General features: G+C 65.2%; 73 protein-coding genes, 2 tRNA genes and 6 pseudogenes. 59 read left to right on the top strand and 22 right to left on the bottom strand.

From position 1 onward, the window contains the following. The first annotated feature begins 106 nt into the window (after nt 1-106). From Q0330_RS12050 to dacB, 11 genes are all read left to right on the top strand, one after another. The gene (locus Q0330_RS12050; protein ID WP_299479348.1) at nt 107-697 is read left to right on the top strand and encodes a thermostable hemolysin; all 591 of its coding nucleotides are present in this window, start codon (nt 107-109) and stop codon (nt 695-697) included. After that, nucleotides 694-2,091, top strand: coding sequence for an AMP-binding protein (locus tag Q0330_RS12055; protein ID WP_299479351.1), 1,398 nt, complete (start codon nt 694-696; stop codon nt 2,089-2,091). The genes Q0330_RS12050 and Q0330_RS12055 overlap by 4 nt, the downstream gene beginning before the upstream one ends. Continuing rightward, entirely contained in the window at nt 2,088-2,876 is a 789-nt protein-coding gene (locus tag Q0330_RS12060; protein WP_299479354.1) for an SDR family NAD(P)-dependent oxidoreductase, read from the top strand. The genes Q0330_RS12055 and Q0330_RS12060 overlap by 4 nt, the downstream gene beginning before the upstream one ends. Nucleotides 2,877-2,891: 15 nt before the next feature. Next, on the top strand, nt 2,892-3,755 hold the full coding sequence (locus Q0330_RS12065) for a TauD/TfdA family dioxygenase (RefSeq protein WP_299479357.1): 864 nt from the start codon (nt 2,892-2,894) through the stop codon (nt 3,753-3,755). A gap of 17 nt (nt 3,756-3,772) precedes the next feature. Beyond that, nucleotides 3,773-4,387 (top strand): DUF6134 family protein, encoded by a 615-nt coding sequence (locus Q0330_RS12070; protein ID WP_299479360.1) that lies wholly within the window; start codon nt 3,773-3,775, stop codon nt 4,385-4,387. Nucleotides 4,388-4,446: 59 nt separating this feature from the next. Next, a complete protein-coding gene (locus tag Q0330_RS12075; RefSeq protein WP_299479363.1) occupies nt 4,447-4,728 on the top strand; it encodes a lipid-A-disaccharide synthase N-terminal domain-containing protein in 282 nt (93 codons plus the stop codon). Next, nucleotides 4,725-6,302, top strand: coding sequence for a glycosyltransferase family 39 protein (locus tag Q0330_RS12080; protein ID WP_299479366.1), 1,578 nt, complete (start codon nt 4,725-4,727; stop codon nt 6,300-6,302). Before Q0330_RS12075 ends, Q0330_RS12080 begins: the two co-directional genes overlap by 4 nt. Continuing rightward, nucleotides 6,295-7,032, top strand: a complete 738-nt coding sequence (locus Q0330_RS12085) for a glycosyltransferase family 2 protein (protein ID WP_299479369.1) — start codon at nt 6,295-6,297, stop codon at nt 7,030-7,032. Before Q0330_RS12080 ends, Q0330_RS12085 begins: the two co-directional genes overlap by 8 nt. 173 nt (nt 7,033-7,205) lie before the next feature. Further along, nucleotides 7,206-7,607, top strand: a complete 402-nt coding sequence (locus Q0330_RS12090; protein ID WP_299479372.1) for a DUF983 domain-containing protein — start codon at nt 7,206-7,208, stop codon at nt 7,605-7,607. Beyond that, a complete protein-coding gene (locus Q0330_RS12095) occupies nt 7,604-8,308 on the top strand; it encodes an NUDIX domain-containing protein (RefSeq protein ID WP_299479375.1) in 705 nt (234 codons plus the stop codon). The genes Q0330_RS12090 and Q0330_RS12095 overlap by 4 nt, the downstream gene beginning before the upstream one ends. After that, on the top strand, nt 8,305-9,726 hold the full coding sequence (gene dacB, locus Q0330_RS12100) for a D-alanyl-D-alanine carboxypeptidase/D-alanyl-D-alanine-endopeptidase (protein ID WP_299479378.1): 1,422 nt from the start codon (nt 8,305-8,307) through the stop codon (nt 9,724-9,726). The genes Q0330_RS12095 and dacB overlap by 4 nt, the downstream gene beginning before the upstream one ends. Here dacB and Q0330_RS12105 read toward each other — a convergent pair. After that, entirely contained in the window at nt 9,717-10,154 is a 438-nt protein-coding gene (locus Q0330_RS12105; protein WP_299479381.1) for a tellurite resistance TerB family protein, read from the bottom strand. The two genes, dacB and Q0330_RS12105, sit on opposite strands and share 10 nt — an antisense overlap. 77 nt (nt 10,155-10,231) lie before the next feature. On the opposite strand from Q0330_RS12105, the gene Q0330_RS12110 reads away from it, so the two are divergent. The 11 genes from Q0330_RS12110 (at nt 10,232) to Q0330_RS12160 (ending at nt 25,762) form a co-directional block, all read left to right on the top strand. Beyond that, on the top strand, nt 10,232-11,812 hold the full coding sequence (locus Q0330_RS12110) for a lysine--tRNA ligase (protein WP_299479384.1): 1,581 nt from the start codon (nt 10,232-10,234) through the stop codon (nt 11,810-11,812). 120 nt (nt 11,813-11,932) lie between these two features. Beyond that, nucleotides 11,933-14,227 carry a glycosyl hydrolase family 28-related protein gene (locus Q0330_RS12115; protein ID WP_299479387.1) on the top strand — a complete coding sequence of 765 codons (2,295 nt, stop codon included), beginning with the start codon at nt 11,933-11,935 and terminating at the stop codon, nt 14,225-14,227. Nucleotides 14,228-14,479: 252 nt separating this feature from the next. Continuing rightward, a complete protein-coding gene (gene acs, locus Q0330_RS12120) occupies nt 14,480-16,435 on the top strand; it encodes an acetate--CoA ligase (RefSeq protein WP_299479390.1) in 1,956 nt (651 codons plus the stop codon). Nucleotides 16,436-16,641: 206 nt separating this feature from the next. Next, the gene (locus Q0330_RS12125) at nt 16,642-16,950 is read left to right on the top strand and encodes a DUF485 domain-containing protein (RefSeq protein WP_299479393.1); all 309 of its coding nucleotides are present in this window, start codon (nt 16,642-16,644) and stop codon (nt 16,948-16,950) included. Then, complete coding sequence (locus Q0330_RS12130; RefSeq protein ID WP_299479396.1) at nt 16,947-18,662, top strand: cation acetate symporter; 1,716 nt, start codon at nt 16,947-16,949, stop codon at nt 18,660-18,662. The genes Q0330_RS12125 and Q0330_RS12130 overlap by 4 nt, the downstream gene beginning before the upstream one ends. Before the next feature lie 212 nt (nt 18,663-18,874). After that, complete coding sequence (locus Q0330_RS12135; protein ID WP_299479399.1) at nt 18,875-19,132, top strand: DUF4212 domain-containing protein; 258 nt, start codon at nt 18,875-18,877, stop codon at nt 19,130-19,132. A gap of 1 nt (nt 19,133) precedes the next feature. Next, nucleotides 19,134-20,945: a sodium:solute symporter family protein gene (locus Q0330_RS12140; protein ID WP_299479402.1), complete on the top strand. Its 1,812-nt coding sequence runs from the start codon at nt 19,134-19,136 to the stop codon at nt 20,943-20,945. An 80-nt stretch (nt 20,946-21,025) separates the two neighbouring features. Then, the gene (locus Q0330_RS12145) at nt 21,026-22,840 is read left to right on the top strand and encodes a DUF294 nucleotidyltransferase-like domain-containing protein (protein ID WP_299479405.1); all 1,815 of its coding nucleotides are present in this window, start codon (nt 21,026-21,028) and stop codon (nt 22,838-22,840) included. Next, on the top strand, nt 22,837-23,343 hold the full coding sequence (locus Q0330_RS12150) for a hypothetical protein (protein ID WP_299479408.1): 507 nt from the start codon (nt 22,837-22,839) through the stop codon (nt 23,341-23,343). Before Q0330_RS12145 ends, Q0330_RS12150 begins: the two co-directional genes overlap by 4 nt. Nucleotides 23,344-23,399: 56 nt before the next feature. Continuing rightward, nucleotides 23,400-23,771, top strand: a complete 372-nt coding sequence (locus tag Q0330_RS12155) for a response regulator (RefSeq protein WP_299479411.1) — start codon at nt 23,400-23,402, stop codon at nt 23,769-23,771. Next, the gene (locus Q0330_RS12160; RefSeq protein ID WP_299479414.1) at nt 23,768-25,762 is read left to right on the top strand and encodes a 3'-5' exonuclease; all 1,995 of its coding nucleotides are present in this window, start codon (nt 23,768-23,770) and stop codon (nt 25,760-25,762) included. The genes Q0330_RS12155 and Q0330_RS12160 overlap by 4 nt, the downstream gene beginning before the upstream one ends. Before the next feature lie 28 nt (nt 25,763-25,790). Here the strand turns inward: Q0330_RS12160 and Q0330_RS12165 are convergent, their stop codons facing one another. After that, nucleotides 25,791-26,609, bottom strand: coding sequence for a sulfotransferase family protein (locus Q0330_RS12165; RefSeq protein ID WP_299479417.1), 819 nt, complete (start codon nt 26,607-26,609; stop codon nt 25,791-25,793). A 132-nt stretch (nt 26,610-26,741) separates the two neighbouring features. On the opposite strand from Q0330_RS12165, the gene Q0330_RS12170 reads away from it, so the two are divergent. The 5 genes from Q0330_RS12170 to Q0330_RS12190 all read left to right on the top strand — a co-directional run bounded on the left by Q0330_RS12170 (nt 26,742) and on the right by Q0330_RS12190 (nt 30,616). Further along, nucleotides 26,742-28,319 (top strand): DUF5928 domain-containing protein, encoded by a 1,578-nt coding sequence (locus Q0330_RS12170; RefSeq protein ID WP_299479421.1) that lies wholly within the window; start codon nt 26,742-26,744, stop codon nt 28,317-28,319. Nucleotides 28,320-28,329: 10 nt separating this feature from the next. Next, nucleotides 28,330-28,713, top strand: coding sequence for an HIT domain-containing protein (locus Q0330_RS12175; RefSeq protein ID WP_299479424.1), 384 nt, complete (start codon nt 28,330-28,332; stop codon nt 28,711-28,713). Between the two features lie 285 nt (nt 28,714-28,998). Beyond that, complete coding sequence (locus Q0330_RS12180; protein WP_299479427.1) at nt 28,999-29,550, top strand: hypothetical protein; 552 nt, start codon at nt 28,999-29,001, stop codon at nt 29,548-29,550. 14 nt (nt 29,551-29,564) lie between these two features. Further along, nucleotides 29,565-30,080, top strand: coding sequence for a hypothetical protein (locus Q0330_RS12185; RefSeq protein WP_299479430.1), 516 nt, complete (start codon nt 29,565-29,567; stop codon nt 30,078-30,080). Then, complete coding sequence (locus tag Q0330_RS12190) at nt 30,077-30,616, top strand: hypothetical protein (RefSeq protein ID WP_299479432.1); 540 nt, start codon at nt 30,077-30,079, stop codon at nt 30,614-30,616. The genes Q0330_RS12185 and Q0330_RS12190 overlap by 4 nt, the downstream gene beginning before the upstream one ends. Here the strand turns inward: Q0330_RS12190 and Q0330_RS12195 are convergent. Further along, nucleotides 30,582-31,853: a hypothetical protein gene (locus Q0330_RS12195; RefSeq protein ID WP_299479435.1), complete on the bottom strand. Its 1,272-nt coding sequence runs from the start codon at nt 31,851-31,853 to the stop codon at nt 30,582-30,584. The two genes, Q0330_RS12190 and Q0330_RS12195, sit on opposite strands and share 35 nt — an antisense overlap. A gap of 267 nt (nt 31,854-32,120) precedes the next feature. Between Q0330_RS12195 and mprF the strand changes: the two genes are divergently transcribed. Next, nucleotides 32,121-34,703 (top strand): bifunctional lysylphosphatidylglycerol flippase/synthetase MprF, encoded by a 2,583-nt coding sequence (gene mprF, locus Q0330_RS12200; RefSeq protein ID WP_299479438.1) that lies wholly within the window; start codon nt 32,121-32,123, stop codon nt 34,701-34,703. Nucleotides 34,704-34,887: 184 nt separating this feature from the next. Beyond that, the gene (gdhA, locus tag Q0330_RS12205; protein ID WP_299479441.1) at nt 34,888-36,237 is read left to right on the top strand and encodes an NADP-specific glutamate dehydrogenase; all 1,350 of its coding nucleotides are present in this window, start codon (nt 34,888-34,890) and stop codon (nt 36,235-36,237) included. Between the two features lie 146 nt (nt 36,238-36,383). On the opposite strand, the gene hrpB is transcribed toward gdhA, so the two are convergent. Continuing rightward, a complete protein-coding gene (gene hrpB, locus Q0330_RS12210; protein ID WP_299479444.1) occupies nt 36,384-38,786 on the bottom strand; it encodes an ATP-dependent helicase HrpB in 2,403 nt (800 codons plus the stop codon). Nucleotides 38,787-38,908: 122 nt separating this feature from the next. Here hrpB and Q0330_RS12215 point away from each other — a divergent pair, with 122 nt between their 5' ends. The 5 genes from Q0330_RS12215 (at nt 38,909) to Q0330_RS12235 (ending at nt 44,394) form a co-directional block, all read left to right on the top strand. Further along, the gene (locus tag Q0330_RS12215) at nt 38,909-40,288 is read left to right on the top strand and encodes a YcjX family protein (protein ID WP_299479571.1); all 1,380 of its coding nucleotides are present in this window, start codon (nt 38,909-38,911) and stop codon (nt 40,286-40,288) included. After that, nucleotides 40,285-41,358, top strand: coding sequence for a TIGR01620 family protein (locus Q0330_RS12220; RefSeq protein ID WP_299479448.1), 1,074 nt, complete (start codon nt 40,285-40,287; stop codon nt 41,356-41,358). The genes Q0330_RS12215 and Q0330_RS12220 overlap by 4 nt, the downstream gene beginning before the upstream one ends. A gap of 102 nt (nt 41,359-41,460) precedes the next feature. Beyond that, complete coding sequence (locus tag Q0330_RS12225; protein WP_299479451.1) at nt 41,461-42,582, top strand: Ppx/GppA phosphatase family protein; 1,122 nt, start codon at nt 41,461-41,463, stop codon at nt 42,580-42,582. Continuing rightward, the gene (locus Q0330_RS12230) at nt 42,582-43,355 is read left to right on the top strand and encodes an RlmE family RNA methyltransferase (protein ID WP_299479454.1); all 774 of its coding nucleotides are present in this window, start codon (nt 42,582-42,584) and stop codon (nt 43,353-43,355) included. Before Q0330_RS12225 ends, Q0330_RS12230 begins: the two co-directional genes overlap by 1 nt. A 154-nt stretch (nt 43,356-43,509) precedes the next feature. Beyond that, a complete protein-coding gene (locus Q0330_RS12235) occupies nt 43,510-44,394 on the top strand; it encodes an SUMF1/EgtB/PvdO family nonheme iron enzyme (protein WP_299479457.1) in 885 nt (294 codons plus the stop codon). Between the two features lie 183 nt (nt 44,395-44,577). Here the strand turns inward: Q0330_RS12235 and Q0330_RS12240 are convergent. Beyond that, nucleotides 44,578-44,661 (bottom strand) — tRNA-Leu (locus Q0330_RS12240). Nucleotides 44,662-44,724: 63 nt separating this feature from the next. Beyond that, nucleotides 44,725-45,216 carry a flavodoxin family protein gene (locus tag Q0330_RS12245; RefSeq protein ID WP_299479460.1) on the bottom strand — a complete coding sequence of 164 codons (492 nt, stop codon included), beginning with the start codon at nt 45,214-45,216 and terminating at the stop codon, nt 44,725-44,727. On the opposite strand from Q0330_RS12245, the gene Q0330_RS12250 reads away from it, so the two are divergent. Continuing rightward, nucleotides 45,200-45,406, top strand: coding sequence for a winged helix-turn-helix transcriptional regulator (locus Q0330_RS12250; protein ID WP_299479463.1), 207 nt, complete (start codon nt 45,200-45,202; stop codon nt 45,404-45,406). The two genes, Q0330_RS12245 and Q0330_RS12250, sit on opposite strands and share 17 nt — an antisense overlap. Here the strand turns inward: Q0330_RS12250 and lipA are convergent. From lipA to Q0330_RS12265, 3 genes are all read right to left on the bottom strand, one after another. Then, on the bottom strand, nt 45,403-46,371 hold the full coding sequence (gene lipA / locus Q0330_RS12255) for a lipoyl synthase (protein WP_299479466.1): 969 nt from the start codon (nt 46,369-46,371) through the stop codon (nt 45,403-45,405). The genes Q0330_RS12250 and lipA overlap by 4 nt on opposite strands. Nucleotides 46,372-46,445: 74 nt before the next feature. Further along, nucleotides 46,446-46,859, bottom strand: coding sequence for a GNAT family N-acetyltransferase (locus Q0330_RS12260; RefSeq protein WP_299479469.1), 414 nt, complete (start codon nt 46,857-46,859; stop codon nt 46,446-46,448). 87 nt (nt 46,860-46,946) lie between these two features. Continuing rightward, nucleotides 46,947-47,969, bottom strand: a complete 1,023-nt coding sequence (locus tag Q0330_RS12265) for a DUF6456 domain-containing protein (protein WP_299479574.1) — start codon at nt 47,967-47,969, stop codon at nt 46,947-46,949. A 308-nt stretch (nt 47,970-48,277) separates the two neighbouring features. Here Q0330_RS12265 and Q0330_RS12270 point away from each other — a divergent pair, with 308 nt between their 5' ends. Then, the gene (locus tag Q0330_RS12270; protein ID WP_299479473.1) at nt 48,278-48,655 is read left to right on the top strand and encodes a DUF6477 family protein; all 378 of its coding nucleotides are present in this window, start codon (nt 48,278-48,280) and stop codon (nt 48,653-48,655) included. Here the strand turns inward: Q0330_RS12270 and Q0330_RS12275 are convergent. Further along, nucleotides 48,615-50,216 carry a helicase HerA-like domain-containing protein gene (locus Q0330_RS12275; RefSeq protein WP_299479476.1) on the bottom strand — a complete coding sequence of 534 codons (1,602 nt, stop codon included), beginning with the start codon at nt 50,214-50,216 and terminating at the stop codon, nt 48,615-48,617. The genes Q0330_RS12270 and Q0330_RS12275 overlap by 41 nt on opposite strands. A gap of 505 nt (nt 50,217-50,721) precedes the next feature. On the opposite strand from Q0330_RS12275, the gene Q0330_RS12280 reads away from it, so the two are divergent. Beyond that, nucleotides 50,722-51,471 carry an invasion associated locus B family protein gene (locus tag Q0330_RS12280; RefSeq protein WP_299479479.1) on the top strand — a complete coding sequence of 250 codons (750 nt, stop codon included), beginning with the start codon at nt 50,722-50,724 and terminating at the stop codon, nt 51,469-51,471. A 70-nt stretch (nt 51,472-51,541) separates the two neighbouring features. On the opposite strand, the gene Q0330_RS12285 is transcribed toward Q0330_RS12280, so the two are convergent. Together Q0330_RS12285 and pepN are read right to left on the bottom strand one after the other, a co-directional pair. Then, on the bottom strand, nt 51,542-52,441 hold the full coding sequence (locus Q0330_RS12285) for a lysophospholipid acyltransferase family protein (protein ID WP_299479482.1): 900 nt from the start codon (nt 52,439-52,441) through the stop codon (nt 51,542-51,544). 70 nt (nt 52,442-52,511) lie between these two features. After that, nucleotides 52,512-55,079, bottom strand: a complete 2,568-nt coding sequence (gene pepN, locus Q0330_RS12290; RefSeq protein WP_299479485.1) for an aminopeptidase N — start codon at nt 55,077-55,079, stop codon at nt 52,512-52,514. A gap of 149 nt (nt 55,080-55,228) precedes the next feature. Here pepN and Q0330_RS12295 point away from each other — a divergent pair, with 149 nt between their 5' ends. From Q0330_RS12295 to gndA, 6 genes are all read left to right on the top strand, one after another. Then, entirely contained in the window at nt 55,229-55,957 is a 729-nt protein-coding gene (locus Q0330_RS12295; protein WP_299479488.1) for a hypothetical protein, read from the top strand. 202 nt (nt 55,958-56,159) lie between these two features. Next, nucleotides 56,160-57,734: a Re/Si-specific NAD(P)(+) transhydrogenase subunit alpha gene (locus Q0330_RS12300; protein ID WP_299479491.1), complete on the top strand. Its 1,575-nt coding sequence runs from the start codon at nt 56,160-56,162 to the stop codon at nt 57,732-57,734. 10 nt (nt 57,735-57,744) lie between these two features. Beyond that, complete coding sequence (locus Q0330_RS12305) at nt 57,745-59,187, top strand: NAD(P)(+) transhydrogenase (Re/Si-specific) subunit beta (RefSeq protein ID WP_299479494.1); 1,443 nt, start codon at nt 57,745-57,747, stop codon at nt 59,185-59,187. Between the two features lie 113 nt (nt 59,188-59,300). Then, nucleotides 59,301-59,675: a MerR family transcriptional regulator gene (locus Q0330_RS12310; RefSeq protein WP_299479497.1), complete on the top strand. Its 375-nt coding sequence runs from the start codon at nt 59,301-59,303 to the stop codon at nt 59,673-59,675. After that, nucleotides 59,656-60,045: a carboxymuconolactone decarboxylase family protein gene (locus Q0330_RS12315; protein WP_299479500.1), complete on the top strand. Its 390-nt coding sequence runs from the start codon at nt 59,656-59,658 to the stop codon at nt 60,043-60,045. The genes Q0330_RS12310 and Q0330_RS12315 overlap by 20 nt, the downstream gene beginning before the upstream one ends. A gap of 228 nt (nt 60,046-60,273) precedes the next feature. Continuing rightward, nucleotides 60,274-61,689: an NADP-dependent phosphogluconate dehydrogenase gene (gene gndA / locus Q0330_RS12320; protein ID WP_299479503.1), complete on the top strand. Its 1,416-nt coding sequence runs from the start codon at nt 60,274-60,276 to the stop codon at nt 61,687-61,689. Between the two features lie 40 nt (nt 61,690-61,729). Here the strand turns inward: gndA and Q0330_RS12325 are convergent. From Q0330_RS12325 to Q0330_RS12350, 6 genes and pseudogenes are all read right to left on the bottom strand, one after another. After that, nucleotides 61,730-62,400 (bottom strand): annotated as a pseudogene (locus Q0330_RS12325) (formyltransferase family protein). Nucleotides 62,401-62,413: 13 nt separating this feature from the next. Continuing rightward, entirely contained in the window at nt 62,414-63,823 is a 1,410-nt protein-coding gene (locus Q0330_RS12330) for an L-serine ammonia-lyase (protein ID WP_299479506.1), read from the bottom strand. Continuing rightward, a complete protein-coding gene (locus tag Q0330_RS12335; protein WP_299479509.1) occupies nt 63,824-64,384 on the bottom strand; it encodes a sarcosine oxidase subunit gamma family protein in 561 nt (186 codons plus the stop codon). Continuing rightward, nucleotides 64,381-67,386, bottom strand: coding sequence for a sarcosine oxidase subunit alpha (locus Q0330_RS12340; protein WP_299479512.1), 3,006 nt, complete (start codon nt 67,384-67,386; stop codon nt 64,381-64,383). Before Q0330_RS12340 ends, Q0330_RS12335 begins: the two co-directional genes overlap by 4 nt. Next, complete coding sequence (locus tag Q0330_RS12345; RefSeq protein WP_299479514.1) at nt 67,383-67,682, bottom strand: sarcosine oxidase subunit delta; 300 nt, start codon at nt 67,680-67,682, stop codon at nt 67,383-67,385. Before Q0330_RS12345 ends, Q0330_RS12340 begins: the two co-directional genes overlap by 4 nt. An 11-nt stretch (nt 67,683-67,693) precedes the next feature. After that, nucleotides 67,694-68,947, bottom strand: a complete 1,254-nt coding sequence (locus Q0330_RS12350; RefSeq protein WP_299479517.1) for a sarcosine oxidase subunit beta family protein — start codon at nt 68,945-68,947, stop codon at nt 67,694-67,696. Between the two features lie 106 nt (nt 68,948-69,053). Here Q0330_RS12350 and Q0330_RS12355 point away from each other — a divergent pair, with 106 nt between their 5' ends. After that, nucleotides 69,054-70,073: a GlxA family transcriptional regulator gene (locus Q0330_RS12355; protein WP_299479520.1), complete on the top strand. Its 1,020-nt coding sequence runs from the start codon at nt 69,054-69,056 to the stop codon at nt 70,071-70,073. Between the two features lie 245 nt (nt 70,074-70,318). On the opposite strand, the gene Q0330_RS12360 is transcribed toward Q0330_RS12355, so the two are convergent. Continuing rightward, entirely contained in the window at nt 70,319-70,537 is a 219-nt protein-coding gene (locus Q0330_RS12360) for a hypothetical protein (RefSeq protein WP_299479523.1), read from the bottom strand. 218 nt (nt 70,538-70,755) lie between these two features. Between Q0330_RS12360 and Q0330_RS12365 the strand changes: the two genes are divergently transcribed. The 3 genes from Q0330_RS12365 to Q0330_RS12375 are packed head-to-tail and all read left to right on the top strand — an operon-like array spanning nt 70,756 to nt 72,921. After that, on the top strand, nt 70,756-72,048 hold the full coding sequence (locus tag Q0330_RS12365; protein WP_299479526.1) for an adenylosuccinate synthase: 1,293 nt from the start codon (nt 70,756-70,758) through the stop codon (nt 72,046-72,048). A 4-nt stretch (nt 72,049-72,052) separates the two neighbouring features. Beyond that, nucleotides 72,053-72,268, top strand: a complete 216-nt coding sequence (locus Q0330_RS12370) for a DUF2842 domain-containing protein (protein WP_299479529.1) — start codon at nt 72,053-72,055, stop codon at nt 72,266-72,268. Beyond that, complete coding sequence (locus tag Q0330_RS12375; protein WP_299479532.1) at nt 72,265-72,921, top strand: thiamine diphosphokinase; 657 nt, start codon at nt 72,265-72,267, stop codon at nt 72,919-72,921. Before Q0330_RS12370 ends, Q0330_RS12375 begins: the two co-directional genes overlap by 4 nt. Here Q0330_RS12375 and Q0330_RS12380 read toward each other — a convergent pair. Continuing rightward, complete coding sequence (locus Q0330_RS12380) at nt 72,899-73,948, bottom strand: dipeptidase (protein WP_299479535.1); 1,050 nt, start codon at nt 73,946-73,948, stop codon at nt 72,899-72,901. The genes Q0330_RS12375 and Q0330_RS12380 overlap by 23 nt on opposite strands. A 118-nt stretch (nt 73,949-74,066) precedes the next feature. Here Q0330_RS12380 and Q0330_RS12385 point away from each other — a divergent pair, with 118 nt between their 5' ends. From Q0330_RS12385 to Q0330_RS12400, 4 genes are all read left to right on the top strand, one after another. Continuing rightward, the gene (locus Q0330_RS12385) at nt 74,067-74,390 is read left to right on the top strand and encodes an antibiotic biosynthesis monooxygenase family protein (protein WP_299479538.1); all 324 of its coding nucleotides are present in this window, start codon (nt 74,067-74,069) and stop codon (nt 74,388-74,390) included. Between the two features lie 74 nt (nt 74,391-74,464). Further along, on the top strand, nt 74,465-75,100 hold the full coding sequence (gene parA / locus Q0330_RS12390) for a ParA family partition ATPase (protein ID WP_299479541.1): 636 nt from the start codon (nt 74,465-74,467) through the stop codon (nt 75,098-75,100). Between the two features lie 128 nt (nt 75,101-75,228). Further along, nucleotides 75,229-75,552: an I78 family peptidase inhibitor gene (locus Q0330_RS12395; protein ID WP_299479544.1), complete on the top strand. Its 324-nt coding sequence runs from the start codon at nt 75,229-75,231 to the stop codon at nt 75,550-75,552. A gap of 47 nt (nt 75,553-75,599) precedes the next feature. After that, a complete protein-coding gene (locus tag Q0330_RS12400; protein ID WP_299479547.1) occupies nt 75,600-75,860 on the top strand; it encodes an I78 family peptidase inhibitor in 261 nt (86 codons plus the stop codon). A gap of 49 nt (nt 75,861-75,909) precedes the next feature. Here Q0330_RS12400 and uvrB read toward each other — a convergent pair whose 3' ends face one another. Then, a complete protein-coding gene (uvrB, locus tag Q0330_RS12405) occupies nt 75,910-78,096 on the bottom strand; it encodes an excinuclease ABC subunit UvrB (protein WP_299479550.1) in 2,187 nt (728 codons plus the stop codon). Nucleotides 78,097-78,274: 178 nt separating this feature from the next. Between uvrB and Q0330_RS12410 the strand changes: the two genes are divergently transcribed. The 8 genes and pseudogenes from Q0330_RS12410 to Q0330_RS12440 all read left to right on the top strand — a co-directional run. After that, nucleotides 78,275-78,586: an ETC complex I subunit gene (locus Q0330_RS12410; RefSeq protein WP_299479553.1), complete on the top strand. Its 312-nt coding sequence runs from the start codon at nt 78,275-78,277 to the stop codon at nt 78,584-78,586. Beyond that, nucleotides 78,574-79,044, top strand: coding sequence for a GNAT family N-acetyltransferase (locus Q0330_RS12415; protein WP_299479556.1), 471 nt, complete (start codon nt 78,574-78,576; stop codon nt 79,042-79,044). Before Q0330_RS12410 ends, Q0330_RS12415 begins: the two co-directional genes overlap by 13 nt. Before the next feature lie 250 nt (nt 79,045-79,294). Next, entirely contained in the window at nt 79,295-81,745 is a 2,451-nt protein-coding gene (locus Q0330_RS12420; protein ID WP_299479559.1) for a Hint domain-containing protein, read from the top strand. A gap of 92 nt (nt 81,746-81,837) precedes the next feature. Then, nucleotides 81,838-81,914, top strand: a tRNA-Arg gene (locus Q0330_RS12425). Between the two features lie 291 nt (nt 81,915-82,205). Beyond that, nucleotides 82,206-82,388, top strand: a pseudogene (locus Q0330_RS19235) (transposase); the annotation flags it as partial. 58 nt (nt 82,389-82,446) lie between these two features. Continuing rightward, nucleotides 82,447-82,698 (top strand): annotated as a pseudogene (locus Q0330_RS12430) (DDE-type integrase/transposase/recombinase); the annotation flags it as partial. A gap of 67 nt (nt 82,699-82,765) precedes the next feature. Beyond that, nucleotides 82,766-83,023 (top strand): annotated as a pseudogene (locus Q0330_RS12435) (transposase); the annotation flags it as partial. A gap of 12 nt (nt 83,024-83,035) precedes the next feature. Then, a pseudogene (locus tag Q0330_RS12440) lies at nt 83,036-83,200 on the top strand (integrase core domain-containing protein); the annotation flags it as partial. A 192-nt stretch (nt 83,201-83,392) separates the two neighbouring features. Here the strand turns inward: Q0330_RS12440 and Q0330_RS12445 are convergent. Next, nucleotides 83,393-83,890, bottom strand: a pseudogene (locus Q0330_RS12445) (DUF2793 domain-containing protein); the annotation flags it as partial. Nucleotides 83,891-84,059: the final 169 nt, after the last annotated feature.

Raw genomic sequence — 84,059 nt, forward strand, 5'->3', positions numbered from 1 at the left:
AATCAGCGTTGCTTCGCGCTTTCGTGAACTGTCCGCCGACGCTTTGTAAGCTGCCTGCAAGACTGGTGTGTTCCTTGGCCGAAAAGACGGCATGGAGCAGGCATAGATGCATGTGGAATTTCTGAGCTGGCGCGATGCCGGATGGCAGGCGGCTGCATCGCTGATCGAGGGTCATTTTGCCAAGGCCCATGGCGCGCAGATGACGGTCCCGGCCGTCAGATTGGCCGTGGCCCTGTCGCAGACGGGAAAACTGCTGGGTGCAACAGGCGTGCGCACGGCTGACGAGGGGTTCTTTTCGCAAGTCTATCTTGACCGACCGGTCGCGGAGACGCTGTCGGAGCGGATCGGGGCGCTTGTCGCAAACGAGGATATCATCGAAGTCGTGTCGATGGCCTGCCCCAAGCCGTTGGCCACGCTGCCGCTGATCGAGGCGATTGCCGCCGAGGGGCGCCGGCAGGGGCGAAGCTGGGGCCTGTTCACGGCGACCACGCCCCTTGTCCGGCTGCTTGGACATGCCGGTGTTCCGCTCGTGATGCTTGCGCCTGCGCGGCCCGAACGGCTTGTCGGCGCGTCAAGCTGGGGGCGCTACTATGACAGCCTTCCCTGGGTCTGTGCGGTCCATGAGGGCCCCGCCACCGAGCCGCTTCGCTTCATGCCGGCCCGAGCAGGCCTGCGCCAGGGAGCAGGCCTGAAATGAAGGCGGTTTTCCAGGCGCTTGCAGCCAATGCGAAGCTTCATCCCAATGCCATTGCCATCAATGAGGGCAGCAGGTCGATCAGTTGGTCCGGGCTGGCGGATGCCGTGGCGCGCGCCGCATCGGGTTTTGCCACGTCGTCCAAGGTCGTGGGGCTGCGCCTGTCCGGGATCGATTATGTGATCGGCGATCTGGCCGCGACCCTGGCCGGGCGCCGGCTGGTGCCGGTGCCGGCATTCTTTTCCGATGGCCAGATCGCCCATCTCATGCAGGATGCCGGGGCGGATCTGGTCACAAGCCTGCCCGATGGCAGGCGCGGCCACAGCCTCGATTATGCCGGCGGTGCGACGCGGGTGATCTATACCTCGGGCACGACCGGACGGCCGAAGGGGGTGGTTCTGGGGGATCGCCAGATCGCCGCCTCGCTGGCGGCGCTGAGCCAAGCGCTGCAGCCCGGGCCGGATGATCGCTATCTGTCGGTTCTGCCGCAGGCCCAGTTGCTGGAACAGGTCTGCGGGATGTTCATGCCGATCCTTGCCGGTGCGCCGGTGGTGATCGACCGAGAGGCCGCGGCCAGCCTGTTCACCGGAGATGGCCGGGCGCTGGCACGGATCGCCGAGGAAACCCATCCGACAGTGACGGTTCTGGCGCCCCGGCAGCTTGCGCTCTGGGTCGCGGAATTGCGGCGCGGTGCCCCGGCGCCTGCCAGCCTGCGCTATGTCGCGGTCGGCGGCGCCCCGGTCGCGCCCGCGCTTTTGTCCGAGGCGCGTGCCCTGGGGCTGCCGGTGGCCGAGGGCTATGGCCTGTCCGAGGCCTGTTCGGTGGTTGCGATGACGCCGACAACAGCCAGCGATGGCTCGACCATGACGGTTCTGGACGGGGTCGATGTGTCGATCGAGGATGGCGAGATCGTGATCGCCGGCCCGACCGTCATGGAGGGTTATCTGCATGGTGAGTGCCAGCAGGGGCCCTGGCATACCGGCGATCTGGGCCAGCTGCAGGATGGCCGGTTGGAGGTGCTGGGGCGTCGCGATGCGATGATCCTGCGTCAGTCGGGCCGCAATATCGCCCCCGAATGGGTCGAGGCCGAAGCCCTCGCCGATCCGGCATTCCCGGTTGCAGCACTTGTCCAGACGCCCGAGGATGAGCTGATTCTGGTCGCCGCGGCAATCTCCTCGCCAGATATGGCGGGGCTGATCCAGCGCCTGTCCGCATTGCCGAGCTATGCGCGGCCCGATCAACTGGTCATCGTCGATCCGCGCGCCCCCGGTCTGATCCGCCCCTCGGGCACGGCGGATCGCAGGGTTGCGGCGGAACTGGCCCGCAGCGCGACGACGGGATGCATGACATTGCGCTATCCCGAACAGCAATCCCAACCCGTCGAGGTCACATCATGAGCGGCAAGACAGTCCTGATTACCGGCGCCGGATCGGGGATCGGCGCGGCGCTGGCTTTCGAGGCCGACCGTCTGGGCCATCGTCTGATCCTGGTCGGACGGCGTGCCGAGGCCCTGCAGGAGACCGCCGGATCCCTGAGCCAGCCGCCGGTGATCGTCGCCGCCGATCTGACGACGCCCGAAGGGCGCGCGGATGTGGCAGCGGCGGTGGCCGAAACCGGCCTCGACATCCTGATCAACAATGCCGGCATGGTGCCCTCCGGGCCGCTTGGCCAGATCTCTGACGCGGATATTGCCGATGCTCTGGCGCTGAACATTACCGCGCCGATTGCCCTGAGCCGCGATCTGCTGCCCCAGCTTTCGGCGGCGCAGGGCGGGCAACTGGTCAATATGGGCTCGGTCTTCGGCGATATCGGCTTTCCGTTCTTCGCGCTCTATTCGACGACGAAATTCGGGCTGCGCGGCTTTTCCGATGCGATCCGCCGCGAACTGGCCCCGCAGGGGATCGCCGTCACCTATATCGCGCCGCGCGCCACCCGGACCGGCGCGACGCAGAACTTCAACGCGCTGATCGGCCCGATGTCGATGACGCTGGACACGCCCGAGGCCGTCGCCCGCCATGCCTGGCGCGCCATCACCGCCCGCAAGCGCGAGCAATTCCCCCCCAGCCGAGAGCGTCTTTTCGTCGCCCTGCAGCGCATCGCGCCCCGGCTGATCGACAAGAACCTGATCCGGCTTGCCCGCGACCCGGCTGTGATCGCCGCCGCGCGCAAAGCCCGGAGCTGAAGAATGGAGCCTTCGATGAACTACAATATCCTGCGCCGTCGCGACTTCGCCGAAGGGCTGCAAGACGAATCCCTGCAAATCCGGATCCGCGAGGACCTGACCCGCGATGGCTGGACCTTGCTGCGTGGCTTTCAGCCCGGAATGGAAGATTTCTCCAGCCTTGTCAGCAGCCTGTGCAGCCGCGTGACCTTCGATCCGGCGCGCAGCAACACCACCGACAAGACCCAGATGGTCGATGCCGGGCTCGGCCCGATCGGCCTGCATATCGAGAATGGCAATACGCCGCGCTGTCCCGATATCGTCTGCTTCTATGCCGAGCGCGCCGCCTTTGAAGGATCGCAAACCACGATCTGCGACGGTTTCGCGGTCTGGGACAGCTTCGACGCCGCCCGCCAGTCGCGATGGTCGCAGCAGATGACGGTCGAACGCGACCTGCCGGAACTGATCTGGAAGCGATACCTGGCCAATGAACACCCGGCCATCTCGCGACCGGAAGAAGTGACCATGGACCATGTCCTGCAATTCGGCCAGGCCGTGCCGGGACAGGCGTTCGATCTGCACGAGGACGGCTCGCTGACCTATCGGCTGACCGTGGATCCGGTGCGAGGCTCGGTTTTCGGTGAGGGGCAGAGGGGCTTTGCCAATGCCGTGCTCGGACCGTCGCACAATTACCAGCCGCCGCGCTACACCATGGCCGACGGATCGCCGGTCACCCCCGAGGAGATCGAGGAAATCCGCGCCATCGCCGAGACCTCCACCCACGAGATCAACTGGCAGGATGGCGATATCGCCATTCTCGACAATACCCGCGTCATGCATGGCCGCCGCGCCATCGCCGATGCGAACCGCAATCTTTTCATTGGCATGGGCACAATCTGAAAGAAGGAACCCGGAACATGAAACCTACCTCAATCGTTTTCGCAGTGCTGGTCGCAATCGGCGCGAGCGCATCCTCTCTGCCTGCCTCTGCCGCGCCGGCGGACAGCGTGCCGGCCTCCGGTCGGCTGAGCTTCGATGTCATCCGCAACGGCAAGGATATCGGCGATTATGTCGTGAGCTTTCGCGGCAGCGGCAATGATCTGGATGTCAGCCTCAGCACCGATGTCATGGTCAAGCTGCCGGTGATCGGGGTCAGCGCCTACCGGTTCAAGCAGCAGAGCACCGAGACCTGGCGCGGCGGCAAGCTGGCCGGGCTGAGCTCGACCACGGATGACAACGGAACGCCCCACAAGATTTCGCTCGGCGCGACATCGCTGGTGCCGGCAAGCCTGTGGTCGGCCGATATTGTAACGTCACGTCAGGTGCTGAACACCATCGATGGCAGCACGGACGCGATCTCGGTGCGCAAGATCGGGACCGAGACCGTTTCGACGGGTTCCGGCCCGGTGAAGGCGACGCATTACGCCATCGGCGGCGGATTGAACCGTGAACTCTGGTATGCTGATAACAAGCTGGTCCATGTCCGCTTCGCCGCTGAAGACGGATCGACGGTGGATTACGCGCTTCGCTGAAGGGTCGGACTGCGTGCCAGTTCCCGCGATCATTCCGCCGCCGGTCGGAGACGTTACCTATGGATTCAAACAAGCTTTGGCTGCTGATCGGCTTTTCGGGCCAGTTGCTGTTCACATCCCGGTTTCTGGTGCAATGGATCGCCAGTGAGCGGGCCAAGCGCAGCATTGTGCCGCTGGCTTTCTGGTGGTTCAGCCTTGCCGGAGGGGCGACGCTTCTGGCCTATGCGCTATGGCGCCGCGATCCGGTCTTTGCGGTCGGGCAGGCCTCGGGGCTGGTTATCTATACGCGCAACCTGATGCTGATCGGCAAGGATCGCAGGGCGGCAAAGGATTCCGCATGAGCCGGGACCGCAACCTGCTCGTGGCCATGGCGGCGCTGCTGCTGAGCTCGCTTGTCGGCCTTGCGCTGCGACCGCTGCTGCCGATCGACGAGACCCGTTATCTTGCCGTCGCCTGGGAGATGCACCTGAGCGGCGACTGGCTGGTGCCGACGAAGAACTTTGCGCTCTACAGCGACAAGCCGCCGCTGCTGTTCTGGGCGATCAACCTGATCTGGATGCTCACCGGGGTCAGCGAATTCGCCGCCCGCATGGTCGGGCCTCTGTCCGGCTGCGTCGCCCTGTGGCTGACATCGGTGCTGGGCCGCAGGCTTTGGCCGGATATGCCCGGGATCGGCGGGCGGGCGGCACTGGCACTGACGGGCCTTGTCGTCTTTGCGCTTTCGGCAAGCCTGACGATGTTCGACGTGCCGCTGACCGTTTTCACGCTGGCCGGGCTGATCGCGCTGAGCGATGCCGGACAGCCCGAGGCGGGCCGGCGTCCATGGGTGCTGTTCGGTGCGGCCATCGCCTTCGGTGTGCTGACCAAGGGGCCGGTGATCCTGTTCCACCTTCTTCCGGCGGCAATCCTGCTGCCCTGGTGGGGCGCGGCCCCCCTGCCGTGGCGCCGCGTCGCATCAGGGATCGGGCTGGGCCTTCTGGTGGCAATCGGACTTCTGGCCCTCTGGCTGGTGCCCGCAGCGATCTTTGGCGGGGCCGAGTATCGCGAGGCAATTTTCTGGCATCAAAGTGCCGGTCGCCTGGCCACCTCCTTCGCCCATGCGAAGCCATGGTGGTTTTATCTTGCCCTGTTTCCCCTGCTGGCATTTCCGCTGTTCTGGGGCGCCGTTCCATTGCGGTCATGGAAGGCGCGGGGGGATCGCGGTCTGCGGCTTTGCCTGATCTGGTTTTCCGGCGCGCTGATCCTGTTCAGCCTCACCAGCGGGAAGCAAATTCACTATCTGGTTCCAGAGCTGCCGGCGCTGGCACTTCTGGCCGCGCGTGTCGCGCCGTCCGGACCCAACAGGACCCCGTTGCCGGCGGTTGCCGTGCTTGCGGTCGCGGCCCTTGCCGTGAGCCTGATCGGCTTGGGCGTGATCGATCCCGGCCGCATCGCACCGCTGCTGAAACCTGCCGGGATGCTGCTGGCCTGGTCATTGCTGATCGTCATCATATGCCTGCTGGCAATCCGTCGGCGCGGGCTTCCGGGTGCTGCGATCCTGTCGCTGGGGAGTCTGACGGCAACCAATCTGCTGATCGGCGCGACCCTGCTGTCGTCGTCCTATAGCAGCCACCCCATCGCCGAACGCATCGCCGCCGCTGCGTATCGGGGCAGCGTGGCGGTCTGGGGTGGCACCTATCACGCACAGTTCAATTTCGCGGGGCGGCTGACGTCGCCCGTCGCGCCTCTGGCAAGCGATGTTGAGCTTGAGGCTTGGTTGGCCGGGCATCCGCAGGGTCTGCTGATCGGTCCGACCGATGAGTTGCGGATGAACTGGACCCCGCAAGAGATCGTCAACTTCCGCAATCAGGACTGGGCCATCTGGGCGATTTCTGACGCCCCACCCGTGCCGAAGAGGGAGCCGCCGAATGAATAAGGACACATTCGACCTGAGCGTCGTGATCCCCCTGCGCGATGAAGAGGCGGCGATAACCCCATTGATCGACGAGATTGCCGGGGTCTTGGCTGATCGCAGTTTTGAGGTGATCGCCGTCGATGACGGCTCGAAAGATGGCACGGATCAGGCCCTTCAAGCCCTTTCAGAGCGTTATCCATGGCTGCGGATATTGTCGCATGCGCATTCCCGGGGGCAATCGAGTGCCGTTCGGCATGGTGTCAGGGAGGCGCGCGCGCCGTTGATCGTGACCTTGGACGGGGACGGCCAGAACCCACCCGACCAGATCCCGCTGCTGCTTGCGCCTTTCGAGCGCGGCGATGCGCGGCTCGGGTTGGTGCAGGGACAGCGCGCCGCGCGCAAGGACAATGTCGGCAAACGGCTGTCGTCGCGCTTTGCGAACTGGCTGCGCTCCAGCCTGCTCAAGGATGGCGTCAGGGATTCCGGCTGCGGCTTGAAGGCGTTCCGCCGTGAGGCCTATCTGGAACTGCCCTTCTTCGACCATATCCATCGTTTCATGCCGGCGATGATGCTGCGCGAGCATTGGCGTGTCGAAACTGTCGACGTCACCCACCGGCCACGGCAAGGCGGGCGCTCGAAATACTCCAACATCTCGCGCGGCCTTGTCGGCATCCCCGACCTTCTCGGCGCCGCATGGCTGATACGCAGGGCCGAGCGATTGGATCCGGCGAAGAACAGTGTCGAGGAATAGCTTGATCGTGCAGGTCACGAAGACGTGCGCTGCCTGACGGGCGGATGTCCCCGGCGTCACAACGGCGTTTCCTTGAAGGCTTGTGGCCGCCGATAACGCAAACGGGGCTGGTCTGTGCACCGCTTAGCGTTTATTTCCTGAACCGGACCGGAATGAATTGGGCAGGCGCTGACATGACCGAGATCAATATGGAAGATCGTGCGACCGGGCTGGCGATGCGGCGCGGGGCCATGCGGCGCTGCCCGGCTTGCGGCAAGGGCGCGCTTTACCAGGGCTATCTGAAAGTGCGCGACACCTGCCCGGCCTGCGGCGAGGCGCTGCACCATCAGCGCGCCGATGACGGGCCGGCCTATCTGACGATCCTGCTGGTCTCGCATCTTGGCGCGCCGCTGTTGCTGTGGGTTTTCCTGACCTATCAGCCCTCGCCGATCTCGATGCTGATCGGGTTCTCGCTGGGGGCGGTGGTGCTGTCGCTGGCGTTGCTGCCGGTCATCAAGGGCGCGCTGATCGGGGCGCAATGGGCGAGGCGGATGCATGGCTTCGGCGTCGAGGAGGCAAAGGAGCCTACGCTATGACCCAGCCGCCCAAGCCCGATCCGGCGCGGCTGCGCGATGCGGCGACCGTCGTTCTGGTGCGCCGGGGGCCGGAGGGGCCGGCGGTGCTGATGGGGATGCGCGGGGCGAAGGCGGCCTTCATGCCGTCGAAATATGTCTTTCCGGGCGGCGCCGTCGATGCCGAGGATGCGGCGTTTTCACTGGCGGTGGAACCCGATCCGGTGACGCTGCAGCGCCTCGCCATTGTGCCGCGCGCCGAAAGCCGCGTCACCCCGCAGCAGATCCTTGCCGCCGCGCTGCGGGAACTGGCCGAGGAGACCGGGCTGCTGATCGGTCGGCCGGGCGAGAGCCCGATGACCGGCTATGCCGAGGCGGGGCTGATGCCGGATGCCTCGGGGCTGCATTACGTTTTCCGCGCGATCACCCCGGCGGGTCGGCCCCGGCGCTTCGATGCGCGGTTCTTCCTGGCCGATGCGCGCCATGTGCAGGGCGATCCTGACGATTTTTCGCGCGCCTGCGACGAGCTTTCGCATCTGCATTGGGTGCCGATGGCTGAGGCGCGGCGACTGGAACTGCCCTTCATCACCGAAGTGGTTCTGGCCGAATGCGCGGCAATGGTGGCCGCAGCCGGCGACGGCCCGCTGAGGCCGCCCGCATCGGTGCCGTTTTTCGACAATCGCGAGGCGCGCTCGCGCTTCGTTCAGATCGGGGCGGGTGCATGAGGTCAGGCCTCGGCCTGCAGCGCCGTGCCTTTCTGGCCGGCGGTATTGCGGCTGCGCTGGCTGCACCCGGTTTCGCGCAGGTGCTGCCGGCGGGGCTGTCGGTTCCGCCGCCGGGCAAGCCGCCGCCGCGACCCGGCGATCTGATCGCCGGGGCCGGGCTGGACGCCGAAATCGACTATGCCGTTTTCGATAGCGCCGGCACGCTGCTGGAGGCGCGGGGGGCCGACAAGCCGGTGGCACCCGCCAGCACCCTGAAGGTCCTGACCACGCTTTATGCGCTCGATCGGCTGGGGGCCGAGGCGCGCTTTCAGACCCGGGTCATGCGCAGGGGCGACGACCTGATCCTTTATGGCGGCGGCGATCCGACGCTTGACACCGATGGCCTGGCGAGGCTGGCCGAACTGACCGCGGCCAACTGGACCGCCACCCCGCCGAAGCGGTTTTTGGTCTATGGCGGTGCGCTGCCCTCGGTCGCCGAGATCGCGCCGGAACAGGCCGATCACCTGGCCTATAACCCGGCTATCTCGGGGATGATGCTGAATTTCAACCGCGTGCACCTGTCCTGGCAGGCGGGGGGTGAGGGGATGTCGCTGCAGGCGCGGGCCATTCGCAACACGCCCAAGGCCTATACGATCCGCGCGGCGGCGGTCGGGCAGGGGCCGCTGTTTTCTTGGCGCGAGGAGGGCGGCACGGAAATCTGGTCGGTCAACCGCGCCGGTCTGCGCCGTGCCGGAAGTCGCTGGCTGCCCGTGCGCCGGCCCGAGCTTTATGCGGGCGATGTCTTTCAGACGCTGTGCCGCGCGCAGGGTCTGGTTCTGCCCGCGCCCGAGGTGGTGGCGGCAGAACCCGTTGGCGCGGTTGCTCTGGCCAGCATCGACAGCCCGCCCTTGCGCGACATGCTGCGCGACATGATGGAATATTCGACCAACCTGACCGCCGAGGTCATGGGCCTGCAGGCCAGCGGTGCGGGCGATCTGGTCGCTTCGGCCAGGGCCATGCAGGAATGGGCCGAGGCGCAGGGCATTACCGGGCTGGACCTGCGCGATCATTCCGGCATCTCGGGCGAGACCCGCGTGACCGCGCGGGCCATGGCGCAGGTCATTGCCAGCATGGGCGGGCGGGCCGATCTGCGCGGGCTGATGAAACATGTCGGTCAGCAGGATGCGCGTGGCAAGGCGCGGGACGGCGATTTGCGGCTGGAGGCCAAGACCGGCACGCTGAATTTCGTGTCGAATCTGGCCGGTTATGGCAGCCTGACGGGCCATGGTGAGGTGATCTTCGCCATTTTCATCGGCGATATGGTGCGGCGCGCGGCGACCGAGGGGCAGGAACTGCCCGCCGGCGTCGTCACCTGGACGCATCGCGCCAAGCATCTGCAGCAGCAACTGGTCGACGCCTGGGTCCGGCGTTACGCCTGAAGCGGACGATGGCGCAGCTGCGAGGACAGCTCGATTGCGGCGGCGTGAAGGCGGCTGACATTCAGCTCGTGCCGGATTTCCTGCAGGAATTCGGCCTCGTTCTCGGTCAGCCGACCATCGGCGGCGGCCACGTCGCAGCAGAGCGCATAGGCGGTCTCGTAAAGGCGTTCGGGCAGGGCGTCGCGGACCAGACCGAACAGGGCCTCGATGCCGTCCTCTTCCTCGAAAAGCGTGATGACGGTCTGCGACACGACACGGATCCGGTCGACATCATAGGCCGCAAAGACCGGCATGTGATCGACCATGCGCTCGATAGCCACGAGTTCCGAGGTGCGCATGTTCTCGTCCGAGGCCGAGACGGCCACCATCAGCGACACCAGAGCGTCGCAGGTGGAGAAGGAGGGAAGATCTGTCGTCACGTTTGGCATCCTGTGTTTTCGCCAAAATATTGACGATCCGGCGCGGTTTCAATAAGCCGCCTGCGACCCCTTCAGGAGAGACGACGATGACCACCCTGCGCGATGCCGCGATGACTTCCAAGGCCTGGCCCTTCGAAGAGGCGCGCCGGGTGCTCAAACGTTACGAGAAGAAGGACCCCGAAAAGGGCTATGTGCTGTTCGAGACCGGCTATGGCCCCTCGGGCCTGCCGCATATCGGCACTTTCGGCGAGGTTGCGCGCACGACCATGATCCGCCGCGCCTTCGAGATGATCTCGGACATTCCGACGCGGCTGTTCTGCTTCTCGGACGACATGGACGGGATGCGCAAGGTGCCGGAAAACGTGCCGCAGCAGGAGATGCTGCACGAGAACCTGCAGAAGCCGCTGACCTCGGTCCCGGATCCTTTCGGCGAATATCCGAGCTTCGGCGATCACAACAACGCCATGTTGCGCCGCTTTCTGGACACGTTCGGCTTCGAATACGAGTTCATGTCGGCGACCGAGTTCTACAAGTCGGGCGCTTTCGACGAGACGCTGCTGCGCGCCGCGGAACGCTATGATGCGATCATGAAGATCATGCTGGCCTCGCTGCGCGAGGAGCGCCAGCAGAGTTATAGCTGCTTCCTGCCGATCCATCCCGAGACCGGCCGTGTGCTTTATGTCCCGATCAAGCATGTGGATGCCGGGAAGGGCGAGGTTACCTTCGACGATGAAGATGGCCGCGAATGGACGCTGCCTGTCACCGGCGGGCAGGTGAAGCTGCAATGGAAGCCGGATTTCGGTGCCCGTTGGGCCGCGCTCGATGTCGATTTCGAGATGTATGGCAAGGATCACAGCACCAATACGCCGATCTATGACGGCATTTGCGAGGTGCTGGGCGGTCGAAAGCCCGAGCATTTCACCTATGAACTGTTCCTTGACGATCAGGGTCAGAAGATCAGCAAGTCCAAGGGCAACGGCTTGTCCATCGACGAATGGCTGACCTATGCGGCGACCGAAAGCCTCAGCTATTTCATGTATCAGAAGCCGAAGACGGCCAAGCGGATGCATTTCGACGTGATCCCGAAGGCGGTGGACGAATATCACCAGCAACTGCGCGCCTTCCCCGGCCAGACGCCCGAGCAGCAGCTTGCCAATCCGGTCTGGCATATCCATCGCGGGCAGGTGCCGGCATCGGATATGGTGGTGCCGTTCTCGATGCTGCTGAACCTCGCCTCGGTCGCCGGGGCGCAGGACAAGGACGGGCTTTGGGGCTTCATCCGCCGCTATGCGCCCGAGGCCACGCCCGAGACGCATCCGCAGCTGGATCAGGCGGCGGGCTATGCGGTGCGCTATTTCAACGATTTCGTCGCGCCGGGACGGACCTTCCGCGCCCCCGACGAGAAAGAACGCGCGGCGCTTCAGGACCTGTCGGAGCGGCTGGCAGCCTGGGACGGTCCCGCCGATCCCGAGGCCCTGCAGACCATGGTTTTCGCGGTCGGCACCGAACATGGGTTCGAGCCGCTGCGCGCGTGGTTTCAGGCGCTTTATCAGGTGCTGCTCGGGGCCGATCAGGGGCCGCGCTTCGGCGGTTTCATCGCGCTTTACGGCGTGACCGAGACGCAGGGTCTGATCGCCCGGGCGCTGAACGGCGAACTGACCGCCTGAGCCGGAAGCGGGGCGTTGCGCGCAACGCCCGCCCGGTTAAGGCAGGTTTAACCGGCGCTGCGCAAATTCTCCCCCGCATATCCGACCGCGCGGAGCGGTCGGTTCGAGGGGAGATCGCGCATGAATATCGCCATTACCGCCGGGGTCCAGCTGATGCCGCCGTCCTTCGCGGCCGGTCTGTCTGTCTGGTCGCGTGAATACGGCACGCCGGGTTCCGCGACCTGGGAGAACCAGGCGAATGCCGCCATCGTCGCGGCCGATCAGGATTTCGGCCCCTGTCTGGAAATCAACAAGGCCGAGGACACCACGCGCCTGCGCTATATGGGCGAGACGCCGATCCTGCCCGGCACCTATCTTCGGGTCTCGGCCCGCATCAAGGCCATGGCCGGTGCAAGGCCTGCGGTGCGGATCGCCGGTTGGGCCGGTGGCGCGGATCGCGGCCATGTCGCCGGGCTGGACGAGACCGGGCCGCTGCGCGGCTTGCCGGATTACGGCGAGGTGATCGAGATCAGCGCCATCGTCGGCACCGGGCAGCGCGGCGGCGTCGACATGCCCTGGGGGGCGGAGCCGGTCTATGGTCATTTCGGCCTCGACCTGACCGGCGCCAATGGCGGTGCGGTGCGCATCGAATCGATCCGGGTCGAGGATGTGACCTCGACCTATCTGCGCGACATGATGGATTGGGTGGATGTGCGCGATTTCGGTGCGATGGGCAATGGCACCGCAGATGACCGCGCGGCATTCATTGCGGCGGACAAGGCGGCGGGCGGTCGTGTGCTGGTGGTGCCGGCGGGGAGCTATCGGATCGGCTCGGACCTGACGCTGAAATCGCCGGTGCGCTTTACCGGCACCTTGACCATGCCGCGCGCCGCACGTCTGGCGCTGATGGGGTCCTTCGATTATCCGACCTATGCGGCGGCGTTCGGCGACGAGACCGAGGCGTTGAAGCGCGCGCTGCAGGCGCTGTTCGGCTATACCGATCATTGCGAACTGAACCTGTGCGGTCGCCGCATCGACCTGACCGAGCCGATGATCATGACGGAACTCGCGCCGGACCTGACCTCGTTCCAGAACCGCCGCCAGATCTGCAACGGTCAGATCAATGTGGTCGACGGGCCGGCCTGGGCGAACCGGGCGGTGACCTCGCAAGCGACCTATGACCCCGCGAACCAGATGGTGCTGAGCAATGTCGCCAATGTCGCCAATATCGAGGTCGGCAGCCTGATCACCGGCGCCGGCGTCGGGCGCGAGATCTATGTCAAGGCGAAGAATGTGGGTGCCGCCACCCTGACCCTGTCGCAACCGCTTTATGGCGGGGCGGGGACGCGGAGCTATCGGTTTGAGCGGTTCCGCTATGTCTTCGACTTCCTCGGGATCGAAAGCGCCAGCAATGTGATCCTGTCGGAGCTCGATTTCTCGCTGAACGGTGCGGCGAGTTGCCTGATGCTGCCGACCGAGGGGCGGATGTTCCAGTTCCGCGACTGCTATATCCACAGCCCGCGCGACCGCGGCATCACCTCGGCCGGGCGCGGTTGTCAGGATCTGCATGTCGACCGCTGCCACTTCCTGTCCTCGGAAATGGGCCTGCCGGCACAGGATCGCAAAAGCGTGGCCATCAACGTCAACGCCAATGACACCAAGATCCGCGAGAACCGCGTCGTTCGTTTCGGCACGTTCATGGTTGCCGACGGCGGAGGCCATCTGATCGTCGGCAACCATTGGTTCCAGGGCGACGATACCGAGATCGGCAAGCGCGTGCCGGGGCTGGTGCTGACCAATGGCAACAACAAGTCCGTGATCACCGGCAACTACATCGACAATTGCATCATCGAGTGGACCAACGAATATTCCGCCGCGCCGGATTTCGCCAACAACACCTGGTCCTTCGGCGGGCTGACCGTCACCGGCAACCATTTCTTCGTTCATGGCGTGCTGTCGGATTTCGCCTGGCTGTCGATCAGGCCCTATGGAACCGGCCATTACATTCAGGGCCTGACCGTGACCAATAACGTGTTCCTCGTTGGCGGTCCCAAGATTCAGCGGATCGAGAAGGTCGACACCAGCTTCGCCGATCTGGACTATGGGCGGATGCGCAACATCCTGTTTGCCGGCAACACGTTCAACGGGGTGCTCGATTACGTCGCGAATCCGGTCCAGATCAGCCATAATCAAGCGACGGCGCAGGCAAGCTGGGTGGTGCCGCTGGCCCAGAAACTGCCCTTCAAGGGTTGGGCGCGGAACGTCGACTCGCTGACGGCAGTTTCCATGATGACCGATGGCGGGGGCGGGCGCGTCACCGAAATGCCATGGGTGCGCGCGCTGCAGGGCAGCGACAAGGGCAGCCTTCAGGTCGAATGGTCGAAGCCCGTCAAGGGCCAGGTTGCCATCATGGCACGGATGGACGACCCGAGCTGAGCGATCCAGACGCGCCGTCGCGCCCCTTGCCGGGTCAGGTTGGGGGCGCTTTGCCGATTGCATGGTCACGTGGCTGTGAATTATTAACAAAAACCCAAGAACGCCCGTCAACGAATTTACAAAAAAATCCTTATAAAAAAGTGCTTTGTGAATATTTTTATTTGTGTTTTACTCTCCATCAGAGGTAATGAGTGAATACGGACCGGGACCTGGTTCGGATTGGCTCAGGCTGGCTGTTTGGGGGAGAATGCAATGACAGTGGAAAACGTGGCGAAACATCCGATTCCGGCGGGATTCGGGGATGCGATTGCCGGGCCGGACGATTATCGCCGCCTGTATGAAGAATCGATCTCGGACCCCGAGGGATTCTGGGCGCGCGAGGGCAAGCGGCTCGACTGGATCACGGATTACACCAAGGTCAAGAACACCAATTTCACCTTCGGCGATGTCTCGATCAAGTGGTTCGAGGATGGCGTGCTGAACGCCTCGGTCAACTGCATCGACCGCCATCTTGCCAAGCGCGGCAACAAGACCGCGATCATCTTCGAGCCCGACGACCCCGAGGTGCCGGCCCGCCATATCACCTATCGCGAACTCAGCGACAAGGTGAACCGGATGGCGAACGTGCTGCTCAGCCAGGGCGTGATGCGCGGCGACCGCGTCGTCATCTACCTGCCGATGATCCCCGAGGCCGCATATGCGATGCTGGCCTGTGCGCGGATCGGGGCCATCCACTCCATCGTCTTCGCCGGCTTCTCGCCCGACGCGCTTGCCAACCGGATCAACGATTCGGGGGCCAAGCTGGTCATCACCGCCGATACCGCCCCGCGCGGCGGCCGGCGCACGGCGCTGAAGTCGAATACCGATGCGGCGCTGCTGCACTGTTCGGACAAGGTGCGCTGCCTCGTCGTCAAGCATACCGGCGACCAGACCACCTGGGTCCAGGGCCGCGATGTCGACGTGCTGGCGATGATGGAACATGTCAGCCCCGAATGTCCGCCGCGCCCGATGGGGGCCGAGGATCCGCTGTTCGTCCTTTATACCTCTGGCTCGACCGGCAAGCCGAAGGGCGTCGTGCATACGACCGGCGGTTATCTGGCCTATGCGGCGATGACGCATGAATATGTCTTCGACTACAAGGACGGGGATGTCTTCTGGTGCACCGCCGATGTCGGCTGGGTGACGGGTCACAGCTATATCGTCTATGGTCCGCTGGCCAATGGCGCCACCACGCTGATGTTCGAGGGCGTGCCGACTTTCCCCGATGCCGGGCGCTTCTGGGCGGTCTGCGAAAAGCACAAGGTCAACCAGTTCTACACCGCCCCGACCGCGATCCGGGCGCTGATGGGGCAGGGCGCCGAATGGGTCGAGAAATACGACCTGTCCAGCCTGCGCATCCTGGGCACCGTGGGCGAGCCGATCAACCCCGAGGCCTGGAACTGGTATGACAAGCATGTCGGCAAGGGCAAATGCCCGATCGTCGATACCTGGTGGCAGACCGAGACCGGCGGCCACATGATCACCTCGCTGCCCGGCGCCATCGAGACCAAGCCGGGTTCGGCGACGCTGCCCTTCTTCGGGGTGAAGCCGGTGATCCTCGAAGCGGAATCCGCCAAGGTGGTCGAGGGCAATCCCGCCGATGGCGTGCTCTGCATCGCCGACAGCTGGCCCGGCCAGATGCGCACCGTCTGGGGCGATCATCAGCGCTTCATGGAGACCTATTTCCAGCAATATCCCGGCTATTACTTCACCGGCGACGGCTGCACCCGCGATGCGGACGGCTATTACTGGATCACCGGGCGGGTCGATGACGTCATCAACGTCTCGGGTCACCGGATGGGCACGGCCGAGGTGGAATCGGCGCTTGTCGCCCATCCCAAGGTCGCCGAAGCCGCCGTTGTCGGCTATCCGCATGAGGTGAAGGGGCAGGGCATCTACGCCTATGTCACCCTGATGAACGATGTCCCGGCCACCGATGAACTGCGCAAGGAGCTGGAGACCTGGGTCCGCACCGAGATCGGCCCCATCGCCAAGCCGGACCTGATCCAGTGGGCGCCGGGCCTGCCGAAGACCCGCTCGGGCAAGATCATGCGCCGCATCCTGCGCAAGATCGCCGAGAACGATTTCGGTGCCCTCGGCGACACCTCGACCCTGGCCGAGCCGGGGGTCGTGGACGAGTTGATCGAAAACCGCATGAATCGCGGTTGATGCCATTGCGGGGCCGGGCCGATAGGTCCGGCCCTGCCTTCCGGTCCACGGGCCAATCTGCCCGGGGATCGGCACGCGGAGGGCCATCGATCCGCATCCCGCCCTCCTGGACTGATCCTGACATGCCAGATCCCGCCGGTCGTTCCGGCGGGCCGAGGGAAACTGACTGAAAGACACGATTCAACCCTCTTGAGGATAGCACAAGAATGGAACCGTCCCTCGCAGAGCGCATCTCTGCAAATCCGGACTACCAGAAACTCAAGGCCAGCCGCTCCAGTTTCGGCTGGAAGCTGACCCTCGCCATGCTGGTGGTCTATTACGGCTATATCCTGATGATCGCCTTCAACAAGGAACTGCTGGCGCATCGCATTGGCGAGAATGTCATGACCTGGGGGATCCCGATCGGCTTCGGCGTGATCCTGTTCACCATCGCGATTACCGCCATCTATGTCCGTCGCGCCAACAGCGAATTCGACGAACTGACCGAAAAGGTCCGCCGGGAGACCCTGAAATGAGCCGCGTCCTGACCCGCATCGCGGCGGCTGCCGCAACCCTGGCGCTGCCGGGCATGGCGCTTGCCGCCGATGTCATCGAGGCCGGCGAGAAGCAGGCCACGAACTGGACCGCGATCATCATGTTCGCGGGCTTCGTGGTGATGACCCTCTTCATCACCAAATGGGCTGCCGCCAAGACCAAGTCGGCCGCGGATTTCTATACCGCCGGCGGCGGCATCACCGGCTTCCAGAACGGGCTGGCGATTGCCGGTGACTATATGTCGGCGGCCTCGTTTCTGGGGATTTCGGCGGCGGTCATGGCCAATGGCTATGACGGGCTGATCTACTCCATCGGCTTTCTGGTCGGCTGGCCGATCCTGACCTTCCTGATGGCCGAACGGCTGCGCAACCTCGGCAAGTTCACCTTCGCCGACGTGGCCGCCTTCCGCTTCGCCCAGGCCCCGGTGCGCATCTTCGCGGCCTCCGGCACGCTGGTCGTGGTCTGCTTCTACCTGATCGCGCAGATGGTCGGCGCGGGTTCGCTGATCGAGCTGCTGTTCGGTCTCGATTACTGGATCGCCGTCGTCATCGTCGGCGCGCTGATGATGATCTATGTCCTGTTCGGCGGCATGACCGCGACGACCTGGGTGCAGATCATCAAGGCCTGCCTGCTTCTGGGCGGCGCGACCTTCATGGCGCTGTCGGTGATGTGGAAATACGGCTTCTCGCCCGAGGCGCTGTTCGCCGATGCCGTCCGCGTCAAGGCCGAGGCCGCTGCCGCTGGCGGAGCCACGCCCGAGGATGCCGCCAAGGCCGGCCAGTCGATCATGGGACCGGGCAGCTTCATCAAGGACCCGATCTCGGCGATCAGCTTCGGCATGGCGCTGATGTTCGGCACCGCCGGCCTGCCGCATATCCTGATGCGCTTCTTCACCGTTCCCTCGGCGAAGGAAGCGCGCAAATCGGTGATGTGGGCGACCACCTGGATCGGTTACTTCTATCTGCTGACCTTCATCATCGGTTTCGGCGCCATCACCTTCGTGCTGACCAACCCGGATTTCCTGGCCGCGGATGGCAAGCTGGTGGGCGGCAACAACATGGCCGCCGTGCATCTGGCGAAAGCCGTGGGTGGCAACGTCTTCCTGGGCTTCATCTCGGCGGTGGCCTTCGCGACCATCCTCGCGGTGGTGGCCGGGCTGACGCTTTCGGGCGCTTCGGCGGTCAGCCACGACCTCTATGCGACGGTCATCAAGAAGGGCAAGGCCGACAGTCTGGCGGAGCTGCGCATGTCGCGCATCACCGTGCTGTGCCTCGGCGCCATCGCCGTGGTGCTGGGCATCGCCTTCAAGAACCAGAATATCGCCTTCATGGTGTCGCTGGCCTTCGCGGTCGCGGCCTCGGCCAACTTCCCGGTGCTGTTCATGTCGGTGCTGTGGAAGGACTGCACCACCAAGGGGGCCGTCACAGGGGGCTTCCTGGGGCTGGTCTCCTCGGTGGTGCTGACGATCCTGTCGCCTTCGGTCTGGGAGGCCACGCTTGGCAACCCGGCCGGTTCGGCACCTTTCCCCTATACCTCGCCCGCGCTCTTCTCGATGACGCTGGCCTTTCTGGGGATTTGGCTGGTGTCGAAGATCGACAATGGCGAGCGCGCGCGTATCGACCGGGCCGGGTTCCTGGCCCAGCAGGTGCGCTCGGAAACCGGCATCGGTGCCTCTTCGGCCTCGGCGCATTGAAGGGAGGGCAGGGCATGGCACATCGCACCGATCCGCCGCCGGCCCGCCCCGCCGCCATCCCCGCGACACGGCGCAGGGGATGAACAGAGAACCGGTCCGCAGCGCCTTGTCGCGCTGCGGGCCGCAAGCGTCGCCCCGCCACTGCTGCCGCGGCGGGGCGCGTCCACAAAAGGCAGCAAGACAACGACACTCACGAGGGAGGTCTTTCGGACATGAGTGACAAGACATCATCAAACGCCTACTGGGCGGCGAATGTGCGGATCATCTGGATCTGCATCGCCATCTGGGCGCTGGTATCCTACGGCTTCGGGATCATCCTGCGCCCGCTTCTCAGCGGCATCAAGATCGGCGGCTCGGATCTGGGTTTCTGGTTCGCGCAACAGGGGTCGATCCTGGTCTTCATCGTGCTGATCTTCGGCTATGCCTGGCGCATGAACAGCCTCGATCGCGAACACGGCGTGGAGGAATGAGATGAGCCAATTTGCTCTTAACCTGATCTTCATCGGCATCAGCTTCGCGATCTATATCGGGATCGCCATCTGGGCCCGTGCCGGCTCGACCGCCGAATTCTATGCGGCCAACCGTGGCGTCAGCCCGGTCATGAACGGCATGGCGACTGCCGCCGACTGGATGTCGGCGGCCAGCTTCATCTCGATGGCGGGTCTGATCGCCTTCACCGGCTATGACAACTCGACCTATCTGATGGGCTGGACCGGCGGCTATGTGCTGCTGGCGCTGCTGCTGGCGCCTTACCTGCGCAAGTTCGGCAAGTTCACCGTGCCCGAGTTCATCGGCGACCGCTTCTATTCGCGCACCGCGCGGATCATCGGCGTGGTCTGCCTGCTGATCATCTCGATCACCTATGTGATCGGCCAGATGACCGGCGTGGGCGTCACCTTCTCGCGCTATCTGGAAGTGTCGAACTCGACCGGTCTGTGGATCGGTGCGGCGCTTGTCTTCTGCTACGCCGTTCTCGGCGGGATGAAGGGCATCACCTATACGCAGGTGGCGCAATATGTGGTGCTGATCATCGCCTATACGATCCCGGCGGTCTTCATTGCCATGCAACTGACCGGTCATGTCCTGCCGCAGACCGGGCTCTTCGGCTCGCTCGCCGGGGGGGATACCAAGTTCCTGACCAAGCTCGACCAGGTGGTGACCGATCTCGGCTTCGCCAACTATACCGGCCATCACAAGTCGACGCTGGACATGGTGCTGTTCACCCTGGCGCTGATGATCGGCACCGCGGGTCTGCCGCATGTCATCATCCGCTTCTTCACCGTGCCGAAGGTTTCGGACGCGCGGTCCTCGGCGGGCTGGGCGCTTGTCTTCATCGCGCTGCTTTACACCGTCGCCCCGGCGGTCGGTGCGATGTCGCGCTTCAACCTGACCGCGACCATGTGGCCGGGTGCCGTGGAAGGCGAGACCTACAGCCAGCCGGCAGTGTCGCTCGACGCGATCCAGAACTCGCCCGAGCTGCAATGGATGCGCAACTGGCAGACCACCGGTCTGCTGGCCTGGGAAGACAAGAACGGCGACGGCCTGATCCAGTACTATAACGATAAGGCCGAACCCGGCGAGGCGCTTGCCGCCGTCATCGCCGAGCAGAACCTGCAGGGCAACGAGTTGCCGACCGTGAACAACGACATCATGGTTCTGGCCAACCCGGAAATCGCCAACCTGCCGGGCTGGGTCATCGCCATCGTGGCTGCGGGCGGTCTGGCCGCGGCGCTGTCGACGGCGGCGGGTCTGCTGCTGGCCATTTCGGGCGCTGTGTCGCACGATCTGGTCAAGGGCTGGCTGGCCCCCGAGATCAGCGAGAAGGGCGAACTCATGGCCGCCCGCGTCTCGATGGCGGTCTCGATCCTGGTCGCGACCATCCTCGGGCTGCATCCGCCGGGCTTTGCGGCGCAGACCGTGGCGCTTGCCTTCGGTCTGGCGGCGTCCTCGATCTTCCCGGTGCTGATGATGGGGATCTTCTCGACCCGCATCAACAAGCAGGGTGCGATCTGGGGGATGATCGCCGGTATCGCCTCGACGCTGCTCTATATCTTCACCTACAAGGGCTGGCTCTTCATTGCCGGCACCAACATGCTTGAAGATACCGCCGCGAACTGGCTGTTCGGCATCTCGCCGGCCTCGTTCGGGACTATTGGCGCGCTGATCAACTTCATCGTTGCCTATGTGGTGTCGAATGCGACCGAGGAACTGCCCGCCGAGGTGGTCGAACTGGTCGAATCGATCCGCGTTCCGCGCGGCGCCGGCGCTGCCGTCGACCACTGAACCGACAACCCCCGCGCCCCGGGCCTGGTCCCGGGGCGCGGCCTTTTCTGACGAATCTGCACCGCTGCACGAGGCCCAATATGGATGACATCCTGAAATTCATCGCCAGCGTGCACCCCTATGATTCCTTGCCCCGGGACGAACTGTCCCGCGTGGCCGCAGTTTTTGTCGCCCGCGACTGGGCCGAGGGCGCCAAGGTCTACCGCGCCGGCGAGACGCTGGACGGGCTTTACCTGATCGAGGGTGCCTCGGTCGAAATCACCGATCCGAACGGCGAGCTGGTCTCGATCCTCGGACGCGCCAATTCCTTCGGCGAGCGTGGCCTGCTGAGCGACGGGCTTGCCGCCACCACCGCCACCGTATCCGGGGCCGGCAGGATCCTGATGCTGCCCGCTGCGGAGTTCCAGCGCCTGCTGGGCGAAAGCCCCGCCTTTTCCCGTTTCTTCACCCGTGGCCGGCCGGTGCCGGCGCGGGGCGGCACGGATGTGGCGACGCTGAAAGTCGCGGACCTGCTGTCGCGCGAGCCGCTGGCAACCGGACCCGAGACCACGATTGCCGAGGCCGCGCAGATGATGCGCGCGGCCCATGTCTCCTCGCTCGGGATCGTCGAGGATGGCGGCCGGCTTCTCGGCATCGTCACCATCCGCGACATGTCGAACCGCGTCGTCGCCGAGGGGCGCGATACATCCGCCCCTGTGACAACGATCATGACCGCCGATCCGGCCTCGCTGCCGTCCGAGGCTTTGGGCTCCGACGTGCTGAACGCCATGGTCGAGCGTCGGGTCGGCCATCTGCCGGTGATCGACGGCGGCCGTTTCGTCGGCATGATTACCCAGACCGACCTGATGCGGGCACAGGCGATCTCGTCTTCGGTGCTGATCCGCGATGTGGCCGGTGCGCAGGTCCCGGCGGATCTGGCGCAGGTGACCGCCCGCATTCCCGACCTGCTGGTCAATCTCGTCGCCGCCAATCACCGCCACGAGGTGGTGACGCGGCTGATCACCGACATTGCCGATGCCGTGACCCGCCGCCTGCTGACCATGGCCGAGGAAACGCTTGGCCCGGCGCCGGCGCCCTATCTCTGGGCGGCCTGCGGCAGTCAGGGGCGGCAGGACCAGACCGGCGTATCGGATCAGGACAATATCCTGATCCTCGCCGACGGGATCGATCCGAATGATCCCTATTTCGAGAAACTCGCCCGTTTCGTCAGCGACGGGCTGAACGCGGCGGGCTATGTCTATTGCCCCGGCGACATGATGGCGACCAACCCGCTCTGGCGGCAGCCGCGCAAGGTCTGGTCCGGCTATTTCCAGGACTGGATCGACCGGCCCTCGCCCGAGGCGCAGATGCTGGCTTCGGTCATGTTCGACCTGCGCGCCATCGGCGGCGATGCCTCGCTGCTGGCCGGGCTGCAGGCCGAGACCCTGGCCCTGGCCTCGCGCAACTCGATCTTCGTGGCCCATATGATCGCCAATTCGCTGAAGCATCACCCGCCGCTGGGGCTGATCCGGGGTTTCGCGACGATCCGTTCCGGCGAACATCAGGGCCATATCGACATGAAGATGAACGGCGTCGTGCCGGTGGCCGACATGGCCCGGGTCTATGCGCTGCGCGGGCGGCTTCTGCCGGTCAATACCCGCGCCCGGCTGGAAAATGCCGAGGATGCCGGGATCATCTCGGGCAAGGGTGCGCGCGATCTGATCGCCGCCTATGACCTGATCCAGACATTGCGGCTGGAACATCAGGCGGCGAGGATCAAGGCCGGGCAGCGGCCGGACAATTTCCTGCAACCGGCCGATCTGCCGGATTTCGAACGCAGCCATCTGCGCGACGCCTTCGTCGTCGTGCGCACCATGCAATCCGCTCTGGGACAGGGAAAAGGGGCCCTTTCATGAATGAACTTTCCGGCCTTGGCGCCGATCTTCTGGGCACCTTCGCGGTCGCCATCGGGGCGGCGGCGCTGCTTTACGCGCTCGGTCACGCGGCGAAGCGGGCCGGGCGGCCACTGCCGCGTTGGGTGCTGCCGGTGGGGATCGGGCTGTCGATGATCGGTTATGCGACCTGGAACGAATACAGCTGGGCCTCTCGCGTCAAGGACCAGCTTCCCGACCGGGTCGAGGTGATCGCCGAAGGTCAGGTGCAAAGCCCGCTGCGGCCCTGGACCTATCTGGTCGCGCCGACCCTGCGTCTGGCGCTGATCGACCCGGCGGCGCTGCGCGAGGCCGATGCCGAGGGCGCGCAGATCGTGCCGGTCACGCTGGTCCAACGCTGGAAGCGAAGCGTCACGGTCGAGCAGGGGATCAACTGCACCACCGGAGAGACCCGCCCGCCGGGCGCGGACTGGCAGCAGGCGGCGTCGACCGACCCGGCCTTCGCGGCCATCTGTGCCGGAGGCTGAGCGCGGGGAGAGAGAGAAGGCAAGGGGAGAAGGATCAGAGGGGGGAGGAAAGCGACATGGCCCGGATCACGGTCATCGAGGACGAGGACAATATCGCCGCCGCGCTGGATTTTCTGCTGACGCGCGACGGGCATGACCATGACCGCCTGGCGACCGGCGCCGGCGCGGTCGAGGCATTGCGGGCGGGGCATCCCGATCTGGTGCTGCTGGATGTGATGCTGCCCGAGGTCTCGGGTTACCAGATCGTGCAGGACCTGCGCGCCGATCCCGAATTGCGCGATATCCGGGTGCTGATGATGACCGCGCGCGGCTCGGTCGTCGAGCGGCGCAAGGGCATGATGCTGGGCGCAGATGGTTTCATCGCCAAGCCTTTCGAACTGGCGGAACTGCGCGCCGAAATGGCCCGCGTGCTGGGGGAACGGCCATGATCGGGCGGCTTTCCCTGCGGATGCGGATCTTCCTGATCTTTGCCGGGCTGGCAGCCGGGTTGCTGGCGCTGACCGGGGCCGGACTTCTGGTCGCGGCTTCGGTGCTGAGCGGGGCGCCAGCGACGGATCAGGGCCAGCCGGGCGGCGTGACCGATGCCTTGGCACTGGCGGGGCTGATCGCGGGTCTCGGTGGGCTCGGGCTGGTGGCCTGGGTCTGGTTTCTGTTCGACACCCATGTCGGGCGCGCGATCGAAACCCTGGCCGGCAGCCTGCTGACCGGGGCCACACCGGATGCGGGGCAGGGCCGTTACCTGGCCGATCTGGCCCCCGCCGTGCGCGCCGCAGCACAAGCGCAGGCCCGTGCCCGGAAAGACCTGGAGACGGCGCTTGCCGCCCATGCCGAGGCCGAGGCGCGCGAGAAGGCGCTGCTGGAAAAGATCCTGTCGGATATCGGCGCCGGCGCGATTCTGGCCGGGCCCGAGGGGCGGGTGCTGTTCTACAACACCGCCGCCGGGCAGTTGCTGCCGGGGCTGGGCCTCGACCGCGAATTGGCGCGCTTCCTGCGCCCCGGCGGGCTTGAGGCCGCGCAGGCGCGTCTGGATGCCGGGGCCGATGCGACCGATGTGGCGCTGATCGGTGTCGATGGTTCCCGGCTTTCGGGCCGGTTGCGCCGCCTTCAGGACGAGGCCGGCGGCACCGTCCTGATCCTGCGCCCGGCGCAGCGCGAACTGACCCCGCCGCGCGCCCCGGTCGAGGCGCTGCGCCGTCACGCCGCGACCCTGACCCCGCTTCTCGACGATCTCGAAACGCCCTTGCCCGCACCGCTGGTCGAGGTGATCCGCACCGAGGGCCGGGCGCTGTCGGCGGCGCTGTTCGAGCTTGAGACCGCGCTGACCCCGCCCGCCCCGCGACAGCGCCGGGTGGCTGCCGAGGAACTGGCGCGCGGCCTTGGCCTGCCACTTGCCGAGGTGGCGCCGCTGACGCTTGCCGCCGATGGCTGGCAGATCGGCGGGCTTCTGACCCTGCTCGGCGCCCGGCTGGAAGGGTCGGGGCGCGCGCCGACGGCAGCGATCCTCAGCGCTGATGTCAGCGAGGCGCAGGTGCTGCTCAGCTGGACCGGCCCGGCCCTGCCCATGGACCAGCTGGACCGCTGGCTGCTTGACGCCCCCGATCCCGACCACCCCGAGATGAGCGGGGCCGCCATCCTCGCCTCGCATGGCACCGGGATCTGGCCGGAACAGGCGGGTGATGCGGGGCAGTTGGTGCTGCCGCTGACGGTCTCGCCCATCGCGCGCGAGGCGCGCCCGGCGGTGACCTATGACTTCGCCCTGGCCACACGCGGCGCCCCCGATACGCGACCCTTGAACGCGCTGACCTGCGTCGTCTTCGATACCGAGACCACCGGCCTCGCCCTGTCCGACCGGATCGTGCAGATCGCCGGCCTGCGCATTGCCGGCGGCCGTCTGACCGGCGAGCAGTTCGACATGCTGGTCAATCCGGGCCGGCCGATCCCGCCCTCATCGACCGAGATTCACGGCATCACCGACGAGATGGTGCGGGGCGCCCCCGATGTCACCACGGCGCTGCGCGGCTTTCACCATTTCGCCGAGGGCGCGGTGCTGATCGCCCATAATGCGCCCTTCGACATGGGATTGCTGCGTGCGGCCGAGGGCGAGACCGGGCAGCATTTCTCGAACCGGGTCATGGATACGGTGCTGCTTTCTGCGATGATCTGGGGGCAGGCCGAGACCCACAGCCTCGATGCGATCTGCGAGCGGCTGGAGATCACCATCCCCGAGGGGCTGCGCCATACCGCCATGGGCGATACCGAGGCCACCGCGCAGGCCTTCCTGAAGATGCTGCCGGCGCTGGAGGCGAAGGGGATCACCCGTTTCGAACATGTCCTGAGCCAGGCGCAGAAATACCGCCGCCTGCTGGGCGATGCGAATCTGGACAGCATCCAGCGCACGGCCCAGCCGGCAAGGGCTTGAGGCCCGCGCGTCCGGTGCGGCGTCGACCCTAGCGGCCCAGCTTGGCGTGAACCTCTTCCAGATCGACCTCGTCCCGGGGCATCTTGTTGTCGGGGTCGTCGAAATCATAGCGGAACAGCTGGAAGTCCCGCTTGTACATTTCCCAGACCAGGTGCCGTGACAGGTCGTCGAAATACTCGCTGACCTTATGGGCGCGCTTTGGGCCATGCCCTTCGGATTCGTTGAAACGCGGCACCGCTTCGACATCGACCTTTACCGGCGTCTCGACTGCGTCGAGGACCTTCTGGATGCCTTCGTTGAACTTCTCGGTGAAGAAGATCTGGTCGTAATGGCCGCCATTGTTGATGAAGGTCGAGATATGGCCCGACATGGCCGACCAGTGGATGTCCGGGTCCATCGGCCTGCGCCAGCGGATGGTGTCGCGCGCGAACAGCAGGAAGCGGCGGAAGGACTTGATCTGGTCGAAGTCGAAATCGTCTTCGGGGCTGCCGACCTCGATTCCGTATTTCTGGATCAGTTGCGGCACCAGATTGCCGCGATAACGCTTTCCGTTGCGCTGGATACCGGCGATCTTGTCGAAGAAGGACGACAGAATCCGCGCATAGGGGTTGCGCACGCAGGTGAAGCTGACGCCACGCCCGGCAAGAACCGCCTCCTCGATGGATTTCTGGCTGTCATCCAGCCCCCATTTGTGCAGCCCTTCGTTTGCATCGTGAATATCGCCGTCGAAATAGCGGCCATGGTCGGAATAAAACATGATCTGCCCGATCGTCGAGCAGGCGCATTTCGGCACAACCCGATAGACCAGACTTTCGCTTTCGGTCATCCAGACGCCGGGAAAACCCATTTCAAATCCTTCTTCGTGTCGTGGCGGGTTGCGGTACTCGCCAAAATTGTGGAGACAAAAGCAGATTGCCGCAGGATTATCAACGGGCCGCAGCCCCGTCCTGCATCTTGAACGGAGCTTCGTCGGAGCGTCATGGCAAAGATTGCCTTCATCCTTTTGGCCCATAAGGATCCCGAAGGTCTGATCGCCCAGGCCGAACGGCTGACCGCGACCGGCGATTGCGTGGCGATTCACTATGACGCGAGTTCAAGCCCGACCGACTTCAACCGTATTCGCGCCGCACTGGGCAGCAACCCGAACGTGACCTTTGCGGTGCGGCGCCACAAATGTGGCTGGGGGGCATGGTCGCTCGTTCTGGCTTCGCTGGACGCGGTGCGCGCGGCGGCGGACAGCTTTCCGGCGGCAACGCATTTCTACATGCTCTCAGGCGATTGCATGCCGATCAAGTCGGCGGAATATGCGCGTGCGCTGCTGGATGCTGAGGATGTCGATTACATCGAGAGCTTCGACTTCTTCACCTCGGACTGGATCAAGACCGGGATGAAGGAGGATCGGCTGATCTATCGCCACTGGTTCAACGAGCGGAGCCAGCCGAGGCGGTTCTATCTCAGCTATGAGTTCCAGAAGCGGTTTCGGCTGACCCGCAAGATCCCCGAAGACCTGCAGATGATGATCGGCAGCCAATGGTGGTGCCTGCGCCGGGACACCATCGAAAAGGTGCTGAGGTTCTGCCGCACCCGCCGCGATGTGATGCGCTTCTTCTCGACCACCTGGATCCCGGACGAAACCTTCTTTCAGACCGTCGTCCGCCATGTCGTGCCGCGCGACCAGATCCGCACGCGTACGCTGACCTATCTGATTTTCACCGATTACGGGATGCCGGTTGTCTTCTGTAACGATCATTACGACATGCTGCTCAGGCAGGACTATCTGTTTGCCCGCAAGATCAGCGCCGAGGCCGAGGATCTGAGGGCTCGTCTCGGTGCGCTCTGGCAGGCAGAGGGGCTGCATTTCGCCATTTCGGGCGAGGGCAAGCCGCTGTTTCGCTATCTGACCGGGCGCGGGCGGATCGGACAGCGTTTTGCGCCGCGCTTCTGGGAAACGGAAGCGACGCTCGGTCGGCAAAGCGTGCTGCTGATGATCGTGGCCAAGAAATGGCATGTGGCCAAGCGCCTGACCGCCGCTATTCGGCGTCATACCGACATTCCGGCGGTCGATTACCTGTTCAACGAACGCGATGCCGGGCTGCCGGACCTTGGCGGTGCCGAAACCTCGGTTGCCAAGCGCGAACGCCATCGCCGGGCGCTGATCCGGATATTGATGACCGAATTCGACGATTCGCGCCTCGTCATCTGCATCGACCCCTCGGCTTTCTACCTGATAAACGATCTGGCCGGCGACAAGGCCGAGGCACGGGTCCTGCTGATCGAGACCGATTTCGATGACGATTATCTGCGCGGGCATCTCGGTCGGGTCGGGTTGGCCAACGCCTCGACCCCGCCCGAGGTTCTTGACCGGCTGTTGCCAGCGGTGCGCGGCGACCTTCTGCAGGAGGCCGAGCGCCTGCGCGAAACAAACCTCGTTGGCCTGACCGAGATCAGTGCCGAAGCCGGCCTGGCGCGAAATTCCCGCGCCATTGCCGATTTCCTGGATATTGACGAGGATAGCGCCGGCATGATCGCCTCCACCCCGAACTTCTTCGATGATTGAGGATGCCCCGATGGCCTATGACTACGACGACAACAACATCTTCGCCCGCATCCTGCGTGGCGAAATCCCGAACGATACCGTCCTGGAAACCCCGCATACACTGGCCTTTCGCGACATTCGCCCGCTGGCACCCAGCCATGTGCTGGTAATCCCGAAGGGCAGATATGTGACCTTCGACGATTTCGCCGAAAATGCTTCGGACGATGAGATTGCCGATTTCATGCGCTCCGTCGCCAAGATCACCCGCGCCGAAGGGCTGTCCACAGGCGCGGGCGGCAACGGCTTCCGTGCCATCACCAATGCCGGGAATGACGGCGTGCAGGAGGTGCCGCATTTCCACCTTCACATCCTCGGCGGTCGCGTGATGGGCCCGATGGTGCTGCGGCACGACTAGGTCGCGTCTTCCCGTCAGGGAGGAGAGTTGCAAATGGGTCAGGTTCCTTGCGGAGCCTGATGTGCGGAAAAGAATTCGAAATCAGTTGACTGCAAGCCTTTATTCAACCTTTCGACGCGTGCTGTCCACCTTGCGCATCCGATAGCTGTTCAGGATCTCCGAACCACCTCAGTTTCTCGCTGGCTCGGCACATAGTTGGCGATTGCATCTCGCCATGTGGATGCATAGCGTGATGCGGGAAGTTACCCGTCTCGCCTGTGTGTTTCGTCAATTGTCCTGCTCAACATGACCAGCCCGGAACCGTCACTTCTGCGCAGGATGATCCGGCGGGCGATTGCGCTCTCGGGGATTGCGGCGGCGCTGCTGTTGGGATGGTGGATGCGGATCGAAGCGGCCCGCAGCCCCGATCTTCTGCCCGAGATCCGGCTTGGCGAGAGTGTCAGCCTCGGACGCACGCAGCTGCGGCCGGACAGCCTGACGCTTGAGGATGGCCGGCTCGTGCTTCGGGCCTTGGCGGAGAATGTGACCGGCGAGACCCAGTCGTCGCCCTTCGGCATCCCGGCCCGCCCGCCGGAGGCGGTGATCGGTGACAGCGTCTTGCCCACGCCCGAGATCGTTCTGCTGCGCGATCAGGCACCGCTCGGGCAGTTGCAGCCGCGCCTGCCCGAGGAAATCTCGATGATCTGGACGCTGCCAGAGGATTGGCGACCGGTGCCCGTGACGCTCAGATTCTCTCGTGAGACCTTCAAGCTTCGCGACAATCTTTACGGTCAGGCCAGCTGGCTCGGTCATGTGCCGGCGGCAACGCTGACCGCCTTGCCGGGGACCGCGCCGTGAACCTCGTCAGGACCATGGCGATCCTGCTTTTTGCCGTTGCCGCGCTTGGCGCGATGATGCTGACCAATCCGGGTCGCGACCGCGCCTTTCAGCCGATGGTGGCCCGGATCGCGGCGGGCGACCAAGGACAGGCGCGGCTGTTCTCGGCGCGGATCGACGGCTGGCATCTGGAACCGGCACTGAGCCTGCCATCCGGCGAAAGAACGAGTGAGGGGGTTTTCCTCGTCCTCGACCTGACGGCTGCCGGGACCACGGAATCGACCACGCTTGCCGCCGACTGGATCGGGGCAAGCGGGCGGCGCTATGCCACCACGGCCCGTGCCGAGGGCTTGCCGCGCCGGCTCGATACCGCCTGGATGCAGCCCGGTCTGGACTCGGAGCTTACGGCCACGTTCGAATTGCCCGAAGATGAGATCATGGGGGGCGCGCTGTTGTTGCACCTGCCGCGTATGCCGGCCCTGGAGGGCGCCTTGCTGATGGCGCCGCCCCAGACGCCGCCAGCAATCCGGCTGGCGCCGGTGTCCCGATGAAGCGCGGGCTCTGGATTCTGGCCGCCCTCGCCATGACGGTGGCCGCCTGCGGGATTGCCGGCTGGCCCGACTGGCAGGACTGGCGCCGCACCCAGGTCCTGAATGAGTCGCGCCCCGAATCCGACATGGCAGTTCTGTCTGGCACGGAGATCCGCATCCGCCGCCAGGCGGTGCTGACGCTGCCGGACCTTCCCGACCGGGCGGTGATCTGGTTGCAGCTGGCGGTGTCGCCGACGCCTGCCGCAGCGGCAAGCCTTGGCGGTTGCAATCCCGTGCTGCGCGATGGTCGGGGCCGGCGCTTCCTGCCGCTCTCCGACGAGCTTGGCCTCAAGCTCCTCAAGATACTCGGGCGGGACTGGGCGATAAGCTGCGCGCAATCGCTTCGTGCCGCCGATGGCGCCGGGGCGGTCTCGGATCAGGTCTATCTGGTGCCGGTGGATGTCGTCGATGCGCTTGAGCTGGAAGTTTCCGGGCCGGAAACCCGTCCCGATGGGGCGATCTTCACGCTGTCGCCGCAGCCTCTGACCTTGCCCTAGCCCCGGCCAGACGCAGGCCCGCGGCGAGAACGCAGAATTGCAGCGGGCTGACCAGCAATCCCCCCGGAGGAGCACCGGGCGGACCGAAGAGCGCGTCCAGCGGTTGCTCTAGCAGGCCCCAGACCAGCCGGTCATGCGGCCCGATCAGATGCGCCGCGCCGATCCACGCCCAGTTGCCCAGCCAGTCGACCAGCCGCCACAGGACCAGCACCGACAACATCAGCCGCAGCCCTGCCGATCCCGCCAGCATCACCCCGTTCGCGACCGCATGCCAGCGTTTCAGAGTGCCCATCCAGAAATGGCCCAGGAAATCCCGCACCGGTTTCGACAGCGACTGCCAGCGCCGGATCGCCCCGGCGCCCGCGACACGGGTTCTTTCCGCGATTTCATTGGGATTGTGGCCATGCACGATGGCGCCGAGGTTGAACCAGACCAACGGCAGCAGCGCATACCAGAAAAGCTGTGTCACGAAGGGCCAGGGCTCGAAAGGCGGGGCCCAGTCCACGGGTCGTGGGGCGATGGAAGAAGTCTCGGCAAATGCCGGGCCGGCGATGGAGGAGAATACCGCCCCCGACAGCGGCAGTGCCGCCAGCCAGGCCGCGATCCCGCTGATCCAGCCCGAGATGACATAAAGGCCGAGCGCCGCCCAGGTCGCCTCGCACACGACCACGATCATCGGCCAGATGGCAGCCGCGCTTGCCGTCTGCTGGCGCTTGGCAAGGCGGCGCATCAGCCAGACCAGTGCGACCGCGCACACGACCCAATAGGTCTGACCCACGTCGAAGGCCGAGCGCGCTTGCGCCGCAGTGCTGAAATCGGTTCGCGACATCTCTGTTTCGATGAGAAGCTGGGCATATTCGCGCAGCGTGTTGCCCATCAGACCCCAGCCCGCGTAATAGCCGTAGAAGGGGATCAGCGCCACCACCAGGACCGCCGCCCAAGGCATCGCGCCAGAGGTCTCGGTCGCATCGGACGGGGGTGCCGCGTCTGGGGGTGAGGCGTCGCGCAGCAGCGTGAAGGAGCCGACGAAGACCAGCAGTTGCACCAGCAGCACCGTCGACAGCGTCACCAGCCCCAGCAACCGGCTTTCCAGGCCGATCTCGACCGAGACACGCAGAAGGATCTTCGACGCCAGGAACCCGGCTGCCCAGATCGCCGCCAGCACCGGCCCGTGGCGCAGCGCCAGTTTCAGGCTCAGCGAGATGTGTCGACGGATGATCGAGTCGCCGGTAGCCATGCAGTGTTGTCCCGTCAGATCGAAGGCAAACTGCGCCGGGCCGGATGGCCTGTCAAGCGACTGTTCGGCCATCCGGCCAGCCCCGATATTTCCGTCCGTCAGGCGCAAGGCAGCCTCGATCCGGGCAGTGCCGCCGCTGGACCGGGTTTCGACGAGATTACAAATTCGTAATAACCCGGATTTTGCCGATTGAACGGTTTCCAGACTCCGCCGGTTTCGCGTATCGACAGCGCAGAAATTTTGCCCGGCGATCGGAACGGAGTTCGAATGGCCCTGAAGTTGCAATCCCTGCGGGGCGCCGTGCCCGTCCTTCTGGGCGTGGCGCTGTTCGGGCTCGGGCTTTACGCGCTTTATCACCTGCTGCGTCCGGTTGATCCGGCCGATGTCATGACGCAGATCCGGGCCGTGCCGCTTCGGACCCTGATCGCGGCGCTTGCGGCGACGGCGGCCGGTTATGGCGCGCTGGTCTTCTATGACTGGTTCGGGTTGCGCTTCATCGGCAAATCGCTGCCGCCCGATCTTGTCGGCATTGGCGGCTTTCTGGGCTATGCCTTCGGTAATACCATCGGGATCAGCGCGATCTCGGGCGGGGCCGTGCGCTATCGGATCTATTCGATGGCCGGGCTTAACGCGTTGGAGGTTGCCGCCGTCTCGGGCTATGTCTCGGTCGCGCTCGGGGTCGGCCTGACGCTGGTGGGGCTGACGGGCCTTGCGCTTCATCCGGGCGTGCTCGGGGCCTATCTTCCCTATGCGCCGGGAACCGTTCGGCTGGTCGCCGGTGGGATCGTGGTGGTATCCCTTGGCGCCATCGTCTGGCTGTCCATGACGCAGCGCAGCCTGAAGATCCGGGAATTCGCGCTGCGCGTGCCTCTGCTTCCCGATCTGGGCGGGCAGCTTGCCGTGACCCTCGTCGACATCGCGGCGGCGTCCTTTGCGCTATGGGTCCTGCTGCCGGCGGGAAAGCCGGATTTCGCCGTTTTCGTGGCCGTCTATGCCACCGCGAGCATGATCGGCATCCTGAGCCATGTCCCCGGCGGCATCGGCGTGTTCGAGACCGTCGTCATCGGTGCCATGCCCGCATCGGTGCCGGTCGGGGACGTGGCCGCGGCGCTGCTGCTGTTCCGGCTGATCTATTACATCCTGCCCTTCATGCTGGCCTTCCTGCTGGTGGCCCTGAACGAGGCGCGCCTTGCCAGCGGGACAGGAAAGCAGCTTCTGGCCCGCTATCCCGAGATCCAGCCGGCGCTGACGACGCTGCACGGGCTGTCGCCGTTGCTGGTCGCCGTCGTCGCGTTTGGCTTCGGTATCTGGCTGCTTCTGGTGACCATGATCCCCTCGGTCGGTGCGGACGCCATGGCCGAGCGCGATATCGTCGGCACGCTGCTGCTTGAGGGGGGCACCCTCGCCTCGGCGGTTGCCGGGGTCATGCTGCTGATCGTGTCGCATGGGTTGGCCCGGCGTGTCGCCTCGGCGTGGTGGTTCACGATGGCGGCCCTTCTGGCCGGTGCGGTCGCCTCTCTCATGAACGATTTCGCCGTCGGGAATGCCGCCTTTCTGGGCCTCGGGGCGTTGGTGCTGCTGCCTTTTCGCAAGGCCTTCGACCGGCCCGGCAGCCTGACCGAGGGCGTGTTCGGGCCGCGCTGGATCGCAACGGTGCTGGGTGCCGCCCTTGCCGCCGCAGCCTTCTTCTTCTTTGCCCACAAGACCGTTCCCTATACCAACAACCTGTGGGTCGAGTTCTCGCGCAGTTCCGACACGCCGCGCGCGCTCAGGGCGGGGCTGGCGGCAACGGCGCTGCTGTTCTTCTTCGGCGTTTTCACCCTGACGCGCCCCATGCGCCGCAAACCGGCGGCTGAGGATACCGGCGATGGACGGGGTCTTTCGGCGGCAATGTGCGCGGCGGGCGACGACCCGCAGGCCTGGCTGAGCCAGACCGGGGACAAGCGGTTTCTGTTCTCGGAATCGGGCAATGCCTTCCTGACCTATGCGGTGCGCGGCGGGTCATGGATCGCGCTTGGCGATCCGGTCGGCGATCCGGCAGAGTTCGAGGCGCTGTGCTGGGCCTTTGCCGATCAGGCGGCACGGGCCAATGGCCGGCCGGTCTTTTACGAGGTCAGCGGGCGTAACCTGCCGCTCTGGGTCGAACTCGGGCTGACGCTGAACAAGATCGGCGAAGAAGCCGTGGTCGACCTTCCGGCCTTCAACCTGACGGGTGGGCGGTTCAAGAACATGCGCGCGATGTCGAACAGGTGCCGACGGGAAGGCTTTGACTTCGCCTTGCAGCAGGCCCCGCACGACCCGGCGCTGATGGCGGATCTGCGTGCGGTGTCCGATGCCTGGCTGGGGGGCAAGACGGGAAACGAAAAGCGGTTCTCGGTCGGTCGCTTCGATCCGGCCTGGCTGGACCATTTCGATATCGCCATCATTCGCAAGGACGGGCAAATCGTCGCCTTCGCCAATATCATGTCGGCGGCAAACGGAAAGCGTCTGGCGGTGGATCTGATGCGCTACCTGCCCGAGGGAGCCTCGGGCCTGATGGAATACATGTTCCTCTGCATCATCGAGCATTACAAGGCCGAGGGTGCCGAGGAATTCAGCCTTGGCACGGCGCCGCTTGCCGGGCTTTCCGAACGCTCGGTGGCGCGATCCTGGAACCGTTTCGGCAGGCTCATCTATCGCCACGGCAATGCCTTCTACAATTTCGAGGGGCTGCGCAGCTTCAAGCAGAAGTTCCAGCCGGAATGGCGACCGCGCTATCTGGCCTTGCCGCCGCATGTGTCGCCGATGATCGCTATGCGCGACGCCGCATTGCTGATCGCCGGATCTGCGCGGGGCCTGTTGTCCCGCTAGGCGGATGCCCCCGAGCCTCGGGCGGACCGTGCCATTCGACGTCGCTGGTGCCGATGATCCGGGTCCGGTCCGGTCTGTCGCACTGGTTTCCGGGTCCTGTGCGCAAATGTCCTGCCCAAATATATTGCTAACTGAATAAAATTTGGTCAACTTTGCCCTGATTCAGCCCAGCAGGATTGCACCGATGAACCCCATTGACGAAAAACTCCAACCGATTCTCAGCACCGTTCTTCACCGGAACGCAGCAGAACCAGAATTTCACCAGGCGGTTCGCGAGGTGCTCGAAAGCCTCGGGCGGGTGATCGCGAGGAAGCCGGAATATTCCGAAGAGGCCCTGATCGAGCGCATCTGCGAGCCCGAGCGCCAGATCATCTTCCGCGTCCCCTGGATCGACGACAGGAATCAGGTGCAGATCAATCGCGGCTTCCGGGTGCAGTTCAACTCGGCGCTTGGCCCCTATAAGGGCGGGATCCGCTTTCATCCTTCGGTCAATGTCGGGATCGTCAAGTTCCTGGGCTTCGAGCAGACCTTCAAGAATGCCCTGACCGGCCTGCCCATCGGCGGCGGCAAGGGCGGGTCGGATTTCGACCCCAAGGGCAAGTCCGACCGCGAAGTCATGCGCTTCTGCCAGTCCTTCATGACCGAATTGCACCGTCATATCGGCGAGAATACCGATGTGCCGGCTGGCGATATCGGCGTCGGCGCGCGCGAGATCGGCTATATGTTCGGCATGTACAAGCGGTTGAACAACCGTTTCGAGGCCGGCGTCCTGACCGGCAAGGGTCTGGTCTATGGCGGCTCTCGCGCCCGGAAGGAGGCGACCGGCTTCGGCACCGCCTTCTTCATGCGCTCGATGCTGGCGCAGCAGGGCACCGATTTCGAGGGCAAGCGCTGCATCGTCTCGGGGTCGGGCAATGTCGCGATCTATGCCATCGAGAAGGTCCAGTCCCTGGGTGGAAAGGTCGTCGCCTGTTCGGATTCCGGCGGCTATATCGTCGATGACAAGGGTATCGACCTGGATCTTATCAAGCAGATCAAGGAGGTCCGGCGCGGCCGGATCTCGGAATATGTCGAGTTGAAGGGGGATGGCGCGCAATATGTCGGCGGCGGCACCGTCTGGGACGTGCCCTGCGACATCGCGCTGCCCTGCGCCACCCAGAACGAGCTGAACGGCAAGAATGCCAAGGTGCTGATCAAGAACGGCGTGATCGCCGTGGCCGAAGGCGCCAACATGCCCTGCACCCCCGAGGCGGTGCAACTGTTCCAGGAGGCGGGCGTTCTTTTCGCGCCGGGCAAGGCCGCCAATGCCGGCGGCGTCGCCACCTCGGCGCTGGAAATGCAGCAGAATGCCAGCCGCGACAGCTGGAGCTTCGAGCAGACCGAGAGCCGGCTTGAGCAGATCATGGATAACATCCACGCAGCCTGCCACGATACCGCCGAGGAATACGGATCGCCCGGCAACTATGTTCTGGGGGCAAATATCGCGGGCTTCGTCCGCGTTGCCGAGGCGATGCGCGCGATGGGGGTGATATAGGTCTGCCGAGGATATCGCGGCAGATCATCACTCTGGCCCGAAGGTTCGCAAGGCGGATGTGGATCCGATAATATCCGGATCTCGCTCTGCGGGCCTTCGGCGGTGAGGTCTGGCCAATAGACAGTCACCCAGCGGAAATGACAGGGTCAGGTCCCGCGCGGCTTCGCCCGCAGCGTCGGGTCGGCCTCGGTCGGGTCCTCGGGCCAGGGGTGTTTCGGATAGCGGCCACGCATGTCCTTGCGGACCTCGGCATAGGAGCCAGTCCAGAAGCCGGGCAGGTCGGTGGTGACAGCGATGGGTTTCTGGCCCGGCGACAGCAGCGTGATGCGCAGGGGCTGGCGCCCGACCGTCGGATGGCGGGTCACGCCGAACAATTCCTGCAGGCGCAGCTCGATCGAGGGGATGTCGGTGTCATAGTCGATGGGCACCTGCCGGCCCAGAGGCGTGGTGAAATGCGCCGGTGCCAGCCGGTTCAGCGCCTGCTGGCCCTCCCAGCCGAGCAGGTTCATCAGCGGCTGGCTCAGATCGAGCGCGCGCAGATCGCCCCGGTTGCGGACCTTGCCGAGAAAGGGCAGCAGCCAGTCGCCATCGTCCAGCAGCGCCCGATCCGAGACATCCGGCCCGTCCGGCATCAGCCGGATCCGGGCGCGCAGCCGGGCGGCTTTCGGGGTCCAGTTCAGCCCCTCGGCCTGAAGGCCCTGCCAGGCGGCCCGGGCGATGGCGTCTTCATCGGGTTTCGGCAGGGGACGTTCGGCCAGCACCAGGGCGCCCAGCCAGTCGCGTTCGCGGGCCAGCACCCGGCCTTCGCGGGCGGACCATTCGACGGCTTCGACCGTCTCGACCCGATCCGCGAAGATCTCGCGGATCTCGGCCTCGGTGATCGGCAAGGCCAGCCTGATGCGCGATTCGCGGCCCTCGCCGTCCAGATCGGTGGCGATCAGGAAGGGCTCGCCCGCCATGACATCGCCGTCCGGCAGCACCGCGCCGCGCCCGCCCGACAGCAGATAGCGCGGCTGATCGCCCGACCGTCGCATCCCGATCCGGTCGGGATAGGCCAGTGCCGCCATCGCGCCGGGCGATAGGGGCGCACCTGCGGGCACAAGGCGCGACAGGCGCTTGCCCTCCTGCCGGATGCGTTCCAGCGCGCCGCGCGCCGCCGCGTGGCGGGCGGGGTCCTGCAGGGCGCGCAGGCGCAGCGACAGGTCGGTGCCCACGCCGCGCAGGGGATCGCGGTCTTCCATGAGTGCCGCGAGCGGCGCGGCATTGCGTCCCGCGACGCTCAGCATATGGGCGATGCGCGGATGCACCGGCAGCGCCGCCAGATCGCGGCCATGGGCGGTGATCCGGCCCGCCTCATCCAGCGCGCCGAGACCCTGCAGCAGGGCGCGGGCCTCGGTCAGCGCGGCCTCGGGCGGGGGTGTCAGAAAGGCCAGATCGGCCCCGTCGCTGCCCCAGTTGGCCAGTTCCAGCGCGAGGCCGGTCAGATCGGCCACGGCGATCTCGGGCGGGGCGAATGCGGGCAGGGCACCTTCCTCGGCCCGCGCCCACATCCGGTAACAGATCCCCGGCGCCACGCGGCCCGCGCGGCCCCGGCGCTGCTCGGCCTCGGCCCGGCTGACGCGTTCGGTCACCAGCCGCGACATGCCAGAGCCGGGATCGAAGCGCGCCCGCCTTGCCCGGCCCGCATCGACCACCACCTTCACGCCGGGAATGGTCAGCGAGGTTTCGGCGATGGCGGTGGCCAGCACGATCCTGCGCCGCGCGCCCGGCGGCGACAGCGCCGCGCGTTGGGCCTTGAAATCCATGGCCCCGTAGAGGGTCGCGATCTCGACATCCAGATCCGAAAGTGCCGAGGCGACGCGACGGATCTCGCCCTCGCCCGGCAGGAAGGCCAGGATCGTGCCGCCGGGATCGTCCCGCGTCTCGGCCTCGGCGGTTGCGATCAGCCGGGCGGCCTCGCTGTCCAGACAGTGACCGGCGGGCAGGGGCCTTGGCAGATAGCGGGTCTCGACCGGATAGGCGCGGCCAAGGCTTTCGACCACGGGGGCTGCGTCCAGCATCTCGGCCACGGGACCGGCGTCGAGCGTGGCCGACATGACCAGCAATTGCAGGTCCGGGCGCAGGGCGGTCCGCGCCTCCCATGCCAGGGCCAGACCCAGATCGGCAGTCAGGCTGCGCTCGTGGAATTCGTCGAAGATGACGCAGCCGATGCCCTCCAGCGCGGGATCGGATTGCAGCATCCGGGTCAGGATGCCCTCGGTCACCACCTCGATCCGTTTGCCGGCGACACTTTCGCCGCGCATCCGGTAGCCCACATCCTGCCCGGCCGTCTGGCCCAGCCCCTCGGCCAGCCGCTCGGCGGCGGCGCGGGCGGCGAGGCGGCGGGGTTCCAGCATCAGGATCCGGCCCTGAACCTGATCCAGCAGCGCCAGCGGCACCCGCGTCGTCTTGCCGGCACCGGGCGGCGCGATCAGCACGGCCCGGCCCGCGCGCGCCATGGCGTCGCGCAATTCGGGCAGGGCCGCGTCGATGGGCAGGGCGTCACTCATGCCCGGGTTATGGCGCGGCAAAAGCGGCTTCGCCAGTCGAAAGCCTTGCGAAGCGGCGGGCGGAGGCCGATATGAAACCGGAAGCCGGCGCAAGGGGTTGTGTCGGAAAGAACGGCGGGCAGATGGGCATTTCCGATTTTACCACTGGCATGATGCGCGGGATCGGCATGGGCGATCCGGTGATCCGGCTGGGCGTGACCGGCCTCAGCCGTGCCGGCAAGACCGTCTTCATCACCTCTCTGGTGGCGAATCTGATGGACCGGGGCCGGATGACGGCGCTTCGCGCGGCGGCCGACGGCTCGATCAAGGCGGCCTGGCTGCAACCCCAGCCCGACGACACCATCCCGCGCTTCGAGTTCGAGAACCACCTGGCGGCGCTGACCGGGCCGGAGCCCTATTGGCCGGAAGGGACGCGCCATGTGTCCGAACTGCGGCTGTCGCTGCGGGTCCAGCCTTCGGGGCTGTTCAGCGGCTGGCGCAAGCCGCAGACCGTGCATCTCGATATCATCGACTATCCGGGCGAATGGCTGCTGGACCTGCGCCTGATGGAACGCAGCTATGACGAATGGTCCGAGGAGGTGCTGGCGCGGATGCCGGGCCGTCCGGGGGCCGGGGATTACATGGCGGCGCTGGAAGCCACGGACCTGAGCGCGCGGCTGGACGAACAGACCGCGCAATCGCTGGCGGCGGCCTATACCGCGCATCTTCAGGCGGCGCGGGCGGCGGGCTGGTCGGATTGCACGCCGGGCCGATTCCTGTTGCCGGGCGAAATGGCGGGTTCGCCGGCGCTGACCTTCGCGCCCCTGCCGCCGGTCGAGGGCAAATCGCCCCTGCGCCGAGAATTCGCTCGCCGCTACGAGGCCTATAAGTCGCGCATCGTGAAGCCGTTTTTCCGCGACCATTTCTCGCGCATCGACCGGCAGGTGGTGCTGGTCGATGTTCTGGGCGCGATCCATGCCGGCCCGCCGGCGCTAGAGGATCTGCGCCGGACCATGGCCGACATCCTATCGGCCTTCAATCCGGGGCGCACCGGCTGGCTGGCGCAATTGCTGGGCCTGCGCCGGGTCGAACGCATCCTGTTTGCCGCGACCAAGGCCGACCATCTGCACCATACCCAGCATCAGCGGCTGGCGAATATCGCCACGGCGCTTCTGCGCGATGCCCGCGACCGTGCCGATTTCGCCGGTGCCCGGACCGAGGCCATGGCCATCGCCGCCCTGCGCGCCACCACCGAGGCCATGATCGAGCAGAACGGGATCGAACTGCCCGCCGTGCGCGGCATGTTGATGGATGGACGCCGGGCGGCGTTCTATCCGGGGGAACTGCCCTCGGACCCCGCGCAACTGCTGGTCCCGGCGCGCGAGGGGCGCCATGAATGGCTGGACGGCGATTACGCGGCGATGAGCTTTCGCCCCGCCGCCGATACCGCGCGCGCGGGCGACGGCCCGCCCCATATCCGGCTGGACCGCGCCGCCGAATTCCTGATCGGAGACCGCCTGTGAGTGAGCAACGCCGCCATGGCCCCGTGCTGATCGAACTGGACGGCCAGGCCCCGCAGGACCGCGCCGAAGGCCGCTCGGCCAATCCCGCCGATGCCGCCCCGATCGAGGATGCCGCCTCGGCCCTGCCGCGCCCCTCGACCATGGAACTGGTCACCCGGCTGGCCGGGCGCGGCCCCTCGCCGCTGACGCGCTTCTTCTTCAATGCGGGGGCGGCGCTTCTGACCTTCCTGCTTTCGGTCGCGGCGCTGAACTATATCGACGGGCTGATGACCCGCTGGCCGGTTTTGGGCTGGATCGGGGTCGGGCTGTTCGCGCTGTTCACGCTGGCGGTGCTGGGGCTGGCCTTCCGCGAATACCGGGCCTGGGGGCGTTTCGCGCAGATCGACCAGATCCACCGCGATGCTGGCAAGGCGCTGACGGATGCCGATCTCGATGCCGCGCGCGGCGTGGTCCGGCGGCTGGATGCGATCTATGCCGAACGGCCGCAGGCGCAATGGGGCAGGGCCAATCTGGCCGAGCGTTCCGGCGACGCCTTCGATGCAGAAACCCTGCTGACGCTGGCTGAGACACAGCTTCTGGCGCCGCTCGATCAGGAGGCCCGGCGCGAGATCGAGGCGGCGGCGCGCACCGTTGCCGCCGCCACCGCGCTGATCCCGCTGGCCTTCGCCGATGTCGCGGCGGCGCTGGCGGCGAATCTGCGCATGATCCGGCGCATGGCCGAGATCTATGGCGGACGCGCCGGCGCGGTCGGCGGCTGGCGGCTGGCGCGCACGGTGATGACGCATCTGGTGGCCACCGGGGCGGTCGCGGCGGGCGACGACCTGATCCATACCATCGCCGGCGGCGGTATCCTGTCGAAGCTCTCTCGCCGCTTCGGCGAGGGGGTGGTGAACGGCGCGCTGACCGCCCGCGTCGGCATCGCCGCGATGGAGGTGTGCCGCCCCTTGCCCTTCATCGCCCAGCCCCGGCCCTCGGTCAGCAACCTTGTCAGTCGCGGGTTGGCGGGGCTTTTCGGCAGCGATTCCTCCGCCGCGTCTGCGCCGCCCCCTGACCCCGACGCGGGGCGCTGAGCGCGAAGGGCCGATGCCGGGCCAGAGGCCCCGATCCGCCCCCTTGAACCGGGGACGCAGGGCCGCTACCTTGATCTCAACTTGATATCGGAGGGCGTGACCATGGCGCCCAGGCGTCCCGCGGGTGCGGACGCGTTCCCGGCACCGAAGGTTGAGCCGTCAGGCACCCGCCCGCCCGAATCGGGGCCGCTCTATGCGGCTTTGGATTTGGGAACAAACAGTTGCCGGATGCTGATTGCCCGACCGACGGGCAGTCAGTTTCAGGTCATCGACAGCTTTTCGAAGCCGGTCCAGCTCGGTCAGGGGCTGGAGGCCTCGGGGCGGCTGTCGCGTGCGTCGATGTCGCGCACCGTCCATGCGCTGCAGGTCTGTCGGCGCAAGCTGGAACAGCACAAGGTCAAGAACATGCGTCTGGTCGCGACCGAGGCCTGCCGGCGGGCGCGCAACAGCCGCGACTTCATGCGCATGATCCGCCGCGAGACCGGCCTTCCGATCGAGGTGATCGGGGCCGAGGAGGAAGCGCGGCTTGCCGTCATCTCCTGCGCGCCGCTGGTGAACCAGAGGACCGAACAACTGCTGGTCGTCGATATCGGCGGCGGCTCGACCGAGCTGGTCTGGATCGACCTGGCCGAGGTCGAACCGCGAGAGCGGTCGCGTGCGATCATGAAGCTCGGCAACGGTTTCAGCCAGAACGATCCGAAGGGCGCGCGGGTGGTCGACTGGATCTCGGTGCCGCTCGGGGTGGCGACGCTGCGCGACCAGTTCGCCGATGTCACCGACGATCCCGGCCGCTTCGCGCTCATGAGCTGGTATTTCGAGGAAATGCTGGCCGATTTCGCCCCCTATGCCAAGGGCGCGCCCGAGACCGGCTTTCAGATCATCGGCACCTCGGGGACCGTGACCACGGTTGCGGCCAGCCATCTGGGGCTGAAACGCTATGACCGGACCAAGGTCGACGGGCTGACCATGACAAGCGCCGAAATCGACGCCGTGATCCGCAATTACCTGGCGCTCGGCCCCGAAGGTCGCCGCACCGATCCGCGCATCGGGCGCGAGCGTCACGCCCTGATCATGTCGGGCGCGGCGATCCTGCAGACCTTGATGCGGATCTGGCCGACGCGGCGGCTTTCGGTCGCCGATCGCGGTCTGCGCGAAGGGCTTTTATATTCCCAGATGGTCCGCGACGGCGCCATCACCGATGACGAGATGAACGGGGTAACCTGATGGCCAAGAAACCGGGCGGCGTGAACGGGCCGCGCGAACGCAAATCCTCGGGCCGGGGTCAGCGCGACCTGCGGGTCCGGGTCAAGTCCGCCAAGGGCCGCAAGCTGAGCAGCACGCTCTGGCTGGAACGGCAGCTGAACGACCCTTATGTGCAGCGCGCCAAGCGCGAGGGCTATCGCGGCCGCGCCGCCTACAAGATCCTCGAACTGGACGAGAAATATCGTTTTCTGGTGCCCGGCGCGCGCGTCGTCGATCTGGGCTGCGCGCCCGGCGGCTGGTTGCAGGTGGCAATCCCGCGCATCAATGCCCTGGGCGAGAAATCCGGCAAGAAGCAGGGCCGCATCATCGGCGTCGACCTGCAGGAGGTGGACCCGGTTCCGGGGGCCGAGATCCATGTGCTCGATTTCCTTGAGGACGGCGCCGACGACAAGGTCAAGGACTGGCTGGGCGGCGAGGCGGATGTGGTCATGTCCGACATGGCGGCCTCGTCTTCCGGCCATCAGGGCACCGATCACTTGCGCATCGTGGCTCTGGTCGAGGCGGCGGCGCAACTGGCCTTCGACGTGCTGGCACCGGGCGGCACCTTTGTCGCCAAGGTGCTGGCCGGCGGGGCCGAGCAGTCCTTGCAGATGTTGCTCAAGCAGAATTTCGACAAGGTGGCCAATGTGAAGCCACCGGCCTCGCGCTCGGATTCCTCCGAGAAATTCGTTGTTGCCATAGGGTTCCGTGGCCGGGCTCAAGGCGAGGGTGGTGCTGAAAACCCTGACGGGTGAGGGGAGAGAGCAAGCTGGCGAGCCGGTTCGGCATGCATCCGGTCACGTCGTGCTGGCGGCAGGATGGCGCCTGAGTGATGGAGGGGAGTGAATGAGCTGCTGCGGATCGACGGATCGGATCGGACAAATCGCCGGGACTGAGAAGACAACGGCGATGCCAGCCGATGTTGCCGCCATCGCCGACCCGACCCCCCCGAGCCGCAGCCGTTTCATGGGTGGTCGCAGTCATACCGGCACCCGCAATCCCGCCTTGCCACAGGATGGCGAAGGCATCCTGCGCGAGCACCGCCTGAAACCTTTCGAGGCAGAGCAGGTTCTGGTCACCAATGCCCGCTTCGCCGCCTTCGTGAAGGCAACCGGCCATGTCACCGTGGCCGAGCGTTTCGGCTGGGGCATGGTCTTCCGCGGGTTGCTGGACGACCCGAACAGCGTGGCGCCCGGCGGCGGCGGCACGCCCTGGTGGGGCGCGGTCGACGGGGCCTGCTGGTTCGCGCCGGAAGGCCCGGCCAGCAGCGTTGCGAAGCGCGCCGATCACCCGGTCACCCATATCGCCTGGGAGGATGCCCGCGCCTTCGCCGCCTGGGCCGGCGGGCGGTTGCCCCTGAAAGCCGAATGGGAACATGCCGCGCGCGGCGGGCTGGCCGATCCGCGCTTTCCCTGGGGCGACCGGGAACCCGACGATACCGATTTCCTGCCCTGCAATATCTTCCAGGGCCGCTTCCCCGGCCATAACAGCCGCGCCGATGGCTGGGAGAGCACCTCTCCGGTGACCGCCTTTGCGCCGAACGGGGCCGGGATGCACGACATGGCCGGAAATGTCTGGGAATGGACGGCAGAGCCCTTTCGCATCCGTTCGGCCGCAGCCGGCGCCCGCGCCCGCAACGACCATGCCCGCGCTCGGGGCGAGAAGCTGATGAAGGGCGGCAGTTTTCTTTGTCACATCAGCTATTGCTACCGTTACCGCATTGCCGCCCGGCTGGCCGTTGTTGCCGATAGCGGCGGCTGCAATGCCGGCTTCCGCCTGTTCCATGACATCTGAGGCGCGTCCACGTGCATGATCCTGCGGTTCTACGCTTCGCTCAGTCGCTGCGCCCGTTCCGCCTATGGCGGCGAAATTGAGACGCCGAAACTCCTGCGTCTTGCTGATCGAGGCGTTACCCTCGATCATCACCATGCCGGGGCCAACGCGCGACCGGGGCGAAGCGCCGATCGCGGCGCTGGCTGGTACCCGAGGCCGGACTCGAACCGACATGCCTTGCGGCGGCGGATTTTGAATCCGCTGCGTCTACCATTCCGCCACTCGGGCCAACAGCGCCGAAATGGCAGGGATCGCGCCCGGCGGCAAGGGGTTGTCGCCGGGCGCGTTGGTTCAGGCGGCGCGGGCGAACGCTCTGTGGTGTGCAGCCATTCCGGCAATGCGCCGGCCATAGCGCCGACCCGCTTCCAGGTCGCCCGCATAGGGGCCCTGGTCGGGGCTGGAATCCGAGCGCGCGATCCCCATAAGCCCGGTCGAAAAGCCCGACCAGTTAACGTCATCGGGGGTGCTGGCAAGCGTATTGCTGGGCGGAATGCTGGGGCCGACCCAAAGCTGGCCATGCTGCTGCGCGAAGGTCATCAGCCAGGACATCGTTTCGCCCTTGTCGCCATTCGTGCTGGCCGAGACGGTGAAACCGCCCGCGACCCGATCCGCCAGTGCCCGCTGCATCCAGAGCTTCGACGACGCATCGGCGAAGCGTTTGAACTGCCACGCGGCATTGCCCATATAGGTCGGGCTGCCATAAATCAGCCCGTCGGCGCTTTCGATGGCGGCCCAATCCGCGTCCGAGATGATGCCGTCATCGGAGATGCGGATCTCGACCAAGGTGCTGACCGAAAGGCTGCGGATGCTGGAAACGGCGGGGCTGCTGCTGCGCGAACAGGCGCCGACGATTCCACCGCAGGTCACCTATTCGCTGACCGAACGCGGCGAGGAATTGCGCGCCGTGATGAGCAGTCTGACCTCAGTGGCCCGCCGCTGGGACAGCGAGGGCTGGACGCCGCCGCCGCGTTAGGCCCGGCCCAGCTTTTCCAGTCGCGCATCGCGCAGCCGGGCGAAATCGTCGCCGGCGTGATAGCTCGACCGGGTAAGCGGCGTGGCCGAGACCATCAGGAACCCCTTGCCGAAGGCCGATTTCTCGTAACCCTTGAATTCCTCGGGCGTCACGAAGCGGTCGACGCGGTGGTGCTTGGGCGTCGGCTGCAGGTATTGGCCGATGGTCATGAAATCCACGTCCGCCGCGCGCATGTCGTCCATGACCTGCAACACGCCCTGCCGATCCTCGCCCAGGCCGACCATGATGCCGGATTTGGTGAACATGGCCGGGTCGAGCTCCTTCACCCGCTGCAACAGCCGCAGCGAGTGGAAATAGCGCGCCCCGGGCCGCACGGAGGGGTAAAGGCCGGGCACGGTCTCCAGATTGTGGTTGAAGACATCGGGGCGCGCTTCCACCACGATTTCAAGCGCCTCCGGGCCACATTTCAGAAAGTCCGGGGTCAGCACTTCGATGGTGCTGTCGGGCGAGCGGTGGCGGATGGCGCGGATCACCTGGGCGAAATGCTCGGCCCCGCCATCGTCCAGATCGTCGCGGTCGACCGAGGTGATGACGACGTGCTTCAGCCCCAGTTTCTGCACCGCATGGGCGACCCGGCCCGGTTCGAACGGGTCGAGCGCGTCGGGGCGGCCGGTGATGACATTGCAGAAGGAACAGCCGCGGGTGCAGATCTCGCCCATGATCATCATGGTGGCGTGACCCTGGCTCCAGCATTCGCCGACATTGGGGCAGCCGGCCTCCTCGCAGACGGTGGACAGCTCGTTGTCGCGCAGGATGTCGCGGGTGTCCTTGTAGCCCTGAGAGGTCGGCGCCTTGACCCGGATCCATTCCGGCTTTTTCGGCTGCGCCTGATCGGGGCGATGGGCCTTTTCCGGGTGGCGGGCGCGGGCGGCGGCGGCGCGAAGGGCGGGGGGCTGTTCGGTCATGGCGTCCTCATGGGCGATTGCACCAGAGTTAATCGCTTTGCGCTGCGGTATCAACGCCATGCCGGGCAGGGCGGCTATGTGCGGCGATGTGCCATGCCGATCGAGCGCGGCCCGACATCGGCAAAGCCGTATTGCGCATAAAGCCGGTCGGCGGGCCTGTCGGCGATCAGGCTGACATAGGCGGTGTCGGGCAGGGCTTCGCGGACGTGATCCATCAGCGCCGCCACGATCCGCTTGCCGAAGCCCCGGCCCTGCCAGGCGGGATCGACGGCGATATCGGTGATCTGGAAGAAACAGCCGCCATCGCCGACGATCCGGCCCATGCCGATGGCGCGGCCCCGATCCTCGATCACCACGGCGAAGACGCTGCCGGGCAGGCCGATCCGGGCGGCCTCGGGCGAGAACGGGCTGAGCCCGGCGATCTCGCGCAGATACAGGTATTCCTCCACGCTTGGCAGGCGGGCGACGAGGTGGGGGGTATCGGGCATGGCGCTTCCTTTCGTGCGGCGATCATGGCGCCGGAGGCAGAAAAGGAAAAGGCCGCCCGTGCGGCGGCCTTATTTCCGGGTGGCGGGTCAGCCGATCAGCGGGCCGCCCGGGCCGTAGCGGTCGGCATAGTGCCGTGACAGGCGTTCCAGCGCCAGCTTCAGCACCACCTTGCCCGAGCGCGCCGACCAGCCCAGCCGGCGTTCGGTCATTTCCAGCCCTTCGAGAAAGCAGCAAACCCGCAGCGCCAGATCGCCCATGCCGGGGCCAAGCTCGCGCAGCGCCTCGGCGACGCGGGCGCGGGCCCGGTCCGAGCCGCCCTCCAGCCGCCCGCCATGGGCGCTGTCATCGATGCCGGCGGTCAGGAAGCGGTCCCAGTTCTGGGTCACGCGCGGGCCCATCTGGGCCAGTTCGAAATCCTCGCGCAACCGCTCGCCGGCCAGGACGAGCGTGGGCGACAGGAACGGCGCCCCGGTCCGGTCACGGCGGCGGGCCAGCAGTTGCAGCGGGCTCTCGGTCAGGTTGACGCGCATCCGGCGCAGCTTGCCGTCCTCGGGGTCGGGCAGGTTGCGATCTGCCCAGAGGCGGTGCTTGTCGCCGTGATCGAAGCCGGCGGCGGCCTCCTCCATGCCGCTGACGCCGGCATGGTCGGGGGCGACCGGAACCGCATCGGCGAAATCTTCGGCGCGCGGCATGCCGCCATCGCCGCGCGCCAGCCCGCGCAGGACCGAGCGCCCGACGGCAGAGATCCGGTAGCGCCGCATCTTCTGGCCTTGGGTGATCGGCTCAACCCATGTCTTCAAAGCGAAATGCTCGGCCAGATGGCGGTCGAGAATGGCGGTGCGGATATCGCCTCGGGTGACGATGGCCTTGTCCATGCCGGGTGCGACCACCAGTTCCGCCCCCGGTTCGGCCAGGCGTCGCAGGATACGCCGGGTCTGGTCCTGATCGCGGCGTTCGGTCCGCGCAGGCAGCGCGTGCAGGGCTGCGTCAACCAGCGGATCGTCGCGGCGGGCTTCGAAACGGCGGATACGGCGAAGGATTGTCGAAGCATGGCAACCTGCCTCGCGGGCAATGGCGCGGATGGATTGGCCATCTTCGACATGGCGCATGTAGAGGCGCGCATCTTCTGCGGTTCCGTCATCATCGGCTGTGCCGCAAGCAATGGGGTGGGCGATGTCAAAATCCGGTGTCAGATAGGTCATGTTCGTCCCTCGTGCTGGACGGCATGCGTGGCTGCGATGCCGTCCCGTCTTGCGATGACCTGACCTTTTGGGCAGGTATTAGTTAAGAGAAACTGGATAATTACTAACAAATAATAAAGAATTGCTACTCAATCGAGCGTTGCAATGCAGATTCATGCAACGGTGCTTCAGGTTGTGCGATTGTGTTCGCCGATACCTCATTTCAGGAGCGCGAGATGACCTGCATGACCGATCAGAATGTCTTTAACCTGCCATCGCGACCGGCCGGGTTGCGGCGTCCGGCGGTGTTGATTCGGGCGGCACGGGCAGGGCAGGCGGGCTGGCAGCGCGTGCGCGACCTGCCGCGCCTGCTGGGCCGGGATTCAGCACCTGCCCGTCCTGCGGCACTGCGGATGTTGCGCGCCGCCGAGGCCGCAGCCGACCGCGACCGGCGGGCGGGGCGCGCCGATTACGACCTGCACCGCCATGTCCGGCTGCTGATCGCCCTTCTGGCCGAGATGAACGCGGCGCAAAGCCAGGCGCCGCAGCCGGTTCCCTGTCTGGTGCTGGGTTTCAGCGTCCGCGGAACAGCCCGCCCAGAACCCCACGCATGACCGAGCGGGTGCCCGAACGGCCAAGCTCTCGGACCACGGATTTTCCGAACGTCTCCAGGATCGAATCGCGGCTTGAGGACCGGCGCGATCCGGATTTGCTGCTGCCGCCGGATTTCGACGCCGGGATGGTCAGCTTCGGATCATAGCGGCGGGCACGGGTGAATTCTTCATCCGCCTTGCCGCCGACGACCCAGAGATCGCCTTCCTCTGCGGGCGCTGCGGTCTTTTCCGCCTCCTGCGCGGCGGCCTGGGCGCGGGCGGTCAGGATCTCCTGCGCCGATTCGCGGTCCAGCGGTGTGTCGTATTTCGTGCCCATGGGCGAGGTTTTCAGGACCGATGTGCGTTCCTCGTCGCTGATTGGACCCAATTGCGAGAAGGGCGGGCGGATCAGCGTGCGCATGGCCACGCCTGGCACCCCCTTGCGGTCGAGGAATGAGGTCACCGCCTCGCCGGTGCCAACTTGCTGGATCGCCTCGGCAATGTCGAAATCGGGGTTCAGCCGGTAATTCTCGGCCGCCAACCGCAGCGCCTTCTGGTCCTTGGCGGTGAAGGCGCGCAGCGCGTGCTGGACCCGGTTGCCAAGCTGGCCGAGGATGTCTTCGGGGATGTCTGCCGGGTTCTGGCTGATGAACCAGACGCTGACCCCCTTGGAGCGGATCAGCCGCGCCACCTGCTCGATCTTGTCGATCAGCGCCTTGGGGGCGTCGTCGAACAGAAGATGCGCCTCGTCGAAGAAGAAGGCGCAAACCGGCTTGGCCGGATCGCCGACCTCGGGCAGTTGTTCGAACAGTTCCGACAGCAGCCAGAGCAGGAAGGTCGAATAAAGGCGCGGCGCATTCATCAACTTGTCGGCGGCAAGGATATTGACCACGCCCTTGCCCGAGGCATCGACCCGCAGGATATCGGAAAGCTCCAGCGCCGGTTCGCCGAACAGCCGGTTGCCGCCCTCGTTTTCCAGCGTCAGCAACGAGCGCTGGATGGCACCGACCGAGGCCGCGCTGACATTGCCATAGGTCAGCGACAGGTCGGCCGCATTCTCGCCCACCCAGACCAGCATCGCCTGCAGGTCCTTCAGGTCCAGAAGCGCCAGCCCCTGTTCGTCGGCGACGCGGAAGGCGATGTTCAGCACCCCTTCCTGCACATCGCTCAGCCCGAGCAGGCGCGACAGCAGCAGCGGCCCCATCTCGGCGGGGGTGGTGCGCACCGGATGCCCCTTCTCGCCGAAGACATCCCAGAAGGTGACGGGGTAGGACTGGTAATCCAGTTCCAGCCCGATCTGGGCGGCGCGTTTGGCAAAGGCCTCGTGCAGCTTGGCCTCGGTCGAGCCGGATTTCGCCAGCCCCGAGAGGTCGCCTTTCACATCGGCCATGAAGACCGGCACACCGCATTGCGACAGCGATTCGGCCAGCGTCTGCAGGGTCACGGTCTTGCCGGTGCCGGTCGCCCCGGCGATCATCCCGTGGCGATTCGCATAGCCGGTCAGCAGCAGTTCGGGTTCGGCGTAATCCTTGCCGGCACCGCCGACAAAGACGCTGCCATTGTCCAGATCGATAAGGTTCATAAGCGTCCTTTCGCGATTTTCCGCCGGTTTCTGCAACATGCGTGCGGAAAAACAATACTAATTAAAGATATTTGTGCCAGAGTGGGGCTGTTCGTGGAACCAATTGGTTCCTTCCCGAACACTTCCTCCCTGTTGGACTGCCGCGCCTTCGGGCGCGGCTTTTTTCATTTGGCAGCCCGTTAGGGCACCTGTCCCAAAGAATAGTTGACGCAATTGAGGGGCAAGACTACCGTCTGCGACAATCATCAAGACCGGCCAGTCCGGCGGGGAGGGAAAGGGTCACGTTCGCGTGGCCCTTTTCTTGATTTCAGGCTGTGTTATCTGGCGATCTTTGCTGCGATCAGGTGCGAGATGGCGCCCGTTCCCGTGCGAAGACGATATGCCGCAGGTCGCTGACACAAGCGTGTTAACCAGCTGAGGGTTCAGGCCTGACAAAGCGTTGCGCAGGTGCTAACGCTTTGGCGATATCGCGCATGACAAGATCGCGTTTATGGAAGGAGACCGCATGTCACCGAAAACCACCTCGACCGCGCTGGCGGTGATTCTCGCGCTTGGCGCGGCACCGCTGCTGGCTCAGACCACAGATGCCACGGCCGAGACCGCAGAGGCCACAACCGAGGCGGCGCCCGCCACGGAAGCCCCCGCAGAAGCGCCGGCTGGCGAGGCGACGGCTGCAGAAACCCCGACCGCCGATGCCCCGGCGGCTGCCGAATCCTTGGAACCGCCGGTTGGTGCCTATTATCCGCGTGCCGCCCACGGCGACTGGACCCTGCGTTGCATCAAGACCGCCGATGCCGCTGACCCTTGCGAACTTTACCAGTTGATGAAGGACGGGCAGGGCAATTCCGTGGCCGAGATCACGCTGATTCCGCTGGACAATGGCGGCGATGCCAAGGCCGGTGCGACCGTGGTCACGCCGCTGGAAACCGACCTGACGCAAGGTATCCGTCTGCAGGTGGATGCCGGTCAGGCCAAGGCCTATCCGTTCAACTTCTGCGCCCCGGTCGGTTGCGTGTCGCGGGTCGGGCTGACGGCGGATGAGCTGAATTCGCTCAAGCGCGGCAAGGCTGGCACGGTCAGCCTGCTGCCTTATGGCGCCGGGCCGGATCAGATCGTGACCCTGCCGCTGTCGCTGACGGGTTTCACCTCGGGCTATGCCGAACTGGAAACCGCCATCGCCGAAATGCGCGAGGCTGTCGCCGCCGCACAGGCCGCAGCACCTGCAGAAGCACCCGCCGAGGCGCCGGCACAATAAGGTCCGTATCATCGGAAACCGGAAAGGGGGCCGCACGGCCCCTTTTTTCATGCCCGCGTGCCGCGAGCGCTCAGATATGCTTGAAGATCCGCCGCTTCACCAGCCGCGAGGTCGAGACCGGGCGGGTATCTGCGGGCTCGGGCAGCGACAGCACGATGCGGCGCAGCATCTCGATCGATTCATCGCTTTTCATCGGCAACGAGCCGGCGGGAACGGGCGCGCCGATACTGATCTGGTATTGCTGGCCGGCCTTGTTCAGCACCTCGTGGAACAGGGTCACGTCGCGCAGGGTCGGGTGGATGGCGTCGAAAAGATAGAACAGGATCGAATTGCGCGCCCGGATGCGCAGCGGAATGACCGGCACCTCCATCTTGCGCGCGATCATCGCCGCCGAGGCCATCCACGGCCTTTCATGCAGCGTCAGCCGGTGTCGCTTGGCCAGCCGGCCCGAGGGGAAGATCAGCCCGATCCGGTCCCGTTCCAGCCAGGCGCGGGTCTGTTCCATGGTGGCACGGGTCTTGGCATGGCTGCGCTTCTCGTGGCGCCACTCGACCGGGACGATCATGTCCTCAAGCTGGGGCAGCACCCGCAGGATGTCCTGGTTCGTATAGATGAACAGGTCCTTGCGCACCCGCCCGATCAGCGAATAGAGCACGATCCCGTCGGCGATCCCGGTCGGATGGTTGGCGACGATCAGCGCCGGGCCGGTTTTCGGAATATGTTCCAGCCCCGAGACTTCGAGATCGCGGATCATCATTTCTTCCATCTTGCGGAAGATGGTCGCAGTCGATTCGTCGCGAAATTTCGCGCCCAGATCCAGCGTGCGCGGATAGCCGAGCATCCGCATCAGCAGGGCGCGCGCGAGGTTGTGATGCAAACGCCCGGAAAACAGCCAGGGTGCCCGCTCTTCAATCAGCGGATCGAGACGGCGTTGCATCTCGTCACGAGGATTCTCGTTCGACCGTGTCATGGCGCAGATTATCGCCCTCAGAATGGCAGCCCGCAAGGGGGCGCGGTGGCGGCCCCCGTCTCTGATCCGGTTACGTGGCGCTGCGGATACGTCCGATCATTTCGCCCAGGTTCTTCGACAGTTTAGGCTGCGACAGGATGCGGTCGAGCGCCGCCCTGGCATGGGCCTGCCGGCCCGCGTCATAGCGGGTCCAGCTTTCCAGCGCGCTCGACATGCGGGCCGCGATCTGCGGGTTCACCGCATCCATGCGGATCAGCCAGTCGGCAAGGAAATCATAGCCGGCACCATCGGCGCGGTGGAAGCCCGCGTGGTTCCCGCAAAGCCCGCCGATCAGTGCCCGGAAGCGGTTCGGATTCTTCCAGTCGAAATCGGGATGTGCGGCCAGCGTCTTCGCCACCTCGACCGCCCGATCCGGATCGGCATTCAGCGGTTGCAGCAGGAACCACATATCCATGACCAGACGTATATCCTTGAACTTATTGTAGAAAGAAGCGACTTCCGCATCCCCGCCATTGGCCGCGATCAGCATCGCCAACGCCGCCGCGCGTTCGGTCATATTGTCGGTCGCCCGATAGAGTTCGCCCGCCCTCGCGCCACCGTCGATCCGGCTCAGCAGCGCCAATGCGGTCAGCCGCAGAGAGCGTTTGCCGGCGGCATCGGCCTCGGGGCTATAAGGTCCGGGCACGGCCATTTCCCGATAGATGCGGTCGAGCGCATCCTCATGCATCCGGGCGATTTCCGCCGCCAGCGATTCGCGCGCGGCATGGATCGCCTGCGGGTCGGGCTGGCGCCCGAGGGCGGCGATGGCGGTGGCGATTTCCTCCTCGGGCGGCAATTCGACGCAGAGCGCGCGGAAGGCCGGATCGGCCTTGTCGTCGGCGAGAAGCCGCCCAAGCGCGGCCAGGTATTCGGCATCGGGCCGCTTGCCCTCGATCATGCCCAGAAGGGTGTCGCGGGCGAGTTGCCGGCCTGCCTCCCACCGGGCGAAGGGATCGCTGTCATGGGCCAGGAGGAATGCCAGCGTCGCCGGTGCGATCTGGCGTTTCAGGATGACGGGGGCCGAGAAATCGCGCAGGGCCGAGACGGTCGGTCGCGTGGACAGCCCGTCGAAGCTGAAGCTCTGCGTGGCCTCGGTCATTTCCAGCACCGTGGTCGGCACCACCTCATCGCCATTGGGTGACAGAAGCCCGATGGCGATGGGGATCACGCGCGGCGGCTTTTCGGGCTGACCGGGCGTGGGCGGGGTCGCCTGGGTGAAATTCAGGGTCAGCCGGCCCGCGCCTGAATCCCAATCCTCGGTCATGGTCAGGATCGGGGTGCCGGCATCGCTATACCAGCGTTTGAACTGCGCCAGATCGCGGCCGGTCGCGTCCTCGAAGACCTTGAGCCAGTCCTCGATGGTGGCCGCATCGCCGTCATGGCGGCTGAAATAGAGGTCGAGCGCCTTCCGGTAGCCCTCGTCCCCGACCAGCCGTTTGAGCATGCCGATGACCTGGGCGCCTTTTTCATAGACGGTGGCGGTGTAGAAATTGTTGATCTCGACATAGCTTTCGGGACGCACCGGATGGGCCAGCGGTCCCTGATCCTCGCGGAACTGGGCCGCGCGCAGGATGCGCACGTCCCGAATGCGCTTCACCGCAGCCGAGCGCATGTCGCCGGTGAACTGCTGGTCGCGGAACACCGTCAGCCCTTCCTTCAGGCAGAGCTGGAACCAGTCGCGGCAGGTGATGCGATTGCCGGTCCAGTTGTGGAAATATTCATGGCCGATCACGCCCTCGATCCGCTCGTAATCCATGTCGGTCGCGGTCTCTGGCGTGGCCAGCACCAGTTTCGAGTTGAAGATGTTCAACCCCTTGTTTTCCATGGCCCCCATGTTGAAATCGTCGACCGCAACGATATTGAACACATCGAGGTCGTATTCGCGCCCATAAGCCTCCTCGTCCCATGTCATCGAGCGGATCAGGCTGTCGAGCGCATAGCCCGCGCGCGGTTCGTCGCCCGGTCGGACCCAAACGTTCAGATCGACGGGGCGACCCGACATGGTGGTGAACTTGCCCGGGACGGCGCGCAGGTCGCCGGCGACAAGCGCGAACAGATAGGCGGGCTTCGGCCAGGGATCGTGCCAGACCGCCACGCCCTCGCTGGCCATGACCGGGTTGCCGTTCGACAGGAGCACCGGCAGATCGGAGCGGATGGTGACCTCGAAGGGTGCCATCACATCGGGCCGGTCGGGATAGGGGGTGATGTGGCGAAAGCCCTCGGCCTCGCATTGGGTGCAGAACATGCCGTTCGACAGGTAAAGCCCCTCGAAGGCGGTATTGGCGGACGGGTCGATCACGACCTCGGTCGCCAGCGTGAAATCGCCTTCCGGGGCCTTCACGCGCAGTTCCTCGCCCGTGCGCGTCCAGCTGTCGGCGGCCAGTCTTTGCCCATTGATCGCGATCCGGCGCAGATCGACGCCGGCCCCGATATCCAGCACCAGATCGCCCGCCTCGCGCCGGGTGAAATCCAGTTCGGCTGCGATCGCCGTGGCCTTGGGATCCAGCTTCGCCTCGATCCGGGTCTGGCGCAGGACGAAGGGGTAGGGGCGGTAATCGGCAAGCAGCACCGGGGCGGGTTGCTGGACTGGCTGGTTCATCTTTTACGCCTTTCGGGAAATTGCTGCTGTCGCGGGAACTTGTCCGTTCCACCCGAGTTAAGCGCAGGATAGCCACCTCGCAAGGCGCGATATGTGCTGACGTGGCTCCGTGAGGGAATGGCCCCGCGTAGAATGACAAGGAGACCAATATGGCCAATTACGATCCGAACGATCCCGACAAGACCACCCCGCGCGAGACCTATGTCGAGCCGGTGGAGAAGCGTTCTTCGCCGCTGCCGTTGATCATCGGAATCCTGCTGGCCCTGGCCCTCGCCTATTTCGTGCTGACACGGTTCATGGGCAATGACGAGGTCGCGACCACGACCGAGGAGCCGGCGGCGGCAGCCACGGAAGCCGCACCAGAGGCCGAAGCTGCTGCGGAAACCGCGACCGAGGCGGTTGAGGAAGCTGCGGCTGACGTGGCCGAAACCGCGACCGATGCGGCCGAGGCTGCGGCTGACACTGCCACCGAAGCGGCCGAGACCGCCGAAGGTGCGGCAGAGGCGGCCACCGATGCCGCCGCTGATGCCGTTGAGGCGGTCGAAGGTGCTGCCGATACTGCTGCCGAAACGGCGGCGGATGTTGCAACCGATGCGGCAGACACCGCGACCGAGGCTGCGGATACGGCTGTCGACGCTGCCGCAGATGCCGCAGATGCAGCGGCTGAGACCGCGACCGACGCCGCCGATGCTGCTGCCGAAACCGCCTCTGACGCGGCGGCGGCTGCCACCGATGCCGCCGGCGCGGCGGTCGATGCGGCGAGTGATGCAGCTGCGGCTGTCGGTGAGGCCGCAACCGATGCCGTCGACGCGGCTGCGGATGCGATTGAAGGTGCCACCGAAAATCCGCTGGTCACGGTCGAGCCGAGCAGCAACTGATCGCGCTCTGGCTGGGCGTCTGAGCCCTGACCGAACAGAATCACGCCGTCGCAACATTGTTGCGGCGGCGTTTTCGCACCGCATTGCGGTTATTCCGCCCCAATCGGGCAAGATTTCACGATATGGCGCGCCGTCACTTACTTGTGAATATTTGTTGCGCAGTGATAGACAGGCACGGACCGACATCGAAAGGGGGATGGCGATGAAGATTGGTGCCTTGAAGGAAAGCCAGTCCGGCGAGAACCGCGTGGCGATCACGCCCGCATCCGCCGGCTATCTGGGCAAGCTGGGCTATGAGGTTCATGTCGAAAGCGGCGCCGGGGCTGCGGCGGGCTTTTCCGACGACGATTACCGGGGGGCAGGGGTCACCGTCGACGGCTCGGCCAGCGATCTGATCGGCGTGGTCGATGTGGTCGCCAAGGTGCGCCCGCCCGAGGATGGCGAGATCGACCAGATGCGCGAGGGGCAGACGCTGATCTCGCATTTCTACCCGGCGCAGAATGCCGAATTGCTGGAACGCGCCAGGGAACGCGGCATCACCGCCATCGCCATGGACATGGTGCCGCGCATCAGCCGGGCGCAGAAAATGGACGCGCTGTCCTCGATGGCCAATATCGCCGGCTATCGCGCGGTGATCGAGGCCGCGAACAATTTCGGCCGCTTCTTCACCGGTCAGGTGACGGCGGCGGGCAAGGTGCCGCCGGCCAAGGTGCTGATCGTGGGCGCGGGCGTCGCCGGTCTGGCCGCCATCGGCACCGCCACCAGCCTTGGCGCGCAGGTCTATGCCTTCGACGTGCGCCCGGAAGTGGCCGAGCAGATCGAATCCATGGGCGCCGAATTCGTCTATCTCGACTTCTCGGAAGCCCAGACCGACGGCGCCGCGACGGGCGGCTATGCCGCGCCCTCCAGCCCCGAATTCCGCGAAGCGCAGCTGAAGAAATTCCGCGAGCTTGCGCCCGATATGGATATCGTCATCACCACGGCGCTGATCCCGGGCCGTGCGGCGCCGGTGCTGTGGACGAAGGACATGATCGAGGCGATGAAGCCCGGCTCTGTCATCGTCGATCTGGCCGCCGAGAAGGGCGGCAACAGCGAGTTGACCATCCCGGATGAGAAGCACGTCACCGAGAACGGCGTGACCATCATCGGCTATACCGATTTCCCGTCGCGGATGGCCGCGCAATCGTCAGAGCTTTACGGCAACAATATCCGCCATTTCATGACCGACCTGACCCCCGGCAAGGACGGCCAGCTGGTCCAGAACATGGAGGATGACGTGATCCGGGGCGCCACCGTCGTCCACGATCACGACGTTACCTGGCCGCCACCGCCGCCCAAGATCGCGGCCATCGCGGCGCAGAAGCCGAAGGAAAAGCCGAAGGAGCTGACGCCCGAAGAACGCAAGGCCCAGGAGGCCGCCGCCTTCAAGGCCGAAACCCGCCAGCAATACATGCTGCTCGGCGGCGGCGCGATCCTGCTGTTGTTGATCGGGCTGGTCGCTCCGGCCAGCTTCATGTCGCATTTCATCGTCTTCGTGCTGGCCTGCTTCGTCGGCTTCAAGGTGATCTGGAATGTCGCCCATTCGCTGCATACGCCGCTGATGGCGATCACCAATGCCATTTCCTCGATCATCATCCTCGGCGCGCTGATGCAGATCGGCTCTGGCTCGTGGCTGGTGGTGGTGCTTGCCGCCGCCGCCGTGCTGATGGCCGGGGTGAACATCTTCGGCGGCTTCATGGTCACCCGGCGCATGCTCGCCATGTTCCAGAAATCGTAAGGGGGCCGTCATGGAATACGGATTTACCACCGCTGCCTATGTCGTCGCCTCGATCCTGTTCATCCTGTCGCTTGGCGGGCTGTCCGGTCAGGAAAGCGCCAAGCGCGCCATCTGGTACGGCATCGTCGGCATGGCGCTTGCCGTTCTGGCCACGTTGTTCGGCCCTGGCGCCGGCAACTGGGTGCTGTCGGTCATCATGATCGCCATCGGCGGCTCGATCGGTTGGGTCATCGCCAAGCGTGTGCAGATGACCGAGATGCCGCAGCTTGTCGCCGCCATGCATTCGCTGGTCGGCCTCGCTGCCGTTTTCGTCGGCTTCAACGCCCAGCTCGATCTTGGCCGGGTGCTGAGCGCCAAGGCCGCCGGCGCGGTCGAGGGCTTTCGCGGCTTCGCCGAAGTCCTGACCCACAAGACCCCGGCCGAGCTGAACATGCTCCAGATCGAGGTGTTTCTGGGCGTCTTCATCGGTGCCGTGACCTTCACCGGCTCGATCGTGGCTTTCGGCAAGCTGGCCGGCAAGATCGACGGCAAGCCGAAGAAACTGCCGGGGGGTCACATGCTGAACGCCACGGCGGCAGCGCTGTCGCTGATCCTTGGCCTGCTCTATATCGGCGATATGGGGCCGTCGGTCTTCTGGCTGATCCTGATCGCGGCACTGGCGGGCTTCATCGGCTGGCACCTGATCATGGGCATCGGCGGTGCCGACATGCCGGTCGTGGTCTCGATGCTGAACAGCTATTCGGGCTGGGCGGCGGCGGCGATCGGCTTCACCCTGTCGAACGACCTCTTGATCGTCACCGGCGCGCTTGTCGGCTCCTCCGGTGCGATCCTCAGCTATATCATGTGCAAGGCGATGAACCGCAACTTCGTCAGCGTCATCCTTGGCGGTTTCGGCGGCGAGACCGGCCCGGCGATGGAGATCGAGGGCGAACAGATCGCCATAGATGCCGAGGGCGTGGCGTCGGCGCTGAACGAGGCTGACGAGGTCATCATCGTGCCGGGTTACGGCATGGCGGTGGCGCAGGCCCAGCAGGCGGTCAGCGAATTGACCCGCAAGCTGCGCGCGGCCGGCAAGAATGTCCGCTTCGCCATCCACCCGGTCGCCGGGCGTCTGCCGGGGCACATGAACGTGCTGCTGGCCGAGGCCAAGGTGCCTTACGATATCGTCATGGAAATGGACGAGATCAACGAGGATTTCCCGAGCACGGATGTGGTCATCGTCATCGGTTCCAACGACATCGTGAACCCGGCGGCGCAGGACGACCCGAACAGCCCCATCGCCGGGATGCCGGTGCTGGAGGTCTGGAAGGCCAAGAATGTCTTCGTGTCGAAGCGCGGGCAGGGCACCGGCTATTCCGGGATCGAGAACCCGCTGTTCTACAAGGAGAACACGCGGATGTTCTATGGCGATGCCAAGGACTCGGTGAACGCGCTCTTGCCGATGATCGACTGATCTGAGGTCTGAATAACGACGATAGCCCCGCCGCAATCCGGCGGGGCTTTTTTGTGCTTGATCTGGACTGCACTCCAGCACTTAGACAGGGCAGCGGCAAGGGAGATCGGGCCATGAAGATCGGCGAACTGGCGCGCAAGACCGGGCTCAGCATCGACACGCTGCGCTTTTACGAGAAGATCGGGCTGATCGACCGCCCGGCCCGTGACGGGGCAGGGCGGCGCGATTATGCGCCCGAGGTTCTCGACTGGGTTGCGTTTCTCGACCGGCTGAACGCGACCGGCATGAAACAGGCCGGGCGCATCCGCTATGCGGATCTGCGCCGGCAGGGTGCGGATACGCTGGCTGAACGCCGCGAGATGATCGAGGCGCATCGCGCCGAGGTCGTCACGCGCATCGCCATGCTGACGGAATCGCTCGATCTTCTCGATGCCAAGATCGCAACCTATCGAGAAATGGAAGAAGACCATGACCGACACGCATCTTGAACGGGGCCGCAACATCGCGGAAAGCCTCAACCCCGGTCTGCCGCAGGCGCTCGCCGATAAATACGACGCCATGCTGCCCGGCATGTCCGACAGCCTGGTCGAATGGGCCTACGGCCATCACTATGCCCGGCCCGGGCTGGACCTGAAGACCCGCCAGCTTTGCACTGTCGCGGCGCTGACCGCGCTTGGCGGCGGGACCGGGCCGCAGTTGAAGGTGAATATCGCGCACACGCTGGCCGCCGGTGCCAGCCCGCAGGAAATCACCGAAGCGATCTGGCAGATGGCCGTCTATGGCGGGATGCCTGCCGCGATCAACGGGTTGAATGCCGCAGCCGAGATCTTCGCGGAACGAGGCATTGCGCCTGAATAGCGGCCAACCATTATCGCCCTTGCCGATGAAATCGACCTGAGAAAGGTCCGGTCATCGGCCAGGGCAGGCAAAGGAGCTATGGCGCTGGCTGTGGCGAGTGCTATGGTTTCCATCAATAGCTGCCAAGGCGGGGGCAAGGACTGGCTGAACCCGCGGTATTTCCGGCGAATGGCCGCCTTGGCGATTGCAACTGTCGCGATCACCTGAACGCGCAATATGGGGCGAGAGATGGACAACTCAGCACATTTCGGCCTGATCGGGCTGGGCACGATGGGCGCGGCGCTGGCACTGAACATCGCCGAGAAGGGCTATCCGGTCGCGGTCTTTAACCGCACCGCCTCGGCCACCGACGAATTCATGAACCGCGCCGCCGCCGAAGGTCTGGCCGGGCGGCTGATCCCGACGAAATCGCTGCAGGATTTCGTCGCCGCCATCACCCCGCCGCGCGCCATCGTGCTGATGGTGCCGGCAGGCCCGGTCGTCGATCAGCAGATTGCCGCGCTCGCCCCGCTGCTGCAGCAGGGCGACCTGATCATCGACGCCGGCAATGCCAATTACGCCGATACCGAACGGCGCGCCGCCGAGGCCCGCGATGCCGCCCATGATTTCATGGGCATCGGCGTCTCGGGGGGCGAGGAAGGCGCGCGTCACGGCCCCTCGATCATGGCCGGCGGCCAGCCCGCACAATGGGAGCGGGTGGGCGAGATGCTGCGGGCGATCTCGGCCAAATACGAAAGCGAACCCTGCGCGGCGCTGATGGGGCCGGGCGGGGCCGGGCATTTCGTCAAGATGGTCCATAACGGCATCGAATATGCCGATATGCAGATGATCGCCGAGACCTATGCGCTGATGCGCGACGGCATGGGCTTCGATGCGCCGCGCGTGGCCGAAACCTTCGAGGCCTGGAACGAAGGGCCGCTTGCCTCCTACCTGATCGAGATTTCGGGCAAGGTCTCGCGCGCGGTCGATCCGATCTCGGGCGGTCCGATGCTGGATGCGATCCTCGATGCCGCCGGCCAGAAGGGCACCGGCCGCTGGACCGCGATCGAGGCGCAGAAGCTGGCCGTGGCGATCCCGGTGATCGAGGCCGCCGTGGTGGCGCGCAACCTTTCGGCGCAGGTCGCGGCGCGGGCGCAGGGCGCGAAGGTCTTCGGTGTCATGCCGCAGGCGCTGCCCAAGGGCGCGCTCGATCCCGCGACGCTGGAAGGGGCGCTGATCGCCGGCAAGATCCTGTGCTATGCGCAGGGCTTCGACATGCTGGCGCGCGCCTCGGCCGAGTTTTCCTGGGACCTGCCCATGCCCGAGATCGCGCGGATCTGGCGCAATGGCTGCATCATCCGCTCGGCCATGCTGAACGACATGGCGACGGCGTTGGCAGCGCATCCGGGCGAGAACCTGATCTTCGCCGCCCCCTTCACCGGGCTGGTGCAAAAGAACGAGGCGGCGCTGCGCAAGGTGGTCATCGCCGCCACCGGCGCGGGCATCGCGGTGCCGGCACTGGCGGCGGGTCTGTCCTGGTTCGATGCCATGCGCACGCCGCGCGGCTCGGCCAACATGATCCAGGCGCAGCGCGATTTCTTCGGCGCGCATGGCTATGTCCGCCTCGACGGCAAGGACGCGCCGCATGGGCCGTGGTGGGATTGAGAGCCAGTCGTCCAAGACCGAGGCTCCTGAGGGCCTATTCCTATCCCATCAGTTCCGACGCGTAATCGCCCGGGCTGGCCGGGAAGACGACGGTCTTGTTGCCGTTCAGGAAGACCCGACGGAAGGCATGGGCGTGGATGGCGCGGGCCAGGACCTGCGCCCCGACATCTTCCGGCACATCGCGTCGGACAGCACCTGCATATAGCGCGCCAGCACGACCAGTTCCGCGCCCGAGTTCTCGACCACCTCCATGATCGCGGCCTCGGCCTGGGGCTTGGTTTCGGGCGTGACGCGGATATGGTGATAGGGGATATCCTCGTTCACCACCGGCTTCTGGTAATCGAGATGGTTGGAAATCACCGCCACGATCCGGATCGGCAGGGCCCCGATGCGGCTGCGATACAGAAGATCGTTCAGGCAATGGCCGAAGCGACTGACCATGACCACCACCTTCATCTTGATGTCGCTGTCGTGGAAGGCATGCTCGATATCGAAACGCGCGGCGATATCGGTGAAGGCATCCGACAGTTCCTCGCGCGTGGCCCCGGTTTCCGAGGTGAAGGACAGGCGCATGAAGAACATGCCGGTCTCGCGGTCGTTGAACTGGGCGGAATCGTCGATATTGCAGCCATTCTCGGTCAGGAAGGTCGAGACCGCAGCGACGATGCCGCGACCCGTCGGGCAGCAGACCGTCAGGACATAGGTGTTCATGGGCAGGCTGCTGTCAGCATTCGGGCAGGTTCACGGCGATGCCGCCGGTCGAGGTTTCCTTGTATTTCAGGCTCATGTCGCGCCCGGTTTCCAGCATCACCCGGATGCAATTGTCGAGCGGCATGAAATGCTGGCCGTCGCCGCGCAGCGCCAGACTGGCGGCGGCGACGGATTTGATCGCGCCAAGCGCATTGCGCTCGATACAGGGCACCTGCACCAGTCCGGCGGCGGGGTCGCAGGTCATGCCGAGGTGATGTTCCAGCGCGATCTCGGCCGCATTCTCGATCTGGTCGTTGCTGCCGCCAAGCGCCGCGCAAAGCCCCGCTGCGGCCATGGCGGCGGCCGATCCGACCTCGCCCTGACAGCCGACCTCGGCGCCCGAGATCGAGGCATTGTGCTTGATCAGCCCGCCGATGGCGGCGGCGACCAGCAGCAGGTCGCGCGCACCCTCGCGCGTGGCGCCGATGCAATGTTCGCGGTAATAGCGCAGCACCGCAGGGATCACCCCCGCCGCGCCATTGGTGGGCGAGGTGACGACACGCCCGCCGGCTGCGTTTTCCTCGTTCACGGCCATGGCATAGACCGACAGCCAGTCGTTCGGCTGATGCGGCTGGACAAGGTTCTGGCCCTTTTCCGCCAGCAGCTGCTCATGGATGCGCTTCGCCCGGCGCTTGACCTTCAACCCGCCGGGCAGGATGCCGCCCTGCGCCAGCCCCCGGTCGATGCAATCGTCCATCGTGGCAAGGATATGGTCCAGCTTTTCGTTCAGCGCCGCACCATGCAGCACGGTTTCGTTGGCCCGCTTCATCCGGGCGATGCTGCGCCCAGAGGCCTGCCCCATCGCCAGCATCTCCTTCGCTGAGCCGAAAGGATAGGGAAAGTCGCGTTCCGCCTTCTGCGCGGCCATGTCCTGCGGCGCGGATCGCTGCGCTTCCAACTCGGCCTCGGTCAGCACGAAACCGCCCCCGACCGAGTAATAGGTCTGCCGGTGATAGGGGTGCCCGGCCTGATCGTAGGCGGTCAGGATCATGCCATTCGCATGCCCCGCCAGCACCGTGTCATAGTCGAAGACCAGATCCTCGGCCGGGTTGAAACGCAGTGTGCCAAGGCCCTCGGGCGCGACCAGTCCGGTCTGACGCACCTCGGCCTCCAGCGCCTCGGCCTCATCGGGGTTCAGCGTGTCGGGTTTCAGCCCGCAAAAGCCCAGAATCACGGCGCGGTCGGTGGCATGGCCCTTGCCGGTGAAGGCCAGCGATCCGTGCAGGCTGGCGCCGAGCCGATCCAGCCTTCCCGCGCCCGGGATCTTTTCCGCCGCGCCGCGCAGGTCGTCGAGGAAACGCGCGGCGGCGACCATCGGTCCCATCGTGTGCGAGGAGGACGGGCCGATGCCGATCTTGAAGATATCGAAGACCGAAAGGAACATTCAGCCGCCCTCGACCGGCTCGGCGGCCAGTTCGCGGGCGCCGGTGATCAGGGTCTGGGCGACGAAGGATGCGAAACTGTTCCAGACATCCATGCGGAAGCGGCCCGGGGCGTCGTGCCAGATCACCACCGAGGCCCCGTCGAAGACCGTGCGCCGGCCCGCGCCCTCGGCAATGGTGGCGATGTCGCGCGGGCAGGCGATGGCCAGCAGTTCGGCGGCGCGGGGGCCGTCGATCAGCAGGCTGACCTCGCGCCCGGAGATCGAGGTGGCGCTGTGGGGATGGTCGTCATAGACCGCGCCAAGGGCGGCCAGCATCGCATCCACGCGGTCATGGGCCAGAACCAGCACCCATTCGTCGGGACCGAGGCAGAGCGCCTCCATCCCCTCGGTGCTGGCGCGATGGCCGATCCGGGTTGGCAGGTCCAGCCCCAAGGCACCGTTCAGCGCCGACAGATCGCCCCGCGCCCGAAGCGAGATCCGGCCCTGCGGCCCAAGGCTTTCGACGCGGACGGCGGCACTGTCGGCCAGCATGGCAGGGGTCAGCGAGGTGATGGTTTTCATGCGCTTTCTCCCCGGATCTTCAGGCGGGCGTTTTCGGGATCGACGAAGACCGTGCCGGTGATCGTGGCGGCAATGGTGCGGTCGGGCATGGGGATATGGACGGTCTCGCCCATGCGGTCATGCCCGCCCTCGATCAGAGCCAGCGCGATGGGGCGCTCGGTGGTGCCGATATCGTAGGACGAGGTCACATGCCCGACCATCTTCATCGGGATCGGCTGATCCGGGTCGAAGACGATCTGCGCGCCTTCCTCCAGCTTGCTGCCATCCTTTGTCAGCAGCCCGACCAGTTGCTTGCGGCCCTCGGCGGTCAGGTCGGGGCGGGCGAGACCGCGCATGCCGACGAAATCGGGCTTCTTCTTGCCCACCGCCCAGCCCATGCCGGCATCATAGGGCGTGACCGTGCCGTCGGTATCCTGACCGACGATGATATAGCCCTTCTCGGCCCGCAGGACATGCATGGTTTCCGTGCCATAGGCGCAGATGTCATGGCGCTGCCCGGCCTGCCAGAGCGTTTCCCACAACTGCCGACCGTAAGGGGCGGGCACGTTTACCTCGAAACCCACCTCGCCGGTGAAGCTGATGCGGAAAAGCCGCGCCGGCAGCCCCGCGACCGTGCATTCGATGCAGGACATATGCGGGAAGGCGTCCTCGGTCAGGTCCACCCCTTCGACGAAAGGTTGCAGCAGCGTCGCGGCATCGGGACCGTTCAGGGCGACGGTGGACCATTCCTCGGTCGTCGAAGTCAGCCAGACGTTCAGGTCGGGCCATTCGGTCTGGAGATAATCCTCCATCATGTTCATCACCCGCGCCGCGCCGCCGGTCGTGGTGGTGACATGGAAACGGTCCTGCGACAGCCGCCCGATGACGCCATCGTCACGGATGAAGCCGTCATCGCCCAGAAGCAGCCCATAGCGGCAGCGGCCCGGTGCAAGCTTGGTCCAGGGGTTGGTATACATGCGGTTCATGAATTCGACCGCATCCGGCCCCACCACCTCGATCTTGCCCAGCGTCGAGGCGTCGAAGATCCCGACGCTGGCCCGCACCGCCGCGCATTCGCGGCGGACGGCGGCGTCCATATCCTCGCCCGGTTTGGGGAAATAGCGCGCCCGCCGCCATTGCGCGACGTTTTCGAAGACCGCGCCATGTTCCTCGGCCCAGGGGTCGATCTGGGTCTTGCGCACCACCTCGAAATGATCGCCACGATGATAGCCGGCGAAGGCACCGAAGCTGGTCGGCGTATAGGGCGGGCGGAAGGTGGTCAGCCCAACCTCGGGCTGGGGCTTGCCGAGCGCGTCGGCGGCGATGTTCAGCCCGTTGATATTCGACATCTTGCCCTGATCGGTCGCCATGCCATTGGTGGTATAGCGCTTCACATGCTCGATCGAGCGCATGCCCTCGCGCACCGCGAGCCGCAGATCCTTGGCGGTCACGTCGTTCTGGTAATCGACGAAGGCCTTGGCGCGGCCGGGATTCCGGTCGGTCGGCAATTCGCGCATGGTGGTGCCGCTGCCGGACCGGTCGTGATCGACCGCATGGACCCCGCCCGCGCCTTCCACGCCAAGCGCCCGCAGCGCCGCGCGGGCCTGCTCAGTGCCGTCATTCAGCGCCGCCCCGATCCCCCAAAGCCCGCGCCCGGCGCCTGCGATCACGCAATCCTCGGGCGTGTCCTTGGGCAGGAAGGTGGTCAGATCGGCATCCCATTGAAGGCTGCCCTTGGTATGCGAGAAGAGATGCAGCGAGGGCGTCCAGCCCCCTGACATCAGCAGGCAGTCGCAATAGATCCGCTGGCCCTCGCGGACCTGACCGCAATCGACCTCGTTCACGGTCACATGGGCGAGGCGCAACCGCCCGCCGGTCGCGGTGACGCTGTGGGACAGCCGGGTCTCGATCCCGCGCAGCCTTGCGGCAGAGAGCAGGTCCTCCGACACCTTCTCGCGCGTGTCGACGATCGCCTTGATCCGGGTGCCGGCATCGGCGAGGTCGAAGGCCGCATACCAGGCGCTGTCATGGCTGGTGACGACCACGGCCTCGTCGCCGACGCGAACGCCGTAGCGGTTCAGATAGGTCTGGGCGGATCCTGCCAGCATTACCCCGGGGCGGTCATTGCCGTTGAAGATCAGGGGCTTTTCCAGCGCGCCCTGCGCCAGCACCACCTGCCGCGCCCTGACCCGCCACAGGCGTTCGCGCGGCAGATCGGCGGAAGGCGCCGCAAGATGGTCGGTCAGCTTCTGGACCAGCCCGATCATGTTCTGATGGTAATACCCGAATGCCGTGGTCCGGGTCATCACCCTGACGCCCGCCGCTTTCAGATGCTTGAGCGTCTGGGCCAGCCAGTCCCAGGCCTTCTGCCCGTCGATCACCGCCTGCGGTTCTGACAGCAGCGTGCCGCCGGCCTCGGCATTCTCGTCGACGATCGCCACCGAAAGGCCCCGCCCGGCGGCCTCGACCGCCGCCGCCAGACCCGCCGGGCCGGCGCCCACGATCAGCAGGTCGCAATGCAGATAGCGCGAGGCGTAATGATCGGGGTCTTCCTCGGCCGGCGCGACGCCAAGGCCCGCCGCCGCGCGGATGAAGGGCTCATAGACCTTGTGCCAGAAGCTCTGCGGCCATTTGAAGGTCTTGTAATAGAACCCGGCTGAAAACAGCATGTAAGCGGCATCGTTCACCGCGCCGATATCGAAGCGCAGGCTGGGATATTTGTTCTGCGATGTGGTCTGCAGCCCCTCCCATACCTCCTGCATGGTGGCGCGGGTATTGGGTTCGAACCGGCCCGGACCGCGACGGGTGCCGATCAGGGCGTTCGGTTCCTCGGACCCCGCCGAGACCGGGCCGCGCGGGCGGTGATACTTGAACGAGCGCCCCATCAGATGCACGCCATTGGCCAGCAGGGCCGAGGCCACGGTATCGCCCGCCAGCCCGTGATAGGCAGCGCCGTCGAAGGTGAAGCCGACCGGACGGGCGGCATCGACACGGCCCTTGCCCGGAACGCGATAGCGGCTCATGCGCGACCCTCCAGTTCAGACAGATCGGGGCGCGGCTCGCCCGCCTTGTAGGTGGTCAGGAAGCGGTCGCTGACGGTGTCGCGCACGGCGTTGAAATAGCGCCCGCAGCCGTGGAAATGCCGCCAGCGTTCGAAATGCGGGCCGCGGACGTTTTCGCGGATGAACAGGAATTCTTCCCATTCCGCGTCGGTCTGGTCCGAGGGCGTCCGGGCGCGGACGATATGGGCCTGACCGGCATAGGTGAATTCCGCCTCGGGCAGGGTCTCGTCGCAATAGGGGCAATGGATCAGAAGCATGGGCGGGGTCCTCAATGGGCGACGGCGGCGGCGGCGGCCTCGTCGATCAGGCGGCCGGTACGGAAGCGCTCCATGGTGAAGGGCGCGTTGATCGGGTGGGGCTCGTCCTTGGCGATGGTCCAGGCGAAGGTGTGGGCCGCGCCCGGCGTGGCCTTGAAGCCGCCCGTCCCCCAGCCGCAATTGACGTAAAGCCCCGCCACCGGGGTTTTCGAGATGATGGCCGAACGATCCGGCGTCACATCGACGATCCCGCCCCATTTGCGCAGCATCCGCATCCGGTTGAAGATCGGGAAGATCTCGCAGATCGCCGCGACGGTATGTTCGATCAGCGGCAACCCGCCGCGCTGGCTGTAGCTGGTATATTGGTCGGTGCCCGATCCGATCACCAACTCGCCCTTGTCGGACTGGCTGATATAGGCGTGGACGGTGTTCGACATGACCACGCAGGGGAAGACCGGCTTCACCGGCTCGCTGACAAGCGCCTGCAGGGGATAGCTTTCCAGCGGCAGGCGCACATCGGCGGTCTGCATCACCACCGAGGTATGCCCGGCCGCCGAAACCCCGACCTTCTTCGCCCTGATGAAGCCTTTGCCGGTCTCAACCCCCGCAACCGAGCCGTCGGGATTGCGCCGGATCGCCGTCACCGGGCAGTTCTGGATGATATCGACGCCCCGCGCCGCCGCACCCCGCGCATAGCCCCAGGCCACCGCGTCATGGCGCGCGGTGCCGGCGCGTTCCTGCAGCGCGCCGCCCAAGACCGGATGGCGGGCATCGGGCGCGATGTTCAGGGGCGGGCAATAGGCCTTGCATTCCGCAGGCGTCAGCCAGCGATTGTCGACGCCGTTCAGCCGGTTGGCGTGGATATGGCGGGTGAAGCTTTGCACGTCATGGACATTATGGGCCAGCATCAGCACGCCGCGCCGGGAATACATGACGTTGTAGTTCAGCTCCTGACTCAGCCCCTCCCACAGATCGACGGAATGATCGTAAAGCCGCGCGCTTTCGTCATAGAGATAGTTCGAGCGGATGATGGTGGTATTGCGTCCGGTATTGCCGCCGCCGAGCCAGCCCTTCTCGATCACCGCGATATTGGTGATGCCGTGTTCCTTGGCCAGATAATAGGCCGCGCCGAGGCCATGGCCGCCGGCACCGACGATGATCACATCGTATTCCGCCTTGGGCTGGCTGTCCGGCCATTGTTCGGTCCAGTTCCTGTTGCCGGTAACGGCATTGGTCAGCAGGCTGAGGGCATTGAAGCGGGTCATGGCGGCTTTCCCGGAATCCGAAGGCTCAATCCGATCAGAATGCCCGAGAGGTCATCGGCGCACATGGATATTTGCGCCAAATTCATGTTATGATTGCGCCATGAACATGCGTCCGCAAAGCCCTTCCCCCAGCCTGCGCGTCGGCTTCCTGCTGGCGCCGCGATTCACGCTGTCGGCCTTCGGGAATTTCGTCGACGTGCTGCGCCTCGCCGCCGACGAGGGCGACCGCTCGCGCCCGATCCGCTGCTCATGGAGCGTTCTCGGCGCGACCTGGGAACCGGTGCGCTCCAGCTGCGGGATCGCCATCGCGCCCGGTGAGAAGCTGGGCGATCCGAGCCGCTTCGACTATATCGTCGTGGTCGGCGGGCTGGTCGGCGAGACCGAGCATCCGGCGCCCGAATATATCCGCTTCCTGCATCGCGCGGCTGCCGCCGGGGTGCCCTTGATCGGCGTCTGCACCGGGGTTTTCGTGCTGCACCGCGCCGGGCTGATGGACGGCTATCGCTGCTGCGTCAGCTGGTTTCACCATGACGATTTTCTGGAACAGTTCGACGGGCTGCGGCCGATCTCGGATCGTATCTTCGTCGTCGACCGCGACCGGCTGACCTGTTCGGGCGGGGCCAGTTCGGCCCATCTGGCGGCCTATCTTGTGGACCGCCATATCGGCCGGGCGGCGGCGCAGAAATCGCTGCATATCATGATCATCGACGAGGCCATGGCCGCCGACGATCCACAGCCCGGCCTGCCGCTGGGGTTGAAGACCACGGACCCGCTGGTTCGCCGCGCGCTGCTGATCCTGCAACAGAACATGGAGGCCCCGCCCGGCGTGGCCGAGGTGGCGGTTCAATTGGGCGTCAGCCGACGCAAGCTGGAACGGCATTTCGCCGCCTCGCTCGGGGTTTCGCCGTCAGAGGCTTTTCTGCAGGTGCGGCTGGCGCAGGTCGAGATGTTGCTCACCCGCTCGGACCGGACAGTCAGCCGGATCGCCGCCGAAACCGGTTTCTGCGATGCCTCGCATCTGATCCGCGCCTTTCGGGAACGGACCGGCACCACGCCCGAGGTCTGGCGGCAAGCCGTCCTGGACAAACAGGGGTCAGGGCAGGGACCATCATTCATGCTGCGATGACGTAGCCACAAGCATATCCACCTTTGGCGGTTGGTCTCGTGGCAGAGGCTCATGCCACCCTCATGCGGCATGTCCTTGGCAATCTTTCCGCGACCAGGTGGCGATTGATCTTGGCCAGCAGGCCATTGCCGCGCCATCGGTAGAAATGGGAACGCCCGGTCCCGGTCATCGTGATTCCGTTCAGCCTCACACCTGAACGGAATCACAACCTGCTGAATTAATTCAGCTTGTATCCGATCAGGCGCTCAGATCCAGGCCTTGTCACGAAACACGTAATAGGGGATCTGATCGCGGGTGATACCCAGCTTTGCAAGCTCGGCGTCGGACTTGCTATACAGGGCCTGAACCTGATTTGCGCGCGACTGCGCTTCCATCACAAGTGTGAACCATTCGCCAATACGGGTGAAGAACCCTTTCGGCGTTTCAGCGAAAGTCGCATTGTCTTGGGTCAGTTGGACGGCCATTGGAAACCTCTTCAAAGTTGTGAACGGTTTCCTCCCATGCCTGAAAGTTAGGTTCTGGGTGCCAGCTTTGCCACCCTTTATTCTGCAATGCAGCATTGCACGAGGCGGGACGCCTGCATTGCGGATCTCGGCGTCATGCGGGCGTCGAATGCGCTTTCCCCCGAGGTTCGCGACGATTATACCGTTTGCGGCATTCATGACCGTGGAAGGGAAGAAGCATGGCCAATGTAGTGGTTGTCGGCGCGCAATGGGGCGACGAGGGCAAGGGCAAGATCGTCGACTGGCTGTCGGAGCGGGCCGAGATCATTGCCCGCTTCCAGGGCGGTCACAATGCCGGGCACACGCTGGTCATCGGCGGCAAGGTCTACAAGCTGAACGCGCTGCCCTCGGGCGTGGTGCGCGGCGGCAAGCTGTCGGTCATCGGCAATGGCGTCGTGCTGGACCCCTGGCATCTGGTCAAGGAAATCGCCGCGATCCGCGAACAGGGCGTCGATATCAGCCCCGAGACGCTGATGGTGGCCGAGAATACGCCCCTGATCATGCCCTTCCACGGCGAATTGGACCGCGCGCGCGAGGCGCAGAACAATGTCGCCCGCATCGGCACCACCGGGCGCGGCATCGGCCCCTGCTACGAGGACAAGGTCGGCCGCCGGGTGATCCGGGTCGCCGATCTGGGCGATGACGAGACGCTGCAACTACGCGTCGACCGGGCGCTTGTGCATCATAACGCGTTGCGCGCGGGCCTCGGTCTCGACCCGATCGACCGCGAGGCGGTGCTGAGCAGCCTGCGTGAGATCGCGCCCGAGATCCTGAAATACGCGGCCCCGGTCTGGAAGGTGATGAACGAGGCCCGGCGGGCCGGCAAGCGCATCCTTTTCGAAGGCGCGCAGGGCAGCCTGCTGGATATCGACTTCGGCACCTATCCCTATGTCACCTCCTCGACGGTGATCGCCGGGCAGGCGGCAGCCGGGACCGGGATGGGGCCGGGTTCCATCGACTTCGTGCTGGGCATCGTCAAGGCCTATACGACCCGTGTCGGCGAAGGCCCGTTCCCGACCGAGTTGCATGACGAGGACGGCCAGCGTCTGGGCGAGCGCGGCCATGAATTCGGCACCGTCACCGGCCGCAAGCGCCGTTGCGGCTGGTTCGACGCGGTGCTGGTGCGCCAGACCTGCGCGATTTCCGGCGTGAACGGCATCGCGCTGACCAAGCTGGATGTGCTGGACGGGTTCGAGACGTTGAAGATCTGCGTCGGCTACGAGATCGACGGCCAGGTCTATGACTATCTGCCGACCGCCGCCGCCCTGCAGGCCAAGGTGACGCCGGTCTACGAGGAAATGCCGGGCTGGTCCGAATCCACCGCCGGCGCGCGAAGCTGGGCCGATCTGCCTGCCGAGGCGATCAAATATGTCCGCCGCGTCGAGGAATTGATCCAGTGCCCGGTGGCGCTGCTTTCGACCTCGCCCGAGCGGGACGACACCATCCTCGTGACCGATCCCTTCGCGGATTGACGACATGGACCTGAAGACCCGCAAACGCCTGTCGCTGCTGATCCTTTTGCTGGGGCTGCCGGGCTATCTGGTTGCCGCCTGGATGCTGCTGGCCTGGATCGACGACACCTGGGGCCGGCTGCCGATCTGGGGCGAGTTTCTGGTTGTCGTGGCGCTCGGCGTGGCCTGGATCCTGCCCTTCAAGCGCATCTTCACCGGCATCGGCAAGGGCGAAGAGTGAGCGCCAGCCCCAAGGGTGTGACGCTGATCGGTGGCGGCGCGGTCACGGCGGAGGACCTGTCGCTGGCGCTGTCTCTGGCCCCGGTTCTGGTGGCGGCGGATGGCGGGGCGGATGCGGCCATCGCGCTCGGTCATCTGCCGGATCGGGCCATCGGCGATTTCGATTCGATCTCCGAATCGGCACGGGCCGCACTCGGGCCGTCGCGGCTGAGCCATGTGGCCGAACAGGACAGCACCGATTTCGCCAAGGCGCTCAGCCGGATTTCAGCCCCTTTCGTTCTCGCCGTGGGCTTTTCGGGCCGGCGGCTGGATCACACGCTGGCGGCGCTGAACGTGATGATCCGCCATCCCGACCCGCCCTGCATCATGCTGGCGGCCGAGGATATCGTGTTTCGCGCGCCGTCCCGTCTGGCGCTGCCGCTTGCGCCCGGCACCCGGGTTTCGCTGTTCCCGATGGGCGCGGCGCGGGGGCGCAGCAGCGGGCTTCGCTGGCCCATCGACGGGATCGAGTTTGCCCCCGATGGTCGCGTCGGCACCTCGAACCAGGCGCTCGGCGCGGTCTCGATGCAGATCGAGGGACCGATGATGGTGATGCTGCCGCGCGATTGCCTGGGGCTGGCGCTGGCGGCGATTACCGGTCCCAGGTCCGGCTGAGCACCGACATCCAGTTCTTCCAGGCGATCTTCTCGATCAGCTCCGCGCCATAGCCATGGGCGGCCATCGCGTCCAGAAAGCCGGGCAGGGCGGCTGCATCGGGCAGGTCCGAAGGCATCAGCGCCCCGTCGAAATCCGAACCGAGGGCCACGCCGTCCTCTCCCAGCCGGTCCAGCAGGTGATCGAGATGGCGCAGATAGGGGTCAAAGCCCGCAAAGGGCAGGCGGCGCCCGTCGGGCCGGGTGAAGCCGGCGGCGAAGTTCAGCCCGACCAGCCCTTTCGTCGCGGCGATCACCTCAAGCTGCGCATCGGTCAGGTTGCGGGTCGAGGCCGCCACCGCATGCGCGCCGGAATGGGTCGAGACCAGCGGTGCCGCGCTGATCTTCGCCACGTCCTCGATGCCCTTCGCGTTCAGATGGGCCAGATCGACGAGGATGCGCAGGCGGTCGCATTCGGCGATCAGCGCCTTGCCGGCTTCGGTCAGGCCGGGGCCGGTATCGGGATCGGCGGGGAATTCGAAAGGCACGCCGTAACCATGGACATTGGCGCGCGACCAGACCGGCCCCAGAGAGCGCAAGCCGGCCCGGTGCCAGACATGCAGCATGTCGGGATCGGCAATGCCCTCGGCCCCTTCCATATGCAGGATGGCGGCGATGCGGCCTGCCTCTTTCGCGGCCATGATTTCCCCGACGCTGCGGCAGATGGACAGCGTTCCGGTCCGTTCCAGCGCGTCCAGACGACCGGCGAGGCGCATCATGTGCTCGGTCGCGGCACTGGTGTCGATGGGGCCTGCCAGCGGCACCGCATAGGGCGGGCTTTCCTGCCGCGCCTTCCAGTCGATCCCGTCGCCATCGGGGGGCGAGGGCGCCCAGAGCGCGAAGAACCCGCCGAAGATCCCGCCCGCCCGCAGGCGCGGCAGGTCGATATGGCCGCTGCCGTCGCCAATCGTCCAGATCGCCAGCGGATCGGCGCCGTTGGCGAGCAGACGCTGCAGAAAATCGTTATGGCCGTCGAAAACGGGAATCATGGCGGGCTCCTTCTTGGCGCGGCCATCCTGCGGCCGGCGCGCAGCACTCGCAAGCCACTTTGCCACCGCGCCGATCCGTGGCAGGCTGTCACCGGAACGCCAAGCCAGGGAGGGACAGATGCCCCAGATTCGCAAGGATTTCGACGGTCAGACCGTCATCACCACCTTCGAGGTCACGCCGGGCACCGCCCATGACCTGCTGGAGGCGCTGACCGCCGCCTGGGACGAGGTGATCAGCAAGCAGCCGGGCTTCCTTGGCGGCGCCGTGCATCTGAACGATGCCCAGACCCGCATCGCCACCTATTCGCAATGGCAGGCGCGGGGCGATTACCAGGCCATGCTGCGCACGACCGAGATGCGCGCCCGCAACCGGGTCATCAACCAGCTCTGCCGCAGCTTCGAGCCGGTCATGTATGAGGTGCTTTCCGTCTTCGAGCCATGATGCAGGCGCAGAATCACCGTGCAATTGCGGCATGGCCTCGCTAGGATCGCGGAAATGCAACGATGGGGGCAGGCATGGCCGGACGCATCATCACCGTGGCCCAGCAGAAGGGCGGCTCTGGCAAGACCACGCTGGCGGCCAATCTGGCCGTGGCGCTGCGCCAGCGTGGCCTCAGCGTGGCGCTGATCGACACCGATCCGCAGGGCAGCCTTGGCCGCTGGTTCATCGAGCGGATGGAGCGTTTCGGCGAGGATGAGGATCTGGAGTTCTCGACCTCTTCGGCCTGGGGGGCGTCTTACGAAAGCGAGAAGCTGAAGAAGCGCTTCGATATGGTCATCATCGACACGCCGCCGAAGATCGACAGCGACCTGCGCCCGGCGCTCAGGGTGGCCGATCTGGTGCTGGTGCCGGTGGCATCCAGTCAGGTCGATCTCTGGGCCACGGAAGGGGTTCTGGACCTTGCCCGGCGCGAGAAAGCGCCGGTTCTGGTGGTGCTGAACCGGGCCCGGCCGAACACGCGCCTTGGGGCAGAGGTGGCACAGAACGCGACCGATCTGGGCGCAACGCTGGCCGGGACCCAGATCGGCAACCGCGTCGCCTATGCCGAGACCCTGGGCCAGGGCCTGACCGTCAGCGAGCGCAGCGATGCAAGGCCCGCACGCGTCGAGATGGACAGCCTGACCGAAGAGGTCCTGCAGCTTTGGGCGTGATACCGCGCGTCGGACCGCATCGGATTTTGCGTTTTTCTGTCGTTTCCTGTTCACTGGTCGTGTGATCGCCGGCCACGGCGACGTGGCCGGAACGATTCGCGCTTCACTGACGATATTGGAGAAAAGCCATGAATTACGCCCGTAAATCCGGCCTGATGCTGACGCTCTTCGCCCCGCTGGCCCTTGTGGCCTGCGCGACAGGCTCCGAAACCGAGATCGTGACCGAAGACCCTTCCGTGGCGACGCCAGAGGCCGTGGATGCCGCCGATGCCTGCGGCGCCGCGAATTATCAGCAATATGTGGGCGAAAAATCGCCGACCATCATGCTGCCCGCCGGCACCGTCTTCCGCCATTACCGGACCGGCGATGCGGTTGCGATGGACCTCGTTCCGACGCGGCTCAATTTCGAATATGACCGTAGCGGTAATCTGGTGAAGGTCAGTTGCGGCTGATCCCGGAAGGGCGGCCCCTGCGGCCGCCCGTTCCAGAAGGACGACCCATGCGCCCCATTCCATTGTTGATGTCCCTGGGCCTTCTGGCCGCCTGCACAGCGCCCAATACCGGCCCCGGCTTCCCCAATCGCTGCGGTCCCGAATTTGGCGTCATGATTGGCCGCAATATCGGCGAGTTCACCCTGCCGAGGGGCCTGCCTTACCGCATCGCCCAGCCCGGCGCCCAACTGACCGAGGATCACAACCCCGACCGCCTGAACATCTTCGTTGATGACAAGGGCTGGATCCAGAAGGTCGAGTGCTGGTAGCGCCCTTGCTGCCCGAAGGCGGCAGGTCTTTGGGGATGGTTCGCGGGACCTAACGCCGCCGTTTCGAGCGCTTGTTGCCGCCGCGCTGACCCGCGCGCCCGGCGCTTGAGCGGCCCGAGGCGCGGACTGCATCCTCGGCCGCAGCCTCTACCGCCGATTGCCGCGCCAGCGGATCGTCCGAAACCGCCAGTTCCACGGCTTCCAGCCGCTTCACCTCGTCGCGCAGCCGGGCCGCCTCTTCGAATTCCAGATTCTCGGCGGCCTTGCGCATCTGCGCGCGCAGCCCGTCCAGATGCGCGGCAAGGTTTGCGCCGACCATCGGCTTGTCGATCTTCGTGGTGATCCGCGACTGGTCGGTATCGCCCTGCCAGAGGCCGGCCAGCACATCCTCGACATTCTTGCGCACGGTCTGGGGGGTGATGCCGTGCTCCTCGTTATAGGCCATCTGCTTGGCCCGCCGGCGATCCGTCTCGGCAATGGCGCGTTCCATGCTGCCCGTCATGTGATCGGCATAAAGGATCACCCGCCCATCGGCATTGCGCGCCGCCCGCCCGATGGTCTGGATCAGCGAGGTCTCGGAGCGCAGGAAGCCTTCCTTGTCTGCATCGAGGATCGCCACCAGCCCGCATTCGGGAATATCGAGGCCTTCGCGCAACAGGTTGATGCCGACCAGCACGTCGAACGCCCCCAGTCGCAGGTCACGCAGGATCTCGATCCGCTCGATCGTGTCGATGTCGGAATGCATATAGCGGACCTTGATGCCCTGCTCGTGCAGGTATTCGGTCAGGTCCTCGGCCATGCGCTTGGTCAGGGTGGTGACCAGCGTGCGATAGCCCTGCGCATTGACGCGCCGAACCTCGTCCAGCAGATCGTCGACCTGCATTTCCACCGGCCGGATCTCGACCTGCGGGTCCAGAAGGCCGGTCGGGCGGATGACCTGTTCGGTGAAGACGCCGCCGGTCTGGTCCAACTCCCATTCCTTCGGCGTGGCGGAGACGAAGACGGATTGGGTGCGCATCGCGTCCCATTCCTCGAACTTGAGGGGCCGGTTGTCCATGCAGGAGGGCAGCCGGAAGCCGTGTTCCGACAGCGTGAACTTGCGCCGATAGTCGCCCCGATACATGCCACCGATCTGCGGCACCGAAACGTGGGATTCGTCTGCGAAAACAATGGCGTTATCCGGGATGAACTCGAAAAGCGTCGGCGGCGGTTCGCCCGGTGCGCGCCCGGTCAGGTAACGCGAATAGTTCTCGATCCCGTTGCAGACCCCGGTCGCCTCCAGCATCTCCAGATCGAAATTCGTCCGCTGTTCCAGCCGCTGCGCTTCCAGCAGCTTGCCTTCGTCGTTCAACTGCGCCAGTCTTACACGAAGTTCTTCCTTTATCCCTTTGATTGCCTGCTGCAAAGTCGGGCGCGGGGTAACGTAATGGCTGTTCGCATAGATGCGGATCTGCTTGAACTCGTCGGTCTTCGCCCCGGTCAGCGGGTCGAATTCGGTGATCTTCTCAAGCTCCGGCCCGAAGAAATCGAAGCGCCATGCCCGATCCTCAAGGTGGGCCGGCCAGACCTCGACCACGTCGCCGCGCACCCGGAAGCCGCCGCGCTGGAAGGCGGCATCGAGGCGGCGATATTGCTGCGCCACCAATTGGCCGATGAATTCCCGCTGATCGTACATCTGGCCGACCACCATGTCCTGGGTCATGGCCGAATAGGTCTCGACCGAGCCGATGCCATAGATGCAGGAGACCGAGGCCACGATGATCACATCGTCACGCTCCAACAGCGCCCGCGTGGCCGAGTGGCGCATCCGGTCGATGGCCTCGTTGATCTGGGATTCCTTCTCGATATAGGTGTCCGAGCGGGGCACATAGGCCTCGGGCTGGTAGTAATCGTAGTAGGAGACGAAATATTCTACCGCATTATCTGGGAAGAAGCCCTTGAATTCGCCGTATAATTGCGCGGCCAGTGTCTTGTTCGGGGCCAGGATGATGGCGGGCCTCTGGGTTTCTTCGATCACCTTGGCCATGGTGAAGGTCTTGCCGGTGCCGGTCGCGCCCAGCAGGACCTGATCGCGCTCGCCGTCGCGGACGCCCTGCGACAACTCGGCGATGGCGGTGGGCTGATCGCCTGCCGGGGCGAAATCCGAATGCATGACGAAGCGCCGCCCGCCTTCCAGCTTGGGGCGGGTGACTTCGGGAAATCGCTCGACCGGCGCGCCGGTATTGTTATGGCCCATGGTTTCACCTTTGTTCCGCAGCCCAATCTGGACATTCGGGGCCGGGATGCAAGGGCAGTTGGCGTGGATCGGGATCATCCTGCGCCTGCGCGGGCGTTTTCCTGCGCGGCACGGCCTTGATCCCCGGACCGGCTTGGTCGATAACATGCAGACGAACCAGCTTTGGAAGTGATCCGCCATGCGTGTCCGCATCTATCAGCCCGCCCGCAACGCCATGCAATCCGGCACCGCCCGTACGCGGCAATGGGTGCTCGAATATCCGCAGGCGGATGCGCGCGACATCGACCCGCTGATGGGTTGGACCAGTTCCGACGATACGCAGGCACAGGTTCGGTTGCGCTTTGCGACCCGCGACGAGGCCGAGGCCTATGCCCGCGAAAATGGCCTCGATTACGTCGTGACAGAGCCGCACAAACGCGCGCAGAATGTCCGCCCCCGCGGCTATGGCGAGAATTTCGCCAATGACCGCTTCATGCCATGGACTCATTGACGGTTGCGGTCGAAGATCCGCTGAACGGCGATCTCGACCTGCTTTTTGAACGGCATTCGGCGCATTGCCATGCCGATACCCCACCGGAATCGATGCATATGATGGATCGCGCGGCGTTGAGCGGTCCCGGCCTGAGCTTATTGGTCCTGCGCAAGGGTGGCCAGCCGATTGCCATGGGCGCGTTGAAGACCCTCGGCGGCGGAGCGGTCGAACTGAAATCCATGCATGTCTTGCAGGAAGCACGGGGGAGCGGCGCGGCGCGGCGGATACTTGACAGTCTGGTGGCTGCGGCATGGGCCGAAGGTGCACAGCAGATCTGCCTGGAAACCGGATCGCAGCCGAGTTTCGCACCGGCCCGCGCGCTGTATTCCCGGGCTGGTTTCCAGGAATGCCCGCCCTTTGCGAATTACAGGTTTGATATCAATAGCGTTTTCATGAAGTTGAACAGGGCAGTATAAATTTCTGCTTGAATTGGATAGCGCAATTTAAACCAATCAGTTTAAATATTTGATATCTTGCAGGCGAAATACTTAATTTTTTGCTATTGTTAACAACTATACCTTGGCATAGGTCTCAACTCGTTCGTAGTAATGCGGACGTCCTTGGGCCTGCTTGCCCCGGTGTTGGTGTCAGTGATCTGTCCATGTCCTTTCTGGTGGATCGGTCCCGCTCCGATCAGCGGTCCGGTGTATTTGAAAGGATGTATATATGCCTGTTTATACTGGCACGACGGGTGACGATTCGATCCCCGGCTCCGACTCCAACGATACGATTATCGGCTATGCCGGTGATGACACCCTGCTCGGGCTAGGTGGCCATGACAGTATCGATGGCGGCGACGGTCACGATTTCATCGATGGGGGTACCAACAACGACGTCATCGACGGCGGATTGGGCGATGACACCATCGATGCCGGCTCTGGGGCCAATGTCGTCGATGCAGGCGAGGGTGATGATTCCGTACTCGGCGGGGACGGTGTAGACACCGTACTCGGCGGAATTGGTGATGACACCATCTACGGGATGAGTGGTCATGACAGTATTGATGCGGGGGACGGTCACGACTTCATCGACGGCGGTGCCAACAACGACCGCATCGACGGCGGATTGGGCAATGATACCATCTATGCCGGTTCTGGGGCCGACATCGTCACCGCAGGCGAGGGGACTGATTACGTTCTCGCCGGGGACGGCGCTGACACCGTACTCGGCGGAATTGGTGATGACACCATCTATGGGATGAGTGGTCACGACAGTATTGATGGGGGGGACGGTCACGACTTCATCGACGGGGGCACCAATAACGACGTCATCGACGGCGGATTGGGCGATGACACCATCAATGCCGGTTCTGGGGCCGATATCGTCACCGCAGGCGAGGGTGATGATTCCGTTCTCGCCGGGGACGGTGCTGACACCGTACTCGGCGGAATTGGTGATGACACCATCTATGGGATGACCGGTTACGACAGTATTGATGGGGGGGACGGTCACGACTTCATCGACGGCGGTGCCCACAACGATATCATTTCAGGTGGCGAAGGCATCGACACCATCTATGGCGATACCGGCAACGATTCTCTGTCAGGCGGGAATGGGGACGATTTCCTGTATGGCGGCATCGGCGCCGACAATATCACCGGGAACTCCGGGTCGGATTACATCGACGGCGGCGCCGGCGATGACACGCTGGAAGGTGGCTTCGGTGGTAATTCCGGCACGGTGCCGGAGAACGACACGATTGTCGGCGGTGCGGGAAATGACCGGATCACGGCGAATGTCGGCGACGATTCCATCGACGGTGGTATAGGCGACGATTACATCTCGACCAGCATTGGCGATGACATTGCCTATGGCGGTGACGGCAACGACTCCATCGGGGGCAATGTCGGTGCCGACACGCTCTATGGTGACGGCGGTAATGATGAGATAACCGGCGGTGCCGGCGACGACTATATCGAAGGGGGCACCGGCAACGACGACCTTCGCGGCGACAATGCCGGCAGTACGTCCAGCACGGTCGGCAACGATACGCTGGATGGTGGCACCGGTACGGATACGCTGTATGGTGGTTATGGCGATGACAGCCTTGAAGGCGGTGCCGGTGACGATACGATCTTTGGTCACTCCGGGCTCGATACGCTGTCCGGTGGGGCGGATGACGATCTGCTGGATGGCGGAAGTGACGCGGATATCAACACGGGCGGCGAGGGCTTCGATACCTTCATCGCCGGCGATCAGGACACCATCACGGATTTCAACACCGGCGCCGGGCAGAACTTCAACAACGGCAATATGGGTGCTGGAACCGGGCAGGACGATAACGATTTCGTCGACCTGAGCAGCTATTACAACTGGGCCAACCTGGCGACGTATAACAGCAGCCTCCCGGCCGGTGCGGATACCTATGCCACCCCGCTGGAATGGATGCAGGCCGATCAGGATGAGGACGGTATCCTGAACGAGGCGGGTATCACGCTGACCATCCAGAACGGCGGATATGCCGTGTCCGGCAGCGATCTGACCTGGGACAACACGAATGTCGTCTGTTTCGGTGCCGACGCGCTGATACGCACCGCAACCGGCGATGTTCCTGCCGGCGAACTGACCGTCGGCGATCTTGTCGAGACCCGCGATGCTGGTCTGCAGGCGATCCGCTGGATCGGTGTTCGGACGCTGGACGCCGCCAGGCTGACCCGCGATCCCAATCTGCGCCCGATCCGCATCCGCAAGGGCGCACTTGGGACGGGCCTGCCCGAGGCCGATCTGATCGTCTCGCCGCAGCACCGGATTCTGGTCCGCTCACGAATCGCGCAGAGGATGTTCGGGGCGATGGAGGTGCTGGTCGCCGCGCGTCAGCTTTGCCAGATCGAGGGCATTGACATTGCTGACGATATCGAAAGCGTGACCTATGTGCATTTCCTTTTCGATGCACATCAGATAGTGTTGGCGAACGGGGCAGAGACAGAATCGCTGTTCACCGGGGCCGAGGCGCTGAAATCCGTCGGGCCTGCGGCGTCGGCAGAGATCTTTGCAATCTTCCCTGAGCTCGCGGTTCCCGGATATGATCCGGTTGCCGTGCGCGAACTGGCTTCTGGTCGGATGGGCCGCAAACTTGTTGTGCGCCACGTGCAGAACCGAAAGCCGCTTCTCGCCTGAGTGAGGCAGGCAGAAAGCGCAAAGGGCCGGGGGACAACCCCGGCCTTTTTTATTGCCAAGCAGGGCGTTTTCGGACATCAACGCCGCCGTGCGGCCCCGTAGCTCAACTGGATAGAGCACGGACCTTCTAAGTCTGGGGTTGAGGGTTCAAGTCCTTCCGGGGTCGCCAATAATTGCTGGGGTTTGCGGGTCTGTTCCTGTCGGTTCGTTGAACCCGATGCGGCCCAGAAAACTCCAGCGAACTCGATGCCTTTCGCGGCCCGGCGATCTGGTTGTTGGGTAAGCGTCCGGTCTGACCGCTCTGCCGGGCTCTACTGGTGCCGGTTAGTGTCCACCAAGGATAGTGGACACTTATGGTGCTTGAATGACGCGTCGGACAAGGCGGCTCTGGACTACTGAGGAGAAGGCCGCCGCGGCCAAGGTGCTCGGCGCGACGGTCTAGCGCTACCGCGTGCATCTCATGCGCAACGCGCTGGCCTGCGTCGGCAGGAAGGACCGCCCGATCATCACCGACGCGTTCAGAACCGCCTTCGACCAGGATACGCTTGCGGCGTCGCAAGAGCACTCGTCCAAGCTGATCGACGCGTTCGAGCAGCGCCATCCCAGGCTCGCGGAACTGATGCGCCGCGCCGAAGACGATGTCTTGGCATACAAGAGCTTTCCCAGGGATCACTGGCCAAAGATACACTCAACGAACCCGCTTGGCCATCAACCTGCGCCAGCCACCACCGGGCTGCCTACACCACACGGATCGCGGCTCGCAATATTGCAGTCACGACTATCAGAAGCTCCTGCGCAAGCATCGCTTCGAGGTGTCGATGAGCGGCAAGGGCAATTGTTTCGACAATGCCGCCGTCGAGACCTTCTTCAAGACCCTCAAGGCCGAACTGGTCTGGCGTCGGAGTTGGGAAACCAGACGGCAGGTCGAATTGGCCTTGTTTGAATACATCAACTGACCTGCCCCCCGCGAAATCCCTCACCGTGATGTAGAGTCTGCGCCAACTCTGAAGGAGCAGACGAATGCGAAAGAGCCGTTTCACCGAGGCGCAGATAATCGGGATGATCAAGGAGCAGGAGGCGGGAATGCCGACCACGGAGGTGTGCCGTAGGCATGGCTTGAGCCCTGCGACGTTCTACAAGCTGAAGGCCAAGTATGGCGGGATGGAAGTGTCCGAGGCGGCCAGGTTGAAGGCACTCGAAGATGAGAACGCCAAGCTGAAGCGGCTGCTGGCGGATACCATGCTGGACAACGTGGTCCTGAAAGATCTGCTGGGAAAGAACTGACGACATTGGCGGTACGACTACAATACGGTCAGGCCGCATTCGTCCCTGGGCAACCAGACACCGCAGCAAGCGCGCCGAGCGCTTGAGCAATTTGAGGGCTCCGCGCCCGGCGCGCTTGCGCCAGACAGGGAAGCCGAATACCAAAATCCAAACTGCAGACTCTCGTTATGAATGAGGGACCGACAGGGGGCAGGTCACAACGGCTTCTACAATCCCAGACGGCGGCATATGCGAGCCGGTAGTCGCGCAGATCGGCGCTTGGCGTCAAGATCTCCAAGACTATGTCCGGTGTCCATGGAGACGCCGAATTGCCACGGTACAGAGAATCTATGCCCTGCGCTGCTTCGCGCGGGAGTATCGTGGGTTCACCCCAAAATGCGGCTGCAGCGGGAAGAAGCGGCCGGAGGGTCGCTGGACATCGAGCCATCCGGCCCCGGCGCGGTCGCGCGCGTAGAGGGCGAGCTTGCCGGTCGGCGGCGGCGCGGGAACGGCGCTCACCGCTGGGAGTACCACGGGTTCGGGCATCTCGACCCGGCCGCTGGTGCGGTCGATCCTCAGCGCCTCGTAGAAGGCCGAGCCGTCCGGGCTGACCTTGAAGCTGAAATCGTCGCTGCCCAGAAGTCCGATCAGCGCCCGGGCCGAAAAGCCGGTCTTGAAGGCGAAGGCAGCGTCGTTTCCGGCTGCGGCCTTGTTGACCGTTGCCTCGATTCCGGCGCCCGCGTTGTTCAGAAGGATCGCGGGCGTGTTGACCGAGAGCCGGTTGTAGCTGTCGGCCGTCGCCCCACCGAGGCCCAGAAGCTGGGCGGTCAGGTTCGCCTGGGGCATGCCGACCTGCGTCACGGCGTTGGCGAAGGTGACGGTCGCCGGGAGCGAAGGGCGGGTGGAAAGAGACGGTGGGCGTTCGGAGACCGATCTCGCGCGGCTGGCCAGTCTCCGAAGGGCGGATGGTGCCTGCAAACCCCTTTGGCACATAAAGAAAAAGGCCCCGCGAGGGACCTGTTTTCGGGTTTGCAATGTGCAAGTGGCGGAG

This window comes from uncultured Paracoccus sp. (assembly GCF_937873615.1).
In the GTDB taxonomy this organism is placed as follows: Bacteria; Pseudomonadota; Alphaproteobacteria; order Rhodobacterales; family Rhodobacteraceae; genus Paracoccus.

What these genes read in the sequence shown, in the direction of transcription:
- Q0330_RS12350 (WP_299479517.1), bottom strand. Translation starts at nt 68,947, where the DNA reads ATGACCCGCTTCAATGCCCTCAGCCTGCTGACCAATGCCGTTACCGGC.
- Q0330_RS12420 (WP_299479559.1), top strand. Translation starts at nt 79,295, where the DNA reads ATGCCTGTTTATACTGGCACGACGGGTGACGATTCGATCCCCGGCTCC.
- Q0330_RS12260 (WP_299479469.1), bottom strand. Translation starts at nt 46,859, where the DNA reads ATGCCCGATACCCCCCACCTCGTCGCCCGCCTGCCAAGCGTGGAGGAA.
- gndA (WP_299479503.1), top strand. Translation starts at nt 60,274, where the DNA reads ATGGACAACTCAGCACATTTCGGCCTGATCGGGCTGGGCACGATGGGC.
- Q0330_RS12090 (WP_299479372.1), top strand. Translation starts at nt 7,206, where the DNA reads ATGACCGAGATCAATATGGAAGATCGTGCGACCGGGCTGGCGATGCGG.
- Q0330_RS12370 (WP_299479529.1), top strand. Translation starts at nt 72,053, where the DNA reads ATGGACCTGAAGACCCGCAAACGCCTGTCGCTGCTGATCCTTTTGCTG.
- Q0330_RS12170 (WP_299479421.1), top strand. Translation starts at nt 26,742, where the DNA reads ATGGCAAAGATTGCCTTCATCCTTTTGGCCCATAAGGATCCCGAAGGT.
- lipA (WP_299479466.1), bottom strand. Translation starts at nt 46,371, where the DNA reads ATGACCGAACAGCCCCCCGCCCTTCGCGCCGCCGCCGCCCGCGCCCGC.
- mprF (WP_299479438.1), top strand. Translation starts at nt 32,121, where the DNA reads ATGGCCCTGAAGTTGCAATCCCTGCGGGGCGCCGTGCCCGTCCTTCTG.
- Q0330_RS12395 (WP_299479544.1), top strand. Translation starts at nt 75,229, where the DNA reads ATGAATTACGCCCGTAAATCCGGCCTGATGCTGACGCTCTTCGCCCCG.
- pepN (WP_299479485.1), bottom strand. Translation starts at nt 55,079, where the DNA reads ATGAACCAGCCAGTCCAGCAACCCGCCCCGGTGCTGCTTGCCGATTAC.
- Q0330_RS12180 (WP_299479427.1), top strand. Translation starts at nt 28,999, where the DNA reads ATGACCAGCCCGGAACCGTCACTTCTGCGCAGGATGATCCGGCGGGCG.
- Q0330_RS12155 (WP_299479411.1), top strand. Translation starts at nt 23,400, where the DNA reads ATGGCCCGGATCACGGTCATCGAGGACGAGGACAATATCGCCGCCGCG.
- Q0330_RS12085 (WP_299479369.1), top strand. Translation starts at nt 6,295, where the DNA reads ATGAATAAGGACACATTCGACCTGAGCGTCGTGATCCCCCTGCGCGAT.
- Q0330_RS12275 (WP_299479476.1), bottom strand. Translation starts at nt 50,216, where the DNA reads ATGAACCTTATCGATCTGGACAATGGCAGCGTCTTTGTCGGCGGTGCC.
- Q0330_RS12070 (WP_299479360.1), top strand. Translation starts at nt 3,773, where the DNA reads ATGAAACCTACCTCAATCGTTTTCGCAGTGCTGGTCGCAATCGGCGCG.
- acs (WP_299479390.1), top strand. Translation starts at nt 14,480, where the DNA reads ATGACAGTGGAAAACGTGGCGAAACATCCGATTCCGGCGGGATTCGGG.
- Q0330_RS12140 (WP_299479402.1), top strand. Translation starts at nt 19,134, where the DNA reads ATGAGCCAATTTGCTCTTAACCTGATCTTCATCGGCATCAGCTTCGCG.
- Q0330_RS12355 (WP_299479520.1), top strand. Translation starts at nt 69,054, where the DNA reads ATGCGTCCGCAAAGCCCTTCCCCCAGCCTGCGCGTCGGCTTCCTGCTG.
- Q0330_RS12055 (WP_299479351.1), top strand. Translation starts at nt 694, where the DNA reads ATGAAGGCGGTTTTCCAGGCGCTTGCAGCCAATGCGAAGCTTCATCCC.
- Q0330_RS12080 (WP_299479366.1), top strand. Translation starts at nt 4,725, where the DNA reads ATGAGCCGGGACCGCAACCTGCTCGTGGCCATGGCGGCGCTGCTGCTG.
- Q0330_RS12225 (WP_299479451.1), top strand. Translation starts at nt 41,461, where the DNA reads ATGGCGCCCAGGCGTCCCGCGGGTGCGGACGCGTTCCCGGCACCGAAG.
- Q0330_RS12075 (WP_299479363.1), top strand. Translation starts at nt 4,447, where the DNA reads ATGGATTCAAACAAGCTTTGGCTGCTGATCGGCTTTTCGGGCCAGTTG.
- Q0330_RS12185 (WP_299479430.1), top strand. Translation starts at nt 29,565, where the DNA reads ATGGCGATCCTGCTTTTTGCCGTTGCCGCGCTTGGCGCGATGATGCTG.
- Q0330_RS12310 (WP_299479497.1), top strand. Translation starts at nt 59,301, where the DNA reads ATGAAGATCGGCGAACTGGCGCGCAAGACCGGGCTCAGCATCGACACG.
- Q0330_RS12235 (WP_299479457.1), top strand. Translation starts at nt 43,510, where the DNA reads ATGCCAGCCGATGTTGCCGCCATCGCCGACCCGACCCCCCCGAGCCGC.
- Q0330_RS12305 (WP_299479494.1), top strand. Translation starts at nt 57,745, where the DNA reads ATGGAATACGGATTTACCACCGCTGCCTATGTCGTCGCCTCGATCCTG.
- Q0330_RS12110 (WP_299479384.1), top strand. Translation starts at nt 10,232, where the DNA reads ATGACCACCCTGCGCGATGCCGCGATGACTTCCAAGGCCTGGCCCTTC.
- Q0330_RS12065 (WP_299479357.1), top strand. Translation starts at nt 2,892, where the DNA reads ATGAACTACAATATCCTGCGCCGTCGCGACTTCGCCGAAGGGCTGCAA.
- hrpB (WP_299479444.1), bottom strand. Translation starts at nt 38,786, where the DNA reads ATGAGTGACGCCCTGCCCATCGACGCGGCCCTGCCCGAATTGCGCGAC.
- Q0330_RS12335 (WP_299479509.1), bottom strand. Translation starts at nt 64,384, where the DNA reads ATGAAAACCATCACCTCGCTGACCCCTGCCATGCTGGCCGACAGTGCC.
- Q0330_RS12195 (WP_299479435.1), bottom strand. Translation starts at nt 31,853, where the DNA reads ATGGCTACCGGCGACTCGATCATCCGTCGACACATCTCGCTGAGCCTG.
- Q0330_RS12175 (WP_299479424.1), top strand. Translation starts at nt 28,330, where the DNA reads ATGGCCTATGACTACGACGACAACAACATCTTCGCCCGCATCCTGCGT.
- Q0330_RS12050 (WP_299479348.1), top strand. Translation starts at nt 107, where the DNA reads ATGCATGTGGAATTTCTGAGCTGGCGCGATGCCGGATGGCAGGCGGCT.
- Q0330_RS12295 (WP_299479488.1), top strand. Translation starts at nt 55,229, where the DNA reads ATGGCCAATTACGATCCGAACGATCCCGACAAGACCACCCCGCGCGAG.
- Q0330_RS12380 (WP_299479535.1), bottom strand. Translation starts at nt 73,948, where the DNA reads ATGATTCCCGTTTTCGACGGCCATAACGATTTTCTGCAGCGTCTGCTC.
- uvrB (WP_299479550.1), bottom strand. Translation starts at nt 78,096, where the DNA reads ATGGGCCATAACAATACCGGCGCGCCGGTCGAGCGATTTCCCGAAGTC.
- Q0330_RS12360 (WP_299479523.1), bottom strand. Translation starts at nt 70,537, where the DNA reads ATGGCCGTCCAACTGACCCAAGACAATGCGACTTTCGCTGAAACGCCG.
- Q0330_RS12060 (WP_299479354.1), top strand. Translation starts at nt 2,088, where the DNA reads ATGAGCGGCAAGACAGTCCTGATTACCGGCGCCGGATCGGGGATCGGC.
- Q0330_RS12160 (WP_299479414.1), top strand. Translation starts at nt 23,768, where the DNA reads ATGATCGGGCGGCTTTCCCTGCGGATGCGGATCTTCCTGATCTTTGCC.
- Q0330_RS12400 (WP_299479547.1), top strand. Translation starts at nt 75,600, where the DNA reads ATGCGCCCCATTCCATTGTTGATGTCCCTGGGCCTTCTGGCCGCCTGC.
- Q0330_RS12300 (WP_299479491.1), top strand. Translation starts at nt 56,160, where the DNA reads ATGAAGATTGGTGCCTTGAAGGAAAGCCAGTCCGGCGAGAACCGCGTG.
- Q0330_RS12125 (WP_299479393.1), top strand. Translation starts at nt 16,642, where the DNA reads ATGGAACCGTCCCTCGCAGAGCGCATCTCTGCAAATCCGGACTACCAG.
- parA (WP_299479541.1), top strand. Translation starts at nt 74,465, where the DNA reads ATGGCCGGACGCATCATCACCGTGGCCCAGCAGAAGGGCGGCTCTGGC.
- Q0330_RS12410 (WP_299479553.1), top strand. Translation starts at nt 78,275, where the DNA reads ATGCGTGTCCGCATCTATCAGCCCGCCCGCAACGCCATGCAATCCGGC.
- Q0330_RS12115 (WP_299479387.1), top strand. Translation starts at nt 11,933, where the DNA reads ATGAATATCGCCATTACCGCCGGGGTCCAGCTGATGCCGCCGTCCTTC.
- gdhA (WP_299479441.1), top strand. Translation starts at nt 34,888, where the DNA reads ATGAACCCCATTGACGAAAAACTCCAACCGATTCTCAGCACCGTTCTT.
- Q0330_RS12150 (WP_299479408.1), top strand. Translation starts at nt 22,837, where the DNA reads ATGAATGAACTTTCCGGCCTTGGCGCCGATCTTCTGGGCACCTTCGCG.
- Q0330_RS12165 (WP_299479417.1), bottom strand. Translation starts at nt 26,609, where the DNA reads ATGGGTTTTCCCGGCGTCTGGATGACCGAAAGCGAAAGTCTGGTCTAT.
- Q0330_RS12385 (WP_299479538.1), top strand. Translation starts at nt 74,067, where the DNA reads ATGCCCCAGATTCGCAAGGATTTCGACGGTCAGACCGTCATCACCACC.
- Q0330_RS12230 (WP_299479454.1), top strand. Translation starts at nt 42,582, where the DNA reads ATGGCCAAGAAACCGGGCGGCGTGAACGGGCCGCGCGAACGCAAATCC.
- Q0330_RS12215 (WP_299479571.1), top strand. Translation starts at nt 38,909, where the DNA reads ATGGGCATTTCCGATTTTACCACTGGCATGATGCGCGGGATCGGCATG.
- Q0330_RS12365 (WP_299479526.1), top strand. Translation starts at nt 70,756, where the DNA reads ATGGCCAATGTAGTGGTTGTCGGCGCGCAATGGGGCGACGAGGGCAAG.
- Q0330_RS12130 (WP_299479396.1), top strand. Translation starts at nt 16,947, where the DNA reads ATGAGCCGCGTCCTGACCCGCATCGCGGCGGCTGCCGCAACCCTGGCG.
- Q0330_RS12415 (WP_299479556.1), top strand. Translation starts at nt 78,574, where the DNA reads ATGGACTCATTGACGGTTGCGGTCGAAGATCCGCTGAACGGCGATCTC.
- Q0330_RS12105 (WP_299479381.1), bottom strand. Translation starts at nt 10,154, where the DNA reads ATGCCAAACGTGACGACAGATCTTCCCTCCTTCTCCACCTGCGACGCT.
- Q0330_RS12265 (WP_299479574.1), bottom strand. Translation starts at nt 47,969, where the DNA reads ATGCGCCATGTCGAAGATGGCCAATCCATCCGCGCCATTGCCCGCGAG.
- dacB (WP_299479378.1), top strand. Translation starts at nt 8,305, where the DNA reads ATGAGGTCAGGCCTCGGCCTGCAGCGCCGTGCCTTTCTGGCCGGCGGT.
- Q0330_RS12280 (WP_299479479.1), top strand. Translation starts at nt 50,722, where the DNA reads ATGTCACCGAAAACCACCTCGACCGCGCTGGCGGTGATTCTCGCGCTT.
- Q0330_RS12250 (WP_299479463.1), top strand. Translation starts at nt 45,200, where the DNA reads ATGCGGATCTCGACCAAGGTGCTGACCGAAAGGCTGCGGATGCTGGAA.
- Q0330_RS12340 (WP_299479512.1), bottom strand. Translation starts at nt 67,386, where the DNA reads ATGAGCCGCTATCGCGTTCCGGGCAAGGGCCGTGTCGATGCCGCCCGT.
- Q0330_RS12330 (WP_299479506.1), bottom strand. Translation starts at nt 63,823, where the DNA reads ATGTTCCTTTCGGTCTTCGATATCTTCAAGATCGGCATCGGCCCGTCC.
- Q0330_RS12270 (WP_299479473.1), top strand. Translation starts at nt 48,278, where the DNA reads ATGACCTGCATGACCGATCAGAATGTCTTTAACCTGCCATCGCGACCG.
- Q0330_RS12315 (WP_299479500.1), top strand. Translation starts at nt 59,656, where the DNA reads ATGACCGACACGCATCTTGAACGGGGCCGCAACATCGCGGAAAGCCTC.
- Q0330_RS12095 (WP_299479375.1), top strand. Translation starts at nt 7,604, where the DNA reads ATGACCCAGCCGCCCAAGCCCGATCCGGCGCGGCTGCGCGATGCGGCG.
- Q0330_RS12345 (WP_299479514.1), bottom strand. Translation starts at nt 67,682, where the DNA reads ATGCTTCTGATCCATTGCCCCTATTGCGACGAGACCCTGCCCGAGGCG.
- Q0330_RS12145 (WP_299479405.1), top strand. Translation starts at nt 21,026, where the DNA reads ATGGATGACATCCTGAAATTCATCGCCAGCGTGCACCCCTATGATTCC.
- Q0330_RS12190 (WP_299479432.1), top strand. Translation starts at nt 30,077, where the DNA reads ATGAAGCGCGGGCTCTGGATTCTGGCCGCCCTCGCCATGACGGTGGCC.
- Q0330_RS12285 (WP_299479482.1), bottom strand. Translation starts at nt 52,441, where the DNA reads ATGACACGGTCGAACGAGAATCCTCGTGACGAGATGCAACGCCGTCTC.
- Q0330_RS12135 (WP_299479399.1), top strand. Translation starts at nt 18,875, where the DNA reads ATGAGTGACAAGACATCATCAAACGCCTACTGGGCGGCGAATGTGCGG.